Source organism: Methanoculleus receptaculi (genome assembly GCF_033472595.1).
In the GTDB taxonomy this organism is placed as follows: Archaea; Halobacteriota; Methanomicrobia; order Methanomicrobiales; family Methanoculleaceae; genus Methanoculleus; species Methanoculleus receptaculi.
This window is the reverse complement of the sequence record NZ_CP137642.1, coordinates 952,578-1,064,795: the sequence shown is the minus strand read 5'-3', so window position 1 is coordinate 1,064,795 and position 112,218 is coordinate 952,578. Positions and strand designations below refer to the sequence as shown.

At 57.7% G+C, this 112,218-nt stretch carries 114 protein-coding genes, 1 tRNA gene and 8 pseudogenes (2 of these 123 running past the window's edge); 66 read left to right on the top strand and 57 right to left on the bottom strand.

Translation table 11 applies throughout. From position 1 onward, the window contains the following. Positions 1-206: pseudogene (locus tag R6Y96_RS10460) on the top strand (ISH3 family transposase) (it extends 908 nt beyond the left edge of the window). 187 nt (positions 207-393) lie between these two features. Here the strand turns inward: R6Y96_RS10460 and R6Y96_RS05575 are convergent. From R6Y96_RS05575 to R6Y96_RS05565, 3 genes are read right to left on the bottom strand one after another with little or no spacing between them, the layout of a single operon-like run. Then, a complete protein-coding gene (locus tag R6Y96_RS05575) occupies positions 394-1,044 on the bottom strand; it encodes a B3/B4 domain-containing protein (RefSeq protein ID WP_318620214.1) in 651 nt (216 codons plus the stop codon). 12 nt (positions 1,045-1,056) lie between these two features. Continuing rightward, positions 1,057-1,338 carry a type II toxin-antitoxin system RelE family toxin gene (locus tag R6Y96_RS05570; protein ID WP_318620213.1) on the bottom strand — a complete coding sequence of 94 codons (282 nt, stop codon included), beginning with the start codon at positions 1,336-1,338 and terminating at the stop codon, positions 1,057-1,059. Positions 1,339-1,359: 21 nt separating this feature from the next. After that, on the bottom strand, positions 1,360-1,590 hold the full coding sequence (locus tag R6Y96_RS05565) for a hypothetical protein (protein ID WP_318620211.1): 231 nt from the start codon (positions 1,588-1,590) through the stop codon (positions 1,360-1,362). 163 nt (positions 1,591-1,753) lie between these two features. Here R6Y96_RS05565 and R6Y96_RS05560 point away from each other — a divergent pair. Beyond that, positions 1,754-1,993: pseudogene (locus R6Y96_RS05560) on the top strand (transposase); the annotation flags it as partial. A 118-nt stretch (positions 1,994-2,111) separates the two neighbouring features. Here the strand turns inward: R6Y96_RS05560 and R6Y96_RS05555 are convergent. Further along, positions 2,112-2,618 carry a hypothetical protein gene (locus R6Y96_RS05555; RefSeq protein WP_318620209.1) on the bottom strand — a complete coding sequence of 169 codons (507 nt, stop codon included), beginning with the start codon at positions 2,616-2,618 and terminating at the stop codon, positions 2,112-2,114. Positions 2,619-2,796: 178 nt separating this feature from the next. Between R6Y96_RS05555 and R6Y96_RS05550 the strand changes: the two genes are divergently transcribed. Both R6Y96_RS05550 and R6Y96_RS05545 read left to right on the top strand, forming a co-directional pair. Further along, positions 2,797-3,042, top strand: coding sequence for a hypothetical protein (locus R6Y96_RS05550; protein WP_318620207.1), 246 nt, complete (start codon positions 2,797-2,799; stop codon positions 3,040-3,042). 1,050 nt (positions 3,043-4,092) lie between these two features. Further along, positions 4,093-4,371 (top strand): DUF5654 family protein, encoded by a 279-nt coding sequence (locus tag R6Y96_RS05545; protein WP_318620206.1) that lies wholly within the window; start codon positions 4,093-4,095, stop codon positions 4,369-4,371. A 789-nt stretch (positions 4,372-5,160) separates the two neighbouring features. Here R6Y96_RS05545 and R6Y96_RS05540 read toward each other — a convergent pair. Then, positions 5,161-5,718, bottom strand: coding sequence for a hypothetical protein (locus R6Y96_RS05540; RefSeq protein WP_318620204.1), 558 nt, complete (start codon positions 5,716-5,718; stop codon positions 5,161-5,163). A gap of 169 nt (positions 5,719-5,887) precedes the next feature. Beyond that, positions 5,888-6,697, bottom strand: a complete 810-nt coding sequence (locus R6Y96_RS05535) for a sulfite exporter TauE/SafE family protein (protein WP_318620203.1) — start codon at positions 6,695-6,697, stop codon at positions 5,888-5,890. A 365-nt stretch (positions 6,698-7,062) separates the two neighbouring features. On the opposite strand from R6Y96_RS05535, the gene brxF reads away from it, so the two are divergent. The 20 genes and pseudogenes from brxF to R6Y96_RS05435 all read left to right on the top strand — a co-directional run bounded on the left by brxF (position 7,063) and on the right by R6Y96_RS05435 (position 33,662). Then, entirely contained in the window at positions 7,063-7,557 is a 495-nt protein-coding gene (gene brxF, locus R6Y96_RS05530; protein WP_318620201.1) for a BREX-3 system P-loop-containing protein BrxF, read from the top strand. Then, complete coding sequence (locus tag R6Y96_RS05525; RefSeq protein ID WP_318620200.1) at positions 7,554-11,234, top strand: DUF6079 family protein; 3,681 nt, start codon at positions 7,554-7,556, stop codon at positions 11,232-11,234. The genes brxF and R6Y96_RS05525 overlap by 4 nt, the downstream gene beginning before the upstream one ends. 2 nt (positions 11,235-11,236) lie before the next feature. Next, entirely contained in the window at positions 11,237-13,816 is a 2,580-nt protein-coding gene (locus R6Y96_RS05520; protein WP_318620199.1) for a DNA methyltransferase, read from the top strand. Position 13,817: 1 nt separating this feature from the next. Next, complete coding sequence (locus R6Y96_RS05515; protein ID WP_318620197.1) at positions 13,818-16,427, top strand: DEAD/DEAH box helicase; 2,610 nt, start codon at positions 13,818-13,820, stop codon at positions 16,425-16,427. Then, positions 16,420-18,351, top strand: coding sequence for a BREX-3 system phosphatase PglZ (gene pglZ / locus R6Y96_RS05510; protein ID WP_318620196.1), 1,932 nt, complete (start codon positions 16,420-16,422; stop codon positions 18,349-18,351). The genes R6Y96_RS05515 and pglZ overlap by 8 nt, the downstream gene beginning before the upstream one ends. 8 nt (positions 18,352-18,359) lie before the next feature. Then, entirely contained in the window at positions 18,360-19,085 is a 726-nt protein-coding gene (locus R6Y96_RS05505; protein ID WP_318620194.1) for a hypothetical protein, read from the top strand. 3 nt (positions 19,086-19,088) lie between these two features. After that, positions 19,089-19,382 (top strand): annotated as a pseudogene (locus tag R6Y96_RS05500) (transposase); the annotation flags it as partial. An 85-nt stretch (positions 19,383-19,467) separates the two neighbouring features. Next, complete coding sequence (locus R6Y96_RS05495; RefSeq protein WP_318620193.1) at positions 19,468-20,613, top strand: ORC1-type DNA replication protein; 1,146 nt, start codon at positions 19,468-19,470, stop codon at positions 20,611-20,613. A gap of 405 nt (positions 20,614-21,018) precedes the next feature. After that, positions 21,019-21,168 carry a hypothetical protein gene (locus R6Y96_RS05490; protein ID WP_318620191.1) on the top strand — a complete coding sequence of 50 codons (150 nt, stop codon included), beginning with the start codon at positions 21,019-21,021 and terminating at the stop codon, positions 21,166-21,168. Next, positions 21,168-21,503: a hypothetical protein gene (locus R6Y96_RS05485; RefSeq protein WP_318620189.1), complete on the top strand. Its 336-nt coding sequence runs from the start codon at positions 21,168-21,170 to the stop codon at positions 21,501-21,503. Before R6Y96_RS05490 ends, R6Y96_RS05485 begins: the two co-directional genes overlap by 1 nt. Further along, positions 21,500-24,439, top strand: coding sequence for a hypothetical protein (locus tag R6Y96_RS05480; RefSeq protein ID WP_318620187.1), 2,940 nt, complete (start codon positions 21,500-21,502; stop codon positions 24,437-24,439). The genes R6Y96_RS05485 and R6Y96_RS05480 overlap by 4 nt, the downstream gene beginning before the upstream one ends. An 826-nt stretch (positions 24,440-25,265) precedes the next feature. Continuing rightward, a complete protein-coding gene (locus R6Y96_RS05475; protein ID WP_318620186.1) occupies positions 25,266-26,288 on the top strand; it encodes a glycosyltransferase family 2 protein in 1,023 nt (340 codons plus the stop codon). 60 nt (positions 26,289-26,348) lie between these two features. Continuing rightward, positions 26,349-27,395 (top strand): GDP-mannose 4,6-dehydratase, encoded by a 1,047-nt coding sequence (gmd, locus tag R6Y96_RS05470; protein WP_318620185.1) that lies wholly within the window; start codon positions 26,349-26,351, stop codon positions 27,393-27,395. Then, positions 27,392-28,420 carry a hypothetical protein gene (locus R6Y96_RS05465; protein WP_318620183.1) on the top strand — a complete coding sequence of 343 codons (1,029 nt, stop codon included), beginning with the start codon at positions 27,392-27,394 and terminating at the stop codon, positions 28,418-28,420. Before gmd ends, R6Y96_RS05465 begins: the two co-directional genes overlap by 4 nt. Further along, complete coding sequence (locus R6Y96_RS05460) at positions 28,421-29,368, top strand: GDP-L-fucose synthase family protein (RefSeq protein ID WP_318620182.1); 948 nt, start codon at positions 28,421-28,423, stop codon at positions 29,366-29,368. After that, positions 29,365-30,627, top strand: coding sequence for a CgeB family protein (locus R6Y96_RS05455; protein WP_318620181.1), 1,263 nt, complete (start codon positions 29,365-29,367; stop codon positions 30,625-30,627). The genes R6Y96_RS05460 and R6Y96_RS05455 overlap by 4 nt, the downstream gene beginning before the upstream one ends. Next, entirely contained in the window at positions 30,624-31,136 is a 513-nt protein-coding gene (locus R6Y96_RS05450; RefSeq protein WP_318620180.1) for a hypothetical protein, read from the top strand. The genes R6Y96_RS05455 and R6Y96_RS05450 overlap by 4 nt, the downstream gene beginning before the upstream one ends. Positions 31,137-31,261: 125 nt before the next feature. Further along, on the top strand, positions 31,262-32,221 hold the full coding sequence (locus tag R6Y96_RS05445) for a glycosyltransferase family 4 protein (RefSeq protein ID WP_318620178.1): 960 nt from the start codon (positions 31,262-31,264) through the stop codon (positions 32,219-32,221). 45 nt (positions 32,222-32,266) lie between these two features. After that, positions 32,267-32,401, top strand: coding sequence for a hypothetical protein (locus R6Y96_RS05440; RefSeq protein ID WP_318620177.1), 135 nt, complete (start codon positions 32,267-32,269; stop codon positions 32,399-32,401). A gap of 76 nt (positions 32,402-32,477) precedes the next feature. Next, positions 32,478-33,662, top strand: coding sequence for a glycosyltransferase family 4 protein (locus tag R6Y96_RS05435; protein ID WP_318620176.1), 1,185 nt, complete (start codon positions 32,478-32,480; stop codon positions 33,660-33,662). A 19-nt stretch (positions 33,663-33,681) separates the two neighbouring features. Here the strand turns inward: R6Y96_RS05435 and R6Y96_RS05430 are convergent, their stop codons facing one another. The 8 genes and pseudogenes from R6Y96_RS05430 to R6Y96_RS05395 form a co-directional block, all read right to left on the bottom strand. Next, on the bottom strand, positions 33,682-35,115 hold the full coding sequence (locus R6Y96_RS05430) for a hypothetical protein (RefSeq protein WP_318620175.1): 1,434 nt from the start codon (positions 35,113-35,115) through the stop codon (positions 33,682-33,684). A gap of 779 nt (positions 35,116-35,894) precedes the next feature. Then, positions 35,895-36,149: pseudogene (locus R6Y96_RS05425) on the bottom strand (ATP-binding protein); the annotation flags it as partial. 76 nt (positions 36,150-36,225) lie between these two features. After that, positions 36,226-36,999, bottom strand: coding sequence for an IS21-like element helper ATPase IstB (gene istB, locus R6Y96_RS05420; RefSeq protein ID WP_318620174.1), 774 nt, complete (start codon positions 36,997-36,999; stop codon positions 36,226-36,228). Then, the gene (gene istA / locus R6Y96_RS05415; protein WP_318620173.1) at positions 36,996-38,216 is read right to left on the bottom strand and encodes an IS21 family transposase; all 1,221 of its coding nucleotides are present in this window, start codon (positions 38,214-38,216) and stop codon (positions 36,996-36,998) included. Before istA (R6Y96_RS05415) ends, istB begins: the two co-directional genes overlap by 4 nt. 334 nt (positions 38,217-38,550) lie before the next feature. Continuing rightward, positions 38,551-39,528, bottom strand: coding sequence for a glycosyltransferase (locus R6Y96_RS05410; protein ID WP_318620172.1), 978 nt, complete (start codon positions 39,526-39,528; stop codon positions 38,551-38,553). A 116-nt stretch (positions 39,529-39,644) separates the two neighbouring features. Continuing rightward, positions 39,645-39,911, bottom strand: a complete 267-nt coding sequence (locus R6Y96_RS05405; RefSeq protein WP_318620171.1) for a glycogen/starch synthase — start codon at positions 39,909-39,911, stop codon at positions 39,645-39,647. A 96-nt stretch (positions 39,912-40,007) separates the two neighbouring features. Next, positions 40,008-40,302: pseudogene (locus R6Y96_RS10455) on the bottom strand (transposase); the annotation flags it as partial. An 86-nt stretch (positions 40,303-40,388) separates the two neighbouring features. Further along, a complete protein-coding gene (locus R6Y96_RS05395) occupies positions 40,389-40,919 on the bottom strand; it encodes an IS66 family transposase (RefSeq protein WP_318620168.1) in 531 nt (176 codons plus the stop codon). Positions 40,920-40,996: 77 nt separating this feature from the next. Between R6Y96_RS05395 and istA (R6Y96_RS05390) the strand changes: the two genes are divergently transcribed. The 3 genes from istA (R6Y96_RS05390) to R6Y96_RS05380 all read left to right on the top strand — a co-directional run bounded on the left by istA (R6Y96_RS05390) (position 40,997) and on the right by R6Y96_RS05380 (position 43,797). Beyond that, a complete protein-coding gene (gene istA / locus R6Y96_RS05390) occupies positions 40,997-42,241 on the top strand; it encodes an IS21 family transposase (protein ID WP_318620167.1) in 1,245 nt (414 codons plus the stop codon). Further along, the gene (locus R6Y96_RS05385; RefSeq protein ID WP_318620166.1) at positions 42,238-42,723 is read left to right on the top strand and encodes an ATP-binding protein; all 486 of its coding nucleotides are present in this window, start codon (positions 42,238-42,240) and stop codon (positions 42,721-42,723) included. Before istA (R6Y96_RS05390) ends, R6Y96_RS05385 begins: the two co-directional genes overlap by 4 nt. Positions 42,724-42,767: 44 nt before the next feature. Next, positions 42,768-43,797 (top strand): IS630 family transposase gene (locus R6Y96_RS05380; RefSeq protein ID WP_318620165.1). Its coding sequence is split into 2 segments (ribosomal slippage): positions 42,768-43,142 and positions 43,144-43,797, totalling 1,029 coding nucleotides; the frame shifts between segments, so codons are not numbered across the junction. Here R6Y96_RS05380 and R6Y96_RS05375 read toward each other — a convergent pair. Both R6Y96_RS05375 and R6Y96_RS05370 read right to left on the bottom strand, forming a co-directional pair. Next, on the bottom strand, positions 43,787-44,143 hold the full coding sequence (locus R6Y96_RS05375; RefSeq protein ID WP_318620163.1) for a hypothetical protein: 357 nt from the start codon (positions 44,141-44,143) through the stop codon (positions 43,787-43,789). The genes R6Y96_RS05380 and R6Y96_RS05375 overlap by 11 nt on opposite strands. Next, positions 44,144-45,274 carry a polysialyltransferase family glycosyltransferase gene (locus tag R6Y96_RS05370; protein WP_318620162.1) on the bottom strand — a complete coding sequence of 377 codons (1,131 nt, stop codon included), beginning with the start codon at positions 45,272-45,274 and terminating at the stop codon, positions 44,144-44,146. A gap of 214 nt (positions 45,275-45,488) precedes the next feature. Between R6Y96_RS05370 and R6Y96_RS05365 the strand changes: the two genes are divergently transcribed. From R6Y96_RS05365 to pseI, 6 genes are all read left to right on the top strand, one after another. Beyond that, positions 45,489-46,943, top strand: coding sequence for an oligosaccharide flippase family protein (locus tag R6Y96_RS05365; RefSeq protein WP_318620161.1), 1,455 nt, complete (start codon positions 45,489-45,491; stop codon positions 46,941-46,943). An 85-nt stretch (positions 46,944-47,028) separates the two neighbouring features. Continuing rightward, positions 47,029-48,003: a UDP-N-acetylglucosamine 4,6-dehydratase (inverting) gene (gene pseB, locus R6Y96_RS05360; RefSeq protein ID WP_318620159.1), complete on the top strand. Its 975-nt coding sequence runs from the start codon at positions 47,029-47,031 to the stop codon at positions 48,001-48,003. A 12-nt stretch (positions 48,004-48,015) separates the two neighbouring features. After that, positions 48,016-49,176, top strand: coding sequence for a UDP-4-amino-4,6-dideoxy-N-acetyl-beta-L-altrosamine transaminase (pseC, locus tag R6Y96_RS05355; protein WP_318620156.1), 1,161 nt, complete (start codon positions 48,016-48,018; stop codon positions 49,174-49,176). 12 nt (positions 49,177-49,188) lie between these two features. Further along, positions 49,189-49,920 carry a glycosyltransferase family protein gene (locus R6Y96_RS05350; RefSeq protein WP_318620155.1) on the top strand — a complete coding sequence of 244 codons (732 nt, stop codon included), beginning with the start codon at positions 49,189-49,191 and terminating at the stop codon, positions 49,918-49,920. A 5-nt stretch (positions 49,921-49,925) separates the two neighbouring features. Then, positions 49,926-52,127, top strand: a complete 2,202-nt coding sequence (pseG, locus tag R6Y96_RS05345; RefSeq protein WP_318620154.1) for a UDP-2,4-diacetamido-2,4,6-trideoxy-beta-L-altropyranose hydrolase — start codon at positions 49,926-49,928, stop codon at positions 52,125-52,127. A gap of 32 nt (positions 52,128-52,159) precedes the next feature. Further along, positions 52,160-53,203 (top strand): pseudaminic acid synthase, encoded by a 1,044-nt coding sequence (gene pseI, locus R6Y96_RS05340; protein ID WP_318620152.1) that lies wholly within the window; start codon positions 52,160-52,162, stop codon positions 53,201-53,203. Positions 53,204-53,233: 30 nt separating this feature from the next. On the opposite strand, the gene R6Y96_RS05335 is transcribed toward pseI, so the two are convergent. The 5 genes from R6Y96_RS05335 to R6Y96_RS05315 form a co-directional block, all read right to left on the bottom strand. Beyond that, positions 53,234-54,967 (bottom strand): DUF6044 family protein, encoded by a 1,734-nt coding sequence (locus R6Y96_RS05335; RefSeq protein WP_318620150.1) that lies wholly within the window; start codon positions 54,965-54,967, stop codon positions 53,234-53,236. A gap of 95 nt (positions 54,968-55,062) precedes the next feature. After that, positions 55,063-56,190: a DUF362 domain-containing protein gene (locus tag R6Y96_RS05330; protein WP_318620148.1), complete on the bottom strand. Its 1,128-nt coding sequence runs from the start codon at positions 56,188-56,190 to the stop codon at positions 55,063-55,065. Beyond that, complete coding sequence (locus tag R6Y96_RS05325) at positions 56,191-57,159, bottom strand: lysylphosphatidylglycerol synthase transmembrane domain-containing protein (RefSeq protein ID WP_318620147.1); 969 nt, start codon at positions 57,157-57,159, stop codon at positions 56,191-56,193. Then, entirely contained in the window at positions 57,135-57,779 is a 645-nt protein-coding gene (locus tag R6Y96_RS05320) for a PHP domain-containing protein (protein ID WP_318620146.1), read from the bottom strand. The genes R6Y96_RS05325 and R6Y96_RS05320 overlap by 25 nt, the downstream gene beginning before the upstream one ends. Further along, positions 57,776-58,594: a decaprenyl-phosphate phosphoribosyltransferase gene (locus R6Y96_RS05315; RefSeq protein WP_318620144.1), complete on the bottom strand. Its 819-nt coding sequence runs from the start codon at positions 58,592-58,594 to the stop codon at positions 57,776-57,778. Before R6Y96_RS05315 ends, R6Y96_RS05320 begins: the two co-directional genes overlap by 4 nt. A 442-nt stretch (positions 58,595-59,036) precedes the next feature. Between R6Y96_RS05315 and ruvC the strand changes: the two genes are divergently transcribed. Genes ruvC through R6Y96_RS05295 form a run of 4 tightly spaced genes read left to right on the top strand, consistent with a single transcriptional unit; the run spans position 59,037 to position 62,479 of the window. After that, the gene (ruvC, locus tag R6Y96_RS05310; RefSeq protein WP_318620142.1) at positions 59,037-59,555 is read left to right on the top strand and encodes a crossover junction endodeoxyribonuclease RuvC; all 519 of its coding nucleotides are present in this window, start codon (positions 59,037-59,039) and stop codon (positions 59,553-59,555) included. Continuing rightward, entirely contained in the window at positions 59,552-60,127 is a 576-nt protein-coding gene (ruvA, locus tag R6Y96_RS05305; RefSeq protein ID WP_214022091.1) for a Holliday junction branch migration protein RuvA, read from the top strand. Before ruvC ends, ruvA begins: the two co-directional genes overlap by 4 nt. Before the next feature lie 9 nt (positions 60,128-60,136). Further along, entirely contained in the window at positions 60,137-61,123 is a 987-nt protein-coding gene (ruvB, locus tag R6Y96_RS05300) for a Holliday junction branch migration DNA helicase RuvB (protein ID WP_318620140.1), read from the top strand. After that, positions 61,124-62,479, top strand: coding sequence for an MFS transporter (locus R6Y96_RS05295; protein WP_318620139.1), 1,356 nt, complete (start codon positions 61,124-61,126; stop codon positions 62,477-62,479). It abuts the gene before it with no gap. Here R6Y96_RS05295 and R6Y96_RS05290 read toward each other — a convergent pair. Further along, entirely contained in the window at positions 62,421-66,110 is a 3,690-nt protein-coding gene (locus R6Y96_RS05290) for a bifunctional RecB family nuclease/DEAD/DEAH box helicase (protein WP_318620138.1), read from the bottom strand. The genes R6Y96_RS05295 and R6Y96_RS05290 overlap by 59 nt on opposite strands. A gap of 1,291 nt (positions 66,111-67,401) precedes the next feature. Here R6Y96_RS05290 and R6Y96_RS05285 point away from each other — a divergent pair. The 6 genes from R6Y96_RS05285 to R6Y96_RS05260 all read left to right on the top strand — a co-directional run bounded on the left by R6Y96_RS05285 (position 67,402) and on the right by R6Y96_RS05260 (position 70,659). Next, on the top strand, positions 67,402-67,590 hold the full coding sequence (locus R6Y96_RS05285) for a DUF5320 domain-containing protein (protein WP_318620137.1): 189 nt from the start codon (positions 67,402-67,404) through the stop codon (positions 67,588-67,590). Next, on the top strand, positions 67,584-68,033 hold the full coding sequence (locus R6Y96_RS05280) for a DUF134 domain-containing protein (RefSeq protein WP_404810309.1): 450 nt from the start codon (positions 67,584-67,586) through the stop codon (positions 68,031-68,033). The genes R6Y96_RS05285 and R6Y96_RS05280 overlap by 7 nt, the downstream gene beginning before the upstream one ends. A 176-nt stretch (positions 68,034-68,209) precedes the next feature. Further along, positions 68,210-68,596, top strand: coding sequence for a NifB/NifX family molybdenum-iron cluster-binding protein (locus tag R6Y96_RS05275; RefSeq protein WP_318620136.1), 387 nt, complete (start codon positions 68,210-68,212; stop codon positions 68,594-68,596). Positions 68,597-68,598: 2 nt separating this feature from the next. After that, a complete protein-coding gene (locus R6Y96_RS05270; RefSeq protein WP_318620135.1) occupies positions 68,599-68,937 on the top strand; it encodes a NifB/NifX family molybdenum-iron cluster-binding protein in 339 nt (112 codons plus the stop codon). A 13-nt stretch (positions 68,938-68,950) separates the two neighbouring features. Further along, positions 68,951-69,793 (top strand): ATP-binding protein, encoded by an 843-nt coding sequence (locus R6Y96_RS05265; RefSeq protein WP_318620133.1) that lies wholly within the window; start codon positions 68,951-68,953, stop codon positions 69,791-69,793. Next, positions 69,790-70,659, top strand: coding sequence for an ATP-binding protein (locus R6Y96_RS05260; RefSeq protein ID WP_318620132.1), 870 nt, complete (start codon positions 69,790-69,792; stop codon positions 70,657-70,659). Before R6Y96_RS05265 ends, R6Y96_RS05260 begins: the two co-directional genes overlap by 4 nt. A gap of 41 nt (positions 70,660-70,700) precedes the next feature. On the opposite strand, the gene R6Y96_RS05255 is transcribed toward R6Y96_RS05260, so the two are convergent. Further along, positions 70,701-70,868, bottom strand: coding sequence for a CxxC-x17-CxxC domain-containing protein (locus R6Y96_RS05255; RefSeq protein WP_404810308.1), 168 nt, complete (start codon positions 70,866-70,868; stop codon positions 70,701-70,703). A gap of 53 nt (positions 70,869-70,921) precedes the next feature. Between R6Y96_RS05255 and R6Y96_RS05250 the strand changes: the two genes are divergently transcribed. Continuing rightward, complete coding sequence (locus R6Y96_RS05250) at positions 70,922-71,467, top strand: nucleotidyltransferase domain-containing protein (protein ID WP_318620129.1); 546 nt, start codon at positions 70,922-70,924, stop codon at positions 71,465-71,467. A 465-nt stretch (positions 71,468-71,932) separates the two neighbouring features. Here the strand turns inward: R6Y96_RS05250 and R6Y96_RS05245 are convergent, their stop codons facing one another. Continuing rightward, a complete protein-coding gene (locus R6Y96_RS05245; protein ID WP_214021974.1) occupies positions 71,933-72,178 on the bottom strand; it encodes a type II toxin-antitoxin system MqsA family antitoxin in 246 nt (81 codons plus the stop codon). Then, positions 72,175-72,528, bottom strand: a complete 354-nt coding sequence (locus R6Y96_RS05240; protein ID WP_318620126.1) for a DUF4258 domain-containing protein — start codon at positions 72,526-72,528, stop codon at positions 72,175-72,177. The genes R6Y96_RS05245 and R6Y96_RS05240 overlap by 4 nt, the downstream gene beginning before the upstream one ends. Before the next feature lie 141 nt (positions 72,529-72,669). Here R6Y96_RS05240 and R6Y96_RS05235 point away from each other — a divergent pair, with 141 nt between their 5' ends. Next, positions 72,670-72,924: a hypothetical protein gene (locus tag R6Y96_RS05235; protein WP_318620124.1), complete on the top strand. Its 255-nt coding sequence runs from the start codon at positions 72,670-72,672 to the stop codon at positions 72,922-72,924. Between the two features lie 230 nt (positions 72,925-73,154). After that, complete coding sequence (locus R6Y96_RS05230; protein ID WP_318620123.1) at positions 73,155-73,517, top strand: hypothetical protein; 363 nt, start codon at positions 73,155-73,157, stop codon at positions 73,515-73,517. 1,010 nt (positions 73,518-74,527) lie between these two features. On the opposite strand, the gene R6Y96_RS05225 is transcribed toward R6Y96_RS05230, so the two are convergent. The 6 genes and pseudogenes from R6Y96_RS05225 to R6Y96_RS05200 all read right to left on the bottom strand — a co-directional run bounded on the left by R6Y96_RS05225 (position 74,528) and on the right by R6Y96_RS05200 (position 77,145). After that, a complete protein-coding gene (locus tag R6Y96_RS05225) occupies positions 74,528-74,887 on the bottom strand; it encodes a UDP binding domain-containing protein (RefSeq protein ID WP_318622454.1) in 360 nt (119 codons plus the stop codon). A gap of 42 nt (positions 74,888-74,929) precedes the next feature. After that, positions 74,930-75,583 (bottom strand): annotated as a pseudogene (locus R6Y96_RS10395) (nucleotide sugar dehydrogenase); the annotation flags it as partial. Between the two features lie 247 nt (positions 75,584-75,830). Next, entirely contained in the window at positions 75,831-76,055 is a 225-nt protein-coding gene (locus R6Y96_RS05215) for a type II toxin-antitoxin system HicA family toxin (RefSeq protein WP_318622453.1), read from the bottom strand. Beyond that, positions 76,052-76,252: a type II toxin-antitoxin system HicB family antitoxin gene (locus R6Y96_RS05210; protein WP_404810328.1), complete on the bottom strand. Its 201-nt coding sequence runs from the start codon at positions 76,250-76,252 to the stop codon at positions 76,052-76,054. Before R6Y96_RS05210 ends, R6Y96_RS05215 begins: the two co-directional genes overlap by 4 nt. 166 nt (positions 76,253-76,418) lie before the next feature. Then, positions 76,419-76,823 (bottom strand): HEPN domain-containing protein, encoded by a 405-nt coding sequence (locus R6Y96_RS05205; RefSeq protein ID WP_318622452.1) that lies wholly within the window; start codon positions 76,821-76,823, stop codon positions 76,419-76,421. Beyond that, positions 76,762-77,145: a nucleotidyltransferase domain-containing protein gene (locus R6Y96_RS05200; RefSeq protein WP_292364485.1), complete on the bottom strand. Its 384-nt coding sequence runs from the start codon at positions 77,143-77,145 to the stop codon at positions 76,762-76,764. Before R6Y96_RS05200 ends, R6Y96_RS05205 begins: the two co-directional genes overlap by 62 nt. 249 nt (positions 77,146-77,394) lie before the next feature. Between R6Y96_RS05200 and R6Y96_RS05195 the strand changes: the two genes are divergently transcribed. Both R6Y96_RS05195 and R6Y96_RS05190 read left to right on the top strand, forming a co-directional pair. Continuing rightward, positions 77,395-77,982 carry a glycosyltransferase gene (locus tag R6Y96_RS05195; RefSeq protein WP_318622451.1) on the top strand — a complete coding sequence of 196 codons (588 nt, stop codon included), beginning with the start codon at positions 77,395-77,397 and terminating at the stop codon, positions 77,980-77,982. Then, the gene (locus tag R6Y96_RS05190; protein WP_318622542.1) at positions 77,880-78,146 is read left to right on the top strand and encodes a GNAT family N-acetyltransferase; all 267 of its coding nucleotides are present in this window, start codon (positions 77,880-77,882) and stop codon (positions 78,144-78,146) included. Before R6Y96_RS05195 ends, R6Y96_RS05190 begins: the two co-directional genes overlap by 103 nt. A 483-nt stretch (positions 78,147-78,629) precedes the next feature. Here R6Y96_RS05190 and R6Y96_RS05185 read toward each other — a convergent pair. From R6Y96_RS05185 to R6Y96_RS05160, 6 genes and pseudogenes are all read right to left on the bottom strand, one after another. Continuing rightward, positions 78,630-78,893, bottom strand: a pseudogene (locus R6Y96_RS05185) (DUF4143 domain-containing protein); the annotation flags it as partial. Between the two features lie 238 nt (positions 78,894-79,131). Continuing rightward, on the bottom strand, positions 79,132-79,896 hold the full coding sequence (locus R6Y96_RS05180; RefSeq protein WP_318622450.1) for a DUF1829 domain-containing protein: 765 nt from the start codon (positions 79,894-79,896) through the stop codon (positions 79,132-79,134). A 17-nt stretch (positions 79,897-79,913) separates the two neighbouring features. Continuing rightward, positions 79,914-80,123: pseudogene (locus R6Y96_RS05175) on the bottom strand (transposase); the annotation flags it as partial. 469 nt (positions 80,124-80,592) lie between these two features. Then, entirely contained in the window at positions 80,593-81,723 is a 1,131-nt protein-coding gene (locus R6Y96_RS05170; RefSeq protein WP_318622449.1) for an RNA-guided endonuclease InsQ/TnpB family protein, read from the bottom strand. A 40-nt stretch (positions 81,724-81,763) separates the two neighbouring features. Beyond that, positions 81,764-82,009 carry a type II toxin-antitoxin system RelE family toxin gene (locus R6Y96_RS05165; protein ID WP_318622448.1) on the bottom strand — a complete coding sequence of 82 codons (246 nt, stop codon included), beginning with the start codon at positions 82,007-82,009 and terminating at the stop codon, positions 81,764-81,766. 20 nt (positions 82,010-82,029) lie between these two features. After that, the gene (locus tag R6Y96_RS05160; protein ID WP_214022693.1) at positions 82,030-82,260 is read right to left on the bottom strand and encodes a hypothetical protein; all 231 of its coding nucleotides are present in this window, start codon (positions 82,258-82,260) and stop codon (positions 82,030-82,032) included. Positions 82,261-82,715: 455 nt separating this feature from the next. Between R6Y96_RS05160 and R6Y96_RS05155 the strand changes: the two genes are divergently transcribed. Next, positions 82,716-83,243: a metal-dependent hydrolase gene (locus R6Y96_RS05155; protein WP_318622447.1), complete on the top strand. Its 528-nt coding sequence runs from the start codon at positions 82,716-82,718 to the stop codon at positions 83,241-83,243. 154 nt (positions 83,244-83,397) lie between these two features. Continuing rightward, on the top strand, positions 83,398-84,444 hold the full coding sequence (locus R6Y96_RS05150) for a hypothetical protein (protein ID WP_318622446.1): 1,047 nt from the start codon (positions 83,398-83,400) through the stop codon (positions 84,442-84,444). A 343-nt stretch (positions 84,445-84,787) separates the two neighbouring features. Here R6Y96_RS05150 and R6Y96_RS05145 read toward each other — a convergent pair whose 3' ends face one another. Next, complete coding sequence (locus R6Y96_RS05145; RefSeq protein ID WP_318622445.1) at positions 84,788-85,189, bottom strand: cupin domain-containing protein; 402 nt, start codon at positions 85,187-85,189, stop codon at positions 84,788-84,790. A gap of 385 nt (positions 85,190-85,574) precedes the next feature. On the opposite strand from R6Y96_RS05145, the gene R6Y96_RS05140 reads away from it, so the two are divergent. Continuing rightward, complete coding sequence (locus R6Y96_RS05140; RefSeq protein WP_318622444.1) at positions 85,575-86,144, top strand: DNA-3-methyladenine glycosylase; 570 nt, start codon at positions 85,575-85,577, stop codon at positions 86,142-86,144. Positions 86,145-86,212: 68 nt separating this feature from the next. Continuing rightward, the gene (locus tag R6Y96_RS05135; protein ID WP_318622443.1) at positions 86,213-87,499 is read left to right on the top strand and encodes a condensation domain-containing protein; all 1,287 of its coding nucleotides are present in this window, start codon (positions 86,213-86,215) and stop codon (positions 87,497-87,499) included. A gap of 35 nt (positions 87,500-87,534) precedes the next feature. On the opposite strand, the gene R6Y96_RS05130 is transcribed toward R6Y96_RS05135, so the two are convergent. Continuing rightward, positions 87,535-88,098, bottom strand: a complete 564-nt coding sequence (locus R6Y96_RS05130; protein WP_318622442.1) for a flavin reductase family protein — start codon at positions 88,096-88,098, stop codon at positions 87,535-87,537. A gap of 133 nt (positions 88,099-88,231) precedes the next feature. On the opposite strand from R6Y96_RS05130, the gene R6Y96_RS05125 reads away from it, so the two are divergent. Together R6Y96_RS05125 and R6Y96_RS05120 are read left to right on the top strand one after the other, a co-directional pair. Next, the gene (locus tag R6Y96_RS05125) at positions 88,232-88,600 is read left to right on the top strand and encodes a winged helix-turn-helix transcriptional regulator (RefSeq protein ID WP_318622441.1); all 369 of its coding nucleotides are present in this window, start codon (positions 88,232-88,234) and stop codon (positions 88,598-88,600) included. 913 nt (positions 88,601-89,513) lie between these two features. Continuing rightward, complete coding sequence (locus R6Y96_RS05120; protein ID WP_318622488.1) at positions 89,514-91,058, top strand: 2-isopropylmalate synthase; 1,545 nt, start codon at positions 89,514-89,516, stop codon at positions 91,056-91,058. 293 nt (positions 91,059-91,351) lie between these two features. On the opposite strand, the gene R6Y96_RS05115 is transcribed toward R6Y96_RS05120, so the two are convergent. The 12 genes from R6Y96_RS05115 to R6Y96_RS05060 form a co-directional block, all read right to left on the bottom strand. Then, positions 91,352-91,717: a prefoldin subunit beta gene (locus tag R6Y96_RS05115; RefSeq protein WP_318622440.1), complete on the bottom strand. Its 366-nt coding sequence runs from the start codon at positions 91,715-91,717 to the stop codon at positions 91,352-91,354. Between the two features lie 110 nt (positions 91,718-91,827). Then, positions 91,828-92,103 carry a KEOPS complex subunit Pcc1 gene (locus tag R6Y96_RS05110; RefSeq protein WP_318622439.1) on the bottom strand — a complete coding sequence of 92 codons (276 nt, stop codon included), beginning with the start codon at positions 92,101-92,103 and terminating at the stop codon, positions 91,828-91,830. Then, the gene (locus R6Y96_RS05105; RefSeq protein WP_318622438.1) at positions 92,100-92,507 is read right to left on the bottom strand and encodes a Brix domain-containing protein; all 408 of its coding nucleotides are present in this window, start codon (positions 92,505-92,507) and stop codon (positions 92,100-92,102) included. Before R6Y96_RS05105 ends, R6Y96_RS05110 begins: the two co-directional genes overlap by 4 nt. Then, positions 92,504-92,635 carry a DNA-directed RNA polymerase subunit P gene (locus R6Y96_RS05100; RefSeq protein ID WP_214022658.1) on the bottom strand — a complete coding sequence of 44 codons (132 nt, stop codon included), beginning with the start codon at positions 92,633-92,635 and terminating at the stop codon, positions 92,504-92,506. Before R6Y96_RS05100 ends, R6Y96_RS05105 begins: the two co-directional genes overlap by 4 nt. A gap of 6 nt (positions 92,636-92,641) precedes the next feature. Next, positions 92,642-92,932 (bottom strand): 50S ribosomal protein L37ae, encoded by a 291-nt coding sequence (locus R6Y96_RS05095; protein ID WP_318622437.1) that lies wholly within the window; start codon positions 92,930-92,932, stop codon positions 92,642-92,644. Positions 92,933-92,988: 56 nt separating this feature from the next. Then, positions 92,989-93,693: a ribosome assembly factor SBDS gene (locus R6Y96_RS05090; RefSeq protein WP_318622436.1), complete on the bottom strand. Its 705-nt coding sequence runs from the start codon at positions 93,691-93,693 to the stop codon at positions 92,989-92,991. Beyond that, positions 93,690-94,427 carry an archaeal proteasome endopeptidase complex subunit alpha gene (gene psmA, locus R6Y96_RS05085; protein WP_318622435.1) on the bottom strand — a complete coding sequence of 246 codons (738 nt, stop codon included), beginning with the start codon at positions 94,425-94,427 and terminating at the stop codon, positions 93,690-93,692. The genes R6Y96_RS05090 and psmA overlap by 4 nt, the downstream gene beginning before the upstream one ends. Next, positions 94,427-94,909: an Rpp14/Pop5 family protein gene (locus R6Y96_RS05080; RefSeq protein ID WP_318622434.1), complete on the bottom strand. Its 483-nt coding sequence runs from the start codon at positions 94,907-94,909 to the stop codon at positions 94,427-94,429. Before R6Y96_RS05080 ends, psmA begins: the two co-directional genes overlap by 1 nt. Then, entirely contained in the window at positions 94,906-95,553 is a 648-nt protein-coding gene (locus tag R6Y96_RS05075) for an RNase P subunit p30 family protein (RefSeq protein ID WP_318622433.1), read from the bottom strand. Before R6Y96_RS05075 ends, R6Y96_RS05080 begins: the two co-directional genes overlap by 4 nt. Before the next feature lie 19 nt (positions 95,554-95,572). Continuing rightward, on the bottom strand, positions 95,573-96,163 hold the full coding sequence (locus tag R6Y96_RS05070; protein ID WP_318622432.1) for a 50S ribosomal protein L15e: 591 nt from the start codon (positions 96,161-96,163) through the stop codon (positions 95,573-95,575). A 301-nt stretch (positions 96,164-96,464) separates the two neighbouring features. After that, complete coding sequence (gene moaC / locus R6Y96_RS05065) at positions 96,465-96,959, bottom strand: cyclic pyranopterin monophosphate synthase MoaC (protein ID WP_214022755.1); 495 nt, start codon at positions 96,957-96,959, stop codon at positions 96,465-96,467. Positions 96,960-97,017: 58 nt separating this feature from the next. Continuing rightward, a complete protein-coding gene (locus R6Y96_RS05060; protein WP_318622431.1) occupies positions 97,018-98,421 on the bottom strand; it encodes an NAD(P)H-hydrate dehydratase in 1,404 nt (467 codons plus the stop codon). A gap of 719 nt (positions 98,422-99,140) precedes the next feature. Between R6Y96_RS05060 and R6Y96_RS05055 the strand changes: the two genes are divergently transcribed. The 4 genes from R6Y96_RS05055 to R6Y96_RS05040 are packed head-to-tail and all read left to right on the top strand — an operon-like array spanning position 99,141 to position 102,025. Next, entirely contained in the window at positions 99,141-100,538 is a 1,398-nt protein-coding gene (locus R6Y96_RS05055; RefSeq protein WP_318622430.1) for a DHH family phosphoesterase, read from the top strand. Next, on the top strand, positions 100,480-100,980 hold the full coding sequence (locus tag R6Y96_RS05050; protein ID WP_318622429.1) for a PUA domain-containing protein: 501 nt from the start codon (positions 100,480-100,482) through the stop codon (positions 100,978-100,980). Before R6Y96_RS05055 ends, R6Y96_RS05050 begins: the two co-directional genes overlap by 59 nt. Further along, positions 100,962-101,303 carry a nascent polypeptide-associated complex protein gene (locus tag R6Y96_RS05045; RefSeq protein WP_318622428.1) on the top strand — a complete coding sequence of 114 codons (342 nt, stop codon included), beginning with the start codon at positions 100,962-100,964 and terminating at the stop codon, positions 101,301-101,303. The genes R6Y96_RS05050 and R6Y96_RS05045 overlap by 19 nt, the downstream gene beginning before the upstream one ends. Further along, positions 101,300-102,025, top strand: coding sequence for a tRNA (adenine-N1)-methyltransferase (locus R6Y96_RS05040; protein ID WP_318622427.1), 726 nt, complete (start codon positions 101,300-101,302; stop codon positions 102,023-102,025). Before R6Y96_RS05045 ends, R6Y96_RS05040 begins: the two co-directional genes overlap by 4 nt. A 5-nt stretch (positions 102,026-102,030) precedes the next feature. Here R6Y96_RS05040 and R6Y96_RS05035 read toward each other — a convergent pair whose 3' ends face one another. Then, positions 102,031-102,222, bottom strand: a complete 192-nt coding sequence (locus R6Y96_RS05035; protein WP_318622426.1) for a hypothetical protein — start codon at positions 102,220-102,222, stop codon at positions 102,031-102,033. Positions 102,223-102,376: 154 nt separating this feature from the next. On the opposite strand from R6Y96_RS05035, the gene pyrB reads away from it, so the two are divergent. Together pyrB and pyrI are read left to right on the top strand one after the other, a co-directional pair. After that, complete coding sequence (gene pyrB / locus R6Y96_RS05030) at positions 102,377-103,273, top strand: aspartate carbamoyltransferase (RefSeq protein ID WP_318622425.1); 897 nt, start codon at positions 102,377-102,379, stop codon at positions 103,271-103,273. Then, positions 103,270-103,737: an aspartate carbamoyltransferase regulatory subunit gene (pyrI, locus tag R6Y96_RS05025; protein WP_318622424.1), complete on the top strand. Its 468-nt coding sequence runs from the start codon at positions 103,270-103,272 to the stop codon at positions 103,735-103,737. The genes pyrB and pyrI overlap by 4 nt, the downstream gene beginning before the upstream one ends. Here the strand turns inward: pyrI and R6Y96_RS05020 are convergent. After that, complete coding sequence (locus tag R6Y96_RS05020) at positions 103,730-104,188, bottom strand: phosphopantetheine adenylyltransferase (RefSeq protein WP_318622423.1); 459 nt, start codon at positions 104,186-104,188, stop codon at positions 103,730-103,732. The genes pyrI and R6Y96_RS05020 overlap by 8 nt on opposite strands. Before the next feature lie 716 nt (positions 104,189-104,904). Between R6Y96_RS05020 and R6Y96_RS05015 the strand changes: the two genes are divergently transcribed. Genes R6Y96_RS05015 through R6Y96_RS05000 form a run of 4 tightly spaced genes read left to right on the top strand, consistent with a single transcriptional unit; the run spans position 104,905 to position 108,413 of the window. Next, complete coding sequence (locus R6Y96_RS05015; RefSeq protein WP_318622422.1) at positions 104,905-105,396, top strand: gamma carbonic anhydrase family protein; 492 nt, start codon at positions 104,905-104,907, stop codon at positions 105,394-105,396. After that, a complete protein-coding gene (locus R6Y96_RS05010; protein ID WP_318622421.1) occupies positions 105,389-106,663 on the top strand; it encodes a CoB--CoM heterodisulfide reductase iron-sulfur subunit A family protein in 1,275 nt (424 codons plus the stop codon). The genes R6Y96_RS05015 and R6Y96_RS05010 overlap by 8 nt, the downstream gene beginning before the upstream one ends. A 2-nt stretch (positions 106,664-106,665) precedes the next feature. Continuing rightward, the gene (mtnA, locus tag R6Y96_RS05005; protein ID WP_318622420.1) at positions 106,666-107,712 is read left to right on the top strand and encodes an S-methyl-5-thioribose-1-phosphate isomerase; all 1,047 of its coding nucleotides are present in this window, start codon (positions 106,666-106,668) and stop codon (positions 107,710-107,712) included. Then, entirely contained in the window at positions 107,709-108,413 is a 705-nt protein-coding gene (locus R6Y96_RS05000) for a DUF116 domain-containing protein (RefSeq protein ID WP_318622419.1), read from the top strand. Before mtnA ends, R6Y96_RS05000 begins: the two co-directional genes overlap by 4 nt. Here the strand turns inward: R6Y96_RS05000 and R6Y96_RS04995 are convergent. Both R6Y96_RS04995 and R6Y96_RS04990 read right to left on the bottom strand, forming a co-directional pair. After that, on the bottom strand, positions 108,378-108,671 hold the full coding sequence (locus R6Y96_RS04995) for a hypothetical protein (RefSeq protein ID WP_318622418.1): 294 nt from the start codon (positions 108,669-108,671) through the stop codon (positions 108,378-108,380). The two genes, R6Y96_RS05000 and R6Y96_RS04995, sit on opposite strands and share 36 nt — an antisense overlap. Positions 108,672-109,191: 520 nt before the next feature. Continuing rightward, positions 109,192-110,031, bottom strand: a complete 840-nt coding sequence (locus R6Y96_RS04990; protein WP_318622417.1) for a geranylgeranylglycerol-phosphate geranylgeranyltransferase — start codon at positions 110,029-110,031, stop codon at positions 109,192-109,194. A gap of 54 nt (positions 110,032-110,085) precedes the next feature. Here R6Y96_RS04990 and R6Y96_RS04985 point away from each other — a divergent pair, with 54 nt between their 5' ends. Then, positions 110,086-110,337 (top strand): hypothetical protein, encoded by a 252-nt coding sequence (locus R6Y96_RS04985; RefSeq protein WP_318622416.1) that lies wholly within the window; start codon positions 110,086-110,088, stop codon positions 110,335-110,337. 534 nt (positions 110,338-110,871) lie between these two features. On the opposite strand, the gene R6Y96_RS04980 is transcribed toward R6Y96_RS04985, so the two are convergent. Further along, a tRNA-Arg gene (locus R6Y96_RS04980) sits at positions 110,872-110,946 on the bottom strand. 71 nt (positions 110,947-111,017) lie between these two features. Here R6Y96_RS04980 and R6Y96_RS04975 point away from each other — a divergent pair. Then, positions 111,018-112,133: a tRNA (guanine(10)-N(2))-dimethyltransferase gene (locus tag R6Y96_RS04975; protein ID WP_318622415.1), complete on the top strand. Its 1,116-nt coding sequence runs from the start codon at positions 111,018-111,020 to the stop codon at positions 112,131-112,133. On the opposite strand, the gene R6Y96_RS04970 is transcribed toward R6Y96_RS04975, so the two are convergent. Next, positions 112,120-112,218, bottom strand: the final stretch of a protein-coding gene (locus tag R6Y96_RS04970) for an OBG GTPase family GTP-binding protein (RefSeq protein ID WP_318622414.1). The gene runs 1,017 nt beyond the window's last position; the window shows 99 of its 1,116 coding nt (coding positions 1,018-1,116); its start codon lies off the right edge, out of view; it ends in the stop codon at positions 112,120-112,122. The two genes, R6Y96_RS04975 and R6Y96_RS04970, sit on opposite strands and share 14 nt — an antisense overlap.

Below are 112,218 nucleotides of genomic sequence, written 5' to 3'. Positions count from 1 at the left end.
GGTATCTCTATGCGATCATCTCTTTTCTGCTGAAAAACGTCTGGGTCGCTCTGCTCTGGATACATTTCTCGCCGGTGAAGCAGGGACCGCGAACGATTGTAATGTGCGCGTTTCGATTCGACAGTTTTCGACTCATGATCTGGGAGGCAACCCGGGTATCGATGGGGATGGTGAAAGGAATTGCTGTGTTACGGCAACGGGTTTAGAGAAAGGATGGTGGAACAAAGTCAAACAGAAGGAGAGGTGAGGGAAATTTAGCGAAGTACTGATGCCTGTTTCGGCAACCGGCTGGTCTGGATCATGCTTCAGAGGAGCAATGCGAGAGACGGGTTTATGACCCGCAGTAAAACAGCCCAAGATACAGGGAGAGCGCAGGCCCGCTCATTCTCAACATCACCGGATGCCGAAAGCGTGTTCCCGCAGGTATGCGACGACCAGTTCGTATGCCGAATGGACCTTCTCCCGCTCAACCCCCGGCACGCCGCATGCCACGATGTGAACCGTCGTTGTGGCGCGGGTAATCTTCGTTGCATCCGAGTCGCGGTACGGGTAGACGGCGACGATCGCATCCTCATCCGTCAGGATAACCTGGTTCCTACGGAGCATGACGGGCGCTGCCATCCCGATGCCGAGGAACTCCTCGCCCTCTTCAGCAAACCGCATCGCGAGATCCCCGACCAGGGTATCGGCATCGAACGCCGCAATGGGTATGCCTGTGCGGACCGAGGCCAGGTTATAGGCATCCACCGCGGTGTTGATCGCCGGGAGCGTCTTCCCGGCCAGGATCCTTCTCACCAGCGCTTCCGAGGCGGGCCGCGTTTTGGTCGGATCGACGCCCACCTTCCAGAAGAAGTCCCTGTATGCCCTGAACAGGGGTTCGTCCTTGATCCTCTCCAGCGTATACCGCTCCCGTATCGAGCGGGCGACCTCGTCGCCCAGGGCTTTTAGGGCCGGGGCCGTCTCCCGGATCGAGAGCGGGCCGATAACGCCCTCTGCGACCGAGAGGCCGGGAAAGGCGGCAAGGATATCCTTATGAATCTGCATGGGTCGTCCTCCCTACCTGCGGGAGTACTCCTTATGGGCTTTCTCGATCGTCATGATCTTCTCGATCTTGACGATGCTCTCCTCATGCTCGATGATATAAAATACCGTGAAAGACCTGCCGATATGCAGGCGATAGACTGCAGGAGGGTGGGGGTACTCGAGTTTTTCCTTGTTTCCTCCCGGAAAGGGGTCTTCTTTGAGTTCCAGGATCTTTTCGACGATGATGCGCCGGGTTTTTGGGGGGAGCTTCTTCACGAACTCCCGTGCCCTTCGCTCAATGACAAGAGTAAACACGCTCTCCTGCTCCCCGGCGCGTCAGTCGTCCTGCAAGATATCGTCCGGGTCAAAGGCTACGAACTCGCCGGTCTCATCAATCTCGGCGATCATCCGCCAGTCCCGATAATCCTGCTCGCGCCGGATCATCTGGCTAAGTAGTTCATCGTAACTCTGCCCAGCCTCCTTGAGGTTGTGCAGGTCCCTCCAGGTGGGCTCTTTGACGGGGATACGCTTGATCTGATTGCCTGCTTCACTCGAGCTGGAAGACATATGTGTATTCTCAGTCAGCGTGATACTTATACTTGTGCATATTTGCCACAATGTGCCATATGATCATCCGGGTGCTGTGCCGGATCGGTAGCGTAACGAAAGTTCTGTAAAATGGAATTGGCCCTGGATCCAACCTAGATTTAGACAAAGGAGAAACAGGGCCATGGATCCCTTAGCGTTAATCGGAGATTATCTTTCCGATCAGGAGAATGGCATGAAGACCCTCATCACCGGGTTCCTCAACCAGGTGATGCTCGCAGAGGCCCTCCAGCAGGCAGGAGCTGCCCGGTACGAACGCACCGATGCGCGGAAGGCGCATCGGAACGGCTACAAGGACCGATCCCTCAAGACCCGATACGGGGAGACAGTCCTCCGGAAACCCCAGTTCCGCGAGTTCCCGTTCTAGACGCAGGTCTTCGGGCGCTATGCCCGGGTGGAGAAAGATGTGAGAGTCTGGAGAAGAGGGGATTGCTAAATGCGAGGTGTGTGCGGGATGAAAGTGAAGGGGGCGAGAGGCCCCTTCAGTCCAGCGACGCAACAGCGTCGGCCCAGGTCTCGACCGTGTCCCTGATGGCCTCATCCTGGTAGGACGAGAGCCTGAGGGTCTTCCTCGTGAAGGTGAGGTAGTAGTCGTCACCCGAGGGGTCGTGGCACCGCAGCTGCGCGTAGTAGGTCTCGTGCGGGAGGTCGCGGAGGGCGGTGCCGCCCATCGCAGCCTCGAGAGCCGCGTTGCCCATTACTTCGGCGGCGTTCGCCTCGAAGGCTGCGATCGTCGGCGAGTTGAGAGAGACCGTCCCGACACGCTTCCCATCACCGTCGATGAAGTTCACCTTCGCGGTGTAGTGCTCGCGGTTGAGGACGACCGGCTCGATATACTCCCCGTCGGAGGTGGTGTAGCCGACACAGCCGAAGGGGTTGTCGTCGATGACCGACTGGACGAGGTTGTTAAACGCCGTTACGTTGGGGATCGGGACCGAAAGTTCCCGGACCGCCGTTCTGTTTACAGTACTCAGCACAAAGTCTGCCATGGGTTCTGTCTCCTGCCTGCCAGGGTTCCCGGGAATGTGACAGACAACTATAGGGTTGGTGGGAGAGGGTATCAGCCTGACTGTATCAAAAACGCTGGATCTTGCCCGGATTCACCAATATATCCTTTACCGTATGGCTTTTCGATTCAGCCGACCCATACTCCCACAGGAGGAGACCATGACCACCGAGAAGACCACCCGGGAGCTCGTCTACGAGACGAACCGCGACGTGAAGTGGATATGCCGGACGCTTCAGCGGATGGAGGCCAGGGACGAGGATTTTGAGGCCCGGCTGCGTGCGCTGGAGGGGTGGCAGGCCGAGAAAGCGGGCGAGGAGCGGAGGGTCTCGACGGTCAGCGCCGGGGCCGGCGGGGTCGTCGGCGGGGTGGTGGCGGTGCTGATCAGGGTCTTTGGGGGCGGATGAGGCGGATCACAGACCAGGACAATCGAAGGAATGCCGTGAAATGATGACTTCACAATCTGCGCACATTTCGGATCGGAAAATGTGGCAGGAATGTGACAATCACATTCCAGTCATGTTCGATCCCTCAACCGGGCTGCATTATACCTGTCCAGATGAGTGATCTGTCTGACTTCGGCGTTAGACATCATCTAATCGCCCCACACTGCCCCGCCCCCTCTCGAGGGGGCGGGAGGAGGCAGCGAAGCGGCCGGGAGGCGGGGGTGTCTCTACCTCCGACGGAAAAAGAGTGTCTGGTTGATATGCAGGAGACGGGGGCGGGGGATATGTTCCATCCCCCTCCCCGTCAGCCCCTCCCCCAGGGGGGTGATACCTCATAGATACAGTGCCAGTGAATAGCATCCCTTCACCCGGTTTCAGGCGAGAACCTCACCGAAGATCCTGTCTCTCCCCATGTGCACGGCCATCGTGCCAATCGCCAAACACTTGCCCGCCCCCTATCGAGGGGGCGGGAGGAGGCCGCGGAGCGGCCGGGAGGTGGGGGTGATCTATAAATACCGTTCAACGGGAAACGCGAGCGACAGGGGAAGGGGCGTTCCGCCCCCTCCCCGTCAGCCCCTCCCCCACGGGGGCGATTTCCCATAGATGCCGTGCCCTGCAAAGCGTCAACCAGAGCGTCGGTGAAAACCCTCCGAAGAATCCTGTTCCCGTCCCCTGACACGGCCATCTGGCCAATCGCCACGCACTGCCCGCCCCCTATCGAGGGGGCGGGAGGAGGCCGCGGAGCGGCCGGGAGGTGGGGGTGATCTATAAATACCGTTCAACGGGAAACGCGAGCGACAGGGGCGGGGAGAAGTCCCGTCCCCCTCCCCAGGGTGCGATTCCCCATCGATACGGTGCAACGGAGAGCATCCCCTCACCCGGTTTCAGGCGAGAACCTTCCGGCTAATTCCACTCTTCTCCCACGGCTGAACAGCCGGGAGGCGGGGTGTCACTCGGGGTCGTCCCGCTCATACCCCGGGCATACCACAGAAAGGGTTATCTGGCAAAAACGTGCACCCTCTCGTCGGTGGGTTTATTACGTCTTTCAAAGTTGAGGTCATCGATAAGATGGCCGCCCTTATCACGGCGGCGTTCGGTCTGATCGCCGCTCTTGCCTGGAACGGCGCCATCCAGGAACTCTTCGATATCATTTTTGGGGAGCGGAGCACGCTTGTTGCGATGTTTGTCTACGCTGTCGTTGTGACTATCATCGCTGTGATTGCGGTCGTCCTGATTGGCCGCGCTGCGGCGAAGGCAAAGATGGCGGATGAGGCCGAGAGCGGGCACTAAAAGACGGCGCATCATCCATCTTCTGGCCCCACCACTTTTTGAAAGACCCGCGCTCAACCTTGCAGCCGCAGAGAGAGGCCATGCCGCATCCCTATATCGCTTGTCGTCCCCGCTCGTAGATTCTAATCGCCTGCGCATATCGATCACCGGCTGGGAATCCAGGTATGACCGTATCAGCCTTGAGCCGCTGGAGCGCCAGAGCGTCCTTCACGTCTTACACACAGGGTAGTGATCGCACACGGTATATCAGCCTCCTTTGACGAATCGTTCAATATGGCCTCCCTGACCTTTTTCGGTAACTCTCTTTTGCTATCACGCGAGAATGTAGATCTCCGATCTCGGTTTTGCCCTGCCTGCCTGCGGCGTGGGAGCCAAAAGGAGTGTATGACCACGGTATCGCGTTGCTTTATACCCTCTATCGTGTGACCTGCCTTCTGTGACTGATTCCCATTCCCGGACGCAATGACGGAAAGACGGATAAATAAACCCCGGGTTGGACGGTGATGACGATCCAGGAAAGAAGGAGAACCTGCTGGATAGGTCACCTGCCGCTCCGTCTTGCAGGACGCTTGATATCGCTCTGCACGACGTTCTTCTTCGACGAGAAGTAGTCCAGCGACGCCATCGATAATGCCCTTCAGGACTCCAGGCACTGCTGCTGCATGTTGACTGTCTGCAAGCAACCTCTTTTGCCGAAATTCAGTCGCTGAAAGACTCTCCTCATGCCCGATCAGGGCGTCCTCCGGGTAGATGCTTCTGGCCGACCCTGCAGTAACCTGTCAAAGATCTTCATGCGCCGCCTCTCAGGTGATCAAGGTATGACTCTATATTCATCCCGGCAAGAAACGCGGCTTTCTCAAGACTTACCTTCCGGTACAGCGACGCCGAAAGAGGGGCTCTCCTTTGCTGGATCTTGCGTAGCCTTCTGGACTCGTGGGCATATTCAGGATAGGTGACGTAGACGAAGAGGAGGAGATCATCCACGCTGAGGTCGTTGAGGAACTCCTTGAAGTCGTCTATTGCTTCGGACTCCTCGGGATGGAGCGCGGAGCAGACCTTCTCCCAGACAAGGGTATAGCCCCCTTCCGATCTCCTCACAACGCCCAGGGCGATGAGACCATCCGGCGCAACCTCGGCAGACTCGCTGTACGGCCCAAACTGGTGGGGGGCGGAGTCTGCCTCGTCTCCGATCCGCTCGATGCAGTTCCCGATGAGAAAAAGTTCTTTCTGGAATATGACATCCCCAAAAACGGCAGGGTTGCCTCCTGCATGCAGCAGGTGGAGGATCCCCAGATCCAGGTCGGAGAGGCTCTCAGTTATCTCATCGAGGGTGAAATCCACGGTCATCTTCAACCTCGCCCATCGGAGTCAGGCTGCCCGCCCCGGATGTGCTGTGTATAGTTGTTGTGCGTATGCTTGTGTCCATCAGGACTCATGGTGATGCCATCCGAGCGGGGTATCGATCCGATGGCCTCATATTACACCGCCGGCACCTTTTTGACGGGTGGGTCTTCCCTCACCCCCCGGCCACGACCCGCGTTGCGATCATGGCAACCCCGAGAGCCGCCAGGACAAAACCTATGATCCGGCCAAGCGTCCTCTCGCTGACCCTGTTTGCTATACCGGCACCGATGCCGGCGGCAAGCACGGTGGGGACGCTTGCAATCAGCGCTGCCTGTATATCGATGTTGGAGTGGATGATGTAGCCCGCCGTGCCCGATGCGGCGGTTACCATCATTATGAACGAGGATGTCCCGACCGCCAGGTGGACGGGGTAGCGGAGCACAAATATCAGGATCAGCAGGATCATCCCCCCGCCGCCGGCGCCAAAGAGCCCGCACATCATGCCGACGAAGACACCGAGGCCAAGCGCGGTGAACTGCTGGCGCCGGGTCTGCACCGGGAGCCGGGGCGAGTCGATCTCGCCGCCGGCGGCGGCGAGACCGGGACGGCCAAGCCCCTTCAGCCAGAGGTAGACCCCGGTCGGGATGAGCATCAGCGCGAAGAGCCCGCTCATCCCGACCGCCGGTATCATATCGGCAACCCTGCTCCCCGCCAGGGCGCCGCCGACCGAGCCAAGCGCTATCCAGAGCCCTGGCCGGATGTAGACGTTCTGGTGGCGGTGGTAGATGGTGGCGGTCACGACCGTTGCTATGACGTCGATGAGGAGGCTGGTGCCGATCGCGGTGTGGACGGGGAAAGATAGCAGGAGCGTCAGCATGGGCACCACCACCATCACCCCGCTGCCCCCCATGATCCCGACCATCACCCCGGCGCCGCTGCCGATGGCAAGTATGATGACGGTCTCGATGAGGGAGAATGCCATGAGAGATGAGATTTATAGCCGGGGGGTATTAAGGGATCTTTTTTTCCGGCGGCGGGGGGGATCCGCTCAAGACCGGATCGGAGATCCGGGCCCGGAACCCGTGTTCGGTCTCAACGGGTTGTGCACGCCCGGAGCCGAGAGTGCAGGGAGATCCCCGCGGCAAGACATCTGCGGGATGGGGGTGAATTACGCCGAGGTTCTGCGGCTGGCCCCTTTTCCCCCCTCTCCATCGTCGGGAGAGATCTGTTCAATAGATCTTTCTGAGCAGAGTTTTTGATTCCAGGATCACTGGCCAAAGAGCCACAAACTCACCTGGGGGTATCGACAGTTCAATTTTTAAGATACATTTATCGGTTCTTATTCTCATGCATTGTATGATGATTCGGGAGGCTCTCGACTCGGTTTCGCTTAAAAATACCAGATTAATCATCCTGACCGGTCGGTCAGGAAGAGAGATTTCCGCTGTGTTGCGCAACTGCGAAGATCAGTTTGGCTTTCCACGCATCAACGTGAACACTGAGCTGAGTCGAGGACTCCTTGATTTACCTCCTTGCGACCGTCCTATTATGGCCGAACGCTTACTTCACGAGATTATCATGAAGGTAGAGGGTGAGGCAGTGCTGCTCGATAGAACCGAGGTGTTGTTCTCCCGCGACCTGGCTCTCGATCCATTCCGTTTACTGAGCAATCTCGGGCGTTACAAAACCGTAATCGCCGCATGGAACGGAGATTATGATGGATCGGAACTCGTGTACGCTTATACCGGCCATGATGACTACCGGAGGTATGGCAGGAATCATCTTGGTGATACCCCGATCCTATCGGTATCATCAAATGGGAGGGGGTGTGTTGTGGCATGAAATACGGCGATCTCGTTCGGTTTGATCCTATTGAAGATGTAGTTCAGTTGCGAGAGGCGGATAAAAAGGATGAGGCCCGGCGCCTTGTGGAGACATATGTCATCTCGGATGGGATGGCGAAGAATCTCATCGAGGTTCTTATACCTCACCTTGAACTGAACACAACGCTCGACAAGAAAGGGCTGCTGGTTGTTGGGAATTATGGTACCGGTAAGTCGCACCTGATGTCGGTTGTCAGTGCCGTTGCAGAGCACGCGGATCTTGTGGAGCATCTCCAGAGCGATGACATAAAGGAGCCTGTAAAGAAGATTGCAGGTCAGTTTAAGGTTATCAGGACAGAGATCGGAGCTGTTCGGCAATCGCTTCGTGATATCGTCTGTGGTGAACTCGAGAGAAACCTGGCAAAGATTGGTGTGGACTACTCGTTTCCTCCTGCAGACAGATTGGTGAACCACAAGGATGCCTTTATCGCGATGATGAATGCATTCAACGAGAAATACCCCGACAAAGGGTTGCTTCTCGTCGTTGACGAACTCCTTGACTATCTGCGTTCACGGCAGGAGCAGGAGTTGATACTGGATCTCAACTTTATGCGTGAGATCGGTGAATCCTGTCGTCTGAGCAGGTTCCGGTTTATGGCCGGGATCCAGGAGGCGCTCTTTGACAACCCGCGGTTTGAGTTCGTTGCTGAGTCAATGAGGAGGGTCCAGAAGCGGTTTGAGTCGGTGCGGATAGTCCGGACGGATGTCTCGTATGTTGTGGCTGAACGGTTGCTGAAGAAGACGCCAGAACAAAAGGCAATGATCCGGCATCATCTTGGAAAGTTCACCGCACTTTATGGGGATATGAACGAACGGCTTGATGAATACGTTGCTCTCTACCCCATCCACCCGGCATACCTGGAGATCTTCGAGAAACTTTTTGTTGTTGAGAAAAGGGAGATCCTCAAGACGTTGAGCAGGGATGTTAAAAAACTCATTGAAGAGGAGGTCCCAACAGACAGTCCGGGCCTGCTCTCTTACGACCACTACTGGGAACCTCTCAGCACCGATACGTCGTTGCGGACAAATCAGGATATCCGGGAGGTTATCGAAAAAGGTCAGATCCTTGAAGGGATCCTGAACCGATCGTTTCAGAGGAAACAATACCTCCCATCTGCGATCAGGATTGTTCATGCCCTCTGCGTCCATCGTCTCACGACAGGCGATGTGAGTTCCCCGATTGGGTTGACGCCGGAAGAGATCCGGGATGATCTCTGTATCTATCTCCCTATACCGGAGCAGGATTCGGAGTTCCTGCTCACCACAATCGAGTCGATACTCCGTGAGATCGGAAAGACCGTCAGCGGGCAGTTCATATCGCATAATGATGAGAACGATATGTATTACATCGATGTTCGGAAGGACATTGATTATGACGCAAAGATCGAAGAGCGGGCCGATTCCCTGGATAAAGGGATACTGGATCGCTACTATTTCGAGGTCCTGGCCGGGGTGATGAAGACACCGGGATCGACCTATGTGCCAGGCTACCGGATCTGGGAGCATGAGGTCATCTGGAGGGATCGGCAAGCCGGGAGGTCTGGCTACCTCTTCTTTGGAGCGCCCAACGAACGGTCGACCGCCCAGCCGCCACGCGACTTTTACATCTACTTCCTCCAGCCATACGATCCGCCGCTCTTCACGGACGAACTGCGGTCGGATGAGGTCTTCTTCAGGTTAAGCAGGATGAACGAGACTTTCGAGACTGCTCTAAGGTTATATGCCGGCGCGAGGGAGATGTTCACTAACTCTTCGGGGTCGAACCGCAGCATATACGGAGCCAAGGCGTCCGAGCACCTCAAGACGATCACAAAGTGGCTGCGGGAGAACATCATCACCGCATACGACGTGACGTACCAGGGGGTGACCCGGCCCCTGGTTGAGCTGGCAAAAGAGGGGGGGATAAACACTTCGGGGGATATATCGGATACCATCAATGACATCTCAGCCCACTGTCTTGCGCCCCACTTTGAGGAGATCGCCCCGGATTACCCCCATTTCTTGCAGGTTATACGGTCTAAAGAGCGGGAAGAGGCGATGAAGGATGCCATCAAGTGTATAAGCGGTGTCCGCGTACAGCGCGGCATTGCAGTTCTTGACGGTCTCAACCTGCTTGAAGACGGTTCTATCAATACTGAGAATTCCGTATATGCCCGCCACATCAATGATCTCATCCGGAGCAGGGGGGTTGGTCAGGTGCTGAACCGGAGCGAGATCATCGGCGGCCAGAGGGGTGTCGAGTATGATCTGCGGTTCCGGCTTGAGCCTGAGTTTGTTGTCGTTGTTATTGCCGCCATGGTATACCATGGGGATGTGGTGGTGGCGTATCCGGGGAAGAAGATTACAGCCGCAAATTTTGAGGACCTCACCAGGATGAGTGTTGCTGACCTGACAGCGTTTAAACACCTTGAACTGCCAAAAGAACCGCCGATCGAGGTGCTTGCCGAACTCTTCTCTCTCATCGAGATATCACCAGCACTTGTCCGGAACTCCGCAACCCACCGGGAAGCGGTGAAGCAGTTGCAGGCACGCGTGGCCGGGTTGATCGAAGAGGTTGTTGCGGCTAAGGAGGTGTTGAAGAGTTCTCTGACGCTATGGGGGCAGAGCGTTCTTGACGAGAGCAGAAAAGAGGATGCTGCCCGGAAACTTGATGACCTTAAGGTCTTCCTCGAGTCGCTCCAGCGGTTCAAGACGGAGGGGCAACTCCGGAACTTCGGCAGCAGCCGGGCTGATGTGCGCAAGCAGCAAAAGAACCTGGAGGTTATGCGGGAGATCGGGGATCTGGATAAGTTCTGTAGGCGTGTCGCGCCGGTTACTCAATACCTCGCAGAGGCAGAGAGGGTCCTGCCTGACGATAACCCTTTTCTGCAATCGCTGGTTGAGCAGAAAAAAGCCCTGTTGGAGAAGATCAGAGATCCGGAGACTCAGAAGACCAAAGAGTTCCAGAGGGAGTTCGAACGGGAACTGAACCGGTTGAAAAAGGAGTACATCGACGAGTACCTGCGTCTCCATGGTGCGGCGCGCCTGGGTGTCGAGGGGGACAACCGGAAGAAGAGGTTAATGAAGAGTCCTGCCCTCAAGGCAATCCGGGAGCTCTCGAGCATCGAGATCATGCCGAAGGGTGATCTGACCCGTTTTGAGGCGGAACTGACACGCCTGAAGCCGTGCTTTGCGCTGGATAGTAGCGCTCTTGAGAACTCAGTGACCTGCCCGTACTGTCAGTTCAGGCCGGCGGATGAGGAGATATCCGCGCCACTGGAGAACATTCTTTCGGCGCTTGAGGACAGGCTGGATGATCTCTACAATAGGTGGACGCAAACACTGCTGGAGAACCTCAGCGACCCGGCGGTCAGCACAAGCCTTGAAGCCCTGAAACCCGATGAGAGGAAACTGGTTGAGGATTTTATGGCGGCAAAAGAGCTTCCGGAGAAGATATCTGTCGAGTTTGTGAAGGCGATGCAGGAGGTTCTTTCGGGGCTTGTGAAGGTGACAATCACCAGGGATGCTCTGATGGATGGCCTGAAGGGGAATGGGTCGCCCTGCACGGTGGACGAGTTCCGGAACCGGTTTGAGGGTTACATCAAATCCTTGACAAGAGGCAGGGAGGAGCGGGAGATCCGTATTGTGGTGGAGTAGGGATGAACGGTAAAAAATACGAGTTGACAAAGGAGATTCTTGACTCTCTGCGTGATGTTGAGGGGTTCCCAATTGGAAAGGACGAAGATATCATTGCGCTTTCCGACCCGCCCTACTACACTGCGTGCCCGAATCCCTGGATCGGGGAGTTCATCGAGCGCTACGGGCGGCCGTATGACCCGGAGGAGAGGTATGAGCGGGAGCCGTTTGCGGCTGACGTGAGGGAGGGGAAGAACGATCCCATCTACAACGCTCATTCCTACCACACGAAGGTGCCGCACAAGGCGATCATGCGCTACATCCTTCACTACACCGATCCCGGCGATATCGTCTTTGACGGTTTCTGCGGGACGGGGATGACAGGGGTGGCGGCACAGATGTGCGGCAATCCAGACCCGGAGTTCAGGGAGAAGGTTGAGCGGGAGATGCCCGACGTGGTGTGGGGTGCCCGCCGGGCGGTCCTCTGCGACCTCTCGCCGGCGGCAACCTTCATCGCCTACAACTACAACAACCCGGTGGACCCGGTGGAGTTCGAGCGGGAGGCGAAACGGATCCTTGCCGAGGTGGAGAAGGAGTGCGGCTGGATGTACGAGACGAACCATCTCGTGGATGGGAAGGTCCAGTTTAAAGCCGACCTGGACGGCACCAGAACCCCGGTGAAGGGAAGGATCAACTACACGGTCTGGAGCGATGTCTTTGTCTGCCCATCGTGCTCCGAGGAGATCGTCTTCTGGGAGGCGGCGGTGGACCAGAAGGAGGGGAAGGTCCGCGACGAGTTTCCCTGCCCGCACTGCGGCGCGATGATGACGAAGCGCTCGCTCGAGCGGGCATGGGAGTACGTCCATGACGAGGCCATCGGCGAGACGGTGCGGCGGGCAAAGCAGGTGCCGGTCTTGATCAACTACTCGGTCGGGAAGAAACGGTTTGAGAAGGTGCCGGACGAGAACGACCTTGCCCTGATCCAGAGGATCGAAGAGGTGGAGATACCCTACTGGTATCCGACGGATCGGATGCCTGATGGGTACAATACCGAACAGCCTAAAGTATCACATGGTTTTACTCATTTTCACCATTTTTATACGAAGCGAAGTCTTGCCTGTCTAGCAGTATTATGGAACTGTTTCAGGTTTCAAGACAGAAAAATAACCTCTCGTTTATTATACTCTTTTACATCTCTCTACCAACGTGTGACTAAGATGGCAGAGTATCGGAAGGGTGGGGGAAGTGGTAATATTCCTAACTTTTATATCCCTTCGTTTAATTGGGAGCCAAACGTTTACGAAGTCTGCAAAAGGAAATTAAGAAATATAATAACGGCGTTAATAGCAATGTCGCTTTGTCGTTCACAGAATACCATTTCCACTCAGTCTGCTGGGCAATTGCATCAGATTAAGAGCAGTAGCACTGATTACATTTTTACCGATCCACCATTCGGTGGGAACATAATGTATTCGGAAATGAACTTCCTCTGGGAGGCCTGGCTCCGGGTCTTCACGAACAACCACTCCGAGGCTGTCGTCAACAGAGTCCAGCGCAAGGGGCTTCCGGAGTACCAGGCGCTGATGGAGCGGTGCTTCGCCGAGAACTACCGCATCTTAAAGCCGGGGCGCTGGATGACCGTGGAGTTCCACAACTCCCAGAACAGGGTCTGGATGGCGATCCAGCAGGCATTGACGCGCGCCGGGTTTATCATCGCCGACGTCCGCACCCTGGACAAGAAGCAGGGCACCTTCAAACAGGTCACCACCACCAGCGCCGTCAAGCAGGACCTCATCATCTCCGCCTACAAACCCAACGGCGGGCTGGAAGAACGGTTCAAACTCACCGCCGGAACGGCGGAGGGCGTCTGGGACTTCGTCCGCCAGCACCTCAGACACCTGCCCATCGCCCCGGAGAAGGACGGCATCCTCCAGTACGTCCCTGAGCGGCAGAAACACCTCCTCTACGACCGCATGGTTGCGTTCCACGTCCAGCGCGGGATCATCGTCCCCATCTCCGCCGCGGACTTCTACCTCGGGCTCTACCAGCGCTTCCCCGAACGCGACGGCATGTACTTCCTCCCCGACCAGGTCCCCCTCTACGAACAGAAACGCCTCGCAGCGAGCCGGGTCGAGCAGGTCTCCCTCTTCGTCCACGATGAGAAGAGTGCCATCCGGTGGCTGCGTATCCAGCTCAGCGATCACCCGCAGACCTACCAGGAGATCCAACCGAAGTTTATGATCGAGTCCCGCAACACCGACCGCCACGAGGCCATGCCGGAACTTGCCGACCTCCTCGAGCAGAACTTCCTCAAAGACGAAGAAGGGCGATGGTACGTGCCCGACCCCAACAGGGAGGCCGACCTTGAAAAACTGCGGGAGAAAGCACTGCTCAGAGAGTTTGAGACTTACAAGACCACAAAAGGCAGGCTCAAAGTCTTCCGCACCGAGGCCGTCCGTGCCGGCTTCAAGAAATGCTGGTCAGAACGCGACTACGACATGATCATTGAGATCGGCGACCGACTGCCGCCTGAAATCCTGCAGGAAGACGACGTTCTCCTGATGTACTACGACAATGCAGAGACAAGACTCGAAAACAACTGATATGGAGTTGGAGCAGCAACCCGGCGACTGGGTCTGGCATCCGGATTTAGCAGAACCTGTGCAGATCATCACCATCCAGCACCTCTGGGGAAAGAAGAGTTACAGGGTCTGGGTGCCGGGCAGAAACCGCATCCTTCTCGCCGATGAAGATGCACTCACCCCGTTAAACCGTTCCAAACCGCTGAACAGAAACGAGATCATCTACCGCGCCGCCGCAGCAAAGATAATCGAGATCTACTCCCGTGAAAGGCTCCTCGCCCCCCTCAACTCCCGGGTCGTCCCCCTGCCTCACCAGATCTACGCCCTCTCCCGCGCCTGCGCACGCGACCCGGTGCGCTGCCTTTTCGCCGACGAAGTCGGCCTCGGAAAGACCATCGAAGCCGGCCTTGTGGTAAAAGAACTCAAACTTCGCAGAAAGGCCTCCAGGATACTTGTCGTCGCCCCACGCGGCCTCGTAAACCAATGGGTCTCAGAGATGTGGACACACTTCCAGGAAGAGTTCGTCCCCATAATCCCTGGAACCACCGGGAACCAGGTTCCCGGAGGCAGGAAGATCTGGACGCTGTTTGACCAGATCGTTGTCCCGCTCGATGCCATAAAACCCATGAAACGCCGCCGGGGATGGACGCCAAAAGAGATCCACGACCACAACCAGCAGCGGTTTCATGACCTCGTCAACGCCGGCTGGGACCTCATCATAATCGATGAAGCGCACAAACTCGCCGGCACAACCAGTCAGGTCGCACGCTTCAAACTCGGCCGCGCCCTCGCAGACCACACCCATCATCTCCTTCTCCTCTCCGCCACACCACACCAGGGCAAGACCGATGCATTCCTCCGGTTGATGAGCCTCATTGACAAAACAAGGTTCCGTGAAGATAGCCCGATCGACCGCGACGCCATAACTTCGTCCATCGTCCGCACCGAGAAGAGAAACGCCATCGATGCGGAGGGAAAACCCCTCTTCAGACCACGCAACACCCGTATAATCCGTGTCGAGTGGAAAGAAGAACACAGACTCCAGGCCGAACTCTACGAACAGGTCACCGAGTACGTCAGAACCGGATACAACCGGGCGCTCAAAGAGAAAAGAAACTACATCGGCTTCCTGATGGTCCTGATGCAGCGCCTCGTATCCAGCAGCACCCGATCGATACGAAACACACTTGAAAAACGTCTATCAGTGCTCCAGGACCAGCCGCCCCCCAGGCCTGAAGAACCTCTCGACGAAGACTGGTGGGACCTTGAGACCGAAGAGCGGGTAGAACAGATGGTCAACAGTTCCCCGCCTGCAGACCCCGATGAACGTGAAGAGGTGCGCCGTCTCCTCGATCTCGCTCGCCGCTGTGAGGCAACCAGACCCGACGCCAAGACCGAAGAGGTCGTCAACCTCATGTTGACCCTCCGTGCCCGGGAGAACAACCCCAACCTGAAATTCCTCATCTTCACCGAATTTGTCCCCACACAGACGATGCTTGCCGAATACCTCGAAGCACGCGGGTTCCGTGTGGTCCTCCTCAACGGCTCGATGAGCATGGAAGAACGCCAGAAAGCCCAGACCTCCTTCTCCAGGGATGCACAGGTGATGATATCTACAGAAGCGGGGGGAGAAGGACTCAACCTTCAGTTCTGTCACATTGTCATCAATTACGACATGCCATGGAACCCGATGCGGCTCGAACAGCGTATCGGTCGGGTTGACCGTATCGGCCAGACCCACGACGTTCAGGTCTACAACCTGGTCTTCTCCGGAACCGTCGAGGAGCGTGTCCACGAGGTCTTGCTCGAAAAACTGCTGGTCATCCTGAGCGACCTCGGTTTCGACAAAATCAGCGACGTCCTCGACTCCAGCGAGGCCGAGCGGACGTTCGAGAACCTCTTCATACACTCGATCATCAACCCGGAGAAAGCAGACACCTACCTCGAAGACTTCATCGCCTCATTATCCGAGCGGGCAAAACAGGAACGCGAATCTCTCTCATTTTTCCAGGATGATCCGGTGCTCGACACCATCGAGGTACAGGAGCACCTCAGGAACCCCCTCCCCGCCCTGACGGAACAGATGGTTGCAAACTATATCCTCTCCCGTGGAGGAAAGGTTGGAAAGACCATCTCCGGCTATGACCTCGTATGGCCGGACGGCTCAACACAGAGCGATGTATTCTTTGATAAAAGTGCATCAGAACCCTCTTTGGGAACACTTCTCACCGTATCCGACCCCCGGGTTGCAGAACTGCTCACACAGTCTTCCATAGTTCATCCAGAGATGCCCATGAAGCGTATAAAGATACCCGGTCTCCCTGAAGAGGTCTCTGGCATATGGTCGCTCTGGCGGCTGGTGGTCTCTGGCCCCTCTGGCGTCCGGGTGCACGCCATCCCTTACTTCATCAACGATGACGGCCGTACACTCCGTGTAAGTGCACGCCAGATCTGGGATACCCTCATCCGTGGCGAGTTTATAGAGACGGGAGTGACCTGCACTGACCGTTCGACCCTGGACCGCAGCAGAGAGGGCGCGGAGAATGCCGGGAGAGAACAGATCCTCGAGAGAACCGGTATACCTGAGATCTATCCCGTGATCATCCTGAGGGTGGAAGGCGGCAATGTCTGACTGGCGTGAAGAAATACTGGAGAACCTGCTGCAGGATGACAGACCTCTGATTATTGCTCTGGACCCCGACGCACTTGTCCTGGAGGAGGGGATCCAGCAGGCAATCCTGAACCGGGGGTATGATATCGTCTCGTATAACGATCCTTTCTCGTTTCGGATAGTGTATGAGTCAGAATACCGCGAACGCCTGGAACGCTGGAGAGACGATCCAGTGAAACTGATTGTCAGGTTCCCTCACGACCGGAGGGGATCGGTTCCCTTCGACCTGCTCAGGGACGGTTCCTGTGTGACCGTAAGAATCAACGACATATTCCCGCTCTTCAGTTACCCCGTCGTCCGCTTGCTTGAACCGGTTTACTACGACGCGCTTTATGAATCCGCAAAAAACTATCGTGGCGAAAGGATGGGCGACGCAAAGACCCGGGAGTACATCCTCAAAACGGTCTTTCGGATCGCTCCGGACGAGATCAGGGATCCAACCGACCTTGTCTCCCTCCTGTGCAGGATTCATTACGAGAGAAAAGTGGTTCCTGAAGAACTTGTGAACCACTGTCTCGAAATCTGGACGAGGCTCGGTATCGGAAAGGAGGAGATCCGTCCCCTCTTCAACCGCGACCGTTTCATGAATTACCTGCAGAGCCAGTGGGTTCGATATATCAACGCCAGTGATACCTCTGAGATACATTTCGATCACCAGGAGATCAGGCTATACGTTGAAACCTTCTTCCTTGAAGGCTCATTAAAGCCCATCGAGGTTGACGACACGGCCACACTCCCGGAGTGGGCAACCTGTGGCATTATACGCGACCCTCTGGCCGATGCGCGCCGTCATCTCCGGAACCTGCTCTCGAAGATATCAGAGAGCATCCCGGGGGAGAACGCACGATACGCAGACTGGAAGCAGATCGCCAGGTTATGGGCCGGGGCTATAATGATCCGCGGAAAACTCCATACCTCGCTTCACCGGGGGGAGTCAGAAGAGTTCGACCGGCTGCACCTCTCTATCGAGTCTGCGTTCAGGGACTGGCTTCTTGCTCATTTCAAATCGCTTCCAAACCAGCCGTACCTCCCCGCACCCGTGATGGTCCACCATATCCCTCATTTCATCGCCCACGAACTTGCCAGGAATGGTGGAAGGATAGCGCTGATAGTTATGGACGGTATGGCCATCGATCAGTGGTTGATCATCAAAGAGGCGCTGGGCAACGAGTTCTCTTACCGCGAAGACTCTGTGTATGCATGGGTGCCGACCATCACATCCATATCCAGGCGGTCTCTCTTTGCCGGCGAGACCCCGGCGTTCATCGAGCACACCCTTGGCGGAGAGACGGATGAGGAGCGTCTCTGGCGGAGGTTCTGGTCAGGTAGTAGTGGGTTTGAAAGACTCTCCGTCGGTTTCTCGAAGGGGCATCACCTCATCAATGAGTCGGAGGTCGATGAACTACTGCATGATGCCATGCCATCGATACTCGGGCTTGTTGTAAACACCATCGACAACCTCATGCACAGAACAACCATGGGGACGCCTGAACTGCACAGCGACATCAGACTCTGGTTAGAGAAGAGCGTCTTTCCGGACCTGCTTGCAGGTTTGCTCGAACGAGGTTACGCTGTCTACATCACCGCCGACCACGGCAACGTGAGCGCAGAAGGTGTAGGCCGCCTCAGCCAGGGGTTGCTTGTCGAAGAGACCAGTGCACGGGCAAGGCTCTATGACCGTGCCGTGTTCATGGAGCAGGCACATTCAAAGTACCCAGAAGACTCGTTTGCATGGGAAGGGGATTATCTCGGGACCGGCCACTCCGTGCTGATCGCCGACGCTCTGAAGGCGTTCTCTGATCCCGGTAAAGAAGTTGTCTCACATGGTGGGGTATCGATCGAAGAAGTGATTGTCCCATTCATCAGAGTTATGAGGGTGCAATAATGTCGAGGATGATCGGGTTTGATAGGAGGGTCCGTCTCGAGTGGCTTGATGCCGCTGCCAGTGCAGAGAGAGAGATCGGCGAGATCACCGAGATTAGGCAGTTCCTGCATGGTTTTCTCGAACCCGAGATCCCGACATACGCCGCACGGAGTAAGACTGTTGTGGTGCTGACAAAAATATGGTCACGTGTTCCAGAAGAGCATGTGGAGATCAGGGACAGAGCATTGGATCTCTTCCAGGTATCGAATACGCAGGACAGGATCTGGCTCCACTGGGGGATGGCCCTTCTCGCATACCCTTTTTTCAGGGATACCGCAACCGCAATCAACCGTTCTCTTCTCTATTATGACTGTTTTACAAAAGCGGAGATCGTTAAGAGGATAAAGGAGGACTGGGGCGAGCGTACAACTCTTAAAAGGGCTACCGAACGGATCGTATCTTCGATATTCGAGTGGGGTGTGATTGTAAAGGATAAGGAGACTGGAAAATATAACCTTCCTTTGCACCTGACCACTGAGAACAAGCAGATAGAGATCTGGCTGCTCGAAGCGGCTCTGCTTGCCTCACAAAAACAATGCATCCCGCTCGATCAGGCATTTTCCATCCCCGAGGTCTTTCCGTTCAAGTTCTCTCTCTCTATACCCGAGATCGTTGCATCGAATAAGTTTGAGATGTCTCAGATGGGAAATAATAGAGCAAAAATCTCAGTAATACCCACGTCTGGCGTCAGGTAGCCCTCAAGTATCGAACGGTTCATGTTCGATCTCGGGAACTATCGGGATTCCCCTGTTCACCACTGGAGGCGAGTCAGGACCACGAATATGGTTGAACGGGTGAATGCTGAGATCAAACGGAGAACTAAAGTCGTCGGTGCGTTTCCCGGTCGCGAATCCCTTCTTCGTCCGGTTGGCTCGATCCTCATGGACACGAACGAGGAGTTGCAGGAGCGGTATAACGCAATCGATGACCGCATGCCCAGCATCCAGATCCGCGTCCTGCAAACCCATCCCCGCAAAGAACCGCGCCGGTAGAGCGCTACAAACCCGCACCACCACCTTTCACTTTCACACCGCACGGTTTGCCATTAATAACAGAATCCAGCAATAAAGATTATCCATGAGAGATCACGCACTCCTCCACTACGACCAGACACTCTTTCGGGACCGGGAGATCTTCGAGTTTGGATACACCCCCGAGAGGCTCCACCACCGCGACGCCCAGACCACAGAACTTGCCTGGCTCGTCAGGCCGGCGCTGGAGGGCGCGGCCGCGGGGAACGCCATCCTCCGCGGCCCCCCCGGCACTGGGAAGACCACCACCGTCCGCCGTCTCTTTGCCGAGATCGAGGATGCCACAAACCGGATCATACCCGTCTTCATCAACTGCCAGCAGCACCGGACGCAGTTCTCCGTCTTTGCCCGGATATTCGAGGCGGTCGTCGGCCACGCCCCGCCCTCCGCCGGGAAACACGTCGACGAGATCGTGCGCCAGATGGCAGGACGCCTCGAGGAGCGGGACGCCGCGCTGCTCGTCTGCCTGGACGATGCCAACTACCTCCACGACGCCCGCCAGTTAAACGACCTCCTCTACCGGATCCTCCGGCTCTACGAGACCCGGGACGTCAGGAGGCCCGGCGTCTTTGTGGTCACAAGCGACCGCTGCCTGGATATCAACGCCGCCGTAGACGAACGCGTCCGCTCGGTCTTCCACCCGATCGAGGTCAACTTCCCGGCCTACACGAAGCCGGAGATCCTGGAGATCCTCGGCGACCGCGTCCGCCAGGGGCTCTTCCCCGGCGTCATGCCGCCCTCAAGCCTCGACCTCGCCGCCGGGATAACAGCCGATGAGCAGGACATAAGGGTCGGGATCGACCTCATCCGGCGGGCGGTCGAGACCGTTGAGAGGACGGGCCGCAGGAGGGTCACCCGGAAGGACGTTATGGAGGTCTCCCGCTCGATCATCGCACCGGCGCTCCAGAAGAGGGTCGAAGCCCTCCCGGAGGCCGAACGCGGCCTCCTCCTCCGGATCGCAGAGATGGCGCTTGAGGACGCGGATATGACATCGGGCTCGGTCTACGAGGAGTTGCGCGGCTACATCGCCGCCTGCCCGACCGTCTACCGGGCAAGGCTGAAACACCTGGAGGAGGAGCGGCTGATCGACCTCCCGCTCAGCCCCGGCCGCGGGCGGGCAAGGGACGTCCTCCTCCGCTACCCGCCCCGGGACGTTATAGAATGCTGCGAGAGACCCCAGAAACCGCGTTGAGACAGAACGCTGCATTCAGCCCCGGATCCCTGATCCGCCACTGTTCCGGGCGGATCACCGTTTTCCCGGTGCACAACATATAAATACAACTTCCGTTCATCATCACCCAATCTACCGAAGGCTCTTTATAAAGCACGTCTTACGCCTGGATCAAGCGGCGGCACCCGGGGAGACCCGGATGCGCCGCGAAGGAAAGGAGTCCATGAGAAAAAAAGGAAAATCCGGGACGGGGGCCTCTGCCGCGGGGTGCATCGCCCGCCGCGGCGCCGGCTTTCCGGTAAGAGGAGGCAACTGCGATGGCAGCCAGGCACAACCAGGCGTTCCACAGACCTTGATGCACCGGGCCACCAGTGATAGTTACGACTGCAGCGATATAAGATTCTTCGCTTCGGCGGGGTGGGTGCGATGAGACCTGATGACGGGGTGCCGCTCTTCCTTGTGCCGCGGGCGGTGGCCGAGGAGATCCGGCGCTACGGCTACGCCGTCCGCGAGATCCATGTCCGCCGGACGAGGAACCACCAGTACGTCATCGAGACCAGGCGGGGGGAGCCCTGATGCCTCTTGCGGGATCGGTCAGCGTGACCGCGGCCGGCGGGCTCAGCCTCGAGATCGAGGCCGAACGCTACCGCGTCCTGCCGGAGGACCTCCGGGCGCTGATCTTCTACGGCAGCCCGGCGCCGCTCGTCCGCGAGCGGCTCCGCCGTAACGGCGGGACGATAACATCCACCGTCTCTATCGAGGGGCATATCGAGGTCCACCCCGCCGGCAGGGCGGCGGTTGTCCGGACAGCGGAAGGGTCGTGGCTGATACCGCTTGTATCCCTCCGGAGGGTTGCCCGCGGGGAGGCGGCCGGCGCGCCGCTCTTTCCGATCGGCGGGGACGGGGTATGATCGACCGTGCCATATCCATCCTTGCTGAAGTGGGCGCGGTTGTCGAGGTCCGGGCGATCGCCGACGGCGCGATCCACTCCGGCTACTTCGATGACCATACGGCGCTTGTCCGGTCGGTCGAGGCGCTGGACGCCGACCCCTCGGTCTACGGGATCTACGTCACCTTGAACACCGTCAATCCGGCGCTGCTTGCCCGGCGGGCAAACAGGATCAAGATGCGGCTCTCCCGGAAAGACGCGACCACCTCGGATGCCGACATCCTCCGGCGGCGCTGGCTCCCGATCGACATAGACCCAAAGAGACCGGCGGGGGTCTCCTCGACGGACGGGGAGCACCTCTCCGCGCTCGATGCCGCGGAGAGGGTCGCGGCGTACCTCTCGGAGCAGGGGTTCCCTGAGCCGCTGCGGGCGGACTCGGGGAACGGGGCGCACCTTCTCTACAGGATAGACCTCCCAAACGACGAGCCCTCGGCCACGCTGGTGAAGGCGGTTCTATCGACGCTTGACGCCCTCTTCTCAAACGACGCCGTGAGCGTCGATACGGCGAACCACAACGCCGCCCGTATATGGAAACTCTACGGCACGGTCTCGCGGAAGGGCGACTCGACGCCCGAGCGGCCCCACCGGCGCTCCAGGCTGATCTCGGCGCCGGAGGAGATGGCGGTCGTCCCTCCTCTCCGGCTCGGAGCGGTCGCCGGGGTCATACCGCGGGAGGAGGCTATGCCCCGGCGGCAGAAGACCGCCGGGTTCGACCTCGGCGCCTGGCTCTCCGGCCACGGGATCGCCGTCCGCGCCGAGAAGCCCTGGCAGGGCGGGAGGCTGTTTGTCCTTGAGGAGTGCCCGTTCTCAAGCGCGCACAGGGACGGCGCGTTTGCAATCCAGTTTTCAAGCGGCGCCGTCTTTGCCGGCTGCCACCACCAGAGCTGCGGCGGCGGGGCGCAGCGCTGGCCGGACCTCCGGAGGCTCTACGAGAAGGCCGCACCCCCTCCGGAGGCCGGATACCGGGCGCGGGCCCTCGAGATCCTCCGGCACGGCGACCCCATGGGGTTCATACTCGACACGTTCAACCGCGGCCACGTCGGCGACCGGACGGTTGCCGAGGCTCTCGCGGTCTCGGTCGTCTCGCGATCGGTTGCAAACACAAACGGCCTCCACGTCGCCATATCCGGGAACTCCGGGAAGGGGAAGAGCCACGCATGCCGAACGATGCTGAACCTCGTCCCGGAGGGCTCAAAGATGAGGGGCACCGTCTCTGACCGGGCGCTCTACTACGACGAAGGCCTCCTCCCGGGGACGGTCCTCCTCTTTGACGACGTCGCCCTCTCCGACGACCTCCAGGAGATACTGAGGTCGGCGACAGCGAACTTCCGCGAGCCTATCGAGCACCGGACGCTCACGGCCGAACGGCGGTTTAAGGTCTGCACCATACCGCAGAGGTGCGTCTGGTGGCTTGCAAAGGTGGAGGACCCGGGGGATGACCAGGTTATGAACCGGATGCTCACCGTCTGGATCGACGACTCGGCGGCCCAGGACCGCCGGGTGCTTGAGCACATGAAGACGGTTGAGGCCGGGCGGTGCCCGCCGGCGGAGGATGACCCGGCCGTCCTCACCTGCAGGGCGGTATGGGAGGTGCTGGGCGAGGAGGTTCTGGGTGTCCGGATCCCGTTTGCGCAGCGGGTGTCTTTCTCGTCGGCGGCGAACCGGAGGAACCCGGGGATGCTGTTTGACCTTATCAAGTGCTACGCCCGGCTCTTCTTCATGCAGCGCGGCCGCGACGAGGACGGCGCTGTCGTGGCGACGGAGGCTGATTTCACCGCGGCGGCGCGGCTGTATGAGGCGCTCGGCGGCGCGGCCGGCGGCCAGGAGACAAAACTCACCAGGAACGAGGCCGCGGCGCTTGAGACGGTTGACAGGATGGGCGTCTCTGTCTTCACCGTCCGCAGCCTCCAGGAGGCGATGGGGCTACCCTACCAGAAGACGCGGCGGATCCTTCACGGGTATACAAGCCGGGGGACGGTCTACGCGGGGCTGCTCGCGAAGTGTCCGGCGGTGAGCCTGTATGATGCGAGCGTGAGCGAGACGATGCCGGACGGCGAGACCGTCCGGCGCCGGGAGCAGCACTTCACGTTTGACCCGGAGGTCTACCGCGCCTGGTCACACGGGGCGGCGGTCTGGCTGGATGACAGCAATGACAGCAGTTTTGAGCAGCCTGACAGCACCGGCTGTCAACGAGAGATCCGCGGGAGCGATTCCGGTTTCGCCGACGGCGCACGGAGTGACGGGATCTCATCACCGGACGGGGCATCTTTTCAGCAGATCGAGATCCGCACAGCACCTCCCGAGGGGGGCGGGGGCAGCGGGGAGAAGGGGGTGTGTGCGCCCGGGAATGCTGTCACTCAAGAAGAGAGAGACGCGTCTCATGAGGATAATGAGAAAGGGGATAAGGATCCGGGTTTGTTCACTGACAGCAGTTGCTGTAAACCTGCTGAAGACTGCTCTAATTTGGCCGGGTTTGCTGAAGCCGCCGACGGTATGGGGGGAGGGTTCTACGCGTCTCATGAGGGTTATGGGAGAGCAGCAGGGGGGATCGACCCCGCCGACTACATCGCTCTGCCGGTCTCAAAGGACGAGCCCTGCCACGTCTGCGGCGGCCGGCCGACATCCTCGGTGAGGCGCGACAGCGACGAGTATCTCTGCTACGCCTGCTTCTCTCGCGCCCGGCGTGCGAGAGCACCCGCGAAGCCGCGGGTGGTGCAGCCTCTCCCGGGCGTCCTTGACCACCGGGGGTTTGAGCGTGTGAAGGCTGAGATAGGCCGCTGCGATCTCTGCGGCGCGGCAAAGGCGGTCTACCGCTCTCCGGAGGCCCGGACGAATCTCTGCGAGGGTTGTTATGCGCGGCTGGTGAGGGACTGGAACAGGGAGGCGGGGGTGAGGTGAGGGGGGGTGTGATCTCAAGGCTCAAGGACGATTTCGTCATATTACGGAGCACCCCCGCCCCTGTAACTCGCGTGTCACTGAAAACCTCTCGCCATCGACACCCCCGCCTCCCGGCGCGTTCCGCACCTCCTCCCGCCCCCTCCAGAGGGGGCGGGCAGTGATTGGCGATAGCCCGGATACAGTGCACGGGGAACGGGAACGGGATTTCGATGAGGGCGATCACGTTGACGGCAGAGAGGTTGTCTGCTCCCTGGCACCGTATCTATGGGGAATCACCCCCTGAGGGTGGGGCTGACGGGGAGGGGGGTGGAACATCCCCCTCCCCTGTCGCCGGCGTCTCTGGTTGAGCGGTATTCGTTGACAACCCCCGTCTCCCCTGTCCCGGCGTGTCACCGGGAACGGTTTACGTCGAGTCACCCCCCATCACCCCCTCCCCCTCCCTGCAGCACCCCCCCCAAAACCGCGCCGACATCTCCCCGAATCTCTACCATCCCGGCATTTTAAGCCCGATATCAATCAAAACGTTTTTCTACCGCGCCATACACTCTTCCCAAAAACCCCTCCCCATCCCTCCAGCACCCTCCGCCGACCTCCTCCAGCCGCTGGCCGCTCTCGCGGACGATTCGCGCGCTATCCTCCCGGCCCTCCGCTGCCTTAAGATCGATAGATATTTCTACATTTTCTCCAATAGATATCCTGACCAGCGAGCCTCCTCCGGCTTGCGATTTAACTCCAGGTGCCCCATGACCCGATTCCCTGCTCAGTCCCCGGAACTCCAGACAATTTCCAATCCCGCGGGCGGCCCTGCCGCGGAGGAGGAGCCCCCATGAGCGCACATCTTCCACCCACCCCCGCCTCATTTGCCGCCGCCCCCCTGCCCGACCCCGGCTCCATCCGGACGCTTGTCGCGATGCCGGCCCACAACGAGGAGGCTGCAATCGCAAAGACGGTTCTTGGCGCCCGGCGGCACGCCGACGCCGTCCTTGTCGTCGACGACGGTTCGACCGACGAGACGGCCGCGATCGCGGAGGCCCTCGGGGCTATCGTCGTCCGCCACGAGACCAACCGCGGCTATGGGGGCGCGCTCCAGACGATCTTTTCGACCGCGAGGAGGCTCGGCGTCGAGGAACTGGTCATCATCGATGCCGACGGCCAGCACGACCCGGCCGAGATCCCGGGGCTGCTTGCCGCGCTGCGGGAGGGGAGGGATGTGGTGATCGGCTCACGGTTCCTGGACGGCAACGGCAAAGCGGTGCCTGCCTACCGGAAGGTCGGGATGAAGGTGCTCGACGTCGCCACCACCCTTGCCGGCAAAGGCCTCTCGATCACCGACTCCCAGAGCGGGTTTCGGGCCTACGGCCCCCGGGCGATCGAGGTGATCCATCCTAACGGCGAGGGAATGAGCGCTGGCTCTGAGATCCTGGTCCAGGCAAGTGACAACCGCCTGAAGATTGCCGAGGTGCCGATCCGGGTTCGCTACGACATCGAGGGGACATCGAGTGAGAACCCGGTCTCCCACGGCGTCTCAGTCCTGATGAGCATTGTCAGGGTCATCAGCCTTCGCCGCCCCCTCCTCTTCTTCGGGATACCGGGCGGTCTGTTTGCCCTGCTCGGCATCGGCGCCGAGATCTACACCTTCTCCCTCTACTACCGCACCGGGCAGTTCCACTACATCATATTCACCGGGGGGTTTGCCGCGCTGATCCTGGGGTTGATGCTCGTGACGTCAGGGCTGATCCTCTACTCGCTTGTGCAGATAATCGAGCAGGGGAAGAAAGGGGCTGCGAACCCTGGAGGGGAAGGCGCGGGTGAGCGGGGAGGCTCCAGCCAGCCTGCGGGGAGGGTGTGAGAATGATCGCGATTGTGCTTGGCGACAAACAGTGATTCAAAAAACTTTCAGGTATTAATAATGATGAAAAAAGCGCTTATTACAGGTATCACCGGTCAGGACGGCTCCTATCTCGCCGAGTTTCTCCTCCACAAGGGTTATGAGGTGCACGGTGTCATAAGGCGGGCATCCACCTTCAATACCTCCAGGATCGACCATATCTATACCGACCCTCACGATCCAGACGCCCGGCTGTTCCTCCACTACGGTGATCTCTCTGACGATGAACAGATCTCGCACATAATATACAACATCAAACCCGACGAGGTCTATCACCTCGGTGCCCAGAGCCATGTGCGGGTCAGTTTCGATACCCCGGAATACACCGGCAATGTTACCGGCCTCGGAACAACACGTCTCCTTGAGCTGATCCGCAGAAGCGAGAACGGGACGAAGTTTTACCAGGCCTCAAGCAGCGAGATGTTCGGGGCGACACCACCTCCGCAGAACGAGACAACCCCGTTCTATCCGAGAAGCCCCTATGCCTGCGCAAAAGTCTACGCATACTGGATGACGCGAAACTACCGTGACGGATACGGGATCTTTGCTGCCAACGGCATCCTCTTCAACCACGAGTCTCCACGGCGGGGGGAGACGTTTGTGACGCGTAAGATCACAAGGGGGATCACCAGGATCCTTGCCGGCAAGGAGAAGCACCTCTACATGGGGAACCTGGACGCCCGGCGAGACTGGGGGTTTGCACCCGAGTATGTCGAGTGCATGTGGAGGATCCTTCAGCAGGAGGAGCCTGAAGACTTCGTCATCGGGACGGGGGAGAGCCATTCGGTCCGGGAATTCCTCGAGACCGCCTTCTCATACGCAGGCCTGGACTGGGAAGACCATGTAAGGATCGACCCACGCTACTTCCGGCCGACCGAGGTTGAAAACCTCATCGCGGATGCCAGAAAGGCCAGAGAGAAACTTGGCTGGAAACCACGGGTGACGTTTTCTGACCTGACCAGGATCATGGTTGACGCGGACCTGAGGGATGCAGGGCTTGAACCCATCGGCGATGGGGACGAGATCCTTGCCCGGCTTTACCCGGAACGGTGGTGGACGATAGATTGAGACATCCGCGGATCTGTTTCTACGTCAGCGACTTTGGTTACGGCCACGCGGCCAGGGCGATCGCTCTCACCCGGGAACTGCAGGAAGCCCTCTCTGCCGAGGTCACCATCAGGACAGGTTCGCCTGCAGAGTTCATGGCCCGGTCGCTCCCAGGGGTCGAGGTCAGATGGGGTCAAAATGACCCCGGTGTGGTGATGGAGGGGGCTGCCGTCGAGGGGGAGAAAACACGTGCAGCGGTCGAGCGCTGGGTTGCGTCCTGGGATGACTACATCGCCACCGAGAGATCTTTCCTCCATGACCATCAGATCGACCTTGTCCTCTCCGACATCGCCCCGCAACCGTTTCTCGCCGCAGAAGAACTCGGGATACCCTCGTTTGGCATCTCAAACTTCACCTGGCACCTGATCTACACTCATCTCTTCGGGAAGACCGAAGAGACCGACCGGATTGCCGAGGCCTACCGGGCGGCCGATGGTGCTCTCATCCTCCCGCTCCACGAGCCGATGGAGGTCTTTTCCAACCGGCGGGAGGTGGGGCTTGTGGCACGGCGGGTGACCCGGGGCCGCGAGGATCTCCGGGGGCTTCCCCGGGCTCGGCCGCTCGTCTACCTTAGACCGCCAGAGCCTGCGGCCATCAGGGGGTGCACCTGCCTCGTCCCCTCGTGGACAGAGATCCCGGGTACGATAAGTATCCCGCCGGATGAGACCGAGACCCAGGATTGGATCGCTGCCTGCGATCTTGTGGTCTCCAAGCCCGGCTACAGCAGCATCTCGGAAGCGATCCGGGCCGGCGTCCCCATGGCCCTCTTCCGCAGGGAGGGGTTTGCCGAGGACGACCACCTCATCAGCGGGATTGAAAGGATGGGGATCGGGAGAGAGATTCCGGCGGCAGCCGTTCTTGACGGTTCGTGGGTGGGCGACCTCGACAGCCTGACCGGCCTTCGGGAGAATTTTGATAGGATCGATGATCTCTTCAAGAGAGACGGCACAAAAGAGTGTATTGATATACTCCGGGAGATGGTATGATTGTTCTGGGATGGAAAGAACGTCCTTATCACAGGAGGGGCCGGGTTCCTGGGCTCCTCTCTGGTGAGGACGCTTGAAGAGCATGGACTCCCGCGGGAGAGTATGAGGATACCCCGGAGCCGTGACCTTGACCTGCGGCGATGGGAGAACTGTGTTGCCGCGGTCGATGGTATAGACGTTGTCATCCACCTTGCGGCAAAGGTCGGCGGCATCGGCTGCAACATGGCCAACCCGGGCTCCCTCTTCTATGACAACGCGGTTATGGGGATCCAGTTGATGGAGGCTGCACGGCAGGCGGGTGTGGGGAAGTTCGTTGCTATCGGGACGATCTGTGCCTACCCGAAGTTCACGCCGGTTCCGTTCCGGGAAGAGAATCTCTGGGAGGGGTATCCTGAGGAGACCAACGCGCCTTACGGCCTTGCAAAAAAGATGCTCCTTGTCCAGGCCCAGGCCTACCGGCAGCAGTATGGGTTTAACGCGATCTACCTTCTCCCGGTGAACCTCTACGGTCCGGGGGATAACTTTGATCCCGCAAGTTCGCATGTCATCCCGGCTCTCATCAAGAAGTTTGTTGAGGCGGTGGAGAGCGGTGCAAAGAGCGTTGAGGTCTGGGGCACCGGGGCGGCATCCCGGGAGTTTCTCTACGTCGATGATGCTGCGGAGGGGATCGCGCTTGCTGCCGAGCGCTACGACAAACCCGACCCGGTGAACCTCGGGGCGGGTTTTGAGATCACCATCCGTGATCTCGCGACACTCATCGCCGACATCACCGGGTTTACCGGGGAGATCGTCTGGGACACGACCAAGCCCGATGGCCAGCCCCGGCGGTGCCTGGATGTATCGCGCGCGGAGCGGGAGTTCGGGTTCCGGGCGAGAACAAAGTTTGAGGACGGATTGAAAGAAACGGTTGAGTGGTACAAAAGGGCAGGCAGGGAGGGGCGCACGTGAAAATCCTTGTCATCTGCTCGACACTTGACCTGAAGTACAAACTCGGGTGCACCCCATCCTGGTGGCAACTCATGAAAGCTCTCCACGAAATCGGGAACGAAGTCGTCGCCGTACCCTACCTTGGTGACCCGGTCGACTCCCCCTGGTGGAGGACGTATCCTAACCCCTGCAGCACTGAGAGCAAACTCTACAACCGTTTCCTCGACCACAAGAAGCGGTGTGGAAACCTCTCCAGTTACAACGAAAGACCCAACCCCATCCTGAACCTGCTTGCAGAGCAGCATGTACGGAGGAGATGGGAGAAGCATATCATCGAGATCCTCTCCGGCGAGAAGGATATCGACGCGGTCTTCATCATGGGCGTCCCGATCAACCACATCAAGGGCATTCCAACCAGGGTCAGGGAGGAGTTCAGCATCCCTGTCGCATACTACGACGGCGACATGCCCACGATCCTTCCGAGGTACGCAACCAGCAGAGGGTTTAAGTTCAACTATTACGTCGACGCTGATCTCTCGGAGTTCGATGCATTCTTCACAAACTCTAAGGGCGTCATTCCAGACCTCGAGGAGATGGGTGCTAAGAATGTCCACCCGCTTTACTATGCAGCCGATCCCGATCTCTTCAATCCTGTCAACGTTGAGAAGGACATCGACATCTCATTCTTCGGTTATGGCAGTGAATTCCGGGAAGAATGGATGACGAAGATGATCGCCGATCCTTCAATGGAGCTGCCCGATGTAAACTTCACTGTTGGGGGCGGGGGTTTCGGGATCTCTCTTGGCAACGCCAAACTAATAGGTGACCTATCATACAGTGCCTTCCGAAAGTTCTGTTGCCGGAGCAAGATCTGCCTGAACATCACCAGGTGGTCGCACACGAACGTCTATGCGTCGGCGACAGCACGGCCGTTTGAACTGGCGGCGTACGGGGCGTGCATTGTCTCGCAGCCGTATAACGGGATTGAGGAGTGGTTTGAGGTTGGGAAGGACATCATTGTTGTGGAAAGTGAGGATGAGGCTATTGAGACATACCAGTGGCTCCTTGCCTCCGATGAAGAGCGTCAAACGTTTGGGGAGAATGCCCGGGAGCGAATATTAAGGGAGCACACATACCATAATCGTGCTGAGTTGGTCACCAGAGAACTTGGCAATATCAAAAATTTACCAGCAAAGCCGAGTATTAATACCGCAGACGATGTTTCGATCTATAGAAATCGTAAGCAAAGAGCATGCGAACCCGATGGAGTAAAACAATGAAGAAAGACGTTATTATTCTCGGTATCCATGATGGACACAATGCAGGGGCTGCCTTAATTAAAAATGGTTCTGTCGCCGCGGCGATACAAGAGGACGCTCCAACCCTGATGCGACGGCGAGCAACAACGGCAGGCGGTACCTGGAGAAGAACGTCGCCCTGTATGAAGAGATCTTCTGCACCCTTGCCGGGGGTGAGGGCCTCGCGAGGAGGCCGATTCCCTCGAGGAGCGAGGATGCGCCGGGGGTCGGGCACCATGGGTGGTAATTTTAAAGGTGAGGGGGTTGTAAGTGGAATTGCTCCTACGAGAGAGCCCACACCTCGGGCGACAGAGGGAGAGGTCATCTCAAAGTCAACGAAATTTCAAGATCTGATAATAGGTTTCGATGAGAAGAATAACCTTCTCTTAACGTTCTTCTCTGGCAGGGCTGGTTCCATCGTTATGCAAGAGATCGACCACCAACGTGCCTACTACGCCTTCGACGCTTCTTGGTCAAGGAGGAGTATCTAGTGAAAATACTGGTTGGGAGTTTGCAGTATAGCCCCATTTTTAAATCTCATTGCTGCGCGTTCGGCAAACAAGCTGAGATGTCTGGTCATTCTGTGAAATATTTATTCAGCCGCAAGTATCTCTGGATGTTAGATGAGGATATTAAGGAAAAATCTGTCTTTTTCGGTAATAGTGAAAGCGTATTTACATCTCTAATTGAGGGGATCGACTATCGGCTTTTACAGGCGATTGATGAATTTATCAATCACGAGAGGCCTGACGCGATATACATGCATAACATCCATCCATTAAATTATCGTATCGCTAAGTTCGCGAAAGCGCACGATATAACATTTATTCAGCATATTCACGAACCATTTGTGGAGAATAAATCTGTTTACGGGGGTATTTATAAGTATTTCTTAAATATATTCGAGTACCTCCAGGGGAAATTATTAAATTTAACAGATGTCGCTGTGGTATCTTCTAACATCGCAGCCAATCTCTTTAAAAGGCGGTACCCAAACTACTCTGGAAAATTGATAAAAGTTCCCCTGATGTATGAAGATCTCGGTAAAGATAATGTTCCGCCCGAAAGTCGGCGATATATAACATTTATCGGCCCTCCAATACCCGCAAAGGGTCCAGAAATATTTTTAAAAATTGTGGAGTACTCAAATAATCACGCTCTCCCATTACAGTACCTCTTGATCTCTCGATATCCACTTGAAGACCATTTTTGTGATATCCCTAATTTAACACTATATCATAAAGACCAGATATCTGATCCGGAAATGGCGAAGTTATTGCATCAAAGCCTGATGACAATTACCCCCTACAAAACAGCAAGACAGAGTTCTGTAGTGCTGACATCATATATGTGTGGTACTCCGGTCCTATCTTCAGATATTGATGGATTGAGGGAATCGATTCATCATTTAAAGACCGGTTACCTAGTTGATCTTCACGCTCCGGTGGAATCATGGGTTGGTGGAATTGAATATATATGTGATAATAATGAAGTTTTATCCAAAAACTGTCGAACGGAATTTGTGACAAATTACTCCGAGATAAATTGGCAGCAATACCTTTCTCAGATAATGTGAGGTAAATGTGATCAGCGAAGTTGCAATTTGGATGTGAGAGCGACGATGGAGGAGAACGTGAAGGCCAAGGCAGAAGAATTATCTTGGGATAGTGTTGCGAAGAAAACAATGGAGGTTTATCGAGAAGCCTCTCGAAAGAGCACTGCAAATCCAACCTCTGGTAATCCAGGAGAAATTTAGAGAGGAAAATTAGATTTTTCATGAGGTTCGATTCCAGTTCATTATTATGGTTCATTATTATTAAGGTGAGCACGTGATGTCTCTTCCCGAATCTAAGTTTGAAGGTTTTATTCAGGGGGATTATCAATTTTCTGAATTAATTACATCGATTCTTCCTGGAGAGCCATCTCAGTACACAATTGCAGTCCTAATATCTGTCTTCTTAAAATCAGAAGGGGCCAGCAGAGTAGCTGAGGTGCAGGCCAAAAAATTGTCAAAAATGGGCTACTCCGTAGTTGTATATACTTTTGAATCGGACATTTCTCCGAGGGGCTATAGGGTTGAGATTATTGACTCTTGGGTCCAGACACATGTCCCGCGTTTGGTTAAACCGTACCGAGCGTTATTTCCACTTAATCGCTGGAAATCTTTGAAAATCAGTTCTGATCTAAAGGAAGCCAGCTTAATCATACTTCATCAAGAAACTTTGGTATCTGCAGCGTATTTGGCAAAAAAGTATTATGGTGCTAAGTTGATTTTCTGGCACCACCACATTGCTGAATCTCGTTTTATGACTTTGGAAGAAAGGGTCTACAATCTAGTGGTCTCTCCATTTAATTGGAGGAAAATAAAAAAATTTGATTTCGTTGTTTCTATAAGCGAGCACTCCAAGAACGTCCTCAGGAGTGAAAAGGGTATTGATAGCCTGGTTATTTATGATGAAATTGATTCCGACCGATTTAACGAGGGTAACTTAAACGGGACAACAATCCGAACAAAATACAACATTGCAGCAGATGATCCTGTTATACTCTTTGTTGGCCGGCTAACTCCCACAAAGAACATACATTCATTGATATCAGCCTTTAAAATTGTAAAAGCAAGGATCCCCAGGGCAAAACTTATTATCGTCGGCGGGAGTTACGACAAGCGATACGCAGAATATTTAATGCGAGATTGTGATCCAGGCGTTATTTTTGCCGGATTTGTACCTGATGATGATTTACCAGACTACTATGCTGCATGCGATGTCTATGCAACATGCTCTTTAGTGGAAGGTTTTAACCTGCCTTTAGTTGAGGCTCAAGCATATGGTAAGCCGGTTGTTGCGTTTGATATTGGACCTCATAAAGAGGTTGTAAAAAATGGTTTTTTAGTTACTGAAGAGCATCTTAACGAATTTGGAGAGACACTAATAAATATACTCGATAATCTTGATAAAACCCCACAAACCCCAAAATTATGGTATATGGCAGCTGATGATCAAAATGACGCTGTTTAAGACCTTCATATTTGCGCTCTTAAACTGAAGTTATTTCAACTTCACCATTAAAATATACCCTACTTGTTTGTTCTATTAACTGTTGTTTATCTGGTCCAGGATCCCCCTTTATATTGGAGGCGATGTAGACATACCTATCCAGACTGGATTGATATAGGTCAAGCCCCTTAATTCTATCTAAAGGCACCTCTCCCCAGAAAAAAATTGCCGAAGTGATGAAATAGGGTGTACCATCTGTCAAAATGAGGGCGTTTTCAGGAACGTGCGTATGTACCCACAGCCCTCCGTTCTCGTATTTTTGCATGTCAGGTAAGTTGTTTTCGCACCAGTAGTAATCATTTTGGCCCAAACTTTTAAAGTAGTATGCTGGGATATAATGTCCTCCAAAGAACGTCAACGTTACAATCCCTGCTGTAATTATACATGTTAATGCAGTTATTGCCGCCTGTTTATTCAGCGGCTTGAGCCAGATGTCCCGTAATCTGAATAGGGTCAAGGCCGCAAAAACTCCTATTAGCACCTCATAAAATGCAACAATACGGCCAACTTCTAGAAAGATGATTACATTTCCAAAGAAACCCAGTGCAATCAAGAGAACACATATCGTTGAAAGTAGGATTTCTTCATTCTTTTTGGTCTTAAAGGTATAAAAAATTGACATAGATCCAAGTAGTAGTATAATAAAGCGGATATTATGGATTATATTTGTTGGGAATGGGACAACATTTGAACCGCTCGAAAATGATATCACTGGAGCGCTATATGGATCTGCAAGCAACATCAAATTTATATAATCTTCGATGTGTTTTGGGAACACAAAAAAATGATAACCTATAACCAACACGAACAAGAAGACAAAAAAAAGTTTATCCGGCGGATCAATTTTGAATTTGCTTAATTGGCTGTTTGGATATGCTTTGCTAAGTGTAGACAATAAAAGCATGACACAGAAGGATGATCCTAAGATAAGTGAAATTAAAAGTGAAGAAAAATAATGGGAAAAGGCGCAAGCCACTGTAAATATTACGGCCAGTACCCTGTATGCCGATTTACCTTTTGATCCGCATGTTTTTAGTAGCGCTATGAGTAAAAATACAAGAATTATAAAAGCATATCCCTGATAGTGATATTCAGATTGATAAAATATAACGTGTGAACTAAGGGATGTAATCAGTCCGGATAAGAGAGAGACCCCATAATTTCTGGAGACTGTATATGCCAATAAATAAACTCCTAAAAAGAAAATTACTCCTAAAATTGGTTGCTGGTAATTAAAAAGCCACATGTAGTCAATTCCACCAATTCGCGATAGATATTCGGTGATGATTCCCATTAATGGCCAGTTAATTAGGCCCTCTGTTCCGGGGTACCAATAACCGTAAATCGGTTCTAGTGTTCCGAAGTCGTGTATGTTTAAAAACGTGACCAAGAAAGCGTAAGGGTCCCACAGCACTGGGTATGATACTCGTAGATAGCGGATGCATCTCGCAAAAAAACAAATCACAAGATATTGGGGCATAATAAGGATCAATTCTTCAGAACGTTGCACCATAAAAGAACTGATGACCAATGAAAGCAATAATATAAACATTAACGATGCAATGAAAATATCGCTGAATACGGGATTAATCAAGGTCGGAAAAAACCTAAAGTATAACACACTAACTGCGATAAGCACCCATGAGATAATTGATAGGCAGAGAAGGAATCTCTTCCGTAATATCTCATCCCCTCCGAGACTGGTTGAGAATCTTCTGTGCGCGTTCATATATTATCATTTAAATGGGGTTATCCTTGGGTCTTATCTCGTCTTTGATCTTCCGCAAACCTCAAGATCTAACTCATAGTGATACTCAAATCTGCACTATTCTACTTTTTCCAGTTGCATTTGTTTATTAATAATAATTTTAATATAGCAGAGGTAAATCCAAAGGCTAAGTGCCATTATCTTTTATAGTCGCTAAGGTATATCATAATTTTCTAATAAAGTCTTTGGGTGGGTAGAGGCCATCAAACCAATGCCTCACTGGTTTGAGGGCAACTTTCAGCGACCACACCCTCCCTTATCCCCCTCACTCAGCATAATTAGAATCCTCTACCTCATCTCCCACCCTCTCATAGAGACGATACCTCGAACCTTGAGAGCAAATTGTTGTCAACGTCGGTCTACCAATCCCCAGTTGCGTCGGAATATCACTCCCCACCGCACTTAAATCTATCGTCAGACATTTGTCAATCATTTGGACACCTCGTTTCAGTTGATTTTTCTTGATTCGTCCATAATTTATGGTTCTTTCGGTCTTTCATCCGATAACTTGCTCCCCGGATGTTCACCACCGTACAATGGTGGAGGATCCGATCGAGGAGAGCTGCCGCGATGACCTGATCCTGGAAGATCTCTCCCCAGTCAGCGAACGTCTTATTCGAGGTAAAGATGGTCGATCTACCCTCATATCGGCGCGAAACCAACTGGAAGAAGCAGTATGCTGTCAACGGCGGTGTAAAAGTGTACAGATTTGGGCGGAATAAAAGTGTACACTTGAGTCCATAAACCTATCTTTTTTCATCCCGGAAGCGTATTGGAGAAGAGCCCCTGTTTCCGCCGTTCTTTCAGGCGGTAACTGTCGCCTTTGATGTTAATTGTCGTACAATGATGGAGGATCCTATCCAGCACCGCTGCAGCGATCACATGGTCACCGAAGATCTCCCCCCACTCCCCGTAGGACTTGTTCGAGGTGAAGATCGTCGATGACTTCTCATACCGCCTTGAGATCAGACTGAAGAAACAGTGGGCGCCTTCGCTGTTGAAGGGCAAATATCCCATCTCATCGATGATCAGGAGATGAAACTTCGTGAGCGCCTTAATCCGCTCTTCAAGTTTGTTCTCCCGGTTCGCTTTCATCAACCGCTCAATGAGACTGGATGCATTCACATAGGAGACCCGGAATCCCTGTTTCACCGCCTCGTGACCGAGAGCCAGAGCCAGATGGGTCTTCCCCACTCCCGGAGGCCCCAGGAAGACAACGTTCTCGGCATTGTGGATGAACCGCAGAGATGCCAGATCCCGGATCACCGCGGGATCGAGTGATGGTTGAAAACTGACATCGAAATCCTCGAGTCTCTTTTCCATGGGAAACGCGGCCAGCCGCATCCGGAACTCAAGAGCACGCTCCTCTTTACTCTTCACCTCCTGATCCAGGAGACAGTCGAGGAGTTCCAGGGTTGACCAATCCTCCTTTGCGGCGATTTCGAGGTAGTTATCCAGGAGCGCCTCGATCGTCGTCAACTTCAGACGATTCAGATTATCATGCACCCGTTCGTAGATCAGGGCACTCATAACTGCACCTCCCCGGAGAACCCCTCATAGACCGAGAGCGGTCGGTGTTCAACCTCAGGACCGACCATCCGGAAGAGCGGCCGTGAGTCCGTTTCCGATTGAGCGTTACAGCGCATGACCTCGGCAAGAAGGCCGGAGAAGTGTTCCTTCTCACGGATGTTCCGGGCATGCCCGGGAACGATGGTATGCGAGCAGACGGTCTCGGTGCCGACCCTGACGGTCATCTGATCGCGCTGGATCTCCAGAATCGCCTCTCTCCCGGCGTAGCGGTAGGGCACCGAATACCGGTTGCCGAGATAGGAGATGTACGCTTCACGCGAGATCTTCCGGTGCTCTTCCTGGCGCAGCCGGTAGGGCGGGATCCCGATCAGGGGCTTGAGGTTCTCCTGTTGCAGCCGTTCAACCGGGATCTCGTGGGTGGTGCCGTGGGGTTCGGCGTTGACCCGGTTGCACCACTGCAGGAGCTGCCGGTTCATGTCGTCGAGGGATGAGAAGGTTCCTCCGAGGAGGAAGTCGCGTTTAACGTAGCCAATGGTATTTTCAATCTTCCCTTTGGTCTGGGGACAGTAGGGTTTGCAGAGCCTGGGAATGAACCCATGATGCGAGAAGAAGTCCTCGAACTTCGGGTTCCATTGGTGGTCGCTGGCGCGGAGCGCCCGTTTGAGGATCACCGTTTTGATGTTGTCATACAGGATCTCCTCGGTATACCCGCCGAAGTACTCGAAGGCATTGAGGTGGCACTGGATGAGGGTGGAGGTATCTGTGGAGAGGGTGAAGACCGCATATCGCATTCGCGAATAGCCGAGGATCATGCTGAAGCAGTACAGTTTCCTCCGCCGTCCATCGACATCCAGATGTCCGCACTCACCCCAGTCCACCTGCGCCTGGACACCGGGTTCGGTCTCATACCGGAGGACCGCCGGTACACGCGTGGGTGGCCGGATCTCCCGGATGTAGTCCTTGACGACGGTGTACTTCCCGCTAAATCCCATCTCCTGGATCTCGCGGTAGATCCGGGCGGCGCTCAGGGGGTAGTCGCGGATGCGCTGCTGAATGTACGCCTTGTATGGATCGAGTTTGCTCGGTCGTGTCCTGCGGGAAGCCGGTATTGGCATGGTTTGGGCAGCAAGGTATTTTCGCACTGTATTTCGATGATATCCCGTCTCCCGGGAGATCTGGCTGATGTTCAGCCCCTGATGATGCAAGTCGCGGATCATGAGAAATTCCTCCACAGTGACACATAGCTACGCCCCTCAAGTACGTCCTTGAGGGTTAGCAGGTGTACACTTTTAGACCGCCGAAAGTGCACAAAGTTACGCCGCCAGTGACACCGGGGTAACACCCAGAACCCCGCAGCCTCATTATCCTCCCCAAAACCACTCTGGCGTCCAACCATCTCAAGAGCTTCCGCTCTCCACCCCCGGTAAGAGATCCCCCAATAACGCAGATACTACACCCCTACATCAAACTCCAGCAGTTTCAACCAGATTCCCAGATTCTTCTCATGATCCGGCGAGATGCACCTGAACCAGCGCTCAGCCGCGATTCTCGTTAGTTTATTCCCCTCTTTATTAAGAAACTGAATTCTCCCAATAAATAAGCTACATGTCCTAAAGTAACAAGATAAACGCTTAATAACAGGTAAATTGGATTTAAGTCATCGATACTCGCTCCTAAATGTCGATAGATCAGGACTAGTGCAGTTGAAGTCAAAAAGAAGATCGAACCAAACAAAATGATATCCACACAAAACGAATATGCCAGAAATAGAACCGAAACAAATGTCACCATGACTTTGATAGAAAATCTCGTGTCAAAAGATTTTTTTTCATCATCCATTAAGTACTTATTATATATCTTCCTAGCGCTAACACCATCAGCATATCTGATTCTTAAAAAAGACAAGACAGACGTTGGAAGTTCATGATATACTACTGCAGCACTACATTTTTTTGAAAGATATCCTAAATGGGCTATTTTGAGATTTAAGACATTTTCATCCCCCCTACCTGTAAATACCTCATCAAAAAAATCTGCTTTTTCTAGCGCCACACGTGTATACGCAATATTTGCTCCATGCGCACCCAAAAGAGAATAATATGTTCCATATAATAGTTTTGCCACTAGATTTTGAGGATTCCCAATGATAACAGGACCCCATGCGTATCCAATTTTGGGATCATTGAAACATTTAGTATAACTTTCTAAACATCCACGATCCGCAAATGCATCACCATCAATGAATACTATTATACTTCCTTTTGAATGTTTTATCCCTGTGTTTCTTGCGCACGAAATGCCCGTGCCTTCCTGTTCGATTAACGATATACAAACAGGAGAATTAGATACCATATCATTTACGATTTTATATGTGTTATCCGTAGATCTACCGTCAACCACAATTATTTCGTATAAGTTTTTACTTAATGACTGGTCAACTAGAGAGTCAATGCAACGTCTAATCGTGGTTTCTTCATTCCTCACGGTCACAATTACTGAGATGCATGATTCATTATGGTCGCTTAACATTGTAATCTCCTACGTGTATCAAAATTGGGAAAATAAAGGCTATTAAACTGACATAAGTCACATTTTACAAGGTTTAAACCTATAATATTGGAAACTAGTATAATAACACCCTTTAATTAGTCAACAACGAAAAATCCCTCTTTCAATCGTTTAACAATAGAGGTGAACTGAACTGAAACTAAAGAACTCGAATAGAAATACCAATTGTGGGAGGTGTCCAAATTTTTGTCCCTTTCGATCCTTTCTCTCTTTGTCAGGGAACGAGTGATGATCACAACCAGATGCCCCAGGTTCGCAAGTTCTTCTGTAATATGCGCTGCATAGACACCAGCACCGCCGATAATGAACGGCGGGTACTCAAACGTGACGAACGCAACCTGCATACATCTCTTCCACCTGTTTCACAACGCTCTCCCACGTCAGGTATGGTAACGTCTCAGATCTTCTGTAATTTGTCTGAGCCCTATCTCCTTGCCTGATCATTCCTTCTCTATGGTCAAATACCTTCTGCCGGTAACCCACTCCTCGTTGATCTCCATCAGGATGGATCCGACCTGGCGGAGAAGGGATTCCTAGTTCGGGAACACGCCTACAACCCCGGTTCTCCGTTTCAATTCCCTATTGACCCGCTTCATCATCTTCGTGGTTCGGATCCGTTTCCCGTGCTGTTTTGAGAATGCCATGCAACTCATGATCCCCCGGCGGAGCCTCTCGAAGGTGTTGCCTGCTTTCCGGTATCCCCTGGGCATTCAGGTCATCGGCGAGATGCTGGAGAGCCTCCTGGAGCATCGCCTGGTTGAGGAAACCGGTGATGCAGGTCTTCATGCCGCTCTCTGAATCGGAAAGATAATCGTAACAGGTCAGGTATACCTGTAAGCCGCAGTTGGTATGAAGGGTTCTCCCTCGAATGCTCTCCGGATGGCTGTGATTACCGAGCCTCCATTCTTCATCACCGTTGAGATATACCCCCGAACCCTGCAGAAGTTAGATGCTCCCTCCACACTTCTAAACGTCCCTGAGATCTTCTGCTGAACCTTCACCATCCTGATGTCGCGCTCTGCAAGGTTGTTCGTAAAGGGCACCCTGAAATCGGTCATGAACCGGAGGATCTCTACACGATATCTCTGACACCGGTCAATGAGGTTCTCAGCAGGAGTTCGTCTCTTCCGACTGCGTCTCCCTCCTTGAACCGGCAGAGGAGAGGAGGGGTTCTCTGCCTTCCCGTTCTCGAGGATCAGATCAAATCGTCTTTGAAACTCCTCGATCTCAACCGGTGTGAGAGAACCCGCTGATTCCGGGGCCCCATCAACAGCGGCGTAGATCTCAAGAAGGAGATCATGCATCTCATCAGACCAACGCTGGCCGGTATTCTCCGATATACCTTTTGTCAACGTCGGAATAAGGTTCCCCAGGCCGGTTCAAGTTAGTAACTTGTTGAGGCCAGATGTTCGACACGGAGGATTGGTTTATGCTCAAAGATCTCGCGCGTGAACAGGAACAGAACACCGGACGGGTCAATATCAGCGAACTCTCCCGTGAGACCGGTCTTGATCGCAAGACCGTGAGACGTTACCTCAGGAGCGATCACCCTCCGGAAACCCCGCACACCCGAAATAAACCCAGCAAACTCGACCCCTACAAACCGTATATCCAGGAAAGACTGGAGAAATACCCACGATTGAGCCGTGTTCGTCTTATCGAGGAGATCCAGGCACTGGGCTACACCGGCAAATCGACCATCCTCGGTGACTATCTCCGCCAGATCCGGCCCAGGGTTTCAGTTCTTCCTGAACTCCGGTATGAAACCAAACCTGGTGAGATGTCACAGTGCGATTGGTCAGCGTGCCATTACTCCTCTTCTCAAGGTTTGGAGCAGAAAGTCAACTGTTTCTCGATGGTTCTTGGCTACTCCAGGGTGCAGTATATCGAGTTCACCCCGGCCCAGGACATCCAGACGTTCCTCACCTGCCACCTGCATGCCTTCGAATATTTTGACGGCGTCACCGAGGTTATACTCTACGACAATATCAAAAGTGTCGTTCTGAAACGGAAATACCCATCTACGGCCTCAGAGTTTCATCCTGCGTTTGTCGACTTAAGAGACCACTTTGGATTCACTGCCAGGCTCTGCCGGATCTACCGACCCAAGACCAAGGGCAAGGTTGAACGTTCGATCGGCTATGTCAAAGACAACTTCCTGTATGGCCGGGAATTTACCTCCCTCACTGACCTGAACAATTGTGCTCGTGAATGGCTGGACGATGTCAACAACAAGGTACACGGGACAACCCACGAGATCCCGTTTGACCGGCTTCCCCGGGAAAACCTCCGCCCTATCTCATCCTATCCCCCTTACATCTTTCAGAAGACCTACGAACGCAAAGTTTCCAGGGACTGTTACTTCTCGTTGTATGGTAATCTCTATTCCGTTCCCTGGCGGTATGCCGGTAGATATGTCGATATTGTTGTCAGGGATGGCACTCTCCAGGTATATGCTGACGATACCGTGATCTGCACGCATCCTTTACTTGAAGGCAAAAATCAGCGTTCCCGGCAGAATGAACATTTCGAAGGTCTCCTCAACCAGATCCTCGATGAGCCATGTTTGAGCCCGAAGAAGAAACTGGCCGCACAACAACCCCATTACCAGGAGTATCCTGTTGAAGAACGGAACCTTGAGTTGTATGACACTCTCTGGGAGAAGAGGTTATGACCATGCTCCTTCTCGAACAGGTTCACCAGCATCTGGAGAGACTGAAACTGATGACGATGGATGCACTTCTCGAACCAACGCTCGAACGGGTGATGAGGGAGAGCCTGAGCCCTCTCGAGACGATAGGATATCTGGTTGAGCAGGAATGGGCCAGCAAGAACTCTGCAACGATCCAGACCCGCATGAGATCTGCAGGTTTTCCCGTTAAAAAACGTATTGAAGAGTTTGATTTCGGGTTTCAACCTTCAATTGACCAGACTGTGATCCGTGACCTTGCAACTCTGAGGTTTGTCGAGAACGGTGAGAACGTGGTCTTTCTTGGACCCCCTGGTGTTGGAAAGACTCACCTTGCTATTGGTCTTGGAGTTGCTGCTATCGAGCAGGGTGTCTCTGTGTTGTTCATCAATGCGTCGGTCTTGATCGAACAACTCAAGGAAGCCTATCATACCGGGCATCTGGACAGTTGCCTTAAGAGACTATAGTTAAGAACAAAACTTATTATACATTAATTTACTAATTGTTTCTCATGGCAAAACCCGAACAAATCTTCATTCAGAGGCATCTCTCAATCGAAGATTTGAATCAGAGGATCAAGTCTCTGGAGAGGGATACGAGGGTGCTCAAGCGGCTGTACTTTATCAAATTCCGATATCAGGGAGACAGCGTCAAGATAGCAAGCGAGCGAGTGGGCGTTACTCGGATGGTAGGGTATTTATGGCAACAACGATGGAATGAACAGGGATATGAGGGACTTATTCCTCGGTTTGCCGGGGGGAGACCCTCCAAGATCAGTCCGGAACAGACTGAACATCTCCAGGATCTTCTCCGGGAGCGGGAGCATTGGACCACGGAGGAGGTGCGAAACCTCATCCAGAAAGAGTTCGGTATCGATTACACCCTGAAAACAGATCCGGATTATCTTAAAAAAATTCGGGATGCAATACGCGAAACCCTTTCCTCGGGATTATCGCCGACCTCAGGATGCAGAGGACCTCCTAAAAAAACTCCCGCTAGTGACCGGTGATACTGTGATTGGATTCCTGGACGAGGCCTCTCCTCAGACTACGGCGAACAGCCAGAGACTCTGGTCATTCACAAGACCTACTATAACAAAGAACACCACCAAGATGCGGGCAAACACTTTCGGCTTTTATGCGCTAAACGGAACCTCAGTGGTGGACTTTCGGGAGCACTCCCGGAAGGAGGATGTTTGTGCATTCCTCGCCCAAATCCGTGAGAAAAATCCGGGAAAGGATCTCCTGATCATCCTGGATAATTTTCGGTCACATCACACCACCGAGACCAGAGAATTTGCCCGTAAAGAACAGATCGAGCTGGTCTACCTCCCTCCATACTCGCCGGATCTCAATCCCATCGAATACATCTGGAAGAGCATCAAACGTATCGTGTCGGCAACGTTTGTCAAAGATCTGGATTGCTTGAAGGAGATCATCGAATCATCCTTCAGAAAATGCGCCGTTCATATCGGATACGCGAGAAAATGGATCGAAATGTTCCTTTATGAGGATATTAAGTATAAAATAATTAGTTCTTAACTATAACCCAACCAAAGTGGGATAGGTGATCCCCCCCATCAGAAAATGCATAATCCCGGAGATATGGGATCAGCACAATAAGAAGGTTGGATAACAAAATTGCACACAAACTTAAGGTCCATAAATTATTCTCTGGATTCCTCGAAGAAATGCTATATATAGTAAATATGATCCCGCCTACGGCTACAGCCCCAAGAAGTAACCAGACCTCGGGTGTGCTGGTGTAAACCGAAATCTCATACCCTTTAATTGGATTATTTTCAATAATAGAAGCAGCTAATGTAATGCAGAAATATGTAATAATTAAGCAGATTACAGGTGTTTTACTCAGATTATTGTTTGCCATTTATAATCCTTCATTCAATATATCAATAATATGCAACTTTAATTCATGTATGTTGCTCGGAACAAAAATTCCCGCTTTAATCATGAAATCAGAGGTGTTAAAATAATCTTTTCCATATAAATTTAAAAGTGATACTACACTTGTACTCTCACATATAATTTTTCCCGTAAGCAAGGATGTTGATATATCCCCTAGTAATAATTTTGGGTTGTAATTCACCAGGTGTAAAAACAAGGCCTCTGCTGGTAATCCTTGAGGGATTAGTTCAACTGATCTGTCAATAGATTGAAGGAAGTAGTTTTTCTCTCTTGGATGATATTTAACATAAACACCCATCCCTAGATCTTCGGTAATTGCAAGAATTTTTTCTATGAGGTCCACATATGGTTCAAAATAACTATGTTGTTGCAAAAATTCCGAGTGTGGTAGAATTATTAGTGTATCAATATTTTTAGGGCGGGAAAATCGGTAATCATGGAGTAGTATATCTGTAATAGAGTTCTTTTTTAGATTGCAAAGGGTTTTTCTGGAGATTTCTTGTATAGGTTTACACTTCAATTCATCCCTAATAAGGGAAGGCTTTAAGCACATAATCTTAGAGGTATACTTATAACCTCCATGATACTTGATGAACTGGTGCCAGGGACTATTATACACCCTATTGTACACTCTTCCAGCAATCGATGGAGAAGGTGAAGTCTGTGTGCTATACACCGCAAATCCGTCCTCTACATAGATATTAGTGCCACCACGTTTCTTGTTTAGATAGTAAGCTAATTGACATTCTCCGCGAGCATCATTAAACGAATAAACTATATGTATATCAGGGTTCTCTTTAAAGTAGTTTTTAATAAAGCGTATATTTTCCTGCTGTATGTTTAGTTCTGAATCTTTTCTAATAAACCTTTGGATATACGAATTGTATGTTCTACTCTCATAAGTCCCTTTTCTTATGTAAATATCCGCTCTATCAGCAATTTCCGTTTTCGCTATGGAATTTGCAAACTTGTCAGCTTCAAAAAAATCCCGAAATATTATTAGATCAATCTCGCTCGATTGTTCCATATCAAATATTAGGGCACATGCTAACAGTATATGATAAGGTGTGAACGCAAGAAAAACATCTTTCATAGAACATCTCCAGACTTGTTTATTCTATATGTTACTGATTAAACTGAATATTAGGTATGCAACATTAGGTTATGATGTTTCTTTGACGGCAGAATAAATATTTTGGTCACATGAGTCCTAGTGACAATCAAAACAAATAACCTCCTTAATTTGACGACCCCCACGAACCCCATCCCCGGCTATCGTTAAATAGGCATACCTCCACTAATTATTGTTGCAGGAATATCACCAATTCGCCCGGCGCATAGGCCTCATCGGCGCAACCAACCTCCTCATCAGCCTGAGCGGCCTCATCCTCCTCCCGATCCTCACCAAGACCCTGCCCATCGAAGAATATGGGACGTATGTCCAGGTCACCGTGACCATCGGCCTCGTCCCCGCGGTGGTGATGCTTGGCCTCCCCTACACGATGGTCAGGTTCCTCGCGGGAGCAAGATCGCGGGAGGAGATCCAGGAGGGCTACTACTCGATCGTGGGCATCACCGTCGTGACCGCCGGGCTCGCCTCGCTTGCCCTCTTCATCCTGGCAGAACCCATAGCCGCCGCGCTCTTCGATAACCGGGTTGCCATAATTCAGGTCCTTGCGGCGATAGTTTTTCTGGAGTGCATGAACGAGATCCAGTATAACTATTTCAGGACGTTTCAGCAGATAAAACGGTACTCCTCTCTCACCTTCTTCAAGACCTGCCTGCAGTTGACCCTGGTCTGTACGCTCGTCCTTGCCGGCTACGGTATCCTCGGTGCCACGATCGGGCTGTTGGTCACCGATGTGGTCCTGCTCATCATCATGAGCATCCTCATCGTCTCCGAGATCGGGGTCGCCGTCCCGAAGTTCAGGCACCTGCGGGAGTACCTCTCTTTTGGTCTTCCCACGGTGCCGGGGAACCTCTCCAGCTGGGTGGTGAACTCAAGCGACCGGTATGTGATTGCCCTGTTTCTCGGGACGGCATACGTCGGCTACTACTCGCCGGGCTACACCCTGGGAAATATTGTCAATATGTTCATCGCGCCGCTCTCGTTCATGCTGCCGGCGGTGCTCTCGAAACATTATGATGACGGCAACCTCAACGACGTCAAAACCATCCTGTCATACTCCATGAAGTATTTCCTTGCGCTGGCGATACCCTCAGTCGTGGGGCTGTCGCTGCTCTCCAGACCCTTATTGACGATCCTCTCAACGCCGGAGATTGCAGAGCAGGGCTACCTGATAACGCCATTCACTGCATTGTCTGGATTGTTATTTGGATCTTATGCAGTTATAATGCAAATTCTGGTGCTTGAAAAGAAGACCGGCATCAGCGGGACGATATGGATTGTGGCGGCGATCCTTAACCTGGGGTTGAATATCATATTCGTCCCCATATTCGGGATTATTGGAGCAGCGGTTACGACCCTGCTTGCGTACTCTCTGGCGTTTCTCTTATCGACGTATTATTCGTTTAAGTATCTTGTATTCGATCTAAACGCTGCTTTTATATTGAAGTGCATTATCGCAGCAGCGATCATGGGGGGGGTTGTTGTTATCGGAGGATCTCGGATATCTGGTGGGCTGGTGAGCATCCTTTTACTGGTGATCATCTCTGCGCTTGTCTACACTGCAGGATTGTTCATATTGCGGGGGTTCAAGAAGGAAGAGATCCTGTTTTTTAAGGGTCTGCTCCGGATCTGACCTGGCAAAATCAAAAGGTTATTACGTGTTCTCTTATGATTATACTGTATCCATTTGAGCGGATACAATCTACCGAAGGTGCATTATGTCATATTTTGACGGAAAAACCATTCTTGTCACGGGCGGCACAGGTTCGTTTGGGAAAATGTTTACATCATTGCTGCTCGAGGAGTGGAACCCCGACAGCGTCCGCATCTATTCGCGGGGTGAGTTGCTCCAGTGGGAGATGCAACAAAAAAATCAGGATGAGCGTCTCCGTTTTTTAATCGGCGATGTGAGGGATAAAGACCGTCTTTACCGCGCAATGAACGATGTCGATATCGTTGTCCACGCTGCCGCGCTGAAACAGGTTCCCACAGCAGAATACAACCCTATAGAAGCCGTAAAGACGAACATCGACGGTGCAGCCAACGTCATCAATGCGTCCATCGATAACGGCGTTGAGAGGGTCATGGCGTTGAGCACAGACAAGGCGGTGCACCCGGTCAACCTCTACGGTGCGACCAAGATGGTCGCGGAGAAACTCTTTGTACAGGGGAATGCTTATGCCGGTGGGAGGAAGACGCGGTTTGCCTGTACCCGCTACGGTAATGTGGTTGGAAGTCGTGGGAGTATCGTCCCGCTCTTCCTGGAGCAGAGGAAACAGGGCCGGGTTACAATAACCGACGAGCGCATGACGAGGTTCTGGCTGACGCTGGAACAGGGCGCGCGTTTCGTCGCCCGGTGCATCGAGACGATGAAAGGCGGAGAGATATTCGTTCCCAAGATCCCCAGCATGAGAATAACCGATCTTGCAAGAGTCATCGCCCCCGATTGTGAGGTCGAGATCATCGGTATCCGGCCGGGCGAGAAACTCCATGAGGTCCTCCTCACCGAAGATGAGGCCCGGCACTCGAAGGATATGGGGGACTATTTTATCATAGAGCCGGAGTTACGGTTCTGGCAGAAGAACGATGGGCATGAGGGAAAACCCCTGCCTGAGGGGTTCCGCTACTCGAGCGAGAACAATACGGCATGGCTTGACGCTGATGAACTGATCTCGATGATAGGTCTCCAGTAGAATACCCGCAATATGGTAAGGCCGATGAAGTTCATTCCGTATGGGCATCAATCCATCGATGATGATGATGTCCGATCTGTCGTAGAGATTCTGAAGGGCGACTGGCTCACGACGGGGCCGACCGTCGATCTGTTTGAGGCGGATCTTGCCGGATACGTCGGCGCACGGCACGCGGTCGCGGTGAACAGCGGCACGAGCGCTCTGGATATCGCGGTCCAGGCCCTTGGCCTCCCGAAAGGGAGTGAGATCATTACAACCCCCTTCACCTTTGCCGCCACGAGTAATGCTGTCCTCTACAACGGTCATATTCCGATCTTTGCTGATATCGACCCTATAACGAGGAATATCCACCCGGATGAGATAAGGAGGAGGATCGGCCCGAAAACCCGCGCGATAATCTACGTTGATTACGCGGGGCAGCCGTGTGCGATCGACGAGATCCGGGAGATTGCCGGGGAGTATGATCTTCGGCTGATTGAGGATGCATGCCATGCGTTTGGCGCCTCCTACAAAGGCCGCAAGATCGGCACCTTCGCTGATATGACCGTCTTCAGTTTCCACCCTGTCAAACCCATAACCACCGGGGAGGGAGGGGCGGTGGTGACCGACGATCCGGATCTCGATGCTAAACTCAGGATGCTCCGGAGTCATGGGATCACCCGGGATGTAGGTGATCTGTTCGGTGAAGGAGCATCATGGGGATACGACATGAAACTTCTTGGCCGTAACTACCGGATGACCGATATCCAGGCAGCACTGGGTGTGTCTCAGTTGAAGAAGATCGACTCTTTCATCAAGCGAAGAAACGAGATTGCAGCATTATACGGGAGGTCTCTCTCAGACCTGGCATGGCTTGATCTGCCTGAGACAATGGATGGGGTTAATCACGGCTGGCACCTCTACACGGTTCTGGTTAACGGGGTTGAGCGAAACATCCTGTTTTCTTACCTGAAGGAACGGGGAGTCGGTGTCAACGTTCATTATATCCCGATCTATAAATTCAGTTATTATCAGAAGCATTACCCCCAGGACGCCAATGCTTTTCCGAGCACCGAGGATGTATTCAACAGAACACTGACGCTGCCGCTCTACCCCGGTATGAAAGATGAGGATGTGGAGTATGTCTCTGAACAGTTGCATAAGGCAGAGTCTGACCTTGGAATCTCCGCGTGAGTGGTATTTTATATGCGTGTGGTGGCGGTAGTTCAGGCAAGGATGGGAAGTACGCGATTGCCTGGCAAGGTTATGAAAGACCTTCTCGGGAAACCGGTGCTGACCCGGGACGTTAACCGGATCCGGCGCGCAAAATGTATCGATGAGGTTGTGATCGCAACCACCACCAGACAGGAGGACGACCTGATCGCCTCACTCTGTGAGGAGGAAGGATGGCACTGTTTCCGGGGGAGCGAGAACGACCTTCTTGATCGGTATTACCAGGCTGCACGGGCGTTTGAGGCAAATGTGGTCGTTCGCATCACCTCTGATTGTCCTATGATCGATCCAGAAATTATAGATAAAGTGATAGAAGTGTTTCTGGATCTCAGGGAGAAGGTTGACTACGTCTCAAACACTCTTCCGCCAAGGACATTCCCGCGTGGCCTTGATGTCGAGGTGATGACCTTTGCAGCCCTTGAACGTGCTTGGAGAGAGGACAACAACCCTGCACTGCGAGAACATGTGACCCCCTACATATACCGGAATCCTGGAAAGTTCCGGCTTCATCGTGTTGCCAATGATGTAGATCTCTCGCACCATCGATGGACGCTCGACACGCCTGAAGACCTTGAGTTTATTCAGACGGTGTATGAGCATTTCGGGAACGACCACTTTACCTGGATGGATGCTCTCCGGTATCTGGAACAGCATCCAGAAATTGTAAAGATCAACAGTGATATCAAGCAAAAAGCGATCGAATGAGCCAAATGCACGATCTGGTGGTCATCCGCACCGATGCCTCGCCGGCCATCGGCACCGGTCACGTCATGCGTTGCCTCACCCTGGCAAACGCTCTGGCCGGAAAAGGTGTCGGCGTATCGTTTATCTGCCGCGAGCATGAGGGCAACCTTTGTGACCTGATCGAGGAACAGGGTTTTACAGTTCACCGCCTCCCTGCGACAGAGAGTGATTTTGAGGCCGATGCAACCCCGGCCCATGCTGCCTGGCTCGGAGCAGCATGGCAGGAAGACGCCGGGCAAACCGGCGTTGTCATCAGGACTCTGGGCATCAAACCCACATGGCTGGTGGTGGACCATTACGGGCTTGATTACCGCTGGGAAGAGGCTCTCCGGCCATTGGTAGACCGCATCTTTGTGATCGACGACCTCGCCGACCGGGCACATGATTGCGATCTGTTGCTTGACCAGAACCTTTTTGCAGACATGCAGACCCGCTATGCCGGTAAGGTGCCGGAAGATTGTCGCCTGCTGTTGGGACCGGAATACGCCCTCTTGCAGCCGATTTATGCCGAACTGCACGACCGCATCCCACCGCGGGAAGGCCCGGTCCATCGTATCCTCATCTCATTTGGCGGGGCTGACCGCGACAACCTGACTGGTCGCGCTCTCGCGGCTTTCCTGAGCCTGAATCGCCCCGATATCGATGTTGATGTCGTGATCTCTGACAGTAGTCCTTATGCTCCGGGGATCCGAGCTCAAGCAGTGAGACATGCCAACATTCACCTGCATGGCAACCTCCCGACCCTGGCACCGCTGATGGCGAGAGCGGATCTTGCCATCGGTGCGGCCGGGACGACCAGTTGGGAGCGCCTGTGCCTCGGCCTTCCTACACTTGTTGTGACGCTGGCGGAGAACCAGCGGCTGATTGCGGCTGAACTACACGGACTGGGATTAGTGCGCTGGCTGGGGCATAAAGATGAAGTCTCTGAACTGAGTGTCAGGCAGGTTCTGGCCGAGGTGATCGAAGGGGGCATTGACAGAGGATGGTCACTGCGCTGCCGGGCCACTGTAGACGGGAAAGGTGTGGATCGTGTCGGTGCGGTTTTAACCATAACTGCAGAAACGCCGCTTCAGGTGCGCCATGCCCGCCTCTCCGATGAAGCACTCCTCCTCACCTGGGCAAACGACCCGGAGACACGGCGAAACTCGTTCTCGTCTGACCCCATCTCTGCAGAGGATCATCGCCGGTGGTTCTATAGCCGGCTCCGCGATCTGGAGGGATGTCGTCTCTATGTTGTTGAGACCGAGGATGGAATTCCCATAGGGCAGGTGCGGTTTGAGAGGCGGGATACGGCCTGGGAGATCAGTTATTCGCTTGCATCTCAGTTCCGTAAAAGAGGTCTGGCTCGACCGCTGCTTAAAGCCGCTCTTCTAAAGATGCGTTCTGAATATCCTGGTGCGCTCGTTCTTGGACGGGTGAAACCTGAGAATCTGCCTTCGCGCAAAATTTTCGAGTCGCTTGACTTCGATACCATACCCGATGGACATACCCGATGGACATACCCGATGGACGGGGGGGGATTGCGTATCAGCGTGTGCTCTGATGCAGATAGCTGGAACCATATGTACATCCCAGAACTACTCCTGGACTGGTTGGCAGATGGGCATGAGGTGAGATGGGCCCATGAGGCTGATGAATTGTCACGTGGAGACCTATGCTTCTACCTGAGTTATGGGAAAATTGTTGGTCCCGATCTATTGGAGCGGCATAAGAATAACCTCGTCGTTCACGCAAGTGATTTGCCACGGGGCAGGGGATGGTCTCCCATGACTTGGCAGATTCTTGAGGGCAAGAATCAGATCCCGGTCACGTTGTTTGAAGCTGCGGAGGCGGTCGACAGCGGGCCGATTTACAAACAGGTGGTAATTCAGTTCTCGGGTGTGGAACTGATCGATGAGCTCAGGCATGCAGTGATGCAGGTGACAATGGATTTGTGCAGATCCTTTGTGAGGGAATATCCAGAGGTTATTACAACGGGAATCGCGCAAGAAGGCGAGCCGACGTTCTACGCCCGGCGCCGCCCTGAAGATAGCGCCATCGACCTCAAAAAGTCGGTCCAGGAACAATTCAATCTTCTCCGCACAGTTGATAATATTAGATACCCGGCGTGGTTTGAATTCAAGGGAAAGCGTTTCATTCTTCGGATTGAGAAACAAGAAGATGACTGAATACCAGAGACCATGAAGAGCTGAGGATGTATATGAAAATCGCACATCACACGATTGACCCGGGTGCTCCCCCCCTTATCATTGCAGAGATGTCCGGGAACCATAATCAGTCACTTGACAAGGCACTGGAGATCGTTGAGGCGGCCGCGAAAGCGGGTGCTCAGGCACTTAAACTTCAGACATACACGGCCGACACCATGACCCTCGACATCAACGAAGGTGAGTTCTTCATCGAAGATGAACAGAGTCCATGGAAAGGGAAGAGTCTCCACGACCTCTACACCCTCGCCCACACTCCATGGGAGTGGCACGCACCGATCATGGAGAGGGCGCGGGAACTCGGTATGATCTGCTTCTCGACACCATTTGACAGGAGCGCGGTCGACTTCCTCGAGAATCTGGGTGTTCCCGCCTACAAGATCGCCTCCTTCGAGATCGTTGACCTCCCCCTCATCCGCTACATCGCCGGGCAGGGGAAACCGATCATCCTCTCCACAGGCATGGCAACCCTCGCGGAGATCGACGAGGCCGTCCATACCATCCGGGAGGCCGGCAATGACCAGATCGCGCTGTTGAAGTGCACAAGTGCATACCCCGCGCCGCCGGAAGAGATGAACCTGAGGACCATCCCCCACCTTGCCGCGGCATTCGGGGCTCCGGTCGGGTTGTCGGACCACACCCTCGGTATAGCCACCTCGGTGGCGGCGGTCGCCCTCGGTGCATGCATCATTGAGAAGCACTTCACGCTTTCCCGCGCGGACCCGGGGCCGGACAGCGCATTCTCGCTTGAGCCGCACGAGTTTAAGGCGATGGTGGATGCGGTGAGGGAGACGGAAAAAGCGCTGGGCACGGTCTGCTATGAGGTCTCCGAGCACGAAAAGGCAAGCAGGGTCTTTCGGCGATCACTCTTCGCCGTGAGAGATATCGAGGCCGGGGAGGTGTTTACGGAGGAGAATGTGCGCTCGATCAGGCCGGGGTATGGACTGCCGCCGAAGTATCTGCCCGTGGTGCTCGGTAGAAGGGCAGCAGGGAAGATAACGAGAGGGACGCCGTTGTCGTGGGATCTGATTTTGTAGTTCCAGATCCCCTTGATCGAAATTTTTCAGTTATATCGTCGAATTTTTGACCGAATATACCCAGATCTTCCAGGGAGAACTATCATTCTCAAAAACACCAAACAATTCCAGGTTGTTGTCTTCATGGTTCAGAATCTCCACGGCCGAGAAGATATACCGCCCGCCCATATCATAGAGGGCTTCTGAGTCTATCTCAAGATTCTGGATTGGTTTAGAGTTTTCCCGGGTGTTCATGCCTATATTGTCTTCGAGTTCGCTGACGAATAGATAACAGCGGCTTCCCCATGTGTCAAAGTATACCCGATTCTTCTCGCTCTTTGCAAGCTCTTTCTCCATGATTTTGCGGAATGAATGTTTGTAATCCAGCGGGTAATTCACCTGATAACTATCCAGGGTATAGAACCCATTATATTGAGATACCGCCGGGTGCATCCCTATACTGACGACTCGATACGACTCTTTTGGGAGGGCTATGGCCTCATCGATATCATCAAACAGTTCCGGAGAATAAAATTCGTTCCAGGTTAACTGGTCCGTCAAAAAGAGGCCGGCGCCACCGTATTGGAGGGTACTTTCGCCAATTACTCCACCTCCGCAGGTGAAGAGGAATGCGATCTGGAGACCAAGGAAGATACCAGCAACCTGCTTTCCATATCGAAGGTTCGTGTAGATAATCTTGAGCGCCAGGGCAAAAATGACATACCATAGGAGCGGATGCAGCCAATGAAACCTTCCAAGCTGGAAGCCCTGGAATAGGGGGAAATTCTTGATAAAGAGCAGATACTCTGAATCAATAAAACCGTAAAAGAGCGAGATCGCGGCGCATAGTCCCAGCAATACCACAAAAAGATCGCACCTTTTCTTCTTGAGGAGGAGTATGAGGGCGGCAATGGCAACAGAGAGACCTACAAAGTATGTGTGCAGACTCACAGCATGATACTGGCCGTAGAAGAAGTTTACCACACTTGTTTTCAACGCGCTCCAGAAGTCCAACGGTGTTTGCGCAAACTCCACCCGGTGCGAGATGTAACCCGGGTCAATGAACATACCAAATATCAAGCGGTATTCTACGAGACAATACACCAGGCATAGCAGGCCGATAGCCAGGAAAAATACAAAATTCGGTTTTTTGGTCACAGCAAGATCATATAACCAGAAGATTGACAACGCAACCAGAACAAAAAACCCAGTCATAGCAAATGATGAGTAGAATGGCATGAGTCCAATGATTGCCCAATCAACAAGACTCCAGTGACCGTCCCTGATGTTCAGGAAGGCATAGAAGAGCAATGGCATGCCTGCAATACTCAGTCCACCGGTGGGCCAGAATGGGAGCAATGCAAACGCAAGAGAGACTCCTACGGTAAAAGGCTTAGAACCTTCATCCGGCAGAATACGCCGCGTAAGAAGGAGGTACATCCCAAAAAATGCAATAAAATGCATCAGGGTGAGGTTGATGATATACGCAGTATATGGCTCAAAAAATAGATAGAGCCATTGGATTACATTGAACTCCGATCCAAATGAGTTGCGGGGGATACCGTTCATCACCTGGGGGATGGTTGCATCCATAGGGCCAAACAACTGGCCGCTTTCTGCCAGAATTATATATCCAGTTACATGGGAACCAGAATCAAGGTTATCATGAACCAGTGTAGGAGCGTTCTCTCCAAAGAGATAGAACGGTGTTAAATAGAGAGCGATGACTATGATGGATACAATAACATACCTATGCTCCTTTAAAAAATCGGTCAAATATATCATACAATTCATTTCCGAAGACAACCTAACCACTCACTGATCTTTATTCCTTATCTCGAACCGAATCACTCACACTTTAAATTTTTGAACGAAAATACTCAATATGGATTCCACTCCTTCACCTCAGTATATTCTGGGTATTCCCCGTACTCATACTTTTCAAACAGTTTTCCCCACCCAGTGTTGCTAAATGCCCTGATGTTCTTCATCCCTGTCCGTGGATACCAGAACCGATCATGGTAGAACCCGGACGCAAATATGAAACTCCGAAATATCGGCGAGTGGAAGAGGAGGTTGTGCAGCCAGGGTATGCTGACTGTTCCCTTTCGCAGTCGCTGATCCCACTTGATGACCAGGCTCTTTGTTGTGGTGAAACCGAAGTTGAGGTGGTCGAACTCGCTTCGATCCATACCTACGATCTCGATCTGGTCCGGGTCGCCGGTGCCAAGGCCGCGGTCGTGAGCAATCCTGATGTAATCGATCGACATCGGGTCGAAACCCATTATCTTCGCTGCCACCGCGTCGATGGCCACCTGGTCCTCGCTTGCGAGCAAAATATTGCCGATATAGGGCTCCATCGTCCGTGGACCGGCGCCGTTGCCGCAGACCGCACCATCCATGGCCGCAAAGATCCCGGTGTGGATCTCCTGCTGGATCGCGAGGAGATCCATCAGCACCTCATGGATCATCTTGTGAGCATGGTGCCGGTACTTCGGGATCAGGCCCCAAAAGGCGTTCTTTATCGCCCCTGTGGTGGTCGTGTGGCCGTGGGTCTTGACGGTTGGAAGATGGATGACGTTACTGCCAAGGAAGGTTTTTGGGATGAGGATCTCTCCAACGAGATCATTCATCGCGAGCATCTCGGCTTTCGACGAAAAAGGCACCCATTCAACGTCGGTCAGGGGCTGATACTCGACGCCGTGCCGCTTGAGAACCGGGAGCCACTTGTTGTTGTATGCACCCTTCCAGGGATGGGTGACCACGGTCTGGTTCTCGACGCAGACAACATCCTGGTAGCCATCATTTCGGAGCGTCGAGAGCACTCCATCAAGCTGCCAGGGCGGCGTGGAGCACGCAGGATAAAACAGGCTCCAGGAGAGGTTGATCTTCAGTATGGTTTCCTTATCCCGGTGAACACTGCGCTCGTAACCAGCACTGTGCATCAGGGTGCCGCAATCTTCCAGCACCGTCTTCGGGGACGTTCGTATGACACTGACGGATGACATCTAGATTCCTCCGTTTGTGATTCCAGGCGATTCCTTCTTCAGGTTATGGGAAGGAATCATCCGCCGTCGGAACGCCAGGTAAACGGCCGAGCCCAGGATGACACCGTACCATAGCGTCCCAAACCGGACAACAAGGGCAATTCCGATGGCGGATGCCGCATCAAGCCCGTATACCTGTAGAAACCCTGTGATGGTGGCCTCCGCAAGACCGATGCCACCGGGGATCATGCTCACACCACCGGCAAGCAATGCGAAACTGAAGATGAAGGTTGAAAAGGTGATGCTGAGGTACTCGTGGAAACCAATGGTAACGACATAGAGGCCGAGGCACTCACAGAACCACGCAAGTGCGTTCAGGGCTGAAAGACCAAGAAGGAGACCTGGCTTCATTATCTGCTCAAACGTCGTGTGCATTGCCCTGGCATCAGTTGCATACTTCCCCGCATGGCGCTCAAGCACACCAAGCAATCTCTCTGAGATAGAACTGGACTGAATCGCCACATAGAACCCCACGATAAGCATCAGGAGCAGTATCAACAGCGGCACACCTTCCCTGTATGAGAGAATGCCTACGGCCGAGAGCAGTATCAGGCTCAGGATATCAGTGATGCGGTCAAGGATCACCACCGGAACGGTCGTGTTCAGGCTATCCCCTGAGATATCCCGGATCAACCACCCCTTCCAGATCTCTCCGATCTTACCTGGAGTCACGGTCATCGAGAGTCCGCTGAAGAAGACAAAGATATTCTGTTTTGCCGGGAGCGAGACCCCTGCTTTCTTCAAGAAGATGTCCCATTTCAGGTAACGCAGGAGATAGCCTGTTGTTGTTAGGGCGAGCAGAACGACAAGGCATCTCCACTCAAACCCCCTGACCACCTGAACAAGCTGATTAAAGTCAGCGTAGATACCCATGAGGATGTAGACGCCGATTGCGAGAGCGATGATCAGAGCGAGTTTCTTATTCGACATAGGATCAGTCCCTTCGATCGGCAGTGGTTCAGGAGAGAAGAGCGTCTCCCGAATGTCTGGAAGTCCCGTAACCGGAGGCAATCTTCCGGGTCATCGCCGCCGATCAGGATGCCTGCGTTTCCAATCTCACCGTGGAAATGAGCGTCGCTGCCAGCGACAACCGCGAGGTCGTGTTCCAGGCCAAACTCGGTGGCAGCCTGATTGTCGGCCTGAAACACACAGCGAGCGTTGAACCCCTCAATACCATCGATTCGGGCAACATCTTCAGGCCGCGGGTGGAGAGCTGTAGAGCGCAGCCGATCAAAGGGATGTGGGAGGAGGACGAAGCCGTTCTGAGCCTTGATTGCTGAAACAACATCCTCGAATCTTCCGGGAGCGACCTCTTCTGAGAGGAAGAGCCCGATGACCTCGCCCCGATCGGTCGAGACCTCGGATCCGATGATGACCCTAAAGTCTTCGGTCTCAAACTCTTTTGCTCTGACCCCTCCGGCAATTGTATTGTGATCTGTTATGGCTACGCCGTCAAGTCCCTTCTTGGTTGCGGTCTTCACTATATCAGCTGGTTGCATGCATCCACATCGACGAGAGTAGAGCGAATGGACATGGAGATCGAATATCACAGGAACCCTCCGTAAAGGATGAAGATAAGCAGACCGGCCCAGAGGATGAGGTTGATTACCGAGGGTCTGTCCAACAGGAGTTTTTCGCAACTCCCGCCAAAGTTGTCGAGGTGCACCAGCTGCACGTAACGGAACACTCCGAAGATCGCAAACGGCAACGTAAACAGCAGCGACTCGTTTACGGAGACGCTGTACAAAGAATAGGACATCAGCAGCAGCGATACAGAGAGGTTCAGGAAGTTCTCGGTCATTGGCACCGAGTAGTCGGTGAGACACGCCCGGGAGTTATCGGCAATGATCAGTTCCTGTCTTCTCTTTCCGAATGTGAGAACGAGAGCAAACAGGAAGACACAGAGGATCAGCCATGGTGAAATCCTCACACCGATTACCACACAACCTGCCGCGGCACGGATGATAAATCCGACACCGATAATGATAGCATCGATGATGGCATAGTTCTTGAGATAGGCGGTGTAGGTAGAATTTGTGAGGAGATAGGCCAAACAGAGCAATCCAAACGCCGTGTTAATAACAAAACCCAGCACAATTGCCCCAATGATGAGGATCGTGGCGGTGGGTACTGCAATTGCGGGGGAGAGGTCACCTGCGGCAATGGGGCGATATCGCTTCTTTGGGTGAAGTTTATCGAGGTCGATATCTTTTACGTCGTTTATGATGTAAAGGGAGCCGGAGAGAATACAGAAAACCAGAAATGCAAGCAGGAGTGGAACCCATAGCCCCAGGTTGAGGAGGTTGTCTGAGAAGATTATCCCGATGAACAGGATGAGGTTTTTGTACCACTGGTGCGGGCGCATGGAGATTATGATCGATCGCAACACGCCCTTTGGCCTGTCCGCGACGGGGCATCGGCTGGAAGGGCAATTTACCCGGTCATCCCCTTCTAACCCATCAGAGGGTTGTAGTTGAGGTTGAGGTGATACCCTTGCTTCTTGTTGCTCCATCTCTCAAGCCGCCAGATCTATTATTTTTCTTCATCATCAGGTGATTCCAACCTGCACGCTTAATTGGCCATATTAGAGCCGATTACAGTTACGATAGTAGAGTGCAGTTCTGACAGGAAATGTATGTTTTAGTGTATTTGAATCCTTCGAAACCTCCTAAGACCCGAGCATCTCGTCAAAAAGTAAGAGCGATCAAAACTTGATCTCGAAACCGTCGACAGGGGAAGGGGACGTGCCGTCCCCCTCCCCCCGGCACAATCAGTATCTACCTGTAGAGCGGAAGTTATCAGTAGCGATGAAGGCAATAACCGTCGTCGGGATCGACCCCGGGCTGGAGCGGGTCGGATACGGCGTCCTGGTGAGGGATGCCCCCAACCCCGGCGCCCCCAACCCCGGCGCCGCCGCCGCCCCCAGCGCCCCCGCCTACGGCTGCATAGAGACCGCACGCGGTCTCCCTGCGGCCGAACGCATCCGCGAGGTCTATGATGCCGTCTCCGCCGTCCTGGACGAACACCGCCCCGACTGCGTCGCCGTCGAGCAGGTCTTCTTCACCCGGAACATAACCTCCGCGCTTGCCGTCAGCGAGGTCCGGGGGGTCATCCTCCTCGCCGCCGGGCAGCGCGGGATCCCCGTCGCCGAGTACACACCGAACCAGATCAAACAGGCGGTCACAGGGTCGGGCCGCGCCGGGAAACGCCAGGTCCAGGAGATGATGCGCCGGCTCCTCCGGCTGGACGAGATCCCGAGGCCGGACGATGCCGCAGACGGCCTCGCCGTCGCCCTCTGCCACATGAACATGCAGCGGTTCCCATGATAGCACACCTTGCAGGAGAACTGATAGCCGCCGGCGAGACCTGGGTGGTGATCGATGTCGGCGGCGTCGGCTACCGGGTCACCGTCACCAGGGCGGCCGCCGAGGCGCTCCGCGGGACGGAGGGCGCCGTCCGCCTCCACACCCGGATGATCGTCCGGGACGACGACATCCTGCTCTACGGGTTCCTCCACCCCGGCGAACTCGACCTCTTCGGGATCCTCATCACCGTCGCCGGGATCGGCCCCCAGACCGCCATGAACATCCTCTCCCGGACGAGCCTCGAGGAGTTCGCGGCCGCGGTCGTGAACGAGGACGAGAGAGCGCTCACCCGGATCCCCGGGATCGGCCAGAAGAGCGCGAAACGGCTGATCCTGGAGCTGAAAGAGAAGATGAAGGGATACGCCGCCGCCGGCAGGCCGCCAAAGGCCGCCGACGCCGTGAGCGCCCTCATCTCCCTCGGGTTCCCGCCGGCGGAGGCGGAGGACGCCGTCGCCGCCGTCCTCCCCGGACTGCCAGAGCCCGACGTCCAGAGCCTGATCCGCGCAGCGCTTGCAAGGCTGCGGGAGGAGTGAGACCAGCGCATGAGAGAGAGACTCACATCATCAGACCTCCTCCATAACGAGGAGGACGACCCCAAGATCCGGCCAAGAACGTTCGACGAGTTCATAGGCCAGCCGCGGGCAAGGGAGACGCTTGCCATAGCCATAGCCGCCGCAAAGAAGCGCGGCGACGCCCTCGACCACATCCTCTTCTCAGGGCCGCCGGGGCTTGGCAAGACAACGCTTGCCCATATCGTCGCAAGGGAGATGGGCGTCTCCATCCGGAGCACAAGCGGCCCCGTGCTCGAGAGGCCCGGCGACCTTGCCGCCCAGCTGACCGCCCTCAACCGCGGCGACATCCTCTTCATAGACGAGATCCACCGGCTGAACCCCGTGGTCGAGGAGATCCTCTACCCCGCGATGGAGGACTGCTCCATAGACGTCATGATCGGCGAGGGCCCCGGCGCCCGCGCCGTCCAGCTGCCGCTCGAGGAGTTCACCCTCATAGGCGCAACCACAAAGGTCGGGCTGCTCGGATCCCCCCTCCGCGACCGGTTCGGGTTCGTCTTCCGGCTGAACCTCTACGATACAGACGACCTTCTCCGGATCGTCCAGCGGAGCGCGCGCGTTATGAAGACGCCCATAACCGACGACGGCGCGGCCGAGATAGCGAGACGGAGCCGCGGAACGCCGAGGATTGCAAACCGGCTCCTCCGGCGTGTGAGGGACTACGCCCTCGTCCGGGCGGACGGCAGGATAGATGGCTCAATCGCGGATGCAGCGCTCACGATGCTCGGTGTGGACCGCCTCGGGCTCGACGAACTCGACCGCCGGATCCTCCGCGTCATAGGCGAGGACTTCGGCGGCGGCCCCGTGGGCGTCCGGACGATAGCGATCTCCGTCGGCGAGGAGGTAAGAACGGTCGAGGAGGTCTACGAGCCCTACCTTATACAGATCGGGTTCATAAAGCGGACGCCGCAGGGCCGGGAGATAACAGAGGCGGCAAGAAGGCACATAGAGGGCGGCTGAATGGAGAGGAAGTGGCTCGTCCTTGCCGCGGTGATGCTCGGGAGCGTCATGGGCCCCATCGATGCAAGCGTCGTGAACGTCGTGCTCCCTACGATCGCCGAGGTCTTTGGGACGGGGATCTCCACGGCGCAGTGGGTCCCGATGGTCTATCTCCTGATGATCAGCAGCCTGCTGCTCACATACGGCCGCCTCGGGGACATGCACGGCTACCGCGCCGTCTACCTCTCCGGCCTGGCCGGGTTTACCGCGTCATCCGCGGTCTGCGGGCTCTCAGGCAGCATCGGGATGCTGATCGCCGCCCGCGCCGTCCAGGGTGTCACCGCCGGGATGATGATGGCCGTCGGCTCGGCGATCATCGTCGACGCATTCCCGGCCTCCGAACGCGGCAGGGCGCTCGGGATCAACGCAACCAGCATAGCGATCGGGCTTGCGGTCGGCCCCACTCTGGGCGGGTTCATCGCGGCATACCTGGGCTGGCGGTTCATATTCTTCATCAACATCCCCATAGGGGTTGCAGCGCTCCTCATCGCCTCCAGGATCCTGCCGGAGGGTGAGACCCGGCCGGGCCAGAGCCTCGACATAGTCGGCGCGGGAAGCGCGTTCGTCGGCCTCTTCTCGTTCCTCCTCCTCGTCAACCGCTGGCAGGCGATGGGCCAGCCCCAGAGGCTCGGGCTCGTGGCCGTCATGGCTGCGGCCGTTCTGGTCTTTATCCGGACAGAACTGACCATCCCGCAGCCGATGCTCGACCTCAGGATCTTCTCCATCCGGACGTTCACGTTTGCAAACCTGAGCGCCATGCTCAACTTCATGTCCCAGTACGTACTCGTCTTTCTCACCCCGTTCTACCTCCAGCAGGTCATGGGCTTCACCCCGGACAGGATCGGTATGGTTATGGTCGCCTTCCCGCTGGCCGTCCTCTTTGTCGCGCCGGTGAGCGGCGCCCTCTCGGACAGGATCGGGACGCGGGCGCCAGCCGCCCTGGGCGCCGGGCTCTGCGCTCTCGCTCTCCTTCTCATGGCGCGGGGTGAGGGGCTGCTCGGCTGCCTGGCGCTCTTTGGGGTTGGCACCGGGCTATTCCAGTCGCCAAACAACAGCGCGGTCATGGGGAGCACCCCCAAAAAGTATCTTGGCATCGGCTCGGCCGTGCTCGCAACCGTCCGAAACGTCGGCATGGTGCTCGGGATCGCCGTCGGCGGCGCCGTGTTGGCCTGGAGGATGCCGGTCTACGGCGGTCTTACGGAGGCGGCGTTCCACGACGCCTACATAGTCGGCGCCGTCCTGACCGGGATCGCGGCCGTCACATCGCTCGTCCGCTACCGCTCGGAGATCGCGGGCTCTCCGCCCGCATCACCGTGAGCGTGACACCCTCCCCCAGGCCGAACCGCTCAACGTCTCCCCGGCAGAACTCCTGGAGGTCGAGCATATGCGCGAGCCCCTCCGCCGCACGGTCGATTGAGACGACGTCGAGCGGCGGCTCCAGCAGCGGCCGCGGCAGGAAGACGACGCACTTTGCCCGGCCCCGCGTGAGCGAGACGTTCAATCGGTTCCTGCTGTATATGAACTCCGCCTCGGCAAGAGCCGTCTCGACGTCACTCACGCCGTAACTGACGATCACGGCGTCCGCCTCCTGGCCCTGCATCCTATCGACGGTATCCACAAAGACCGACCGGTCGGCGGGGATGAGTGCGGCAAGCCTCTCTTTGATCGCCCCTATCTGGGCGTGGTGAGGGCTGACGATGAAGAGCCCCCGGCGCCAGAACTCCGGCGCCACGTATGGTCTCCCGGTGCCGGGGTCGATCAGGCGTTCGCGAAGCCTCGCCGCAACCCTCGCGACCAGGTCGGCCTCGACCCGGTTCTCGATCGTCGTCCTGACACCCTCGAGAACGCAGAGGACGAGCGGGTGGTCAGGGTCGATGATACGATCGAGCCAGGGTTCCTCCCCCTCCCCCGGGACGAGGTCGATCCGGCGCCGGGCAACCTCCTCCGTTGCCGGGGCATAACCCCTGCCGTAGAGCGTCTCCGCCGGGAAGAGGGATAGAGTCCGGTTCATCCGCCAGTTCTCCAGGAGCTGGCAGGTGTAGACAGGGTCATCGGGGTCGTCGCGGTGCCGGAGGTAGGCAAAGATCGAGTCCTCAAGCCCCGGCAGCCCGTCCTCCGCGGCTCCGTAACGCCCCTGGATCACCGGCGGGAGCTGGAGGTCGTCGCCGGCGAGCACGAGCCGCCCCTCCGGCGAGAGCATCGGGAGCGGCATCGCAAGGTCTGCCGGCCGCATCTGCGAGGCCTCGTCGACGACGAGGAGGTCGAGTCTGGGAAGGAACCTCTCGAGCCTCTCAAACGCGTGCACCGTTCCGCCGATCAGGAACCCGGGGCAGCCGGCAAGGTCGCCGGCGCGGTCAGCCCCGAGAACCGCGAGGCTCCGTTCCGCCCCGGGTGTCCGGACGTCCCGGAGTTTGTAGACCGGGAAGGCGGCGGCCATCCCCTGGACCTTCATGAGCAGGTTCTCGACGGCGGCGTGGGTGAACCCCGCCACCCCGACCCGGAGCGGCCGCGCCCGCATGAGCGAGAGTATGGCCGCCGCAAGGAAATGGGTCTTCCCCGTCCCGGGCGGCCCCCAGACCAGAGTCAGCCGGTTCTCCGTCATCTGCTCAAAAGCCCTCTCCTGGCTGCTCGTAAACCCGGTTCCGCCGGCCGCCGGGAGCGCCGGGAGGGGCGCAGCAAACCCGCGGGGGTCGCGGAGGAGCCGGATGAACCCGTTCTCCGGGTCGGCGTCCAGGGAGAGCAGCCTCCCGATCATCCTGGGGGCGTTGAAGTCGGTGAACCGGGGGTGGAGAACCCCGCGCTCGATCGGCGGCTGGTTTGGGGGATACCGGACCTCCAGCACAACCCCCTTAACCAGCCCGGCGTCGCGGTCGACGATGGTGTCGTGGACGCGGGCAAACGCGACCCCGGCCGCCGCGGGGCTGGCGCTGCTCCGGTAGCGCAGGTCGTCGAACTCCGGCTCCTCGCCCTCCGGAGCCAGGATGTAGCTGAACGAGCGCGAGCGTTCAAAGACCGCGAGGTCGAGGGGGTGGATGAGCCGCCAGAAGTTCCCCTCCGCCCTCTCGACCGGTATGCTGATCCCCTCGCGGATACGCACCTCCCGCGGCCTGCTCCGGAGGTCCTGGACGTATCGTGCGCCCATGAACGACTCGTACTCCGTTATGAAGAGAAGCCGGGATATCTCCGGGGTCGCGGCCTCGAAGGGGCGGGGGAACCGGAACCTCTCCGGCCAGCGTTGCAGCCGGCCGCTCACACGTTCGCGCAGCCCTTCAAGCACGCTGCCGGCGGCGAGCAGCCGGCGCGATACTTCATGGCGGATCCAGTCGAGCGCCTCCGGCCGGCTGCCGTGCCAGGCAAGCAGGATGGCGTCGGCCTTCATGGCGTTCTTCTGCTCGCTCCAGAAGAGGGGGCTGGGCGAGAGGCGGTAGGGAAACCGGGACGAGGGGATCGCATCAAGCACCTCGGGGAGACGGAGCAAGAAGGCGACTGGGAGCGCGAGCAGCCGCCGGATCTCGCGGGTGAGGACGACGAGAGGATAGGAGACAGGGGTCTGCGGGTGACTGGAGGCGGCCGCGATCCCGGCGTCCTGGTAGTAGAACCGGAGCCTGAGCGCCTCTTCTGATATGCCGGGGTCATCCATGGCGTCGTCGAGGAGCCGGGTGAAGAGAGCCTCTTCGTAGGTGTCGTAGACGTATGTCTGGAGGGATCTCTGAGCCTTCCAGTCCTGGCCGCGGTTGTAGGTCTCGACGGCCTCAAGGTCACGAAGAAGTCCGCGGACGAACTCCCGGCGGACGCGGGTGGTATCGGCGGGCTCGGCCGCGATATGGATCTCCTCGCTGGCCGGGGTGCCGTAGACCTCTCTTCCCCCTACCCGCCGGAACCCGAGGGCGTATATCAGCCCGGAGACCGGGTCGCTCTGGAGCGTCAGGATGATGGCGATATCCTCGTGGACGGGGAGGGCGTGCGATCTCGCGGGGAGGGGGACGACCTCGCCCGAAAGGAGCGCCCGGACGACCGCCTGGAGGTGTTCGCGCTCTCCGGCAAGCGAGCCGCAGCCATCCAGGTAAGGTTCGGCTTTCGGGTTGTTGAGGAACTCCGCAAGGTCGGGCAGCGTCTCGATGGGCGGCGCCGCCTCCCGGAGGTAGCGGCGTGCGGCGGTGGATAGACCGGGGATCAGCGAGACGGAGGCGGTTCTCCCGGCCTCGGCACGGCAGTGGGGGTAGAACCCGCAGGACTCGCAGCGGGGGGTGATGTGCCAGGCGAGGTCGGATGCCGGGCCGCTGAGGATCTCCGGGAGACGGTGGCGGAGGAACTCCTCGGCAACCCGGATGTTGAGGTGGAGGTCGAAGGGTTCGGGGGCGGTCTGGCCGTGGAGCCAGATGGCCGCGTGATCGCGGTCGACCAAAAGATCGAGGTCGAGGAGGTCGAGGGCGTGATCCAGGATCAGGGCGTAAAGCGTCGCCTGGATCCGGTGGCTGATGCTGAGTTCCTCGCTTGCCTTGATATCGATGACCTGCAGCCGGCCACGGTCGTCCATGAGGATCAGGTCGGGACGGCAGGGGGCGAACCGGTGCACCCGGGGGTCAAGCCCGTAGCCGCGCAGGAAGTGGACGGAGACCGGGATGGTCGTCTGGTATATCGCCTCCCCGGGGTTGAGGCGGGGGAGGAGGTTGAAGGTCTCCTCGATGGAGAAGGAGCGGTCGGTGATGCGGCCGGCGCCGTCGGGGACGAGCACCCGCCCCGCAAGCCTCTGGCGGACGACCTCCTCCTCCCAGCGGATCCCGGCCTCGAGGAGCGCCCGGGTCACGGGGCCGGTCTCGACCGCGGCCGGGGGGATACCTGCGGCATCCCGTTCCTGTTCAGGGGTTGCGTGGTATCGGAGGTATCGTTCGCAGTCGTGGTAGAAGAACCGGCCGATGAGCGAGGGGCTGAGGTTGTAGTGCGGCATGGGCTCTCTTTTCCGGGGAAAGGATCTCTCCTACCGTTTGGCCGGGAGCGGGAAAAAAATGTCTCTGCCCGGTGGTGGCGAACCAGTGGGTTGCGACGCCGCCATGGATGGGCGGAGATCCGGGGGTAGACCGGGGGATCGGGAGAAAGACTGTGGTCCAGGTGGTTGTGACGCCGCCCTGGTAAGGCGGAGATCCGGGGGCTGTATCGGGGGAGTATCGCCCTGTCTCGGCGTGTCACTGAAAACGTCTTTCCATGCGAGCAGTCGATCAACCCCCACCGCCCGCCGCTCCGCGGCCTCCTCCCGCCCCCCTCCAGAGGGGGCGGGCAGTATGGGGCGATAGCACCGGATAGCCGTGCCATGGGCGGAGAGAAGATCTTTCAGGAGTGTCAGGTGAGACCGCGAAGATACTGCCAAATCCCCCGACACTGTATCCATGGGGAATCGCCCCCGTGGGGGAGGGGCTGACGGGGAGGGGGGGTGGAACATCCCCCTCCCCTGTCTCGACGTGTCAGCGGGAACGGTTTACGTCGATCAACCCCCACCGCCCGGCCGCTACCGCGGCCTCCTCCCGCCCCCTCCAGGGGGCGGGCAGTAAATGGCGATTGGCTCGGTGGCCGTGTCCGGGGGAGCAGGAACTTTGGTGAGTTTCTCGCCTGAAACCAGCTAAAGGAGATCTCTCCCGTGGCGCTGTATCTACAGGGAATCACCCCCCCGGGGAGGGGCTGACGGGGAGGGGGATGGAACATCCCCCGCCCCTGTCGCGGCGTGTCACCCGTTGAACGGTTTACGTAGATCAACCCCCACCTCCCGGCGCGTTCCGCGCCTCCTCCCGCCCCCTCGAGGGGGGCGGGCGAGTGTCTGGCGATAGCCCCGGATAGCCGTGCTACAGTGGGAAACAGGATCTTGATGATTGATCCACCGAGACGGTGGTTGATGCTCATCCCCCCGGCACCCTATCGACGGACAATCGCCCCCGTGGGGGAGGGGCTCGCAGGGGAGGGGGATGGAACATCCCCCGCCCCTGTCTCGACGTTGTCACTGAAGACGTCTTTCCATGCGAGCAGTCGATCAACCCCCGCCTCCCGGCGCGTTCCGCGCCTCCTTCCGCCCCTGTCTCATCGTGTCACCGGGAACGTCCTTCCAGCGTCCATCCCTCCAGAGAGACGTTATCAAACCGGGGGGGGGGACGGCTACCGGTCTTATGACCTCCGGCTGCAGAGCAGAGCAGCACCATTCGATACATTTATGTATTTTTACACATATGAGTACAAAGTGAGGTGATACAACCATGCCAGGATTGGATCGAACAGGCCCTCTCGGCCGCGGCCCTATGACCGGCGGCCGCCGGGGGCGGTGTGTTCTGCCGCTTGAACCGGAGGAGAAAGAAGGTTCCGCGCCGGTGCTTCGCGGCGTCGGCCGGGGCGGCATCCCGTGGGGCTGCGGCCGCGGTTTCCGCCGCGGCGGCCGCCGGTGGTAACGACCCCTGCCGGAGCGAAGGCACTATCTGCACGAAAGACCGACTTCTATTCCAGGATCGGCAGCATGAACGAGAGAGAACCCGGTGGGGGTTGCGGCCGGCGCCGCCAGCGCGGCCGGCCCCGTGCCCCCCGGAGGATCAGAAACCAGGGGGCGTTCCGGTGTTTCGGCCCTCTCTGCGGCAGCGGCAGCGAGTTTGTCGTCATCCTCCCCGAAGAGGTAGAGGCGCTGCGTCTCGTCGACCTCCAGGGGCTTGAGCAGGAGGAGGCCGCCGCTGTCCTCGGCGTCTCCCGAAAGACCCTCTGGCGCGACCTCCATCAGGCGCGGGAAAAGGTCGCCGACGCCCTTGTGCACGGCAAGACAATCCGGATCGCCGGGTGCAACCGTCCGCGGGAGGGAGGATGCCCGGAGGACGGGGACTTCTCCGATCAGCCGCCGCGGTGACCGGTAAGGGCAAACGCTCATCGAGAGCATGAAGCCCCGCCGGATCAATCGTGAACTACCCAAAGCCCACCGGCCGCCCCCCACTGCGGCGTTCCCCATAGCGCAGAGCGCGGCCGGCACCGGTTCCGGGTGTCACGATGGGTGGTTTTACTTTCTTCCGCGCATATGTGTATTATATGAAAAGAGATATCACGAGGATAGCGATTGCACAGGACGGAAACAGTGTCTCCGAACACTTCGGGCACTGCCAGAGCTACGCAATATTTGACGTCGAGGACTCGATCATATATCGCAGAGACGATCTCCCGAACCCCGGCCACGAACCCGGGCGGCTCCCGGTATTCCTCGCAGAGCACGGCGTCAGCCTGGTCATCGCCGGCGGCATGGGCCCCCGGGCCATCGAGATCTTTTCGGAGAACGGCATCGACGTTCTCATCGGCATCGGCGGAAACGTTGACTACGTCGCACAGGACTACATCGCAGGCCGTCTCTCACCGGGCAAGAGTTCCTGCCACCACGAGGACGACGGCCATATGAGCAAAGAACACCAGATGAGCGTATAACCATGATAGTTGGCATAACAGCGCGTGCACCAAGCACGTCCGCCCCGGTCGAACAGCGGTTCGGCCGGGCGCCTTACTTCGTCTTCGTCGACACGGAGACGGGAAAGGCCGAATCGGTTGAGAATCCCCTCGTCGACGCTGCCGGCGGGGTCGGCCCCCGGGCCGTCCAGATGTTTTCGGAGCACGGCGCAACGGTGGTCATAACCGGCCAGGTCGGCGGGAACGCCGCCCGGGCGCTTGGAATGGGGGGGATCAAGGCCTACGCCTACCGCGGAACCGGCAGCGTGGCCGATGCACTTGCGGAGTATACCGCCGGAAACCTCCAGCCGATCCCCCTTTGAAGTGGAACCCAGCATGAAGATCGCGATTGCAAGCGGCAAGGGTGGCACCGGGAAGAGCACCGTGGCGGCAAACCTCGGCTTCACGCTTGCCCTCTCCCGCGAGGTCGCGCTCGTCGACTGCGATGTCGAGGAGCCGAACCTCCACCTCTTCTTCCCGGCGCCGGCGACAGACGTGCCGGTGACGACCCCGATCCCAAAGATCGATCCCGACCGCTGCACCCTCTGCGGTGAGTGCGGGAAGTTCTGCCGGTTCGGGGCGCTCTCCGTCTTAAAAGACCGCGTCCTCGTCTTCCCGGAACTCTGCCACTCCTGCGGGGGCTGCACCCTTGTCTGCCCGCAGGGAGCGATCGAGGAGATCCCGCGCACAATCGGCCGTGTCGCGTGCTCCAGCCCGATCCCCCGCCTCACCCTGGTGAGCGGCGTCTTGAACGAGGGCGAGGTGCAGGCCCCGGCGGTCATCAGGGCGGCAAAGGCGCTCTCAAAGGCGCACCCGCTCACCCTGTATGACGCCTCACCCGGGACGGCCTGCCCTGTGATCGAGACCATTGAGGGGAGCGATGCCTGCATCCTGGTGACGGAATCGACACCGTTTGGACTGCACGACCTCCGCCTCGCGGCCGAGGTGGTGGAGCGGATCGGCATCGGCGCCGGCGTCGTGATCAACCGCAGCGACGGCCAGGACAAGGAGACCCTCGACTTCTGTCGGGACCGCGGCCTCCCCGTCCTCATGACCATCCCGTTCTCCCGCGAGATCGCCGCCGTCCAGAACCGGGGCGGGCTCATATGCCGCGACCTTCCGGGGTGGGAGGAACGGTTCCTGGCACTCTTTGATGGGATCGGGGGGGTGGTCGCGTGATCCGGCTCGCCGTCGTCAGCGGCAAGGGCGGCACCGGAAAGACGATGGTGGCGGCCGCGCTTGCAGATATCAGCGGGGTGCCGCAGGTCCTCGCCGACTGCGACGTCGACGCCGCGAACCTGGAACTCCTCTTCGAACCCCGGCAGATCACGACGGAAGAGTTCCTGGGGCTCGAAGCGGCCCGGATCGACCCGGCCGTCTGCCGCGACTGCGGCATCTGCGCCGACCACTGCCGGTTCGGGGCAATCGTGCGCCGAAACGATGCCTGGGAGGTTGACCCTCTGCACTGCGAGGGCTGCGCTGTCTGCGCCTACGTCTGCCCCACGGGTGCGGCCCGGATGGAGCCCCGCCCCACCGGCGAGATCTACACATCGGTGACAGACCGCGGCAGCCTCGCCCACGCCAGGCTCTTCCCGGGCTCCGGGAACTCGGGGCTGCTCGTCACCGAGGTGAGGAAGCGGGCGACGAGCCTCGCGGACGGCGCCGACCTGCTGCTCGCCGACGGCCCGCCGGGGATAGGCTGCCCGCTGATCGCGACGATCGGCGGCGTGGATGCGGTTCTCATCGTCACGGAGCCGGGTGTCTCGGCGCTCCACGACCTCGAGCGACTGGTGACGGTCTGCCGTCGGTTCGACGTCAGGATATTCGCCGCGATCAACCGGTTCGACCTTGCGGAGGATATATGCGCCAGGATCGAGGACTACTGCAGGAGAGAGGAGATCGTTGTGGCGGGAGAGATACCGTTCGATCCCCTGGTGATCGATGCCGTCCGGAACGGCCGCCCCGTGACCCGGGGCGCCTCCCCGGCAGCGGCCGCCATTCGGGCGCTCCGGAACACCCTTTTTGCCGAACTCGGTCTCTCCTGAGCCAGCGGCGCGTGGGGGGAAAAGAGGGTTTATCCCCGGTTTCAGAACCGGGGTTTTCTGTGTTTCGGGAGGCAGTCCTGGCAGTAGACAGGTCTGCCTTCGGTCGGCTTGAAGGGAACCTCGCACTCCTTTCCGCAGTCCGAACAGATGGCCTTAGTCATTTCGCGGGGGCCGCCGAAGTTCCTGTTTCCTCCCTTGTGAACTACCACGCGCCTCTCGGGCGGGGTAGTTCACTATATTGAACTATCATTCAATATATTGTATGTTCGGGGAGTTCGAGAAGTTCGTCGGGTTCCGGGTCCTCGCCTGGTTCCTCACCCACCCGACAGGCGAGATCCACATCAATAAACTCGCCCGGGAGATCGGGGTCAGTCCGGGAAGCGTCAAAGCGTATGCCGATGCCTTCGAGCGCGACGGGTTGCTCACCGCCACGCGCCTCGGCACGGCCCGGATCCTCTCCCTCGACAACGACTCCTTTGCCGCCCGGGAGTTGAAGCGGGCCTGCATGACCCTCCTCCTTGCCCGGGCTGGCATCGAGGAGCTCGCGCCCGAAAGCATCGCGGTCGCAGTCTACGGAAGCACCGCGGCGGGAACCTTTGATGAGCAGAGTGACATCGACATCCTGGTCATCGGCGACGAGAGCCAGGTCGATCACAACCGGGTGGCGGTACTGGAGGCGGAGACCGATCGAGAGGTGCAGTTGACGGTCGTCCCCTACTACCGGTGGGAGCGGATGAAAGAGGAGGGCGACCCGTTTGTCACGAGCGTCCTGCAAAACCACATTCTTGTTACAGGGGCTGCGCTATGAGATGGCGGGAGTATAATTATATACCTATCTTAATGCGAAGAGAACTGGTCGTGCCTACCTACACTGTGACTTGGTGGTGCTCAACCCCTAACGTATGAACTTCCCATTGTACTGAGTATCTGTACAATTACTCCCCAGGGTGGTGAAGAGATCCATGCTTACTTCCCTCCTCACCGCCACCACCCCGGCGCTGATCGTCGAGACCCGCCGCTCCAGCGCCCGGAGCCGGGTCTCAAAATCCTCAAGCGCACCTCCATTCGCGCGAGCGTCTTACAGATCCACTTCACGTCCCGGTTCGTCTCGTAAAACCGAGCTCCCGGGTGGTCTTCTCCTCGGTCATCAAGGTAGCCCTCCTGGAGGACAGTGGGACGTCCGAGAGAAAAAGCCTGACCGTAAGGATTATGTGCAGGAAAAATGGGCGGAGCGTTGCGCGTCTGGTCAGAAAGCCACCGGGCCTCCCGGGCCTCATCCCATGAGTTCAACCTCGCCCGCCGCGAGAGGCCGGCAGCAAAGCCTGCCGCTATGGAACTCTCTCATCACGGCATCGATCTTCCGGGAAACTTCCGCGCTGTAGTATGCCTCGCCGCACCGATCGCAGACGTATGCCGGGACGTCCCTGATGACAATGATCTCATCCCCCACCCGTGCCATGAACTCGGTCTTTCCTTCCTGCAGGGTTCCTTTACAGAGGGTACATCTCTCTGGAATCATTTCTTCTCTCTCCTTGTTCGCGCATCGATCCAGTGTTCGTCATCCGGCATGTAGGCGGTGATGACCCTGAGATGGTCATCGCAGATCCCGAGTACTACATGATACGCGTGGTCACCTATAAAGCCGAGCATGAGTGCTGAGGGACAGGGCTCGTCATCAGGATATGATTCGATAATTTCACCGGTCCTGATCGCTAAAAAAAGGTCGTCGGTGGAGATGTTACGCCCAAACATTCTGACCCGGGCATGATAGGAGATGATGACCGAATCTTGATCTACCAACCCGACGATCCTGGTTCTGCTGCGATTCACGTCTCTTCTTCCTTTGTGAATCACTTCTCTCCCCCGCACACAAAAACATTCCCTGCTGGCAACCTGCTATGAGGGCCGACCCCATGGCCTGCACTTATTTTGTGGCCTTTTTTCGCCCGATCTCCGCTCCCTATTCCCCGATAATGTCAGGCTGATATCCCCTCCTGTCCACCCCTATAGTTGTCTGTCATATTCCCGGGAAGCCTGGCAGGCAAAAAGGAGAAAAAACCCATTGCAGACTTCGTGCAGAAGACCGTGAACAAGACGGCGGTCCGGGAACTCACGACCCCGATCGCCACCGTAACGTCGTTTAACACCCTCGTCGAGGGCGTCATCAACGAAAACCCCTTCGGGTGCGTCGGGTACACCACCCGCGACGGCGAAACCATCGACCCGATCGTCCGGAACCGCGTATTGCACGTTCGTTCACGGTGATCTACAATATCGATCCGGACGACGACCTCGTCTATATCACCCACATCATGTCCATCGAAGAAGCACATCGGAGATCCGGACGAATTTGAACCGTACGAGGCAATTTCTCCACTCTTGCTGAGATAGGCATAATTGTAATGAAGCGGGAGGGGAGGGTGCGGAAATACCCACTCAATCCGTCATTGCGGACGAGGCCGTCGTGAAACGCCTGCAAGAACTGGAGAAGCCGTATGATCAGGCAGGCTCTCGGGGATACGCCCCGGATCACCGCCAAGGACCGCGATGAGATCTATGCCGCACTCTCGGACAAAAGCCATACAAAACTTGCAAGCGTGGTCCGCCCCTTTATCCCGCCGAACGCCTCCCCCGCCGATGAGTTCATCAAATGTATCCCGATGGGCGGCATACGGAGGAAGAACAACATTTCACGCATTCTCCAGGGCACTGCGACCGTGCTCACCTTTGTCCTGGCAGAGATCGAAGATGGCCTCGGCCAGCGTCTCATGGAAGAGGAATGCACCTGGAAACGGGAAGGCCTCGTGCAGATCACGGAAACAGGATGTGAACTACCCCGCCCGAGAGGCGCGGGGTAGCTCACTGAAATACTACAAGAGGTTATATGTTGTTCTCGTGAAGGTGTAATACGATGACAACATCTCATACAACGAATAACCGATATCGGAGTGTCCGGATGAGGGGGTCCACCAGCATGGGATTGACCGTCATGGAAAGGTGGTCCTTAGAAGCCTCCATCAAGAAGAATCAGAAGGCACTGGAACTCCTCGGCCGGCACTAAATGAGGCCGTCCAATCTCCTTGTATTTTTGCGGATCCATTCTTCGACCTCTTCCCGGGTATATGTGGCATTGCCCTCGGCATCCAGACTCGCAAGAGTTACCATGAACCGATCCGCTTCATCGCCCTCAACATCAAAGGCAAACCCATTTGCGCGTAATATGAGAACATGTATAGGCTGTTCTTTTATTACCCTGCCAGAAGGCATGCTCTGAGGCCAGGAAGTAAAACCCCGGGACCGTCTGCAGGAATCGGGCAAGAAGCGTTGTCTTTCCCACGCGTCGCCGCCCGTACAGGATCAGGCACTCCGGAACCGGTGAACGATACCGATCGGTAAGGAACTGCAGTTCACCTGCCCGGTCTACGAAGAGATGTTGATTCTTAAGTATACTACTTTATAGTCAACAATCACTTAAGGTGACCGGTAAGCGCCGGAGATTCGGACATGACCGCTACATGGATGGATTTCCCCCTACCGTTTGACGGCCACATGCCCGTAACCGGGCGGTATGAGGATGCCCTCCCCCGCGAGGCTCGGGTTAATCGATGCCCGGGGGGCAGGGGCGGGTGTCCCCCCTCCCAGCAGGGGCTTTTAGAACAAACTCGATCAGAGCCGTACCGTTTTCGGGATAGGTTCCGCTCTCCGGAGGGTGTGGCCTTGCGGGAATGGCGAAGCACTGGCCCGGGCTCGAGTCATCACCGCTTACACGATGCGACGAACACCGGATCGATTCACGGAACCTGGAGGAGGAATGATTCTGGAGAAGTATCCGACGATGGGTGGCGCCGTCTCATAATACCTCTCCCGCTCACCAGCAGATCCCCTCTTTGCCGTCACAGGAGAGGATCCGGCGCCCCTCGATGACGACCCGGGACCTCATCAGGTCGAACTCCCCGTTGAGGGCGGAGAACTCCGGCCACTCCGTCATCACCAGGCAGGCGTCGGCGACCGAGGCGGCGTAGCCGATCCCGGGAAAGACCTGTCGCATTGAAGGTACGGCAAGCGGGTCGTAGGCGGCGACCGGGATCGCCCGGGACTCCCGGATGTCGTCGGTGTTATCCTTGAAGGCGAGGCCGAGGACGGCGACCCGCTTCCCCGAAAGATCGCCGATCTTCTCCTCGAGCAGCCGCACCATGCGCAGCGGCTGGCTGTCGTTGACGTCGAGCACCGACCGGAGGAGTGCGGGCTCTTCCCCGAGTCCTTCCGCGAGGCTGACGAGGGCCGCGACGTCTTTTGGGAAGCAGCTCCCCCCGAACCCGGCGCCGGCGGCGAGACCCGGTGGTCCATCCCGACGCCCTCCATCACCTCGTAGACATCGATCCCGAGGCGTTTGCAGACGTTTCCCACCTCGTTTGCAAACGAGATCTTCGTCGCGAGGAGGGCGTTCGAGGCGTACTTGATCATCTCCGCGGCGGTGAGCCCGCACCGTACCACCGGGGCCGAAATCCCCTGGTAGGCGGCGGCGACGGCGTCCCCGGAGCGGCCGTCCCTGCTCCCGATCACGATCCGGTCCGGGTGCAGGAAGTCCTCGACCGCAAGACCCTCGCGGAGAAACTCCGGGTTCATCGCAAACCCGATCTCGTCGCGGGCACGACGAGGCCCGCGGTCGTCCCCGGCGGTACGGTGCTCTTCACCACGACGGTGTGCGAGCCGTTCCCGCTGCAAAGGGCCTCCCCGATCGACCGGCTTGCGGCGACGACCATCGAGAGATCGGCGCTCCCGGCGGGGTGCCGACGCAGACAAACGAGAGATCCGCGCCGGAGACCGGATCATAATCCGTCCCCGCGAAGAGCCGCTTGCCGGCATGCCGCTCGAGGAGCGCATCGAGCCCCCGCTCGTGGATCGGAGCGCGTCTGGCGTTGATCGCCGCCGCCTTCCCCGCATCGATCTCGACGATGTCGACGGTGTGCTCGAGTTAGGCGAAGCAGGCCCCCGTGACCAGGCCGACGTAGCCCCCGCCGACGACAGTTATCCGCATCTTCCTGTAATCCTCCGGTTCGTTACGTCAGAATTGGGCTTTGGGATGGTTAAAGATATCCGGTTGGAGAGAGGGCTCTGCCGCATTTTCAAAGGTGCGTAACGCTACCCCGAAGATGAATGACAACGACGTGCTACAGGAGCGCCCGGAACTCGTCGACGGTGATCCCGGACTGGAAAAGAATCGCCTGAAGCGTCTTTGGCGCAAGGATCTTTTTAGAGTGCACGGGAACGGTGACGATGACGTCACGTTGCGCATGATAGAGATAGTGATGGCTGCCCCGGATGCCAACCACCTCAAAACCGGCTCTCTTGAGAGCACCGACCACCGTCTCCCCGGTGGTTCTCGGGAGTTTCATGTCCCCGCGTTGCTTGTATTCAGGGGTACGGATACTTCAACCGGAATGGGTTTGCCGAGTTTCCTGGCTACCTCGATATACCCCGCGATCGCCTCCTCGATGTGTGCCAGCGCCTCTTCCCAGGTAGACCCCTCGCTGATGCACCCCGGGAGGGACGGCACCGTTACGGTATACCCTCCCTCCTCATTCTGCTCCATAAGGACCGTGTAGCGGAGACGAGTATCTGACAGTTGATCCCCTCCACTGGAGAGTTATCTATGACACTATATAGGGGTTCCGTGGATCGTCTCCTGCACGAGGCCACGGGACTAAGGGCGCAACTCCGGGCTGCCGATCCATATCCCAGCACCGCCCGGCACGGCACTAGCCCGAGAACATCTCCTTGACGAGGTCGATGACGGAGGTAGCGAGAGCCAGGGCCTTCTCGCCTTCCTCCCGATCGAACGCCTCGTACGGCAGGCCTCCCGGAATCCCGTTCGGATAGCGGGTTGGGATATAATAGAGGTCGAGTGTCCTTGCCCGCGAGATGGTGCCGAAGGCGCTGTTGAGTGAGGAGGCCCTGTTAAGGAGGTCCGCGACGGAATGGCCGAGCACTCTCTCCTCTCCGGAGAGATAGAGGTATGCCTTGATGGCCTTCTCTGCAGCCTGCTGGGCCAGGAAGCAGGTCAGGTTGTACCTCTCGCCGGCAAAAGCATACTCTGCATCGTCAAGGTCGCGTTCTGCCTGTTTCAGCCATCGGGTTCCTTCTTTTTCGGGCTCCTGCTTCATAGAGTACAACACCGTCCTGTAACGCATTCTTAAGAAAAATCCCTTCCTGCATGGCAGCGAACTCATCCGGGGTATACACCAGAATATCCATGGCGATACGAGCATCGCGATAAAACGGCTCAAGACGTGATAAAAACTTCTTATCTGTCTCCTGAACAACGACGAGATCGAGATCGCTGTCGCAACGGACATCGCCCCGGGCAGCCGAACCGAAGAGAATTATCTTCCTGATCGAGGGGTCCCGGCTCCAGCGGTCGACGAACCTCTCCAGCTCGGTTTTAAGTCGCAGTTTGTGCTCACGTGCGGTGCCGGGGGCAGCCATACTGATTGATCGCCCCGTTGGCGCGATAAAGGTATCGAACGACCACTCTTATGGAACGGGCGCGGCCTGTCTCCCGCTCATGTCTCTCTCAAACGCTCTTCGCGGGGAGTTATAGCCGGAGATTATCATTTTCATGATGGATCCACAGCATCGGTCGAAAGCTACCGGAAGACGAAGGACGCTGGCCCCCGAACCCCGCACGCCAATCGATACACTCCATACCCCAAGAGCCCGATACTATTCCAGAAAATGAACGCCCCCGCTCTCTCCGTCGTCCTTCCCGCGCTCAACGAAGAAGCGACCATCGGCGAGTGCATCAGAAAGATCCAGAGAGTGTTTGCCGATCGAGGGCGAGATCATCATCGCCGACTCCTCCGACGACCGGACGGCGGCGATCGCCCGCGACCTCGGGGCTACGGTCGTCAGACCGGAGAAGCGGGGCTCGCGTGCGCCCGGGGACGGTATATCGTCATCGGGGATGCGGACAACACCTACGACTTCCTGGAGATCCCCAAACTCCTCGCCCGGCTCGACGCCGGCGCCGACATGGCCCTCGGCTCCCGGCTCAGGGGCGAGATCAAGCCCGGAGCGATGCCCGCCCGGTCGTCCTGCCGCCGGGCTGGACGTGTGCGCCTGCGGCGGAAGACGACGCCGACGACCTTGCCGCGCTTTACGGCGAGGTCTTTGCAACCTACCCGTTTCCCATCGCCGATCCCGGCTACCTGCGGGCGACGATGGCCGGGGACTACCGTTACTTCATCGTCCGCACCGAAGACGGCCGGCTTGCCGCGGCCTCCTCGGCGGAGATCTACCGCGAGGACGAGAACGTCGAGATGACCGATTTCGCCGTGCACCAGGCGTTCCGGGGCAAAAACCTCTCGGGCTTGCTCCTCTCCCGGATGGATGAGGAGATGCGGGCGGCCGGGATGAGGATCCGCATATCCGCACCCTCTCGGTATGCTCGAATCCGTGCGCTCCCGATCCCGGAACCGCCGCCCTGACATACGCAAACATCCTGTCCGTCTCTTCGTCCATGATACATCTCTGTTTTCCAGGGGTTGAATACGGTTCCCTTTCAGTCGGCCCTGTTCCCGTGCTCATGCCGCCGCCCGGATCCGGCCGTTGTCTCCCACCGGTGTCCCACAATGGGTTTTGTGGGACATGAAAATACATTTTGTGACCCCAAAAATATTGTTGTGGATCGCAGATGACCCACAACCGCTTCCATGACGTGTTTGTGTATATCCCGGTAATCGCAAGATATTTTGTGTGTAGGATCGCGGTTTTGATACACACAAATGGGTTTGGAGCACTCACAACCGATCCCCTTCGGTGATGGCGATCAGGCGCGGGAAGATGTAGGTCGCGGCCCGCCGCCCCGAGTTCGCGTGCCTTTCGGATGGCCACCCTGATGATCTCCCGGTCGTCGGGCATAGGAGAAGGTATGGAACCGGGGGGTAAAGAGCGATCTGGTGGGGTGCCTATCACTCCAGGTACGGAACGATCGGCTCCAGATCCCGGTACCCGATCAGCTGCCCTGTTGCCCGGCGCTGGGACCGGTCGCCCCCATAGACCACGAACGATCGATCCGGGGTGTTGCCGGAGAGCCCGTTCCAGTACGTGATCTCGTCAAAGAAGTCGGCACTTGCCGTTCTGCCCGACTTGATCTCGACCGGGACGGGATCCCACCCCTGATACTCGATGATGCAGTCGATTTCATGCCCGTGTTTGTCCCGCCAGAAGTAGAGGTTGGACTCTTTGCCCCGGGTGAACTACCCCGCCCGAGAGGCGCGGGGTAGTTCACTTTGTTGAAATTGCATCATCTCCTTAAAGAGAGGGTACACTAAATACTAATTTCACACACATTAGTAGTTGGTTAGTAGTTCGCAGGGATGAGAACTATGGAGTCGCAAAAGAAGGGGTGGTGACAGAAGAGCAAAGTCACCCGTTGGCGCCCCGATCTCACCGAAGATGAGAGTGCGGGACTCATGCTGCTAACTCTCCAGCAACAGCTTCCCGGTCACTCCATAAGACCGGCTTCACGTTATAGTTCTTCAGCGCATCCAGAACATTTCCCGGGACCGGGCGGTCAATATCGTTCAGGATGGCATAGGCTTTTGAATCAGGAGGGCGGACGTCCTTTATATCAATCCAGGCGAACGCAACCGCCTGGGCCGTATCTCTGTTTGGGCTGCTGATTGTCTTGATGATTCGTTCCGGCTGGCTATAGGACTTGGGGATGATGAAGTCAAAGAGGTGGTCGAACCCACTCTGGCCGGTGAATTTGACGTTGGCTGCGTACCGGATCTTGTGCTCCTCAAGCCAGGCGACCACATCTTCGTAGAACAGGCTCGCTGTCATCGGTGTTGCAAGTCCAAAGAGATCATTGACAGCGAGCATCGCCTGTATCAGGTTGTGTTTGCTGGGTGCGAAGTTTGCAGCAGATGTCTGCACTTCGAGCCTATCTCCGCTCAGTTTCACGCCAAACCCGTTGAGCGTCATCATCAACAGAGACTTTCTCTTCGGAGTATCAAGTCTGCAACCGGACAACTCCAGATCCTGGAGGATGTATCCAGCATCGGTGAGAACATAGTCGCCGTTCCGGCGCCGGGCGTAGATCTGGAGATAGTCGTTGTGCCGGTCGAGGTAGGGTGTTGTGATCTCCACCCACTCGTCCACCTGCCTTATTAGAGTCTTTTCCTTGAGCCAACGGGCGTATTCGTCCACCAGGCTCTGGATCTCATCGATCATTGGATGCCCTTCTGAAATTCGCGGAACTGGGGTTTCCGGAGGACTGTCTCCCCGTATCGGGTCTTGAGGGATCGGTCCTTGTAGCCGTTCCGATGCGCTTTCCGCGCATCGGTGCGTTCGTACTGGGCGGCTCCTGCCTGCTGGAGGGCCTCTGCGAGCATCACCTGGGTCTTCATGCCATTCTCCTGATCGGAAAGATAATCTTCGATTAACGGTAAGGGATCCATGGCCAATTCAATTTTACAGAACTTTCGTTACGTTACCAAATCGTTCAACATCAGGTGGGAAGAAGCCACAGGAGACTACGCCACCTTTGAGATCATCCGGGGAGAAAACCTCCAGGAGGAGATATTACGCTGTGGATATACTCCAAAGCATGGATACGAAATTAGACCTGTGGCCGGACAAGCAGGACCAGAGCCCAGGTCGCGAGAGAGACGAAAGAAGAGATTGCCGGGCTCCGGAGTGACACCAGGAAGCACCTTGATGATGACTTATGGATTAGGTCTCTGAGTATCGGAGTCAAGTGAACTACGGACTGCAGCCCCGAATCCCCCGGCGAAAGGAAGGACGAGACACCTGTGCCTGGGGAGGAGGCTACCTGCGCGAATAATCCTTATGGGCTTTCTCGATCGTCATGATCTTCTCGATCTCAACGACGTTCTCCTCAGGCTCTATGATGTAAAAGACAGTCAACTACCCACCCCCTAAAGGGGTGGGCTTGCCCTTCCATCTCTCCTCTACTTGATTCGAGGAGTGGAGTGCAATAGGCTGGTTGACGGCAGCCCTGAGTGCAATATTTTTGGCGGCATTGATATCAGCGTTCTCCGAATGACCGCACTCCAGACAGACAAACTCAGACTGCGACTTCCGGTTCTCTTTGCTGACAAAACCGCAGACTGAACATTGCTGCGAAGTATAGCGGGGGTCAACAAACACCACCGGAACACCAAGGAGTTGTGCCTTGTACTGGATGAACGATGCCAACTCATAGAACGCCCATTTGCCGAGAGCAGACCGTAATGGCTTAGAAACCGTGCTACCGGGTTGAATCCCTTTCAGGTCTTCAAGGGCAATCGCCCGGTTCGTGCCTTGTGCCGTTTCAACGATCTGCTTTGAGATACAATGATTCGTGTCTTTCTTGAATCTCCTCTCTCTTCTTGAGATCCGCTTCAGATGCTTTTTCGCATCCCAGGTCCCAACGGATTGAAGTCGCGCCTTGAGTGCCGAGTATCGTTTCCGCACAGCCTCGCACTTCTCGCCGGAGAACTGGACTCCATCGTTTGTGGTTGCCAGATTGGTGACCCCCAGATCCACGCCGAGGATGCCGTCGGGGTTCTCAATCTGCTTCTCTTCCGGGATGTCGACGACCAGCATCAGGTAGAAGACCCCATCAAAGTAGATGAGATCCGCCTGTCCTCTGATCCGGGTTTGATCGAGGGGTCGGTAATCCCCATACACCATTGGAACCAGTGTCCGACCATTGAGTGTTAGGATCGATACCCGATCTGCACCTTTAATCGTCAGGTTCCGATGGTCGTAGGCGACAGCCCCATGAGACTTGAAGGTATGTTTCACAGACCGGTCGATCTTGTAACTCTCGGAGACTTTGCTGACCGCTCGGACGACCATCTGAGCAGAAAGACCGAATCTCTCCCGAACCTCGTAGTAGAGGATCTTCTGGAGTCTGATCTTCCCAAACGTTCGGTTCGACCATGCTACGTCGGAGATGTAGTTACAGGCTTCGTTGAATCGCTCCATTGTTTTCAGGAGATCGTCGTGTTGTTCCTGCGACGTCAGCAACTTCACCTTTATTGTAAGTAGCATGATGTAGAGAATCCCTGGTTCTTTAGGTATAAATAGGTGCTTATGACGGTATTCCACCCACCCCTAAAGGGGTGGGCTTCCTGCCTGTTTGATCGGTGAAGGATCTGCTGATATGGAGGCGGTAGATGGCAGGGGGATGGGGATACTCAAGTTTTTCCTTGTCTCGGTCTCCCGGAAATGGGTTCTCCGCGAGTTCCTGGATCTTTTCAACGACGATACGCCGGGTTTTGGGGGGGAGCCCCTTCAAGAACTCCCGTGCCCTTCTCTCGATCAGAATGGCAAACACGCTTTCCCGCTTCCGATACCTCAGTCATCCTGTAGGATCTCGTCCGGGTCGAAGGCTACGAACTCACCGCTCTCCTCGATCTCGACGATCATCTTCCAGTCGCGATAGTCCCGCTCTCGCCGGATCATCCGGGACAGAAGATCGTCGTAACTCTCCCCTGCCTCTTTGAGATCGTGCAGGTCTCTCCAGGTGGGTTCTTTCACAGGAATGCGCTTGATCTGGCTGCCGATATCGCGTGTGGCGGAAGACATACATGTCTGTAGATAGGGATGGTATTTATTAATTTGCATATTTGCCACAATGAATAAAAGTGCCACTCGTGCTGTGCTCCTGCCCCGAGCCTGCGGTTCATCACGTCTCCCTGAGGGGAACAGGGTCGGCGATGCCTCCCCTTGATGAAACTCACCAGGGGACGCTCGTTCTTCTCCCGGCCGGCGATTCCGCAGTGTTCCAGATCTGATGACCGTCAAAAAGACGCTCTCTGACCGTGTCCACTCCTGTCCGCAGTGTGGGCTCGCGACCAGAACGCGGGCGTTCAACATTATGAGAAATACCCAGGATGCCTCTGATTTACTTCCCGCTTTGCCCCCTTCACCCCCCCTGCGATATAAAAAGTGGTATATACTGAGTGTTCGCAAAATAGGGTTTGATCGAGAATGGCCAATGGCGGGAGTGAGAGGATGAGAGGACAACAGCACAGGAAATAATGCTCCTCGAACACCTGGTCTACTCTACGGCGATCGCTATCGTCCTTGGCACGCTCTACCGGAGGTATACCGGGAGGGATCACGCCTGGCTCGTTGTCGCGAGCGCGTATCTGCCGGATCTCGATATCGTCGCGGACGGCCTGCTGCAGCGTATCGGGATCACGGTCATGGTGCATGGGAGCCCCATCAGGCACGGATACTTCCACAACGTTGCGGTCATGCTGGCGTATGCGGTCATTGTGGCGCTCCTGCTCCACCCGGTCGGGGTCAGGCTCGTGGACTCGTTCTTCTTTGCCGCCGCAGGGTTTGGAGCGCACCTCTTCGAGGACGCCCTGGTATATGAAGGGGGCTACGCGTTCTTCTGGCCGCTCTCAAACCAGCACTACGGTATCGGGGCGTTTGAGTACACCCGGGACTGGTATGGGGTCGCGAATACCGAAGTCCTGGTCGTCGGGGTCATAGCACTGGTCGGTGCTCTGGTGTTCTGGTGGGCATTGGAGAAGAAGGGCTGGAAGGTGGGTGGTTGAGAGCGGTGATCTCTTTCTGGCCGGGTTCCGCGCCGGGAGAAGAGCGGCGTGCAGAGACAAGGGGGGTGATTCCTCCACCGATGCAGCGGCCGGGGAGTGGGTCACCACCTCCAGGTGAGAACCTTTTTAATTCTACCAGCGCCCACCCTATGGTATGATCCTCGAAGAGGTCGTCGCCTTCAGTGAAGAGGTTGACGCAGTGGAGTTTATCAGTTTTCTCAAGAGCAAGGGCTGCCGCGCCAGAAGAGAGGTCCGGGGGATCGCCAACGCCGATGATGTGGTGGAGGGAGCGCTCGATGACCTGATAGCCTGGTTCGAGGAGGCTGCCGCGCAGAGCGGGGAAGAGCCGCCAGAGTTATCGGATGACACCCAGTGGTTCCTGGAGGGCGCGGAGAAGTACCGGCGCCAGCGCGACCAGATAGCGGCGCTGCTGGAGGGGCATAAGCCGGGGGATATCCTCTACACCAACGATGACCTCAAGCGGTCGCAGGAGGATCTGTTCCGCAAGGTGGCGGACAAGGCCCGGGAATGGATAGAGGGGAAGAAAGATGCCGGTGAAGAACTGGATGAGTCGGCGCTGTTTGAGATCCTGTTCGGTGACCACGATCTCCTGCCGGCGGACGCTCCCCTCTTCGTGCTCCACGCAGTGTTGATGAGAAACGGTATCTTAGAGGAGACGCCTGAAGGCTACCGGCTGACCCGGGAGACCCCCGCCGGGCAGGTTGTGTTGGAGATCTCCACCGATAACCTGCCTGATCTCGATATCGACCTCCCGGAGGACGCCGGGCTGAAGAGAAAGGCCGTCTACTGGATCGATCCCCTCTACCAGGTTGTTATCGACCCCGCGATCCATTTTGCCTGCGAGCCGGACGAGGTGCTCACCGCCCTGGAGGGCACCACCGTGGATATCAAGTCTGCGACCGCCCTGGAGGACAACCTCAGGGTGAAGGGGTTCATCATCTCGACACTCCTCGAGGAGGTGAGGCAGAAGCCGGGGATCTCGGTGGACGACCTCTCGGGCCTTCTCCGGGTGGAGACGGTCGATGAGGATGGAGAGTTGATGACGTATGAGATCGCCATAGACCGGCGCATGGCCTCAAGCATCGTCGCCGAACTGCGCAAGGTGGGCATACTCACAGGGAGCGATCAGAAGATCAAGATCGGGGGGACGCCCGGCGGCAGGAAGAGACATAATCGGTGAGGCGTGGGATGATTGTGCCAGGAGAGATGAACAGGATTTCGGCAGGGTGTTAACATCAAGCCGCGGAGGTGCTCATCCTACCCGTGGCACCGTATCGAGGCTACAGAGGAGGCCCGGCGCCGTGCGGCAGAGAGGATCGAGCGGCTGAAAAGACGTGGATAAGGCCGGATGATGGAGGCGGGTTTTGATAGGCGTCCGCCGGGACGCGGCAGTGCATCGATGGAGAGATTCCTCCCCGGCGAAGACGGTTTCAAAAAAACTACATGATGCATCTGGGGCCAGTGAAGGCTGATCGCTTTTTGGGAGTTGAGCCCGTGGAAAAAGAGGCTGGTTTTTTAAGTATTTATTCAGTCGTCTTTCCATCGAAGTGCTCGTTGTCGGCCATGGCCTCCTGGCGAGTCAGGTGGATGACCCCGTCGCGGTGCTCGGGCGGTGAGTAGATCGTGTAGAGTTTTAGAGGAGCCTTCTTTGAGGTGTTGATCACGTTGTGGTTCGCGCCGTTTGGCACGACCACAGCGGTGCCGTCCCTGACCGGGTGCTCAACACCATCGATCACGACGACACCCTCCCCCTCCTCAAACCGGAAGAACTGGTCGACGTCCTCGTGCACCTCCGCACCGATCTCCTCGCCGGGCTTGAGGCACATCAGCACAACCTGACTGTAGTTCCCGGTATACAGGACGCGGCGGAAGTAGGTGTTCTTCTTCGTCTCGGTCTCGATATCCGTTACAAATCCCTTCTTCATCGCAGAACCTCCTTCGAGTGTTATTGACAAACTGTATATAGAACTGTTAATATTTAACTTTTGAGCCGTGCTCGCCTATTCGCAGGAAAAGACGTTTTCGGTGAGATGCAGGAGACAGGGGCGGGGAGAAGTCCCGTCCCCCCCAGGGGCGATTCCCCATCGATACAGTGTCGGGGGATCTGGCAGTCTCTTCGCGGTCTCACCTGACACCCCCCCAAAGATCCTGCCTCTCCCCATGTGCACGGCTATCCGGTCAATCGCCAAACACTTGCCGCCCCCTCTCGAGGGGGCGGGAGGAGGCCGCGGAGCGGCCGGGTGGTGGGGGTGTTTTGGCGTCGTGATCCCGCCAAAACCTTATCTGGCGCGGAGGAGAGACCTTTGCACCATGGGCCTTCCACAGTCTTTCTACGAACGCGACACCGTGGCCGTTGCCCGTGACCTGCTCGGCTGCCTGCTCATCAATCGGGATAAAGACGGAGCGGCGGCCGGCAGGATCGTCGAGGTCGAGGCTTACCTCCGGGACGACCCTGCGGCCCACTCCTACCGCGGGATGACAGAGAGGAACAGGGCGATGTTCGGCCCGGCAGGCCACGCTTACGTCTACCGGATCTACGGCCTCCACACCTGTGTCAACGCCGTGACCGGCGCGGAAGGAAGAGGAGAGGCCGTCCTGATCCGGGCGCTCGAACCGGTTGCAGGGATCGACCTGATGCAGGCACGGCGGGGAAGGGATGACCTGATCTCGCTTGCAAACGGCCCGGGAAAACTGACGGAGGCGCTCGGTATAACGACCGACCTTGACGGAACCTCGCTCTCTTGCGGCCCGCTCCGGATCTACCCCCCAACAGCCCGCAGGGAGGAGATCGTCCAGACGACACGGGTCGGGATCACGAAGGCGGCCGACCTCCCCCTGAGGTTCTACCTGAAAGGAAACCCCTACCTCTCGCGCCGGTGATACCGGGAGCCGCACAGCGCTTCCGCGACAAAAGCAGTTATCCCGCAGGAGAGAGATAACTTACGTTCATGCCACCGGCCCGCCATCCCGCCTCATCCTTCGACGTCTTCAACGTCTATTTCGAACGGATCTACGACCCCACGATGCACGTGGTCTTCACGTTCGACGGCGGGATCGAGGCAGAGGTCATGCGGGAGGCGACGATGAGGCTGATCGCATCCGATCCGTACCTGCGGTCGCGCTACACGGAGGTCGAAGGCCGGCCGGTCTGGGAGGAGACCCCGAAAGAGTCCTGGAACGGGGCGTTCTTCATCGAGCAGGGCGGCCAGCCGCTCACGACGCCCCCGCCGCCGCTTGACGTCCGAAAGGGGCCGCAGGTTCGGGTCGGGCTGTACCGGGATGGCGAGGGCGACCGTCTCGCGGTCACCTGCCATCACGGGTTCTGCGACGCCGGCGGCGCCCTTGCCATTGCGCGGGACGTCTTCTCGGTCTACCGCAGGCTCATGGAGAACCGCGATCACCGGCCGCCAGAGCGAAACCCCTGCAACCGGAGCATAAAGAGGATCCTCAACCTTCACACCAGGGAGGAGAGGAGGGAGGCGCTTGCCGGGGAGGAGCCTTTCGTCGACCGCTGGAGTTTCCCGGCCGAGCGCCCGGGCCGGGGAAGACCGCGGGTTGCGTCCAGGACGCTTGCGCCCGAAAGGCTCAAACTCATAAAAGCGTTTGGAAAGGAGCACGGCGCCACTGTTAACGACGTCCTCGTCGCCGCGTTCTTCCTGGCCTTCCGGAAGATCCGGGACGACCCCTCCGACATAGGCTCGCCCCGCTCCATCCTGACGTCGGTCGACCTCCGGCGGAGGTACCCGGGGCTCTACGACGACTGCCCCATTGCGAACCTCTCTGCCGCATACGAGATCACCCTCACCGAGGGGGCGGGGCTTGAGGATATAATAGGTGACGTTGCGGCGATAACGACACGCCGCAAGGCCGGGCACCTCGGGCTTGCGGCAATCCTCTTCTACGAGGGGATCATCGCCCGCGGGATGCCGGCGGTGCTGGAGTTCTTCGATGATATGATCGAGCGCTACACCGCCTCCGGGCTCAAGAACCCGGTCTTCTCCAATCTCGGGGTCTTTGACCCGGGTGAGTTCCTCCCCGTCCCGGGGAAGGGGGGTGAAGACCTGGATATCCTGGATATCCGGTACCTCCCCTGTGTCTGCTGGCCCTACGGGTTCCTGATGATAGCATCCACCTTCCGCGACCGCCTGACCCTGGCCAGCGCCTACGAGGATGGACCCTACTCGACGGCGGTGGTGGAGCGGTTCCTGGGCTACGTGGACGGCTGCCTGCCGTGAGGCGGCGGTTGTAAGGGGCCTGTCGCCTCCAGGGTTCACTTCTGGATAAGGGCTTTCCCGGCGCTCCAGGCGTTCCCGACGGCCTCGCCGAGGCCGTGGTAAGCGTTGTCGGCCATGGTCAGGACGAGCGGGTTGATGGCCACGTAGTCGGGTTTCCCATCAACTGTCACCGCTTCATCGGCATACGCCGTCACGATCTCGCCGATGAAGGCCGTGTGGCTGGGCAGCGGAACGGTCTGGAAGACCCGGCACTCGAAGTTGACCGGGCAGTCCCGGATCATGGGTGCTTTCTTGAGTTTCCCGTAGAAGACCTCAAATAATCCCGATTTATCGACCTCCGCTCCGGAGACGAGCCCGCAGTAGTCGGTCTTATCCAGGAGGGCCGGCGAGGGGACGTTCACCGAGAACGCCCCGGTCTCCAGGATCCCCTTTGTTGTATGATGGTTCCTTGCGAGTGCGCAGAGGATCATCGGCGGGTTTCCGTTCACCTGCGTGCACCAGCCTGCGGGCATGAAGTTCACCTTTCCGCCAACCTCTGCCCCGATGAGCACGATAGGCATCGGGAGGGCAAAGTTTCCGTTGATCTCTCTCTTCTCCATGGTTATCACCTCGCACGGCGGTCCGCCAGCCGCGATGGGGGCGCTGACGGACGCTGTGTTATGGTAAAATAGATCCTTTGGGGATATATAGGATATACGCATATTTTAGTAAGATACTTTCATTGGTGTAACTATGGCCTACACGAAGAACGGCAAGACCTTCCACTGCCCCATCGAGGCGGCGCTCGATGTAATCGGGGGGAAGTGGAAGCCGCTGATACTATGGCACCTCTGCGGCGGTATCAAACGGTTCTCCGAGCTGCAGCGCGAACTGCCGGGGGTCAACGCAAAGATGCTCACAAAACAGCTCCGGGAACTCGAGGGGGACGGTCTTGTTATGCGGACGGTCTACCCGGAGGTGCCGCCACGGGTGGAGTATGCCATCACCGGGTTTGGAAGGACGCTGGTACCGGTGATGGAAGCACTCTGTGCCTGGGGCCTTGAGTATCTCGGTATCGACGATGAGGGCACGTGCCGGTGCGCAAAAGAAGGGAGAAGTTGAGTGGCCATCAAACCAATGATCTTGAGGTTCCGCTGCGGCCCGGCACCTGTGAGGGCGGGCAGTGTGGGGCGATTGGCACGATAGCCGTGTCAGGGGAGTGGAACAGGATTTCAGTCAAGGGTGTTCACGTTGACGGCAGAGGGAGGATCTCTCCCGTGGCAGTGTATCGATGGAGAATCGCCCCCCACGGGGGAGGGGCTGACGGGGAGGGGATGGAACGCCCCTTCCCCTGTCTCCTGCATCTCACCGAAAACGTCTTTTCCTGCGAATAGGCGAGCCACCCCCACCGCCCGCCCGCTCCGCGGCCTCCTCCCGCCCCCTCGAGAGGGGGCGGGCAAGTGTTTGGCGATTGACCGGATAGCCGTGCACAGGGGGAGAGACAGGATCTTCGGTGAGGTTCTCGCCTGAAACCGGGTGAGGGGATGCTATTCACTGGCAGTGTATCAATGGGGAATCGTCCCCATGGGGGAGGGGCTGACGGGGAGGGGGACGGGACTTCTCCCCGCCCCTGTCTCCTGCATCTCCGATTGAACGGTGTTCATAGACCACCCCCCCTGCGAGATGAGGCGGGCAGTGTGGGGCGATTGACCGGATAGCCGTGCCACAGGGGGAGAGACAGGATCTTCGGTGAGGTTCTCGCCTGAAACCGGGTGAGGGGATGCACTCCGTTGCACCGTATCGATGGAGAATCGCCCCCTGGGCGTTTGGGTGGAAACGCCCCCCATCTCTCCCCGGAATGTTGTCTTTGCAAAAATATCCTGGGGGTAGAGCGCGGTCTGTGGCGATGGAGATTCACCGGCCCAATCTTTGATGGCCGCCCTCTCGGCCGCCGGCGGGTTGCCCAAATACTTTATATACCTTCGCTGATAACGAGTAGGTATGAAACCTACAAACGCTGAAGCACCTGGAAACGCTGAAGCGTACTGCCTTCTTCACCGATAGCCATGCGAAAAAGAATGTAACTGTTTTCGACACCACGCTGCGCGACGGTGAACAGACACCGGGCATCTCGTTCACGCTCGAAGAGAAGCTCGCTATTGCCGAACAGCTCTCAAAAATAGGAGTACACGTCATCGAGGCAGGTTTCCCCGCGTCCTCGGAGACCGAACGCCAGAGCGTCAAAGCCGTCGTGGGTCTGGGCCTCTCGTCACAGGTCTGCGGACTGGCGCGGTCGCTCACATCCGATGTGGATGCGTGCATCGACTGCGGTGTCGATATGGTTCATGTATTCATACCGACATCCGACGTCCAGAGGGAGTACACCATCCGCAAGACACGCGAGCAGGTGCTCGATACGGTCAACGAGATCATCACGTATGCACGTGACCACGTCGACCAGTGCATGTTCTCCCCGATGGATGCCACCAGGACCGACTGGGACTACCTGATCCGGGTCTGCCGCGCCGCGATGGATGCTGGAGCCACGATCATCAACATCCCGGACACCGTCGGGGTGATCACGCCGGGCGCGATGAAACGCCTCATCGAGAGGATCGAGAGCGAGGTGAACTGCCCGCTCGACGTCCACTGCCACAACGACTTCGGGCTTGCCGTGGCAAACACCCTGGCGGCGGTCGAGGCCGGGGCGTCGCAGGTCCAGGTGACGGTGAACGGTCTCGGAGAACGGGCGGGGAACGCCGACCTTGCGCAGACGGTGATGGCCCTCACCTCCATCTATGGGATCGATACCGGCATCCGGACGACGGGCCTGGTCGAGACCTCAAGGCTTGTATCGCGCTACTCCGGGATCAGCATCCCGCCAACGCAGCCGATCGTAGGCGAGAACGCCTTCGCCCACGAGAGCGGGATCCACTCCCACGGCGTTATCACGCGCTCAGACACGTTTGAGCCCGGGATCATGACACCGGAGATGGTCGGCCACCGGCGCAGGCTCAAACTCGGGAAACACGCCGGGAAACATGCCATCAGACAGATGCTGATTGAGGTGCAGATCGAGCCAACCGATGCTCAGCTCGACGAGATCGTCCAGCGGGTGAAGGCAATTGCCGGGAAGGGCAAACGGATGACGGATGCAGACCTCTACGAGATCGCGGAGAGCGTCATGCACCTTGCACCCGACGAGAAGACCCTGGAACTCCAGGACGTCGCGATCATGACCGGGAACCATGTGATCCCGACTGCAAGCGTCAGGGCGCTCGTTGACGGGAAAGAGCACATCTTCTCGAACGTCGGCAACGGTCCTGTGGACGCGGCCGTGAAAGCGATTCTCGGGATCATGCCGGCCCCCATCCTGTTGAAGGAGTTCAACATCGAGGCGATCTCCGGGGGCACCGATGCAATCGGGCACGTCACGATCGCCGTCGAGGACGAGAAGGGCCGGGTCTTTGACGCCAGCGCCGCAAACGATGACATCGTCCTGGCCTCCGTAGAGGCGGTGGTCAATGCGATCAACCTGGTATGCAGGATGCGCAAACACGACCTGAACCAGAAAGCGTGAGAGAGAGCCTTCTCACCTTTCCTCATTCCACAAACCCTTTTTTCAGAGACCGTTGAGGAGCCGGAAGCGATTAACCCGATGGCCGTGCCACGGGGGAAACAGGGTTCCCATGGAGGGTTCAGCGATAGCCGCGGAAAAACCGTATCCATGGGAAATCGCCCCCCGTGGGGGAGGGGGATGGAAACATCCCCCATCCCCTGCGGCCGGGCCAGCGCATAGGCGGCGGTGCAGAAGAACGAACGAGAGAAAAGAGCGATTTATGCCGGAAAAATGGAGCTTTTTCGGGATGGGGCTCAGACCGGGCCCGGCGTCTTCTGTTTTCCTTCCAGCGCATCCCGAACCTGGGACGAGAGCTGCTCGTACCTCTGCTGCAGCGCCTTCTCCTGCTTCTCAAGCGACCTGAGCCGGAGTTCGAGCGTCTCGATGCGCTCGTTTATGGCTGCAACCACCTTCTCCTTGCTCTTCTGCATCATGACGCTGCCGACGTTCATGAAGACCACTGCATCCTCCGGGACATCGGCCAGGTCCTCGAGCGCGCGCCTGGCCTCGCGGATCATCATGTCATACTGCGCCTTCTGCGTGATCACGGTCTGCAGCTGCTGCTGCATCTGCTGAAGCATCACCAGCTGGTTCTGCAATTTTTGCGGTATGTTCTCCATATTCATCTCCTCCTTGGATACGACGAAGATCGATAACAGTATCTGGAGCGGCAGAGAAGGTCTCACCCTCCCTGGCCGCCTTTCTCTACAACATAAGGCCGCGAATACAATTAAATGTAGGGTTCAGGCGGGAGGGCGCTCCCGCCCCGGGAGAGAGCAGCCTCCCGCACCTCAACCGCTATATTGATCAGCCGGAGCCAGGTGTTAAGGGCCGCACGAAGCGCCGGTATATCCGCAGCGCTCACCTCCAGGATAAGGGTCTCCTCATCCTCAAGCCTGACCCTCGCAGACGAACGCTCACCCACATCCCCCTCCTCCTGGCAGACGGAGAGATAGATTGCACGGGCACCAGGAGCCGTAAACCGGAATACCGCCGAATGCCTCATGGCGCCACCCTCAGGGTATAGCGCCGCCGCTGCCGCCCGTCAAACACGATCCGGTCTTCCGGGAGCGCGTCCACAAAAAAGACCATATCGACCAGACCCTCCAGCGCACTGGCGAGGGCGCGGTCAGATACCGCAAGGCCGCGGGAGATCGCACCCTCCCGCTCCTCGACCGCAAACGAGAGAACACGGATCCCGGCAACCGCCTCACCCCCTGAAAAGACCTGAATAAGAAAAGATTGACCTGACCTCGAGACGATCAGAACCGGCCCATCGTGGGACGACAGGAGGTCGCCCATGCCCATCTTCCCGCGGGTGGCGTATTCGGCGCCGATCGCAAACGCAAGATCCCGTGCGAGTGACCGCACCTCCGGAACCGGTTTGCGCGACGTCGTGACGACCGTCATCGAGCCTTCAGGTCTTTTATCGCGGCCCCGCGCTCCTTGAAGAGGATGCGGTGCCCACAGTAGGGACAGCGTATATTGATGTCTATCTCAACCTTCTGCTTACACCTAGCGCACTTATAGGCAGCCACGGCCGGTTAACCCTCCTTCTGCAGCGAACGCTCGATGCTCCGCGCAGCGACACGCATAGCCGGCGTCTGCGGGACGTAACTCCCGCCTGCGAACTTGAACCCGCACTTGCGGCACTCCCAGATCCCCGTCCCCACACGCCTGACCGCTTCCAGGTCACAGCGGGGACAGACGTGAGCCGCGCGGGAGATATGCTCGATCTGGTTCACTCTCTTCCTGATAAACCTGCCGTACCTGGGGCCGTATCGACCGGAACTCCCGACAACCCTGCCTTTTGCACTCTGCTTGCGGCCTGCCATTTCGCCTACCTCTTGTATGTCCTCTAACTTCTGTGGTCTCGACTAATATTAGTTACTCACGATACACGCCCGACGATCTTGGTCTCGGCGCTCCCTCTCGAGATCTTGTTCACCAGGTTGTAGAACTCCTCCTGGATACCGGCCGGAATCCTGACCACCGCGATCCAGGAACCGTCCTTCTGCCACTCGTTCTGCTCGATCGCTGCTGCGGCCTGGAGTTCCCCGTAAGCCCTTGCAGCATGTTCCGGCGGGAACCTGACGGCGATCCGGATCTCCTCAAACCTGATGGGAAGGATCGGGCGGAGGGCCTTGACAACCTCCTTCACCTGCTCCTCGACCGACTTGAAGGGATCGATGTTCACCTTCGCCTCCTCCATCGCGAGCTCGATCCGCTGCGGGGGGTGGGGGTAGCCCGATTGCGGGTTGATAGCGTTCCTTGCTATGAACGTTATGACCCGGTTCCGTTTGTCCGCGATGATATGGCGCCGCTGCTCTGCCGTCAGATGGATCTCGCCCTTCTGGATGATCTTCGGCGCAATCTCTTCAAACTCGGTCGTCTTGAAGACCTTCATGAGAGCCTCGTCCGAGGCCCTCTCACCATGAGCGGCGTTCGAGAAGACGGAGTCGGCCGCAACGACGTCCTCAAGGTCTATCGCTTCCCCCTGCCGGATGCGCATCGCCTGGTCGGGGTCGACCAGCACCTCAAACCGTTCCCCGTGACTCTCGAACCTCGCCACAACCGCACGGTCAAGCGGGATCATTCTGATGGCACGCTCTCCTCAAACTTATCAACGTAGGACTGGATCTCATCCCTCTCCATCTTCCGGAACCCCCCCGTCTCGATGGAGACAACACCGATCTCGATTGCGCTCACGTCCAGTTTCCCCTCGGTCGCTGCATGGAGCGCCTTGATGCCGAGAGCGATCGCCTCCGAGAAGGTCGCATCCTCACGATACTCCTCCTCAAAGACCTGCATGACCGCCGGCCGACCTGTCCCGATCCCGGTTGCCCTGTACTCGAGCAGCGTGCCGCTCGGGTCGGTCTCAAAGAGTCTGCCCTTACCGTCGCTGATCCCGGCGATCAGGAGCGCCGTGCCGTAGGGACGCGCACCGCCGAACTGGGTATAGATCTGCATATGGTCGCAGAGTTTCTTGGCCAGTGTCTCGACATCGATGGGCTCGTTGTAGGAGACCCTGTTGATCTGGGCCTCGACCCGCGCCCTGTCCACGAGGGAGCGTGCATCCCCCACAAGACCGGAGGAGGCCACACCTATGTGCGCATCGATCTTGAAGATCTTCTCGATGGAGGCCGGTTCAAGGAGGCGGGATGTCACCCTTTTGTCGACTATCAGCACGACACCCTCGCTGCACTTGAGCCCAACGGCCGTCGTGCCGCGTTTTACCGCTTCCCTTGCATACTCAACCTGATAGAGTCTTCCATCGGGGCTGAAGACCGTGATAGCCCGGTCGTATCCCATCTGATATTGTGGTTGCATTATCGTTCCTCCAAATCGAGTTCGCTGAAAAAGAATCTTTTCTGATGCTTAATACCCTTTTCAATCAAATCAACCTTTTGACCCGGATACCGGCAGACAGCATAAGCCCTCTCGCCTATCATAATCTCCCCATCCTCAGGAATGGGCCGGATCGGTCTCATCCGGCGCCGCAGCGCACGGATTGTCCCGGATGTGGCGACCGTCCGGAGCGAAACCCGGTCATCGCCGACCGCGGTGACTGTTGCAAGCGCTGCGGCGATCTCCCTCTCAGCCCCGCGCCGGCACCGGATGACGACATACCCCGCATCGCAGTAGACGACGGCGGGCTGGGCGAGACCGACGGCCGCATCGCCGAGGAGGGATGCCGCGGCCTCGATGACGGAGAGGTAGAGTTGTTTCGGGTCAACTGCTGCACCGTATGGAAGGATCCTTGCCAGTATGTAGCGCCGTTTCGTCCGCATCGTCGGCGGCCTGGGCCTCATCTGACCCCCCCGGGGGGACTGGAGTGCTCGATCATCCGGCCCACAGACGATAGAGCCTCGTTCACCTCGGCCCCGGTCATGCCGAAGAGCCCGCAGAGCCCCCGGATCTCTCGAACCGAACGCTGGTCGAGTATCGAACTGGCGGCGCTCGATATGGTGAGCATAAACCCGTAACGCCGGTGCAGCGCGAGGATATCCGCATACCGGTTCAGCGCCTGCTGGCGTTTAGCCCCGCGGAGGTGGATCAGGGGGGCAATAGAGATCTCCACCGCCACGCCCCTCTCCGCCGCCGTCCGTGCGGCGACGTGGTCAAAGGCGTTCTGCCGGGTGGCATGGATCTTACTGATGACGTTCACATCCTTGGTGCTTGCAAGAGCGCGGTTGAACGAGAGATCTCCGGCATCGACGCAGACCAGATCGGCGCGCCGGACGGCGGGGTCGCGCAGGTCGCGCAGAACCTCTTTTACGGACCGGGCGGTGATGATAGCGCCCTGGAGGATCTCAACGGCGCAGGACAACCGATGCCCGGCATCCCCTATGGCGACGAGGCTATCGAACCCGAGTTCTCCCGCCTCGATCGCCATCCGCGAAACCGTGGAGTCGCCGTCAGGATAGGGGAATATACAGGCATCTGTGATCTTCATCGTCGTTTAAAAAAAGTGTTTATTTGCCGCGGTTTGCATGCGACCGGACGCTGGGCCGAGTCTTCTCGGTTCCGCTCCCGCGTTTCCGCATCCCGCGCCCCTTCACGCCGGCGGAGGTCTTGCCGCGCTCCGCCCGGCCCCGGTGAACGGGGTCGGCCAGCCAGGAGAGGTTCCGGTCGCTCTGGATGGCAGGGTGGTGGCCATCGACCAGGATCACCTCAAACCACTTGTGGCGCCCGTCCTCCCCGACCCAGTAGGAGTTCAGGGCCTCCATGTTCGGGTACCTGCGGGATGCACGCTCCTCGGCCATGCGCTGGAGGCTCTTTGCCGGGGTCATCCGGCGCATACCCATGCGCGCTGTTCTGCGGCCGCGAACGTAACGGGGCTTCCTCCGGCCGCCGCGGCGGATCTTGACCCGCACGACGATTATGCCCTGCTTGGCCTTGTAGCCAAGCGAACGGGCGCGGTCGATCCTTGTGGGGCGCTCAACGCGCACGACACTCCCCTTGCGCCGCCAGACCTGGAGACGCTCCCAGAGGAGGTCTTTCACCTCGGACGTGTCAGGCTGTTTCCAGGCCTCACGTACGTAGGCATACATCGATTTTGCCATGCTCTCAATCACCTCAGGTTCAGCGTTTCCGCCACATTCCTTTCCGGGACGTATCCCGTTGGCTCCATATAGATCGACGGGGGCGCTGATAAAGGATTCCGTCTCCCCCTCCTCACGGGGGGGGCGATTCCCCATAGATACCGCGTCCGGGGATCTGGCAGTCCCTTCGCGGTCTCACCTGACACTCCTGAAAGATCCGGCTCCGTCCCCGGACACGGGCCCCCGGGCCAATCGCCAGAGACACTTGCCCGCCCCCTCTGAGGCGGGGGTGTTTCAAAAGAAGCGATCTGATCGGCCCCGCTCACCCTCCCTTTTTCTTCTCCAGAACGCGGATGGCATCGATCCGGGTGACCGGGTACTGACCGTTCTCGTCCTTCTCGGCCGATTTAACCATATCCCAGACCGTGAGCAGGGCGACAGAGACGCCGGTGAGCGCCTCCATCTCGACGCCGGTCCTCCCGAAAGACTTCACGCGGGCGGTGGCCTCCAGGCAACCATCGCCCTCCTCAAAATCTATGGTGACCCCTGCAAGCGGTATTGGGTGGCACATCGGGATTATGCGCGGCGTCTCCTTCACCGCCAGGGTGGCCGCAACCCGTGCGGTTGCAAGAACGTTGCCCTTGACCGTGGTCCCCTCCCTGATTGCCCTGAGTGTCTCAGCCCGGAGGTAGATCCGGCCGCTTGCAACCGCCTCGCGGGCAACCTCGGTCTTTGCCGAGATGTCCACCATCTGTGCGCGGTCGTTCTCGATGTGGGTGAAGACCGGCGCCCTGCCGTCTTCGCCGGACTCGTTCATATCCATCAGAGGAGATCTTTGCACCTGCCGGGGATAAATGTGGACGCTGCCTGCAGTCTCAATCCGGCGGGCGGCGGAGGAAGACCTCCTGCGGGATAAAGTCCAGTATATCGGTGGCAAGGATGCCGTTCCCCCTCTCTTCCGCCGCCCGCATCCCCGCCCTGCCGTTCACGTATGCGGCGATGCAGGCCGACTCGAAGGCCGGGAGGTGGCAGAACAGCGCGCCCGCAACCCCGGCAAGCAGGTCGCCCGTCCCGCCGGTGGTCATGGCAGGGGTGCCGGTCCGGTTGAAACGGACACGGGAGCCATCGGATATCACGTCGACCGGGCCCTTGAGGAGGACCGTCCCGGTTGCAGCGGCGGCCCTCACACACCGGCCACGGGCCGCAACCTCCGCAGGGGGTTCCGTCCCGGTCATCCGGGCAAACTCACCGGCATGGGGGGTGTAGATGGTCTCTTTCGCCGCTGGCAGCGGTCGGCGGAGGGCGTCGGCATCAAAGACCGCGCGCCCTGCCGCCTCCGAAACGCCAAGGACGACCTCGTGGCTCGCCCCCCCAAGCCCCATACCGCAGACGACGACATCGGCCCTCTCCACGAGTCGGAGGATGGTCTCCAGGTGGTCAGGGGTGATCAGGTCGCCATCCAGGCGCTCGTGGATCAGGTCGGGGATCGGGATGCAGGCGGGGGAGGCGACCCGCACGATATCCGCGCCGGCACGCAGCGCCCCGAGCGCCGCGATATACGGCGCACCCTGGTAGGGGCCGCCGCCGATGACGAGAACCTCGCCGCCGGCGCCCTTGTGGGCATTCTCGTCTCTTCTCGGAAGGAGCGTGAGGTCTCCGGGACCGGTGTAGACCTCGGCTTCAAGCGGGATTCCTATATCCACGAGATCTGCGCCCTGGATCTTTGGGCGGTGGAACGAGAGGATCCGGTTTGCCCGTATACCGGGGGTGGGGATATCGACGGCGATGACCGGCGCAGCGCTCGTGTTCGCGCGGGCAACCAGGGTTGCAAGCGGTTCGCGAGGCGCACCGGAGGCGCCTGTGCCGAGCATCGCATCGACGATGATATCTGCCCTATCAAAAAGGTGCGAGATCCCATCGACCTCGGCAGCGCACCTGATCGGGTGGAGAGCGACAGAGCAGTGCCTGAGCAGGCCGAGTTCCGCGGCGGTTGAGGGTGTAATCGAACCGCAGTCCGGGTAGACAACGTCGACGGCGTCGAGGTGCTGGAGGCAGCGTGCCGCCGCCATACCGTCGCCGCCGTTGTTCCCCCTCCCGCAGAGCAGAAGGACGCGGGAAGGGCTGAAAGACTGCACGGCGGCAGCAACCGCCCGGCCGGCGCTCTCCATCATCACAAGCGACGGCAGGCCAAGCGCTATGGCGTTCTCCTCGACGGCACGCATACGCCCGGCGTCGATAACGCCGGTCTCCAGAAACTCACGCATATCCTTTGTGGTCATCCAACGCTCTCCTCCGGGAAACCATGCACCCATCGGTGCTATGCGTTTCTCTCTTAGATACCTTTTGAGTCCGGTCTCCGGGGAGGAATGTGAGGGTGGTCTATGAACACCGTTCAACGGCTGAGACAGGAGACAGGGGAGGGGGATCTCCCGTCAGCCCCACCTCGCGGGGCGATTCCCCATCGATACGGTGCAACTGAGTGCATCCACCCACCCGGTTTCAGGCGAGAACCTTCCTGCTAATTCCACTCCACTCCCCATGTGCACGGCTATCCAGGGTCAAATCGCCCCACACTGCCCGCCCCCTCTCGAGGGGGCGGGAGGAGGCCGCGGAGCGGCCGGGAGGTGGGGGTGGCTCGCCTATTCGCAGGAAAAGACGTTTTCGGTGAAATGCAGGAGACAGGGGAGGGGGATCTTCCACCCCCTCCCCGTCAGCCCCTCCCCCGTGGGGCGATTCCCCATTGATACACTGCCCGGGAGTGCATCAACCACCGTGTGTCGGTTGATCCCCGTCAAGATCCTGTTTCCACCCCCTGTGGTGAGACGCAGGAGGCAGAGGCGGTGATAGCCTGAATAAAGACCGTATTCCTGGAGACGTCTAGAGACCGGCGGTGTTTTCCCGCAAAACCATCTTCTCGCTCTCAGAACCGGTATCGCCTCCCCTCAAAACCCCGTTCGCCCCACAAGTTAAGTGGCTGCACCACCCATAGGTATGGAAGATGAACCTCGAGCGCGATCTGCGGAGAGCGGCGGACATTATCTCTGACGCTGACTCGGTGACGATCGTCTCCCACATCGACGCCGACGGCATCAGCACGGAGGCGATCCTGGCGCAGGCGCTCAGCCGCGAGGGCATACCGCTCGAATCGGTCTTCGTTCGCCAGCTCGAACCGATGGCGATGCGGCACATCCCGGACGACGACTCCCTCAAACTATTTGCAGACCTGGGCGCCGGGCAGCAGGCCCTCCTCGAGAGCCGCGGTCTCTCCGCAGAGGACGTCCTGATCCTGGATCACCACGTCAGCCAGCCCTGCACAACGGCCTACCCCATGATCAACTGCCTCGACCACGGCATCACCCGGATGAGCGCCGCCGGCCTCGCCTACCTGGTCGCAAAGACGCTTGACCCGACAAACATCGACCTCGCCAAACTCGCCGTGATCGGGAACGTCGGCGACATGATGGCCCGCGAGAACTGCGGCCTGGTCGGCCCCGCACGCGAGATCGTCCAGGACGGCGTCGAGTATGGCAACATCATCGTGCAGAGCCGCGACCTCAACTGCTACGGCCTCTCCACCCGCCCCGTCCACATCTGTCTTGGCTACTGCGACGAACCCTACATCGACGGGATCTCCAACAACACAAACGGCGCGCTCCGGTTCCTCGAACGGCTCGGCGTCGAACTGAAGAACCCCCGCGGCGGCTGGCTCGTCTGGGAAGAACTCCCGTTCGGCGACCGGCGCAGGATCGTCAGCGCCCTGACCCAGCACCTCATCGCCCACGGCCAGGATACCGGCCGCCTCCTCGCCGAGACATACATCTTCCCGGACGAACCGGAACGCACACCGCTCCGGAACGCCTCGGAGTATGCCACCCTCCTCAACGCCTGTGGCCGCTGGGCAAAACCAGGGGTGGGGAGCAGCATCTGCCGGGGGATGCGCGGCGAGGCCTACCGCGAGGCGGAGTACATGCTCGGCCACCACCGCTCCGTCATACGCGACCTGCTCCACTACATCCTTGACACAGGCGTCACCGAACTATCCCACCTCCAGTACATCCACACCGGTGACCGGTTCCCCGACACCATCGTCGGGATAGGAGCGGGCATGGCGCTCTCAAAACTGAACTGGCGTAAACCTATCATGGTTCTCAGCGCAATGGTGGACGACCCGGACCTCACCAAGGTCTCGATGCGGACGAACGAATGGGCGCTCAGCCGCGGGATCGACCTCCAGCAGGCGCTCGTCGAGGCCTCGGCATCGGTGGGCGGCGCCGGCGGCGGGCACCGTATCGCCGCCGGGGCGTTCATCCCCCGCGAAACAGAAGAGGAGTTTGTTGATGACGTCAACCGGGTACTCAAAAGACAGTTTGCTGCAGCGGGTCAGGACGATAGGTGACTTCCAGTTTGGGAGAGGGGCAGGGGAGGCCATATTCCCCGACGGATGCACGTTCCAGTTATCCACGACAGGGCGTATCCGGCAGGTGCGTCTCGACGGCGAGAGGCTTGCGACCGTTCGTGCGCAGGACGGCCGCCTCACCCTCGGGATCGCCGGAGCGGTTCGTCTTGCCGCCCACATACCGCCGCCGGGCTACAGGGTGGCGGTGCAGGAGGATGTAGCGGCGTTCATCGCTGACGGCAGGAACGCTATGGCAAAACACGTGGTCTCTGCCGACGAAAGCATCCGCGCAGGGGACGAGGTGCTGGTGGTGACCGGGGATGATAACCTCCTTGCCACCGGCGCCGCCCTCCTCTCCGGCCGGGAGATGCTGGCATTTAATTACGGTGTAGCCGTAAAAGTAAGGCAGGGGAGAGGATCCGAATGTATCCAGGAAAGATAAACCCTAAGAAGATGAAGCAGATGATGAAGCAGATGGGCATGGAGATGGAGGAACTCGAGGGCGTTGAGAGGGTCATCATCCAGACGTCCGCCGGGGACTACATCTTTGAAGAGGCCCAGGTCGTCGCAACCAGGATGCAGGGGGTAACCTCCTACCAGATCACCGGCGAACCCCGGTTTGAGGAGACCGCCCCTGAGATCCCGGACGAGGACGTCGCGCTCGTAGCATCCCAGACCGGAGCAACAGAAGAGGCTGCACGGGCCGCGCTCATCGAGACCCGCGGCGATATCGCCGAAGCCATACTGAAACTCGCCGAGCAATGATCGAGACCGGCGAACGCCTCCTGCTCGTCGGAGAGGACCGGGAGTACTTCGTGACGGCGGAGGAGGGGCAGTTCTCCACCGACCGCGGGACGATCGACCTCTCGGCACTCCCCGGGATGAACCCGGGCGACGAGGTCAGGACACACCTCGGCGTCCCGTTCATCGTGCTGCGCCCGCGGCCAACCGATTTTTTTGTCCACGCAAAGCGCAGCGGCGTTCCCATGCTTCCAAAAGACATAGGGCTGGTTATAGCCTACACCGGGATGAACCGGGACGACACCGTCCTCGACGCGGGGACGGGGAGCGGTGTCGCCGCGATCTACTTTGGAAATATCGCCCGCCACGTGAAGACCTGCGAGGTGCGCCCGGAGTTTGCAGCGCTTGCAGAGAAGAACATCAGAAACGCCAGGCTCGATAACGTCGAGGTGATGGCGGGCGATATGCTCCAGGCAACCGGAGAGTTCGATGTGGTCCACCTGGACATGACGATAACCCCGGCACACGTGGAGCATGCATTCTCGCTCCTCAGGCCCGGCGGCTACCTGGCGTGCTACACCCCGTTCCTTGAGCATACGTTCACCGCACTCGATGCCGCGGCACCGATCTTTCGCGAGGTCCACTGCTACGAGTGCATCGAGCGTGAATTGACGCGTTCCGCCAGGGGAACCAGGCCGTCGACCCGGGTCGCCCACAGCGGCTACATCACTATCGCGCGCCGGTAGCGAGGCTAATACTCTTTCAGCGGGTGCTCCCAGCCGGTGTAGCCGCAGTAGATGCACCCGTCGCCGCCGCAGTGCCTGCACCTGCGCGATGGCTGCTCTACCATCACGCTGCCCTTTCCGCTGCAGTAGGTGCAGCCGAGCCCCCCGCAATGGGAGCAGGTCTCGGCGGCATACCTTTCTTTCTCGCCTGGAACCATTCTATCCTCCGTTGAGTAAGTATGGGGCGGCCGGGGATGAGAAAGGTTCTCATCCGATCACGCGAAAAGGTATTTTCTTTCTGCGCGGTGAACCAGTATCCATGAGAGGATGGGGCGGAAAGGTTGAACGCGAGCCCCGGAAGGTAGCCGCACGATGTACCACATTATCTCTATCCGCGATTTTGAAAGGGAAGACCTCGATTACCTGCTAGATAGAGCAGAGGTCTTCGAGACCGGGCGTTACCCGCCGGGGCTGCTCAAGGACAGGCTCGTGGCGCTTCTCTTCTTTGAACCCAGCACCCGCACACGGATGTCGTTTGCAGCCGCCCTGGCCCGGCTCGGCGGGCAGTCGATCAACGTCGATTCTGTGGAGGCGAGTTCCATCGTCAAGGGGGAGACGCTCGCAGACACCATCCGGGTGGTGAGCGGCTACGTGGACGCCATCGTGCTCCGCCACCCTAAAGAGGGGGCGGCACGCCTTGCAGCCGAGTTCTCCTCCGTCCCGGTGATCAACGCCGGCGACGGTGCGGGGCAGCACCCGAGCCAGACGCTGCTTGACCTCTACACCATCCGCAAGTCCATGCCGCTTGACGGTATCGATGCGGGGCTTCTGGGGGATCTCCGTTACGGGAGGACGGCGCACTCGCTGGCGCTTGCACTCTCCCTCTACGGCGTCACCCTGCACACGATCGCGCCTACGGGGCTTGAGATGCCGGTGAACATAGCGGTTGAACTGCGGGAGCGCGGTGTGGAGGTGGTCGAGCACGCGAGCGTTGAGGAGGCGATCAGGGAACTCGACGTTCTGTATGTCACGAGGATCCAGCGCGAACGTTTCCCGGACACGGCGTCATACTACAACGTAGCCTCGAGTTACCGGATAACAACACAACTGCTGGAGGGCGTCCGGGATCACCTGATGATCCTCCACCCCCTGCCGCGCGCCGGGGAGATCGATCCTGCTGTGGATAGGACGCCGTATGCGCGCTACTTTGAGCAGGCGCGCAACGGTGTTCCGGTCAGGATGGCGCTCCTTCACGAGGTGATGAGATGAGCAGGAAAGATACCGCACACGGGCTGCTCGTCAGCCCCATCCGGAACGGCACCGTCATAGATCATATCACGGCCGGCGAGGCGCTGAACGTCCTGCGGATCCTTGGCATCACGGGGTCGACAAACGAGTGCCTGAGCATCGCGACAAACGTCGAGAGCAGGCGGTTGGGGAAGAAGGATATCGTGAAGATCGAGAACCGGGAACTCCGCAAGGAGGAGGTCGACCTGATAGCCCTGCTTGCGCCGCAGGCAAGGATCAACATCATCCGGGAGTATGGGGTCGTGGAGAAGAAGGGTGTGGAGATCCCCCACGTCATCAAGGGCGTGGTCAGATGCCCGAACCCCGGCTGCATCACGAACACAAACGAACCGGTGGAGAGCACCTTTGAGGTGCTTGATAAGGGGCTGCACTGCCTCTACTGCGACTGGTTGATCAAGGACGATATAGCAAACCACATCATCTGATCAGGCGCCCGTGCGGGTCGATCTCGCCCCGGTATATACGGGTGCTCGAGATCCGCCGTTCGTCCTCGGCGAGGACGCACGAGACAACGTAGAGGTCGACCTTTGCCAGGCCGTTCTGCCGCCGGAGTTCGTTGATATCCAGGGCAACATGGAATGTCTCCTCGGAGACGACAAGGATATCGAAATCGGCATCGACGGCGCTCCCATAGCGGTCGGAGAGAGGTTCAACCGCCCAGGAGGCGGTGTAACCCTTCTCCAGGATGAATGCCGTGACGTTATCCAGTCGTTTCTGGTATGGCTGGACGGGATGCTCCTTGGTACCGGCGAACTCATCGGTTGTCAGCCCGATCACAACCTCGCCGGCGGGGCCGGCAAGGTCAAAGGAGCGGGAGAGGAGTTTCCGGTGCCCGGCATGGAGGGGGTCAAACGTCCCCCCGACCACCACTCTCATCAAGAGGCGTTTGCACTGATGGGTATTAGGGGTAGTGGTCGGCGGAGCGGGTGGCGCTGGGGTTGCTCTCCTGAATCTCTGGCTGAACGGTTTGCATCGAGCCGCCTCCACCGCCCCTGTCGCGACGTGCCGCCGTGACAGTGTTTTAGCCTCTGGAATAACCCCCACCTCCCGGCGCGTTCCGCGCCTCCTCCCGCCCCCTCCATAGGGGGCGGGCAGTGAGGGGTGATAGCACCGGATACCGTGCCATGGGCGGAGAGAGGATCTTTCAGGAGTGTCAGGTGAGACCGCGAAGATACTGCCAGATCCCCCGACACCGTATCGATCGGGAATCGCCCCCACGGGGAGGGGCTGATGGGGAGGGGGATGGAGCATCCCCCTCCCCTGTCTCCTGCATCTCCGATTGAACGGTGTTCATAGACCACCCCCTCTGCGAGAGGGGGGCGGGTGAGTGCATGATGATAGCCCCGGATAGCCGTGCACGGGGGGAGGAACGGGATCCTGACGGGGGATCCACTGAGACGTTGGTTGATGCGCTCCCCGGCAGTGTATCGATTGGGACAATCGCCACCCTGTGAGGAGCGTCTTTCGTGGAAACACCCTCCCCCTGGATCCGTCCCCGAAAAGGTTCACCGAACCCGGGGAGAGAGGTATGGCCTGACCGCCACCGGCGATGGAGAAGGTTTTGTATCGCCAGAACAAATACTAGACTTACTATGGAGAGCGGAACGGTTGTGGGGAGCCGCGTCTTTATCGCAGAGAATGCAACGGTCATCGGGGACGTGACGCTCGCCGACGACGTTAGTGTCTGGTTCGGTGCTGTTATCCGCGGTGACCGGGACAGGATCACGGTTGGAACTGGCTCAAACATCCAGGACAACGCCACCGTCCACACCACCCCCGGCCACCCGGTCAGCATCGGGAGCCAGGTCTCTGTCGGCCACGGCGCCATCCTGCACGGCTGCACCATCCGCGACCGTGTGCTCGTCGGGATGGGCGCAATCGTCCTGAACGGTGCTGTGGTTGGGGAGGGATCCATCATCGGCGCCGGCGCGGTGGTGACCGAAGGAAAAGAGATCCCGGCGGCCTCCCTGGTCCTCGGCGTGCCCGGAAAGGTTGTTCGGGGGACAACCGCCGAAGAGGAGGCCGGGATCGTTCAGAACGCGGAGACATACGTCCGGCTTGCAGGAGGTTACCGCCGTGGCTGATGCCGTCGTCATCGGCGCCGGGGTTGCGGGTATCCAGGCAGCGCTCGACCTCGCAGGCCACAACATCCATGTCCACCTCATAGAACGTGAGCCCAGCATCGGTGGGCACATGGCACAGCTCGACAAGACGTTCCCCACAAACGACTGCTCGATGTGCATCCTCTCCCCAAAGATGGTGGACGTTGCCCGGCACCCGAATATCACCATCCACACCTGTTCAGAGGTCGAGTCGGTCGAGGGCGAGGTCGGGAACTTCAGGGTCAGGGTCAGGAAACACCCTCGCTACATCCTGGAGAACGAGTGCAACGGCTGCGGGGACTGCACCCTGATCTGTCCTGTGGAGGTCTACAACCGGTTTGACGCCGGTGTCGGTGTTCGAAAAGCCATCTACAAACCTCACACCCAGGCCGTCCCCGATATCGTCGTGAAGGACGCTGAGCACTGCATCGAGTGCGGTCTCTGTTACGACGTCTGCGGCAGGGACGCAATCCTCCACGAGGACGAGGAGCGCACGATCGACCTTGAGGCGGCAAGCATCATCGTTGCAACCGGTTACGCGACGTTTGATGCCAGAAACAAGACCCAGCTGCGCTACCTCCTGATCCCGGACGTCATCACGAGCCTTGAGTTCGAGCGGCTGATCAACGCAAGCGGCCCCACCGGCGGGAAGATCCGGCGGCTCTCAAACGGCAGGACTCCTCGAAGCGTGGCGTTTGTCCAGTGCGTCGGTTCACGTGACATCTCCATCGACCGCCCCTACTGTTCGGGCGTCTGCTGCATGTATGCCATGAAGAACGCGATGCTCATCCGGGAGAAGAACCCGGAGATCGAGGTTACTGTCTTCTACAACGATATCAGGGCATACGGCAAGGGTTACGAGGAGTACTTCGAGCGGGCAAAGAGTCTTGGCGTCAGGTTCGTCCGGGGGTTCCCTGGGGAGGTGCTCGAAGAAAACGATCGGCTGACGCTGATCGCGGAGAACACCGAGACCGGTGAGGTGGAGACCGTCCACCCCGACCTTGTGGTGCTCTCCGTCGGTCTTGAACCCGCCGGTGGTGCGGAGGAGATCGCCCGGATGCTTGGGATCCCGCGTGACGAGTCGGGGTTCTTCGGGGTTGCCGACCAGAAGCTCGGCCCCGTGCTGACGGTGAAGCCCGGGATCTATGTTGCGGGAACCGCCACCGCTCCAAGGGACATCCCCGACTCGGTCGCGATGGGCGAGGCGGCGGCGATGCGGGCCTACCTGGACGTGATCCGCGCGGGGTGAAGATGAAAGGAGAGACCACCTACACCATTGCCTGGGATGCGGAGAACAACTGCATCATCTACATCGACCAGACCCTTCTCCCGGGGCGGTATGAGGTTGGCCGCTGCAGAACCGTCGACGAACTCGCCGATGCGATCCGGAGGCTCGCGATCCGCGGCGCCCCGGCGCTAGGGATCGCAGGGGCGATGGGTGTGGCGCTTGCAGCCGCCCGGAGCGGCGAGAGGGATCCTGTGCGGTTCCGCCGGGATCTCCACCGGGCAGCCGAGATTCTCCGGAGCACCCGGCCTACCGCGGTCAACCTGGGTTGGGGGATCGACCGCGTCCTCGGCGCGGCCGATGCGGCAGGGTCGGTCGAGGCGGCAAAGGAGGCCGCGGTCCGCGAGGCGGGCGCCGTTGCCGAGGAGGACGAGGTGACCTGCCGGAGGATCGGCGCGTTCGGAGCCGAACTCCTGCCGGAGAGGTGCACGGTGCTCACCCACTGCAACGCGGGGGCGCTTGCCTGCCGCTGCTGGGGGACGGCGCTCGGGGTCGTCCGGTCGGCGGTTGAGGCGGGAAAGGATGTGCGGGTGATCGCCTGCGAGACCCGGCCGCTGAACCAGGGTTCACGCCTGACCTGCTGGGAACTCGCACGGGACGGGATCGATGTGACCCTCATCACCGACTCGGCAGCGGCCTATCTTATGCGGAAAGGGGTGATCGACGCCGTCATCGTCGGTGCAGACAGGATCACGCGGGACGCGGTCTTCAACAAGATCGGGACATACATGCACGCCATCTCCGCCCGGCACCACGGTATCCCGTTCTATGTGGCGGCACCGGTCTCGACGTTCGATCCCGCGAGGAGCGAGGCTGATGTCGTTGTCGAGGAGCGGGACCGCGACGAACTTGCCCGATGCGGTGACCGGGTGCTCGCACCCGATGGTGCGGCGGTCTTAAACTACGCCTTCGACGCCACTCCGCTCGACCTGGTCGATGCGATCGTCACTGAGGTCGGGGTGCTGCGGCCGCCCTATACGGAGTCGTTCCGGCTGATGGAGGGGAAACGATGAGTCTCCTTGCAACCGGCGCCTGGGGGCAGGTGATGACCCTGATTGGAGAGGTGACGTTCTTTGTAATCCTGGGGATGCTGCTCTTCGCGGTGGCGCTCGCGCTCCTCACCGTCGCCTCTGTCCGGAGGGGCAAGTTTTACCTGCCGCAGATCCTGATACCGGGCATGGTCGCACTGGAAGGGCTTGTGAAGGCGTTCTGCAAACTTCTCGGGCTGGATGACAGGGATCTCATCACGTTCTTCATAACGCTTCGCAACAGTATGAACCAGAAAGCCTTCGCGGAGACCCCGGTGGAGGAGCGTGCGATCTTCCTGCCGCAGTGCCTGCGCTCGGCACAGTGTCCGGCGAACCTGACGCCGGAAGGCCTGAAATGCCGGAACTGCGGCCGCTGCCAGGTGGGGGAGAACATTCTGTGGCTTGAAAAACTGGGCTACAGGGTATTCATTGTGCCGGGCTCGACGTTCATAAAGAGGATGGCCAGGAAGCATCATCCGCGGGCGATCATCGGTGTCGGCTGTCTTGTGGAGGTGAAGGACGGGATAGATATGGCCGACCGGATGGGGATCACCGCCATCGGTGTTGTGAACCTGAAAGACGGTTGTGTGGAGACTATCGCCGACTGGGCGGCGTTGAGGGATGCCGCCCTGCTCGGTCTCGACGCGGCGTCAGGGGGCGTGGACCTTCACGGCCCGGCCCAGTAACTGTTCGGTGCTGACTTTCCCATAGACGTAGATCGTCTTTTCGCTGGTTACGACCCCGGTCTTCACCCCGGGCCGCAGTATGACGTCTCCGCCGGCCTGGATAGAGTGGAGGCAGGCGTTGTCACAGATGGTGGCTCTCTCGAGCACCCGGAGCGGCCCTTTGATCCTGGCGTCGTGGCCGATGATGGCGCTCTCGGCCTCGACAAACCCGCCGACGGTGGATCCGGGGCCGAGTTCAAGCCGGCCGCTGACAATCATGTTCCCCCAGATATGCGTCCAGGGGGGAGTGATAAAATTTCCCTCTATCTTCACGTTCCCGTCAAAGAAGGAACCTTTAGGTGCTATGTACGTGTCCCCGTGCCGGTAAACCTTCATGGAGATCTCCCGGCTAACAACTCTCGTCCATAACCAGATAAAATTATCAGCGATTGTCAGCGCAACAGGACGGTAACCTGCCGGAAGGAGAGCACCGCCGGAGACCCAGAAAGCCTCCGTCGCCGGCGCTGTGAGAGGGTGACGGAGAGGCTGCGGTGATTGCACCTGGAAAGCCGTGTTACGGGGGGGAAACTGAATCCTGATGATGGATTCACGGGGACGGTCCTGATGCTCTCCCGCGGCAGTGTATGATGACGTGTCCGGGGGACGGAAGCATGATTTCGGCAGGGTGTTCACATCGAGCCGTGGAGGTGCTCATCCTACCCGTGGCACTGTATCGATGGGATATCGCCCCTGTCTCGACGTCTCATCCGAAAACCTCTCTCGCTGGAAACACCCCCGCTCAGATAACTGCGGCAATTGCAAAGACGGCGAGCGCAGCAAACATCCCCGCCCGGAGTATGGATGTTGCCCGGGACGCACGGACACAGTCCGGCCGCGTGCAGGCCGCCCCTCTGGCGGCTCCGGCCACGATGACTATATCCACTACTGCGATGCCGGCAAGGTAGAACCCGCCCCACCATCTGCCGAAGGGGAGGAGGCTTACCGCCACGGCACAACAGGCGCAGGCAAAGGCGAAGATCCCCGTCCGCCGTATGCCTATGATCATGGGGAGGGTGCGTGCGCCGCCCGCCGCATCACCCTCGACGTCCTCTGCATCCTTCAGAACCTCCCTTGCCAGGGTTGCAAGCAACGTGATCGCCGCAAGCGAGAGGTTGCTGATGAGCCCGAAGACGCCTGCAAACGCCCCGCCGAAGAGGAAGACGCTGGCTGTCAGGTAGGCGACGGCGACGTTTCCGATGAGAGGGGTGCGTTTCAGCCGGGCGGCATAGGCAACCAGGATGACCGAGTTGATGAGGGCTATGGCAAGGCAGAGCGGTGTCGTCAGCGCGGCAAGCACGATCCCGGAGAGGAATAGAGCCAGGGCGTAGGTCTTTGCAGCGCCGGGGCTGATCTTCCCGGCCGGGAGAGGGCGGTCCGGCCGGTTGATCCGGTCGATATCGATATCGAATATGTCGTTTATGACGTTCCCGCCGGCGGTTATGAGCGCAACGATAACGGCGAGGAGGAGCGATGGCACCGTGAGCGTTCCCGTGGCGATGAGGTAGCCAAGGAGCGCGGTAAGCCCGGCAACTATGGCGTTGTGCGGCCGGGTAATCCTGAGAAAGGCTGATGCGCTCATTATCGAGGAGTCAGGTTCACCCCTGCGAGATAAATAACCCGGTTATTTGCAACGGTGCAGGACGGCCGCGCGCTCGCAGCGGGTATACGTGAGAGGATCCTCGAGCGTGATCCCTCATGGGAGGGGGTATCCTCTCTCCCGGCATCTCTGGCTGAACGGTTTTACGTCGGCCACACCCACACCGCCAGGGCCCGGAAAGTCGGGCGGGCAAGTTATGATATGATAGCACCGGATACCGTGCATGGGGAGCAGGAAAGGGATCTCGGTGAGGGTGTTCACATCGAGCCGCGGATCTGCTCATCCTGACCGGGACACTGTATCGATGGAGAATCACCCCGTGGGGGAGGGGCTCGCAGGGGCGGGGGATGGAGCATCCCCCTCCCCTGTCTCCTGCATTTCCATCAGACACCCTTTTTCCGTGGGAGTTAGAGCTACCCCCACCGCCCGGCCGCTCCGCGGCCTCCTCCCGCCCCTCCAGAGGGGGCGGGCAGTGCGTGGCGATAGTACCGGATACCGTGCCATGGGGAGCAGGAAAGGGATCTCGGTGAGGGTGTTCACGTTGACGGCAGAGAGGATCCCTCTCATGGCAGTGCATCTATTGGATATCGCCCCGTGGGGGAGGGGCTGACGGGGAGGGGGATGGTGCATCCCCCTCCCCTCTCTCCTGCGTCTCTGGTTGAACGGTATTCGTGGAAACACCCCCATCTCCCCACTCCCCTCTCTCCTGCGTCTCTGGTTGAACGGTATTCGTCGACCACACCCACCCCTCTCTCCTATTACCCGGATACCATTTCCAGGTGAGACGAACCTCGCAGTTCATGCGGTATTGGAAAAAAGCAACGGGCTTGGGGGGATTTGAACCCCCGACATTCAGCTTAGGAGGCTGACGCCATATCCTGGCTAGGCCACAAGCCCACGCACTGGACTAAGAGTGTTGCCCATGAGAAGGTATAAGGATATCGAGCATCCACGTTTCCCGGAAAAATATGGATCTCGTTGAGGTTACCGAAGGGAGAACCCGCTTTTTTGTGCCCCGGCAGGACCCGGGTCTCCAGTTCCCGCCGGGAAACGCCCCGGTCTTTTACAATCCGCGCATGGAGTTGAACCGTGACACCACCGTCCTGCTGGTCACACTCCTCCGGCCGCGGGATTACCTCGACGCCATGGGGGCTTCAGGCGTCCGGGGGCTCCGGGTGGCAGGCGAGGCCGGGATACCGGTGACGATCAACGACCGGAGCGAGAGAGCGGCCGACCTGATCCGGCATAACGTCGAGACTTCCGGCCTGGAGATCGAGGTCACCTGCCAGGACGCAAACGTGCTTATGAGCGGGAGAAGGTTTGATGCCGTCGACCTCGACCCCTTCGGGACACCGGCGCCCTTTACCGACTCCGCCGCACGGAGCGCCGGGAACTACCTCTTCGTCACCGCCACCGACACCGCACCGCTCTGCGGTGCGCACCTCCCGGCGGGGATGCGCCGCTACTTCTCCCGGCCAAGGAACACCGAGTACCATGCCGAGGTGGGTCTCCGGACGCTGCTCGGGTTTGTCGTGCGCGAGGTGATCCGCTACGACCGCGGCGTGGAACCGCTCTTCTGTTACGCCCACGAGCACTTCCACCGGCTGCACCTCCGGCTCCGCAGCGGCGCTGCAGCGGCCGACCGGACGCTGGCACGGATAGGTTACGTGATGCAGTGCCCCGGCTGCCTCTACCGGACGGAAGAGGCCGGGATTCTCCCCGAACCTGCAGACTGCCCGCTCTGCGGCGCCCGCCTCGTCGCGGTCGGCCCCCTCTGGACGGGCAGGATCAACGACGACCAGACCCTCGCCGCGATGCAGGAGGCCCTGCCGTCGGTCACAGCCGGAACCGCCCCCCGGATCTCGAGGCTGCTCTCAACCTGCCGGCAGGAACTCGATACATCAAGCCACTACGACCACCACGTTCTGGCAGGATCGCTACGGGTCTCCCCGGCCGGGATCGAGAGCGTGATCGAGCGGCTCAGGTCTCTTGGCTACAGCGCAAGCCGCGCCCACTACTCGGGCACCGCCCTGAAAACAGATGCCCCGCTGCCCCTCCTCCAGGAGGTCATCAGCGGCGGGTGACTATGGTCAGGATGTCGCCGTCGGCGAGCCGGTGGTTGAGCCCGACGCGCTGGGCGTCGTGCTTGGCGGATCTGCCCCAAACCTT

Coding starts and splice junctions, on each gene's coding strand:
- R6Y96_RS05575 (WP_318620214.1), bottom strand. CDS start 1,044: ATGCAGATTCATAAGGATATCCTTGCCGCCTTTCCCGGCCTCTCGGTC.
- R6Y96_RS05565 (WP_318620211.1), bottom strand. CDS start 1,590: ATGTCTTCCAGCTCGAGTGAAGCAGGCAATCAGATCAAGCGTATCCCC.
- R6Y96_RS05555 (WP_318620209.1), bottom strand. CDS start 2,618: ATGGCAGACTTTGTGCTGAGTACTGTAAACAGAACGGCGGTCCGGGAA.
- R6Y96_RS05550 (WP_318620207.1), top strand. CDS start 2,797: ATGACCACCGAGAAGACCACCCGGGAGCTCGTCTACGAGACGAACCGC.
- R6Y96_RS05540 (WP_318620204.1), bottom strand. CDS start 5,718: ATGACCGTGGATTTCACCCTCGATGAGATAACTGAGAGCCTCTCCGAC.
- R6Y96_RS05535 (WP_318620203.1), bottom strand. CDS start 6,697: ATGGCATTCTCCCTCATCGAGACCGTCATCATACTTGCCATCGGCAGC.
- brxF (WP_318620201.1), top strand. CDS start 7,063: ATGCATTGTATGATGATTCGGGAGGCTCTCGACTCGGTTTCGCTTAAA.
- R6Y96_RS05525 (WP_318620200.1), top strand. CDS start 7,554: ATGAAATACGGCGATCTCGTTCGGTTTGATCCTATTGAAGATGTAGTT.
- R6Y96_RS05520 (WP_318620199.1), top strand. CDS start 11,237: ATGAACGGTAAAAAATACGAGTTGACAAAGGAGATTCTTGACTCTCTG.
- R6Y96_RS05515 (WP_318620197.1), top strand. CDS start 13,818: ATGGAGTTGGAGCAGCAACCCGGCGACTGGGTCTGGCATCCGGATTTA.
- pglZ (WP_318620196.1), top strand. CDS start 16,420: ATGTCTGACTGGCGTGAAGAAATACTGGAGAACCTGCTGCAGGATGAC.
- R6Y96_RS05505 (WP_318620194.1), top strand. CDS start 18,360: ATGATCGGGTTTGATAGGAGGGTCCGTCTCGAGTGGCTTGATGCCGCT.
- R6Y96_RS05495 (WP_318620193.1), top strand. CDS start 19,468: ATGAGAGATCACGCACTCCTCCACTACGACCAGACACTCTTTCGGGAC.
- R6Y96_RS05490 (WP_318620191.1), top strand. CDS start 21,019: ATGAGACCTGATGACGGGGTGCCGCTCTTCCTTGTGCCGCGGGCGGTG.
- R6Y96_RS05485 (WP_318620189.1), top strand. CDS start 21,168: ATGCCTCTTGCGGGATCGGTCAGCGTGACCGCGGCCGGCGGGCTCAGC.
- R6Y96_RS05480 (WP_318620187.1), top strand. CDS start 21,500: ATGATCGACCGTGCCATATCCATCCTTGCTGAAGTGGGCGCGGTTGTC.
- R6Y96_RS05475 (WP_318620186.1), top strand. CDS start 25,266: ATGAGCGCACATCTTCCACCCACCCCCGCCTCATTTGCCGCCGCCCCC.
- gmd (WP_318620185.1), top strand. CDS start 26,349: ATGATGAAAAAAGCGCTTATTACAGGTATCACCGGTCAGGACGGCTCC.
- R6Y96_RS05450 (WP_318620180.1), top strand. CDS start 30,624: ATGAAGAAAGACGTTATTATTCTCGGTATCCATGATGGACACAATGCA.
- R6Y96_RS05445 (WP_318620178.1), top strand. CDS start 31,262: ATGTTAGATGAGGATATTAAGGAAAAATCTGTCTTTTTCGGTAATAGT.
- R6Y96_RS05440 (WP_318620177.1), top strand. CDS start 32,267: ATGGAGGAGAACGTGAAGGCCAAGGCAGAAGAATTATCTTGGGATAGT.
- R6Y96_RS05435 (WP_318620176.1), top strand. CDS start 32,478: ATGTCTCTTCCCGAATCTAAGTTTGAAGGTTTTATTCAGGGGGATTAT.
- istB (WP_318620174.1), bottom strand. CDS start 36,999: ATGAGTGCCCTGATCTACGAACGGGTGCATGATAATCTGAATCGTCTG.
- istA (WP_318620173.1), bottom strand. CDS start 38,216: ATGATCCGCGACTTGCATCATCAGGGGCTGAACATCAGCCAGATCTCC.
- R6Y96_RS05410 (WP_318620172.1), bottom strand. CDS start 39,528: ATGTTAAGCGACCATAATGAATCATGCATCTCAGTAATTGTGACCGTG.
- R6Y96_RS05405 (WP_318620171.1), bottom strand. CDS start 39,911: ATGCAGGTTGCGTTCGTCACGTTTGAGTACCCGCCGTTCATTATCGGC.
- istA (WP_318620167.1), top strand. CDS start 40,997: ATGCTCAAAGATCTCGCGCGTGAACAGGAACAGAACACCGGACGGGTC.
- R6Y96_RS05385 (WP_318620166.1), top strand. CDS start 42,238: ATGACCATGCTCCTTCTCGAACAGGTTCACCAGCATCTGGAGAGACTG.
- R6Y96_RS05375 (WP_318620163.1), bottom strand. CDS start 44,143: ATGGCAAACAATAATCTGAGTAAAACACCTGTAATCTGCTTAATTATT.
- R6Y96_RS05370 (WP_318620162.1), bottom strand. CDS start 45,274: ATGAAAGATGTTTTTCTTGCGTTCACACCTTATCATATACTGTTAGCA.
- pseB (WP_318620159.1), top strand. CDS start 47,029: ATGTCATATTTTGACGGAAAAACCATTCTTGTCACGGGCGGCACAGGT.
- pseC (WP_318620156.1), top strand. CDS start 48,016: ATGGTAAGGCCGATGAAGTTCATTCCGTATGGGCATCAATCCATCGAT.
- R6Y96_RS05350 (WP_318620155.1), top strand. CDS start 49,189: ATGCGTGTGGTGGCGGTAGTTCAGGCAAGGATGGGAAGTACGCGATTG.
- pseG (WP_318620154.1), top strand. CDS start 49,926: ATGCACGATCTGGTGGTCATCCGCACCGATGCCTCGCCGGCCATCGGC.
- pseI (WP_318620152.1), top strand. CDS start 52,160: ATGAAAATCGCACATCACACGATTGACCCGGGTGCTCCCCCCCTTATC.
- R6Y96_RS05335 (WP_318620150.1), bottom strand. CDS start 54,967: ATGATATATTTGACCGATTTTTTAAAGGAGCATAGGTATGTTATTGTA.
- R6Y96_RS05330 (WP_318620148.1), bottom strand. CDS start 56,190: ATGTCATCCGTCAGTGTCATACGAACGTCCCCGAAGACGGTGCTGGAA.
- R6Y96_RS05325 (WP_318620147.1), bottom strand. CDS start 57,159: ATGTCGAATAAGAAACTCGCTCTGATCATCGCTCTCGCAATCGGCGTC.
- R6Y96_RS05315 (WP_318620144.1), bottom strand. CDS start 58,594: ATGCGCCCGCACCAGTGGTACAAAAACCTCATCCTGTTCATCGGGATA.
- ruvC (WP_318620142.1), top strand. CDS start 59,037: ATGAAGGCAATAACCGTCGTCGGGATCGACCCCGGGCTGGAGCGGGTC.
- ruvA (WP_214022091.1), top strand. CDS start 59,552: ATGATAGCACACCTTGCAGGAGAACTGATAGCCGCCGGCGAGACCTGG.
- ruvB (WP_318620140.1), top strand. CDS start 60,137: ATGAGAGAGAGACTCACATCATCAGACCTCCTCCATAACGAGGAGGAC.
- R6Y96_RS05295 (WP_318620139.1), top strand. CDS start 61,124: ATGGAGAGGAAGTGGCTCGTCCTTGCCGCGGTGATGCTCGGGAGCGTC.
- R6Y96_RS05290 (WP_318620138.1), bottom strand. CDS start 66,110: ATGCCGCACTACAACCTCAGCCCCTCGCTCATCGGCCGGTTCTTCTAC.
- R6Y96_RS05285 (WP_318620137.1), top strand. CDS start 67,402: ATGCCAGGATTGGATCGAACAGGCCCTCTCGGCCGCGGCCCTATGACC.
- R6Y96_RS05275 (WP_318620136.1), top strand. CDS start 68,210: ATGAAAAGAGATATCACGAGGATAGCGATTGCACAGGACGGAAACAGT.
- R6Y96_RS05270 (WP_318620135.1), top strand. CDS start 68,599: ATGATAGTTGGCATAACAGCGCGTGCACCAAGCACGTCCGCCCCGGTC.
- R6Y96_RS05265 (WP_318620133.1), top strand. CDS start 68,951: ATGAAGATCGCGATTGCAAGCGGCAAGGGTGGCACCGGGAAGAGCACC.
- R6Y96_RS05250 (WP_318620129.1), top strand. CDS start 70,922: ATGTTCGGGGAGTTCGAGAAGTTCGTCGGGTTCCGGGTCCTCGCCTGG.
- R6Y96_RS05245 (WP_214021974.1), bottom strand. CDS start 72,178: ATGATTCCAGAGAGATGTACCCTCTGTAAAGGAACCCTGCAGGAAGGA.
- R6Y96_RS05230 (WP_318620123.1), top strand. CDS start 73,155: ATGATCAGGCAGGCTCTCGGGGATACGCCCCGGATCACCGCCAAGGAC.
- R6Y96_RS05215 (WP_318622453.1), bottom strand. CDS start 76,055: ATGAAACTCCCGAGAACCACCGGGGAGACGGTGGTCGGTGCTCTCAAG.
- R6Y96_RS05210 (WP_404810328.1), bottom strand. CDS start 76,252: ATGGAGCAGAATGAGGAGGGAGGGTATACCGTAACGGTGCCGTCCCTC.
- R6Y96_RS05205 (WP_318622452.1), bottom strand. CDS start 76,823: ATGAAGCAGGAGCCCGAAAAAGAAGGAACCCGATGGCTGAAACAGGCA.
- R6Y96_RS05200 (WP_292364485.1), bottom strand. CDS start 77,145: ATGGCTGCCCCCGGCACCGCACGTGAGCACAAACTGCGACTTAAAACC.
- R6Y96_RS05195 (WP_318622451.1), top strand. CDS start 77,395: ATGAACGCCCCCGCTCTCTCCGTCGTCCTTCCCGCGCTCAACGAAGAA.
- R6Y96_RS05190 (WP_318622542.1), top strand. CDS start 77,880: ATGGCCGGGGACTACCGTTACTTCATCGTCCGCACCGAAGACGGCCGG.
- R6Y96_RS05180 (WP_318622450.1), bottom strand. CDS start 79,896: ATGATCGATGAGATCCAGAGCCTGGTGGACGAATACGCCCGTTGGCTC.
- R6Y96_RS05170 (WP_318622449.1), bottom strand. CDS start 81,723: ATGCTACTTACAATAAAGGTGAAGTTGCTGACGTCGCAGGAACAACAC.
- R6Y96_RS05160 (WP_214022693.1), bottom strand. CDS start 82,260: ATGTCTTCCGCCACACGCGATATCGGCAGCCAGATCAAGCGCATTCCT.
- R6Y96_RS05155 (WP_318622447.1), top strand. CDS start 82,716: ATGCTCCTCGAACACCTGGTCTACTCTACGGCGATCGCTATCGTCCTT.
- R6Y96_RS05150 (WP_318622446.1), top strand. CDS start 83,398: ATGATCCTCGAAGAGGTCGTCGCCTTCAGTGAAGAGGTTGACGCAGTG.
- R6Y96_RS05145 (WP_318622445.1), bottom strand. CDS start 85,189: ATGAAGAAGGGATTTGTAACGGATATCGAGACCGAGACGAAGAAGAAC.
- R6Y96_RS05140 (WP_318622444.1), top strand. CDS start 85,575: ATGGGCCTTCCACAGTCTTTCTACGAACGCGACACCGTGGCCGTTGCC.
- R6Y96_RS05135 (WP_318622443.1), top strand. CDS start 86,213: ATGCCACCGGCCCGCCATCCCGCCTCATCCTTCGACGTCTTCAACGTC.
- R6Y96_RS05130 (WP_318622442.1), bottom strand. CDS start 88,098: ATGGAGAAGAGAGAGATCAACGGAAACTTTGCCCTCCCGATGCCTATC.
- R6Y96_RS05125 (WP_318622441.1), top strand. CDS start 88,232: ATGGCCTACACGAAGAACGGCAAGACCTTCCACTGCCCCATCGAGGCG.
- R6Y96_RS05115 (WP_318622440.1), bottom strand. CDS start 91,717: ATGGAGAACATACCGCAAAAATTGCAGAACCAGCTGGTGATGCTTCAG.
- R6Y96_RS05110 (WP_318622439.1), bottom strand. CDS start 92,103: ATGAGGCATTCGGCGGTATTCCGGTTTACGGCTCCTGGTGCCCGTGCA.
- R6Y96_RS05105 (WP_318622438.1), bottom strand. CDS start 92,507: ATGACGGTCGTCACGACGTCGCGCAAACCGGTTCCGGAGGTGCGGTCA.
- R6Y96_RS05095 (WP_318622437.1), bottom strand. CDS start 92,932: ATGGCAGGCCGCAAGCAGAGTGCAAAAGGCAGGGTTGTCGGGAGTTCC.
- R6Y96_RS05090 (WP_318622436.1), bottom strand. CDS start 93,693: ATGATCCCGCTTGACCGTGCGGTTGTGGCGAGGTTCGAGAGTCACGGG.
- psmA (WP_318622435.1), bottom strand. CDS start 94,427: ATGCAACCACAATATCAGATGGGATACGACCGGGCTATCACGGTCTTC.
- R6Y96_RS05080 (WP_318622434.1), bottom strand. CDS start 94,909: ATGAGGCCCAGGCCGCCGACGATGCGGACGAAACGGCGCTACATACTG.
- R6Y96_RS05075 (WP_318622433.1), bottom strand. CDS start 95,553: ATGAAGATCACAGATGCCTGTATATTCCCCTATCCTGACGGCGACTCC.
- R6Y96_RS05070 (WP_318622432.1), bottom strand. CDS start 96,163: ATGGCAAAATCGATGTATGCCTACGTACGTGAGGCCTGGAAACAGCCT.
- moaC (WP_214022755.1), bottom strand. CDS start 96,959: ATGAACGAGTCCGGCGAAGACGGCAGGGCGCCGGTCTTCACCCACATC.
- R6Y96_RS05060 (WP_318622431.1), bottom strand. CDS start 98,421: ATGACCACAAAGGATATGCGTGAGTTTCTGGAGACCGGCGTTATCGAC.
- R6Y96_RS05055 (WP_318622430.1), top strand. CDS start 99,141: ATGAACCTCGAGCGCGATCTGCGGAGAGCGGCGGACATTATCTCTGAC.
- R6Y96_RS05050 (WP_318622429.1), top strand. CDS start 100,480: ATGACGTCAACCGGGTACTCAAAAGACAGTTTGCTGCAGCGGGTCAGG.
- R6Y96_RS05045 (WP_318622428.1), top strand. CDS start 100,962: ATGTATCCAGGAAAGATAAACCCTAAGAAGATGAAGCAGATGATGAAG.
- R6Y96_RS05040 (WP_318622427.1), top strand. CDS start 101,300: ATGATCGAGACCGGCGAACGCCTCCTGCTCGTCGGAGAGGACCGGGAG.
- R6Y96_RS05035 (WP_318622426.1), bottom strand. CDS start 102,222: ATGGTTCCAGGCGAGAAAGAAAGGTATGCCGCCGAGACCTGCTCCCAT.
- pyrB (WP_318622425.1), top strand. CDS start 102,377: ATGTACCACATTATCTCTATCCGCGATTTTGAAAGGGAAGACCTCGAT.
- pyrI (WP_318622424.1), top strand. CDS start 103,270: ATGAGCAGGAAAGATACCGCACACGGGCTGCTCGTCAGCCCCATCCGG.
- R6Y96_RS05020 (WP_318622423.1), bottom strand. CDS start 104,188: ATGAGAGTGGTGGTCGGGGGGACGTTTGACCCCCTCCATGCCGGGCAC.
- R6Y96_RS05015 (WP_318622422.1), top strand. CDS start 104,905: ATGGAGAGCGGAACGGTTGTGGGGAGCCGCGTCTTTATCGCAGAGAAT.
- mtnA (WP_318622420.1), top strand. CDS start 106,666: ATGAAAGGAGAGACCACCTACACCATTGCCTGGGATGCGGAGAACAAC.
- R6Y96_RS05000 (WP_318622419.1), top strand. CDS start 107,709: ATGAGTCTCCTTGCAACCGGCGCCTGGGGGCAGGTGATGACCCTGATT.
- R6Y96_RS04995 (WP_318622418.1), bottom strand. CDS start 108,671: ATGATTGTCAGCGGCCGGCTTGAACTCGGCCCCGGATCCACCGTCGGC.
- R6Y96_RS04990 (WP_318622417.1), bottom strand. CDS start 110,031: ATGAGCGCATCAGCCTTTCTCAGGATTACCCGGCCGCACAACGCCATA.
- R6Y96_RS04975 (WP_318622415.1), top strand. CDS start 111,018: ATGGATCTCGTTGAGGTTACCGAAGGGAGAACCCGCTTTTTTGTGCCC.